The sequence below is a fragment of the Pseudomonas sp. M2(2023) genome, assembly GCF_030263955.1.
GTDB lineage: Bacteria > Pseudomonadota > Gammaproteobacteria > Pseudomonadales > Pseudomonadaceae > Aquipseudomonas > Aquipseudomonas asiatica.
Map to the genome: position 1 here is coordinate 2,210,757 of NZ_CP127114.1, position 115,343 is coordinate 2,326,099.

The 115,343-nt window shown below is 64.0% G+C and carries 87 protein-coding genes and 1 pseudogene (2 of these 88 cut by a window edge); 47 read left to right on the plus strand and 41 right to left on the minus strand.

The window, feature by feature from the left end; all coding sequences use genetic code 11:
• Positions 1-13, plus strand: the end of a protein-coding gene (locus QN085_RS10275; protein ID WP_023661575.1) for a DOPA decarboxylase. Its footprint begins 1,400 nt before the window's first position; 13 of the gene's 1,413 nt are visible here — the last part of the coding sequence; its start codon lies off the left edge, out of view; the stop codon is at positions 11-13.
• 204 nt (positions 14-217) lie between these two features.
• Here the strand turns inward: QN085_RS10275 and QN085_RS10280 are convergent, their stop codons facing one another.
• Entirely contained in the window at positions 218-1,591 is a 1,374-nt protein-coding gene (locus QN085_RS10280; RefSeq protein ID WP_013972058.1) for an MFS transporter, read from the minus strand.
• Between the two features lie 290 nt (positions 1,592-1,881).
• On the opposite strand from QN085_RS10280, the gene quiC reads away from it, so the two are divergent.
• Complete coding sequence (gene quiC / locus QN085_RS10285) at positions 1,882-3,789, plus strand: 3-dehydroshikimate dehydratase QuiC (RefSeq protein ID WP_041506091.1); 1,908 nt, start codon at positions 1,882-1,884, stop codon at positions 3,787-3,789.
• 77 nt (positions 3,790-3,866) lie between these two features.
• On the opposite strand, the gene QN085_RS10290 is transcribed toward quiC, so the two are convergent.
• The 6 genes from QN085_RS10290 to QN085_RS10315 form a co-directional block, all read right to left on the minus strand.
• The gene (locus QN085_RS10290; RefSeq protein ID WP_031325920.1) at positions 3,867-4,535 is read right to left on the minus strand and encodes a class I SAM-dependent methyltransferase; all 669 of its coding nucleotides are present in this window, start codon (positions 4,533-4,535) and stop codon (positions 3,867-3,869) included.
• A 27-nt stretch (positions 4,536-4,562) separates the two neighbouring features.
• Positions 4,563-5,924 (minus strand): chromate efflux transporter, encoded by a 1,362-nt coding sequence (gene chrA / locus QN085_RS10295; protein WP_013972061.1) that lies wholly within the window; start codon positions 5,922-5,924, stop codon positions 4,563-4,565.
• A 17-nt stretch (positions 5,925-5,941) separates the two neighbouring features.
• Positions 5,942-6,805 carry a sensor domain-containing diguanylate cyclase gene (locus QN085_RS10300; protein ID WP_031325771.1) on the minus strand — a complete coding sequence of 288 codons (864 nt, stop codon included), beginning with the start codon at positions 6,803-6,805 and terminating at the stop codon, positions 5,942-5,944.
• A 90-nt stretch (positions 6,806-6,895) separates the two neighbouring features.
• Positions 6,896-8,224, minus strand: coding sequence for a TolC family outer membrane protein (locus QN085_RS10305; RefSeq protein ID WP_023663258.1), 1,329 nt, complete (start codon positions 8,222-8,224; stop codon positions 6,896-6,898).
• Position 8,225: 1 nt separating this feature from the next.
• Positions 8,226-9,566: an HlyD family type I secretion periplasmic adaptor subunit gene (locus tag QN085_RS10310; RefSeq protein ID WP_023663259.1), complete on the minus strand. Its 1,341-nt coding sequence runs from the start codon at positions 9,564-9,566 to the stop codon at positions 8,226-8,228.
• A gap of 6 nt (positions 9,567-9,572) precedes the next feature.
• Positions 9,573-11,309 (minus strand): type I secretion system permease/ATPase, encoded by a 1,737-nt coding sequence (locus QN085_RS10315; RefSeq protein WP_015269957.1) that lies wholly within the window; start codon positions 11,307-11,309, stop codon positions 9,573-9,575.
• 544 nt (positions 11,310-11,853) lie between these two features.
• Between QN085_RS10315 and QN085_RS10320 the strand changes: the two genes are divergently transcribed.
• Positions 11,854-22,626: a peroxidase family protein gene (locus QN085_RS10320; protein ID WP_041506090.1), complete on the plus strand. Its 10,773-nt coding sequence runs from the start codon at positions 11,854-11,856 to the stop codon at positions 22,624-22,626.
• 239 nt (positions 22,627-22,865) lie between these two features.
• Here QN085_RS10320 and ttdB read toward each other — a convergent pair whose 3' ends face one another.
• The 3 genes from ttdB to QN085_RS10335 are packed head-to-tail and all read right to left on the minus strand — an operon-like array spanning position 22,866 to position 25,762.
• Positions 22,866-23,474, minus strand: a complete 609-nt coding sequence (gene ttdB, locus QN085_RS10325) for a L(+)-tartrate dehydratase subunit beta (RefSeq protein WP_003259286.1) — start codon at positions 23,472-23,474, stop codon at positions 22,866-22,868.
• The gene (ttdA, locus tag QN085_RS10330) at positions 23,471-24,370 is read right to left on the minus strand and encodes a L(+)-tartrate dehydratase subunit alpha (RefSeq protein ID WP_013972067.1); all 900 of its coding nucleotides are present in this window, start codon (positions 24,368-24,370) and stop codon (positions 23,471-23,473) included. The genes ttdB and ttdA overlap by 4 nt, the downstream gene beginning before the upstream one ends.
• A gap of 54 nt (positions 24,371-24,424) precedes the next feature.
• Complete coding sequence (locus QN085_RS10335; protein ID WP_023661378.1) at positions 24,425-25,762, minus strand: dicarboxylate/amino acid:cation symporter; 1,338 nt, start codon at positions 25,760-25,762, stop codon at positions 24,425-24,427.
• Positions 25,763-25,957: 195 nt separating this feature from the next.
• Here QN085_RS10335 and QN085_RS10340 point away from each other — a divergent pair, with 195 nt between their 5' ends.
• Positions 25,958-26,869: a LysR family transcriptional regulator gene (locus QN085_RS10340; protein ID WP_285690766.1), complete on the plus strand. Its 912-nt coding sequence runs from the start codon at positions 25,958-25,960 to the stop codon at positions 26,867-26,869.
• 61 nt (positions 26,870-26,930) lie between these two features.
• Positions 26,931-27,416 carry an isochorismatase family protein gene (locus tag QN085_RS10345; RefSeq protein WP_013972070.1) on the plus strand — a complete coding sequence of 162 codons (486 nt, stop codon included), beginning with the start codon at positions 26,931-26,933 and terminating at the stop codon, positions 27,414-27,416.
• Between the two features lie 342 nt (positions 27,417-27,758).
• Here the strand turns inward: QN085_RS10345 and QN085_RS10350 are convergent, their stop codons facing one another.
• Positions 27,759-28,457: a pirin family protein gene (locus QN085_RS10350; RefSeq protein ID WP_013972071.1), complete on the minus strand. Its 699-nt coding sequence runs from the start codon at positions 28,455-28,457 to the stop codon at positions 27,759-27,761.
• A gap of 175 nt (positions 28,458-28,632) precedes the next feature.
• Between QN085_RS10350 and QN085_RS10355 the strand changes: the two genes are divergently transcribed.
• Positions 28,633-31,149, plus strand: a complete 2,517-nt coding sequence (locus QN085_RS10355) for a UvrD-helicase domain-containing protein (RefSeq protein ID WP_041506088.1) — start codon at positions 28,633-28,635, stop codon at positions 31,147-31,149.
• Positions 31,150-31,156: 7 nt separating this feature from the next.
• Here QN085_RS10355 and QN085_RS10360 read toward each other — a convergent pair whose 3' ends face one another.
• Positions 31,157-36,025: an NEL-type E3 ubiquitin ligase domain-containing protein gene (locus QN085_RS10360; protein WP_329603973.1), complete on the minus strand. Its 4,869-nt coding sequence runs from the start codon at positions 36,023-36,025 to the stop codon at positions 31,157-31,159.
• Between the two features lie 254 nt (positions 36,026-36,279).
• Here QN085_RS10360 and QN085_RS10365 point away from each other — a divergent pair, with 254 nt between their 5' ends.
• The 4 genes from QN085_RS10365 (at position 36,280) to QN085_RS10380 (ending at position 40,657) form a co-directional block, all read left to right on the plus strand.
• Positions 36,280-37,206, plus strand: a complete 927-nt coding sequence (locus QN085_RS10365; protein ID WP_023660877.1) for an alpha/beta fold hydrolase — start codon at positions 36,280-36,282, stop codon at positions 37,204-37,206.
• Between the two features lie 356 nt (positions 37,207-37,562).
• Entirely contained in the window at positions 37,563-37,988 is a 426-nt protein-coding gene (locus tag QN085_RS10370; RefSeq protein WP_013972075.1) for a VOC family protein, read from the plus strand.
• A complete protein-coding gene (locus QN085_RS10375) occupies positions 37,985-38,764 on the plus strand; it encodes an alpha/beta fold hydrolase (protein ID WP_013972076.1) in 780 nt (259 codons plus the stop codon). Before QN085_RS10370 ends, QN085_RS10375 begins: the two co-directional genes overlap by 4 nt.
• Positions 38,765-38,980: 216 nt before the next feature.
• Positions 38,981-40,657: an MFS transporter gene (locus QN085_RS10380; RefSeq protein ID WP_013972077.1), complete on the plus strand. Its 1,677-nt coding sequence runs from the start codon at positions 38,981-38,983 to the stop codon at positions 40,655-40,657.
• 112 nt (positions 40,658-40,769) lie between these two features.
• On the opposite strand, the gene QN085_RS10385 is transcribed toward QN085_RS10380, so the two are convergent.
• Positions 40,770-41,339: a hypothetical protein gene (locus tag QN085_RS10385; protein WP_023662794.1), complete on the minus strand. Its 570-nt coding sequence runs from the start codon at positions 41,337-41,339 to the stop codon at positions 40,770-40,772.
• A gap of 111 nt (positions 41,340-41,450) precedes the next feature.
• Here QN085_RS10385 and QN085_RS10390 point away from each other — a divergent pair, with 111 nt between their 5' ends.
• Genes QN085_RS10390 through QN085_RS10420 form a run of 7 tightly spaced genes read left to right on the plus strand, consistent with a single transcriptional unit; the run spans position 41,451 to position 47,734 of the window.
• The gene (locus QN085_RS10390; RefSeq protein ID WP_003259304.1) at positions 41,451-42,128 is read left to right on the plus strand and encodes a thermostable hemolysin; all 678 of its coding nucleotides are present in this window, start codon (positions 41,451-41,453) and stop codon (positions 42,126-42,128) included.
• On the plus strand, positions 42,118-43,578 hold the full coding sequence (locus QN085_RS10395; RefSeq protein ID WP_041506087.1) for an AMP-binding protein: 1,461 nt from the start codon (positions 42,118-42,120) through the stop codon (positions 43,576-43,578). The genes QN085_RS10390 and QN085_RS10395 overlap by 11 nt, the downstream gene beginning before the upstream one ends.
• 15 nt (positions 43,579-43,593) lie before the next feature.
• Entirely contained in the window at positions 43,594-44,274 is a 681-nt protein-coding gene (locus tag QN085_RS10400) for an iron-containing redox enzyme family protein (protein ID WP_023663323.1), read from the plus strand.
• Positions 44,261-45,067: an SDR family oxidoreductase gene (locus QN085_RS10405; protein ID WP_023663322.1), complete on the plus strand. Its 807-nt coding sequence runs from the start codon at positions 44,261-44,263 to the stop codon at positions 45,065-45,067. The genes QN085_RS10400 and QN085_RS10405 overlap by 14 nt, the downstream gene beginning before the upstream one ends.
• Positions 45,064-45,705, plus strand: a complete 642-nt coding sequence (locus QN085_RS10410) for a tetratricopeptide repeat protein (RefSeq protein ID WP_024086786.1) — start codon at positions 45,064-45,066, stop codon at positions 45,703-45,705. Before QN085_RS10405 ends, QN085_RS10410 begins: the two co-directional genes overlap by 4 nt.
• Positions 45,706-45,707: 2 nt before the next feature.
• Positions 45,708-46,370 (plus strand): response regulator, encoded by a 663-nt coding sequence (locus QN085_RS10415; protein ID WP_003259308.1) that lies wholly within the window; start codon positions 45,708-45,710, stop codon positions 46,368-46,370.
• A complete protein-coding gene (locus QN085_RS10420) occupies positions 46,367-47,734 on the plus strand; it encodes a sensor histidine kinase (protein ID WP_013972084.1) in 1,368 nt (455 codons plus the stop codon). Before QN085_RS10415 ends, QN085_RS10420 begins: the two co-directional genes overlap by 4 nt.
• 7 nt (positions 47,735-47,741) lie before the next feature.
• On the opposite strand, the gene QN085_RS10425 is transcribed toward QN085_RS10420, so the two are convergent.
• Positions 47,742-48,128: a VOC family protein gene (locus QN085_RS10425; protein ID WP_023663547.1), complete on the minus strand. Its 387-nt coding sequence runs from the start codon at positions 48,126-48,128 to the stop codon at positions 47,742-47,744.
• A 201-nt stretch (positions 48,129-48,329) separates the two neighbouring features.
• Between QN085_RS10425 and QN085_RS10430 the strand changes: the two genes are divergently transcribed.
• Both QN085_RS10430 and QN085_RS10435 read left to right on the plus strand, forming a co-directional pair.
• Positions 48,330-48,515 (plus strand): hypothetical protein, encoded by a 186-nt coding sequence (locus QN085_RS10430; protein WP_023663548.1) that lies wholly within the window; start codon positions 48,330-48,332, stop codon positions 48,513-48,515.
• A 148-nt stretch (positions 48,516-48,663) separates the two neighbouring features.
• Entirely contained in the window at positions 48,664-49,569 is a 906-nt protein-coding gene (locus QN085_RS10435) for a LysR family transcriptional regulator (RefSeq protein ID WP_013972086.1), read from the plus strand.
• A 48-nt stretch (positions 49,570-49,617) separates the two neighbouring features.
• Here QN085_RS10435 and QN085_RS10440 read toward each other — a convergent pair whose 3' ends face one another.
• The gene (locus QN085_RS10440) at positions 49,618-50,091 is read right to left on the minus strand and encodes a YMGG-like glycine zipper-containing protein (protein WP_003259312.1); all 474 of its coding nucleotides are present in this window, start codon (positions 50,089-50,091) and stop codon (positions 49,618-49,620) included.
• Between the two features lie 150 nt (positions 50,092-50,241).
• Here QN085_RS10440 and QN085_RS10445 point away from each other — a divergent pair, with 150 nt between their 5' ends.
• Genes QN085_RS10445 through QN085_RS10460 form a run of 4 tightly spaced genes read left to right on the plus strand, consistent with a single transcriptional unit; the run spans position 50,242 to position 53,648 of the window.
• The gene (locus QN085_RS10445; RefSeq protein ID WP_013972087.1) at positions 50,242-50,838 is read left to right on the plus strand and encodes a paraquat-inducible protein A; all 597 of its coding nucleotides are present in this window, start codon (positions 50,242-50,244) and stop codon (positions 50,836-50,838) included.
• Positions 50,835-51,479, plus strand: a complete 645-nt coding sequence (locus tag QN085_RS10450) for a paraquat-inducible protein A (RefSeq protein ID WP_023662623.1) — start codon at positions 50,835-50,837, stop codon at positions 51,477-51,479. The genes QN085_RS10445 and QN085_RS10450 overlap by 4 nt, the downstream gene beginning before the upstream one ends.
• On the plus strand, positions 51,463-53,103 hold the full coding sequence (locus QN085_RS10455; RefSeq protein WP_023662624.1) for a PqiB family protein: 1,641 nt from the start codon (positions 51,463-51,465) through the stop codon (positions 53,101-53,103). Before QN085_RS10450 ends, QN085_RS10455 begins: the two co-directional genes overlap by 17 nt.
• 11 nt (positions 53,104-53,114) lie before the next feature.
• Positions 53,115-53,648, plus strand: coding sequence for a PqiC family protein (locus tag QN085_RS10460; RefSeq protein ID WP_013972090.1), 534 nt, complete (start codon positions 53,115-53,117; stop codon positions 53,646-53,648).
• A 24-nt stretch (positions 53,649-53,672) separates the two neighbouring features.
• On the opposite strand, the gene QN085_RS10465 is transcribed toward QN085_RS10460, so the two are convergent.
• The gene (locus tag QN085_RS10465; protein WP_082041846.1) at positions 53,673-55,451 is read right to left on the minus strand and encodes a phosphoethanolamine transferase CptA; all 1,779 of its coding nucleotides are present in this window, start codon (positions 55,449-55,451) and stop codon (positions 53,673-53,675) included.
• A gap of 153 nt (positions 55,452-55,604) precedes the next feature.
• On the opposite strand from QN085_RS10465, the gene QN085_RS10470 reads away from it, so the two are divergent.
• Positions 55,605-55,751, plus strand: a complete 147-nt coding sequence (locus tag QN085_RS10470) for a DUF2986 domain-containing protein (protein WP_023662626.1) — start codon at positions 55,605-55,607, stop codon at positions 55,749-55,751.
• A gap of 161 nt (positions 55,752-55,912) precedes the next feature.
• On the opposite strand, the gene QN085_RS10475 is transcribed toward QN085_RS10470, so the two are convergent.
• Positions 55,913-56,281, minus strand: a complete 369-nt coding sequence (locus tag QN085_RS10475) for a hypothetical protein (protein WP_041506086.1) — start codon at positions 56,279-56,281, stop codon at positions 55,913-55,915.
• A gap of 286 nt (positions 56,282-56,567) precedes the next feature.
• Between QN085_RS10475 and QN085_RS10480 the strand changes: the two genes are divergently transcribed.
• Positions 56,568-57,059 (plus strand): GNAT family N-acetyltransferase, encoded by a 492-nt coding sequence (locus QN085_RS10480; RefSeq protein ID WP_023661927.1) that lies wholly within the window; start codon positions 56,568-56,570, stop codon positions 57,057-57,059.
• Between the two features lie 60 nt (positions 57,060-57,119).
• Here QN085_RS10480 and QN085_RS10485 read toward each other — a convergent pair whose 3' ends face one another.
• From QN085_RS10485 to QN085_RS10495, 3 genes are all read right to left on the minus strand, one after another.
• Positions 57,120-58,493, minus strand: a complete 1,374-nt coding sequence (locus tag QN085_RS10485) for an 8-oxoguanine deaminase (protein WP_013972095.1) — start codon at positions 58,491-58,493, stop codon at positions 57,120-57,122.
• Positions 58,494-58,717: 224 nt separating this feature from the next.
• The gene (locus tag QN085_RS10490) at positions 58,718-60,298 is read right to left on the minus strand and encodes an aldehyde dehydrogenase (NADP(+)) (RefSeq protein ID WP_041506085.1); all 1,581 of its coding nucleotides are present in this window, start codon (positions 60,296-60,298) and stop codon (positions 58,718-58,720) included.
• Positions 60,299-60,560: 262 nt separating this feature from the next.
• Positions 60,561-61,940, minus strand: coding sequence for an APC family permease (locus tag QN085_RS10495; protein WP_023661531.1), 1,380 nt, complete (start codon positions 61,938-61,940; stop codon positions 60,561-60,563).
• A 281-nt stretch (positions 61,941-62,221) separates the two neighbouring features.
• Between QN085_RS10495 and QN085_RS10500 the strand changes: the two genes are divergently transcribed.
• The 4 genes from QN085_RS10500 (at position 62,222) to QN085_RS10515 (ending at position 69,378) form a co-directional block, all read left to right on the plus strand.
• Entirely contained in the window at positions 62,222-63,064 is an 843-nt protein-coding gene (locus QN085_RS10500) for a helix-turn-helix domain-containing protein (protein ID WP_023661532.1), read from the plus strand.
• 42 nt (positions 63,065-63,106) lie between these two features.
• Positions 63,107-64,489 (plus strand): aspartate aminotransferase family protein, encoded by a 1,383-nt coding sequence (locus tag QN085_RS10505; RefSeq protein WP_013972099.1) that lies wholly within the window; start codon positions 63,107-63,109, stop codon positions 64,487-64,489.
• A 191-nt stretch (positions 64,490-64,680) separates the two neighbouring features.
• On the plus strand, positions 64,681-66,174 hold the full coding sequence (locus QN085_RS10510) for an aldehyde dehydrogenase (protein WP_041506084.1): 1,494 nt from the start codon (positions 64,681-64,683) through the stop codon (positions 66,172-66,174).
• Positions 66,175-66,492: 318 nt separating this feature from the next.
• Positions 66,493-69,378 carry an HD domain-containing phosphohydrolase gene (locus tag QN085_RS10515; protein WP_041506083.1) on the plus strand — a complete coding sequence of 962 codons (2,886 nt, stop codon included), beginning with the start codon at positions 66,493-66,495 and terminating at the stop codon, positions 69,376-69,378.
• A gap of 214 nt (positions 69,379-69,592) precedes the next feature.
• On the opposite strand, the gene QN085_RS10520 is transcribed toward QN085_RS10515, so the two are convergent.
• The gene (locus QN085_RS10520; protein WP_041506082.1) at positions 69,593-71,305 is read right to left on the minus strand and encodes an FAD-dependent oxidoreductase; all 1,713 of its coding nucleotides are present in this window, start codon (positions 71,303-71,305) and stop codon (positions 69,593-69,595) included.
• A gap of 194 nt (positions 71,306-71,499) precedes the next feature.
• Here QN085_RS10520 and QN085_RS10525 point away from each other — a divergent pair, with 194 nt between their 5' ends.
• The 3 genes from QN085_RS10525 to QN085_RS10535 all read left to right on the plus strand — a co-directional run bounded on the left by QN085_RS10525 (position 71,500) and on the right by QN085_RS10535 (position 74,302).
• Entirely contained in the window at positions 71,500-72,276 is a 777-nt protein-coding gene (locus QN085_RS10525) for an IclR family transcriptional regulator (RefSeq protein WP_023662480.1), read from the plus strand.
• Positions 72,277-72,416: 140 nt separating this feature from the next.
• Positions 72,417-73,469, plus strand: a complete 1,053-nt coding sequence (locus QN085_RS10530; protein WP_023662479.1) for a Gfo/Idh/MocA family protein — start codon at positions 72,417-72,419, stop codon at positions 73,467-73,469.
• 17 nt (positions 73,470-73,486) lie between these two features.
• Positions 73,487-74,302 (plus strand): sugar phosphate isomerase/epimerase family protein, encoded by an 816-nt coding sequence (locus tag QN085_RS10535; protein WP_023662478.1) that lies wholly within the window; start codon positions 73,487-73,489, stop codon positions 74,300-74,302.
• 287 nt (positions 74,303-74,589) lie between these two features.
• On the opposite strand, the gene QN085_RS10540 is transcribed toward QN085_RS10535, so the two are convergent.
• The 5 genes from QN085_RS10540 to QN085_RS10560 all read right to left on the minus strand — a co-directional run bounded on the left by QN085_RS10540 (position 74,590) and on the right by QN085_RS10560 (position 80,678).
• Complete coding sequence (locus tag QN085_RS10540) at positions 74,590-75,915, minus strand: MFS transporter (RefSeq protein WP_041506081.1); 1,326 nt, start codon at positions 75,913-75,915, stop codon at positions 74,590-74,592.
• A gap of 191 nt (positions 75,916-76,106) precedes the next feature.
• Positions 76,107-77,786, minus strand: a complete 1,680-nt coding sequence (locus tag QN085_RS10545; RefSeq protein ID WP_023662477.1) for an FAD-dependent oxidoreductase — start codon at positions 77,784-77,786, stop codon at positions 76,107-76,109.
• Between the two features lie 39 nt (positions 77,787-77,825).
• The gene (locus QN085_RS10550) at positions 77,826-78,146 is read right to left on the minus strand and encodes an NIPSNAP family protein (protein ID WP_013972108.1); all 321 of its coding nucleotides are present in this window, start codon (positions 78,144-78,146) and stop codon (positions 77,826-77,828) included.
• A complete protein-coding gene (locus QN085_RS10555; RefSeq protein WP_013972109.1) occupies positions 78,131-79,864 on the minus strand; it encodes an FAD-dependent oxidoreductase in 1,734 nt (577 codons plus the stop codon). The genes QN085_RS10550 and QN085_RS10555 overlap by 16 nt, the downstream gene beginning before the upstream one ends.
• A 4-nt stretch (positions 79,865-79,868) precedes the next feature.
• The gene (locus tag QN085_RS10560; RefSeq protein WP_024086799.1) at positions 79,869-80,678 is read right to left on the minus strand and encodes a shikimate dehydrogenase family protein; all 810 of its coding nucleotides are present in this window, start codon (positions 80,676-80,678) and stop codon (positions 79,869-79,871) included.
• Positions 80,679-80,832: 154 nt separating this feature from the next.
• Here QN085_RS10560 and QN085_RS10565 point away from each other — a divergent pair, with 154 nt between their 5' ends.
• Positions 80,833-81,603, plus strand: coding sequence for an IclR family transcriptional regulator domain-containing protein (locus tag QN085_RS10565; RefSeq protein ID WP_013972111.1), 771 nt, complete (start codon positions 80,833-80,835; stop codon positions 81,601-81,603).
• Positions 81,604-81,855: 252 nt separating this feature from the next.
• On the opposite strand, the gene QN085_RS10570 is transcribed toward QN085_RS10565, so the two are convergent.
• Genes QN085_RS10570 through QN085_RS10600 form a run of 7 tightly spaced genes read right to left on the minus strand, consistent with a single transcriptional unit; the run spans position 81,856 to position 88,370 of the window.
• Entirely contained in the window at positions 81,856-82,899 is a 1,044-nt protein-coding gene (locus tag QN085_RS10570; RefSeq protein WP_013972112.1) for an ABC transporter substrate-binding protein, read from the minus strand.
• The gene (locus QN085_RS10575; RefSeq protein ID WP_038409324.1) at positions 82,896-84,029 is read right to left on the minus strand and encodes an NAD(P)/FAD-dependent oxidoreductase; all 1,134 of its coding nucleotides are present in this window, start codon (positions 84,027-84,029) and stop codon (positions 82,896-82,898) included. Before QN085_RS10575 ends, QN085_RS10570 begins: the two co-directional genes overlap by 4 nt.
• A complete protein-coding gene (locus QN085_RS10580) occupies positions 84,026-85,384 on the minus strand; it encodes an FAD/NAD(P)-dependent oxidoreductase (protein WP_024086801.1) in 1,359 nt (452 codons plus the stop codon). Before QN085_RS10580 ends, QN085_RS10575 begins: the two co-directional genes overlap by 4 nt.
• Complete coding sequence (locus QN085_RS10585; protein WP_003260558.1) at positions 85,381-85,671, minus strand: (2Fe-2S)-binding protein; 291 nt, start codon at positions 85,669-85,671, stop codon at positions 85,381-85,383. The genes QN085_RS10580 and QN085_RS10585 overlap by 4 nt, the downstream gene beginning before the upstream one ends.
• 14 nt (positions 85,672-85,685) lie before the next feature.
• A complete protein-coding gene (locus tag QN085_RS10590; RefSeq protein ID WP_025339622.1) occupies positions 85,686-86,480 on the minus strand; it encodes an ABC transporter permease in 795 nt (264 codons plus the stop codon).
• A 4-nt stretch (positions 86,481-86,484) separates the two neighbouring features.
• Positions 86,485-87,354 (minus strand): ABC transporter permease, encoded by an 870-nt coding sequence (locus QN085_RS10595; RefSeq protein ID WP_013972117.1) that lies wholly within the window; start codon positions 87,352-87,354, stop codon positions 86,485-86,487.
• Positions 87,351-88,370 carry an ABC transporter ATP-binding protein gene (locus QN085_RS10600; protein WP_013972118.1) on the minus strand — a complete coding sequence of 340 codons (1,020 nt, stop codon included), beginning with the start codon at positions 88,368-88,370 and terminating at the stop codon, positions 87,351-87,353. Before QN085_RS10600 ends, QN085_RS10595 begins: the two co-directional genes overlap by 4 nt.
• A gap of 249 nt (positions 88,371-88,619) precedes the next feature.
• Between QN085_RS10600 and QN085_RS10605 the strand changes: the two genes are divergently transcribed.
• Entirely contained in the window at positions 88,620-89,447 is an 828-nt protein-coding gene (locus QN085_RS10605; RefSeq protein ID WP_023661551.1) for an IclR family transcriptional regulator, read from the plus strand.
• Between the two features lie 102 nt (positions 89,448-89,549).
• Here QN085_RS10605 and QN085_RS10610 read toward each other — a convergent pair whose 3' ends face one another.
• Together QN085_RS10610 and QN085_RS10615 are read right to left on the minus strand one after the other, a co-directional pair.
• A complete protein-coding gene (locus tag QN085_RS10610; protein ID WP_041506080.1) occupies positions 89,550-91,403 on the minus strand; it encodes an ABC transporter ATP-binding protein in 1,854 nt (617 codons plus the stop codon).
• Positions 91,404-91,647: 244 nt separating this feature from the next.
• Complete coding sequence (locus tag QN085_RS10615) at positions 91,648-92,565, minus strand: LysR family transcriptional regulator (RefSeq protein ID WP_023661550.1); 918 nt, start codon at positions 92,563-92,565, stop codon at positions 91,648-91,650.
• A gap of 120 nt (positions 92,566-92,685) precedes the next feature.
• Between QN085_RS10615 and QN085_RS10620 the strand changes: the two genes are divergently transcribed.
• The 11 genes from QN085_RS10620 (at position 92,686) to dapA (ending at position 105,036) form a co-directional block, all read left to right on the plus strand.
• Positions 92,686-93,444 carry a 5-oxoprolinase subunit PxpA gene (locus QN085_RS10620; protein WP_013972122.1) on the plus strand — a complete coding sequence of 253 codons (759 nt, stop codon included), beginning with the start codon at positions 92,686-92,688 and terminating at the stop codon, positions 93,442-93,444.
• 90 nt (positions 93,445-93,534) lie between these two features.
• Positions 93,535-94,422: a 5-oxoprolinase subunit B family protein gene (locus QN085_RS10625; RefSeq protein ID WP_024086807.1), complete on the plus strand. Its 888-nt coding sequence runs from the start codon at positions 93,535-93,537 to the stop codon at positions 94,420-94,422.
• Positions 94,419-95,390 (plus strand): 5-oxoprolinase subunit C family protein, encoded by a 972-nt coding sequence (locus tag QN085_RS10630; protein ID WP_023661548.1) that lies wholly within the window; start codon positions 94,419-94,421, stop codon positions 95,388-95,390. Before QN085_RS10625 ends, QN085_RS10630 begins: the two co-directional genes overlap by 4 nt.
• Positions 95,391-95,622: 232 nt before the next feature.
• A complete protein-coding gene (gene icmH, locus QN085_RS10635) occupies positions 95,623-96,495 on the plus strand; it encodes a type IVB secretion system protein IcmH/DotU (protein ID WP_041506079.1) in 873 nt (290 codons plus the stop codon).
• Between the two features lie 14 nt (positions 96,496-96,509).
• Positions 96,510-98,588, plus strand: coding sequence for a type VI secretion system Vgr family protein (locus QN085_RS10640; protein ID WP_023661545.1), 2,079 nt, complete (start codon positions 96,510-96,512; stop codon positions 98,586-98,588).
• Positions 98,588-99,511 (plus strand): hypothetical protein, encoded by a 924-nt coding sequence (locus QN085_RS10645; RefSeq protein ID WP_023661544.1) that lies wholly within the window; start codon positions 98,588-98,590, stop codon positions 99,509-99,511. Before QN085_RS10640 ends, QN085_RS10645 begins: the two co-directional genes overlap by 1 nt.
• Positions 99,508-102,726: a T6SS effector BTH_I2691 family protein gene (locus QN085_RS10650; protein WP_023661543.1), complete on the plus strand. Its 3,219-nt coding sequence runs from the start codon at positions 99,508-99,510 to the stop codon at positions 102,724-102,726. The genes QN085_RS10645 and QN085_RS10650 overlap by 4 nt, the downstream gene beginning before the upstream one ends.
• The gene (locus QN085_RS25845; RefSeq protein ID WP_023661542.1) at positions 102,723-103,538 is read left to right on the plus strand and encodes a DUF6708 domain-containing protein; all 816 of its coding nucleotides are present in this window, start codon (positions 102,723-102,725) and stop codon (positions 103,536-103,538) included. Before QN085_RS10650 ends, QN085_RS25845 begins: the two co-directional genes overlap by 4 nt.
• The gene (locus tag QN085_RS10660; protein WP_023661541.1) at positions 103,535-103,792 is read left to right on the plus strand and encodes a PAAR domain-containing protein; all 258 of its coding nucleotides are present in this window, start codon (positions 103,535-103,537) and stop codon (positions 103,790-103,792) included. Before QN085_RS25845 ends, QN085_RS10660 begins: the two co-directional genes overlap by 4 nt.
• A 103-nt stretch (positions 103,793-103,895) precedes the next feature.
• Entirely contained in the window at positions 103,896-104,048 is a 153-nt protein-coding gene (locus QN085_RS10665) for a hypothetical protein (protein WP_023661540.1), read from the plus strand.
• Positions 104,049-104,169: 121 nt separating this feature from the next.
• A complete protein-coding gene (gene dapA / locus QN085_RS10670; RefSeq protein WP_023661539.1) occupies positions 104,170-105,036 on the plus strand; it encodes a 4-hydroxy-tetrahydrodipicolinate synthase in 867 nt (288 codons plus the stop codon).
• A 151-nt stretch (positions 105,037-105,187) separates the two neighbouring features.
• On the opposite strand, the gene QN085_RS10675 is transcribed toward dapA, so the two are convergent.
• Entirely contained in the window at positions 105,188-106,864 is a 1,677-nt protein-coding gene (locus tag QN085_RS10675) for an NAD(P)H dependent flavin oxidoreductase family protein (protein ID WP_023661538.1), read from the minus strand.
• A gap of 78 nt (positions 106,865-106,942) precedes the next feature.
• On the opposite strand from QN085_RS10675, the pseudogene QN085_RS10680 reads away from it, so the two are divergent.
• A pseudogene (locus QN085_RS10680) lies at positions 106,943-107,985 on the plus strand (aminotransferase class I/II-fold pyridoxal phosphate-dependent enzyme).
• 237 nt (positions 107,986-108,222) lie between these two features.
• Here QN085_RS10680 and QN085_RS10685 read toward each other — a convergent pair.
• Entirely contained in the window at positions 108,223-108,621 is a 399-nt protein-coding gene (locus QN085_RS10685; RefSeq protein ID WP_023661141.1) for a tetratricopeptide repeat protein, read from the minus strand.
• A gap of 252 nt (positions 108,622-108,873) precedes the next feature.
• On the opposite strand from QN085_RS10685, the gene QN085_RS10690 reads away from it, so the two are divergent.
• Positions 108,874-110,499 carry a methyl-accepting chemotaxis protein gene (locus QN085_RS10690; protein ID WP_023661142.1) on the plus strand — a complete coding sequence of 542 codons (1,626 nt, stop codon included), beginning with the start codon at positions 108,874-108,876 and terminating at the stop codon, positions 110,497-110,499.
• Positions 110,500-111,197: 698 nt separating this feature from the next.
• Here QN085_RS10690 and QN085_RS10695 read toward each other — a convergent pair.
• The 4 genes from QN085_RS10695 to QN085_RS10710 form a co-directional block, all read right to left on the minus strand.
• The gene (locus tag QN085_RS10695) at positions 111,198-111,533 is read right to left on the minus strand and encodes a hypothetical protein (RefSeq protein WP_023661143.1); all 336 of its coding nucleotides are present in this window, start codon (positions 111,531-111,533) and stop codon (positions 111,198-111,200) included.
• A 119-nt stretch (positions 111,534-111,652) separates the two neighbouring features.
• The gene (locus QN085_RS10700) at positions 111,653-112,096 is read right to left on the minus strand and encodes a hypothetical protein (RefSeq protein ID WP_023661144.1); all 444 of its coding nucleotides are present in this window, start codon (positions 112,094-112,096) and stop codon (positions 111,653-111,655) included.
• Positions 112,097-112,201: 105 nt separating this feature from the next.
• Complete coding sequence (locus QN085_RS10705) at positions 112,202-114,043, minus strand: potassium transporter Kup (protein ID WP_031324476.1); 1,842 nt, start codon at positions 114,041-114,043, stop codon at positions 112,202-112,204.
• A 302-nt stretch (positions 114,044-114,345) separates the two neighbouring features.
• On the minus strand, positions 114,346-115,343 hold the 3' portion of the coding sequence (locus tag QN085_RS10710; protein ID WP_023661146.1) for an MFS transporter. 229 nt of this gene lie beyond the right edge of the window; 998 of the gene's 1,227 nt are visible here — the last part of the coding sequence; the start codon falls outside the window, past its right edge — the gene reads right to left on this strand; its stop codon occupies positions 114,346-114,348.

Genomic DNA, 115,343 nt, shown 5'->3' on the forward strand with positions numbered 1-115,343 from the left:
GGTCAAGGGCTGAAACTGCCGGGGCCGCGTTGCGGCCCATTCGCGGGCAAGCCCGCTCCCACAGGATCGCATCAAGGCTCAAGCTGACACGGTACCTGTAGGAGCGGGCTTGCCCGCGAAAGGGCTCCCACAGGGACCGCCCAAGACTTGAAGCCTGTGCGGTCAAGGTAGGAGCGGGCTTGCCCGCGAAAGGGCTGCAGAGCAGCCCCCTGCAATCTCAGTTGCTCACCGCCTGAAAGCTCCCTTTACGGCTAGCTTCATACGCGGTCTTGTCCATCGGCTTGGCATCGGGGTTACCCAGGTCTTCCATCGCCAGGCGATGGGTTTCCGGGGCGATGTACGCTGCCAGGGCACACACGCAGGTGATGAAGAACGCCAGGCTACCAACCACCAACGGGATGTTGTCCGAACCGGGCGGGGCTACCAGGGCGAACAGCGCCGGCAGCATGGCGGTCAACATGGTGCCGATGTTCTGCGCGATGGCCATGGCCGAAACACGGTAGCGGGTGTGGAACAGCTCTGGGTAGAAGCTTGGGAACACCGCGTTGTAACCCTGGTACACCATGCCCCACATCACGATCGACGAGGCGAACGCCAGCGGTACGTTCTGGATGCTGATCGCATACAGGTAGACGAAGGCAAGCAGGCCAGAGCCCAGGCAACCGGCGATCATGGTCGGGCGACGGCCAATCTTGTCGGACAGGTTGCCGACAAACGGAATCACCAGCACCGCGACGATGTTGCCGACTACCGGAATCCACAGGTACACGCTCTTGTCGAAGCCGATGCCATAGGCCGGTTGCACCGCGTAGGCCGCACCGAAGATGGTAGCGACCACCGGGATCACGTTCATCAAGGCCATGAACATCACCAGCACCATGTGCTTCCAGCTGTGGCGGAAGGCCTCGCTGATCGGCGACTTGGCGACCTTGTCCTGCTTCTCTTCCTTCACGAACGCCGGGGTTTCGTGCACTTCCTTACGGATGATGAAGCCGGCGATCAGCACGAAGGCGCTCAGCAGGAACGGAATGCGCCAGCCCCAGTCGTTGAAGGCTTCGCTAGGCATGAAGTAGGCCAGTGGCAGGAACACTGCCGCCGCCAACACCTGGCCAGCCTGCACGCCTTGCAAGGTGAAACTGGCGTAGTAGCCCCGTCGACCGAACGGTGCGTGCTCCATGATCATGGAACTGGCTCCGGAGATTTCCCCGGCCACGGCAAAGCCCTGGACCAGGCGCAGCACCACCAGCAACGCCGGGGCGAGCAGGCCGATGTCGTGGTAGGTGGGCAGCAGGCCAACGGCCATGGTCGACAGGCCCATCAGGAACATGCACAGCAGCAGTACGTTCTTGCGGCCGCGGGTGTCACCCCAGTGGCCCAGCACGAAGGCGCCGACCGGGCGCGCCAGGTAACCCACGCCGTAGGTGGCCAGCGAGGCGATGATGGCCATTTTCGGGTCGGTGTTGGGGAAGAAGATCTGCGGGAAAATCAGCGCAGCAGCCTGGGCGTAGATGAAGAAGTCGTAGTACTCGAGTGCCGAGCCTATCCATCCACTGGCAGTCGCTTTCTTGGCTTGAGAGCTGGAGTGAGCCATCGTTGTCTCCGTTGTTATTGTTGTTTGCACAGGTTCCGCCGGAGATTCGCCAAGGCAGGAGGCGAGGGTCGGTGTGCCTGCGTCTGTGGTTCATGTTGACCACGGGCCAGTGGGCTGGCAATTCGCTAAAACCGGTTTTGTTCGATAATCGAACGCAAAACTAACCATTCCGTACAAAGAGATTGAAGCGACGACTTTACCTGCGAATAATCGATCGTGCCAGGAACTGTGGCGCTGATTTTCCAGGTCCTGCCCTGGCCTTGATCCTCTAACAACAAGGAACTCCCGCCATGCAGCGTTCGATCGCTACCGTGTCCTTGAGCGGCACCCTGCCGGAAAAGCTCGAAGCCATCGCCGCCGCCGGTTTTGACGGCGTCGAGATCTTCGAAAACGACCTGCTCTATTACGCCGGCAGCCCGCGCCAGGTACGGCAGATGTGCGCCGACCTGGGTATTGCCATCACCCTGTTCCAGCCGTTCCGCGATTTCGAGGGTTGCCGCCGCGACCGCCTGCAGAAGAACCTCGACCGCGCCGAGCGCAAGTTCGACCTGATGCAGGAACTGGGCACCGACCTGGTGCTGGTGTGCAGCAACGTCCAGGCCGATGCCCTGGGTGAAGAGCAATTGCTGGTCGACGACCTGCGCCTGCTGGCCGAGCACGCTGGCAAACGCGGCCTGCGCATTGGCTACGAAGCCCTGGCCTGGGGCCGCCACGTCAATACCTACCAGCAGGTCTGGAACCTGGTGCGCCAGGCCGACCACCCGGCCCTCGGGGTGATCCTCGACAGCTTCCACACCCTGTCGCTCAATGGCGACCCGAGCGCGATCCGCGACATCCCCGGCGACAAGATCTTCTTCGTGCAAATGGCCGACGCGCCGATCCTGGCCATGGATGTGCTGGAGTGGAGCCGCCACTTCCGCTGCTTCCCGGGGCAGGGCGAGATGGACATGGCCGGTTTCCTGGCGCCGATCCTTGCCACCGGCTACCGCGGGCCGCTGTCGCTGGAAATCTTCAACGACGGCTTCCGCGCCGCACCGCCTCGGCAGAATGCCGCCGACGGCCTGCGTTCGCTGCTGTATCTCGAAGAGCACACCCGCCTGCGCCTGGAGCAGGAAGGTACCTCGATCGAGCCCGGTGTGCTGTTCACCCCACCGGCGGCCAGTGCTTATGACGGCGTGGAGTTCCTCGAGTTTGCAGTCGACGAAGCCGTCGGCGCGCGCCTGGGCAGCTGGCTGAAGCGCCTGGGCTTTGCCGATGCCGGCAAGCACCGCAGCAAAGAGGTGCAGCTGCTGCGCCAGGGCGATATCAACATTGTGCTGAACGCCGAACCCTATTCCTTCGGCCACAACTTCTTCGAGGCCCACGGGCCGTCGCTGTGCGCCACCGCGCTGCGGGTCAAGGACCAGCAAGCCGCCCTGAAGCGTGCCACCGCCTTCCGTGGCCAGCCGTTCCGTGGCCTGGTCGGGCCCAACGAGTGCGAAGTGCCGGCGGTACGTGCGCCAGATGGCAGCCTGCTGTACCTGGTGGAGCAGGGTACTGCCGGCCAGACCCTGTACGACACCGACTTCAGCCTGGACAAGAACGCCACCGCCACCGGCGGCCTGCGCCGTATCGACCACATGGCCCTGGCCCTGCCGGCCGAGTCGCTGGACAGCTGGGTGCTGTTCTACAAGAGCCTGTTCGATTTCGAAGCCGATGACGAAGTGGTGCTGCCTGACCCGTACGGCCTGGTCAAGAGCCGCGCGCTGCGTAGCCAATGCGGCACCCTGCGCCTGCCGCTGAACATCTCGGAAAACCGCAACACCGCCATCGCCCATGCGCTGTCCAGTTACCGTGGCTCGGGCGTGCACCACATCGCTTTCGATTGCGACGACATCTTCCGCGAAGTGGCGCGGGCCAAACTGGCCGGGGTACCGTTGCTGGAGATCCCGCTGAACTACTACGACGACCTGGCGGCGCGTTTCGATTTCGACGACGAGTTCCTCAGCGAACTGGCCTACTACAACGTGCTGTACGACCGCGATGCCCAAGGCGGCGAGCTGTTCCACGTGTATACCGAGCCGTTCGAAGAGCGTTTCTTCTTCGAGATCATCCAGCGCAAGGGGGGGTATGCCGGTTACGGTGCGGCCAACGTCGCGGTGCGCCTGGCAGCCATGGCCAAGGCCCGCAGCGGGGCGGCGCGCAAGCCGGTCCTCTGAGCCCGGCGCGGTCCCTTTAGGAGCGGCCTTGCAGCCCGTCGCGACACAAGGCCGCTCCTACACCGACCGCGTATGCTTCAAGGGCGTTCGGCCACCAACAGCAGCGACTGTGGCAGCGCACTCTGGGGGTGCTGTGGCTCCTGCAGGCTGACCAGCCGCAACCCTGCCATGTCCAGCGCGTTCAGCCAGCTGGCCAGGGTGCGGAAGTACCACGGCATCACCTGCCAATCCCCGCCGAACCCGGCAAATGACTCTTCCCGCCAGCCATCCTGGTAATCGCCATCCGCCACGCTCCACGGGTGCAGGGTCTGGATCACCAGCGCACCGCCGGGCGCCAGCAACGCATTCATCGCCGCCAGCAGCGGGATGATGTCCTGCTGCAACAGGGCGAAGTTGGCACAGATCAGGTCATAGTCCTTGCCAACATAGGCCTGCGCAGCGGCCAGCTGGGCATAGCTGGCCAGGTGTACCTCGGCGGAACCCGCAGCACGCGCGGCATCCACCAGCGCCCGGTCACCGTCCACACCTACCGCCTCGACACCCCGGTCGCCCAGCGCGCGCAGCAGCCAACCTTCACCACAGCCCAGGTCGAGCACCCGTTCGGGCTGGCGGCCAAGAATGGCCAGCAGGATGGCCTGGTCGGTAACCTGGCGACGGCTGTCGATACTGCCGCTGCGCACCGCATCGATCCAGGCCTGGGCGTTGTGCTGCCAGCTGTCGAGCAAGGCGTCTTCAGGGTTGCGCATGTTCATCTCCGTTGGGCGGGCGATGCTTCACTGTGCCCCGGTCAACAAATGGGTGGCAAGCCCCGCCAGGGCACAGGCTATCAACACCTGGATCACCCCACGCTTGTAACGGAACAGCGCCACCGCCGCCGCCAGCGCAATCAGCGCCGAAGGCCAGTCGAACCGCCCGTCGAAACCGGCCGGCCACAATACGTGGTAGCCGAAGAACAGCGCGAGGTTGAGGATCACGCCCACTACCGCCGCGGTTATCCCGGTCAGCGGGGCGGTGAATTTGAGTTCGTTGTGGGTCGATTCCACCAGCGGGCCACCGGCCAGGATGAACAGGAACGAGGGCAGGAAGGTGAACCAGGTCACCAGGCTCGCCGCTACCGCGCCGGCCATGAACGCCTGGTCGGTGCCGAACATGGGGTGCAGGTAACCACCGACGAAGCCGACGAAGGCCACCACCATGATCAGCGGCCCGGGGGTGGTTTCCCCCAACGCCAGGCCATCGATCATCTGCGTCGGCGACAGCCAGCCGTAATGGCCGACGGCCCCCTGGTAGACGTAGGGCAGCACCGCGTAGGCGCCGCCGAAGGTCAGCAATGCCGCCTTGGTGAAGAACCAGCCCATTTGCGTTAAGGTGCCTTGCCAGCCAAAGGTAGCCATCAGTACACCCATGGGCAGCAGCCACAGCGCGGCACCCACCAGCAGCAGGCCCAGCAGCCGCCCCCAGCTGAAGCGGGTGTGCTCTGGCGCCGGTGTGTCGTCGTCGATCACGGCCGGGCCCTGGCTGGCCCTGGTTGCGCCGTGGCCACCACCAGGCGCGAACTGCCCCGGTAGCAGCCGACCGCCGACATGGCCTAGCAGCGCGGCTGCCAGCACGATCAGCGGGAAGGGAACGTCGAGCGCGAAAATGGCCACGAACGAGGCCGCGGCAATGGCCCACAACCAGCCGTTTTTCAGGGCGCGCGTGCCAATGCGATGTGCGGCATGCACGACGATCGCGGTCACGGCCGGCTTGATCCCGTAGAAAATGCCAGCCACCACCGGCACTTCGCCCCAGGCCAAATAGACCCACGACAGGCCGATCAGGATGAACAGCGACGGCAGTACGAACAGGGTGCCGGCAATCACCCCGCCCCAAGTGCGGTGCATCAGCCAGCCAATGTAGGTGGCCAGTTGCTGGGCCTCGGGGCCAGGCAGCAGCATGCAGTAGTTGAGGGCATGCAGAAAGCGCCGCTCGCTGATCCAGCGGCGCCGCTCCACCAGTTCCTGATGCATGATCGCTATCTGCCCCGCCGGGCCGCCGAAGCTGATGAAACCCAGCTTCAGCCAGAACAGCAAGGCCTCGATCCGGCTGATGTGGCCACGCGTTTGCTCGGCGGCGCCTTGCAGGTGTTCCGTCATTTTCTTCCCTTTGGTATTCAGCTGGCCGCAGCGCGCTGTCGCTTGATCCGGTACATATCGCCATCAGCATGGCGCAGCAGCATGTCGGCATCATTGCCGTCTTCGGGGAAACGGGCCACGCCAATGCTGCAGGACGGCGCTCCGATGCCTGCAAACTCGGCGCCGAGTGGCTCGGCCATGGCTGCCAAAATGCGTGCCACCTGCTCGGCAATGGCCTCTGGCGAGGCGTAGTCGGTCAACAGCACGGTGAACTCGTCACCGCCCATCCGCGCCACTGTATCGGTCGCCCCAACGCAACCTTCCAGGCGCCGCGCCAGAATGCATAGCACCCGGTCACCCACGCTGTGGCCGTGGTTGTCGTTGATATCCTTGAAGTCATTGATATCGATGAACAGCAACGCCAGCGGGTGGTTGTGGTGCCGGGCCGCGACAAGTGCGGTGCCCAGCCGCTCATTGAACATGGCCCGGTTGGCCAGGCGAGTCAGCGGGTCATGGTGGGCTAGGAAACGCAATTCTTCCTCGGCCTGGTGTTGGGCGGTGATATCCCGCGCTACACCAATGCGGGCATTGGCCTCATCGGACCAGGAGGCTGACCACAGGATATGCACGATACTGCCATCCTTGCGGATGTAGCGGTTACGGAAGTCGTAATGGGGTTGGCCGTTCATCACCCGTACGATCGACGCGCGGGTAATCGCCAGGTCGTCAGGGTGCATGTAGTCGGTGATCGGGGTGCCGATCAGCTCGCAGGCCTGGTAGCCCAGCAGCGCCTCGCAGGCATCGCTGACGAAAATGATCTGGTTGCCCCTGTCGACCACGAACACCGTGTCCAGCATCAGGTGGATCAGCCTGGGGTATAACGCTTGCAGGTCTACGGGCATGGGGCATGGCGTCCGCGGCGGGGTCACCGATCATAGCCTGAAATGGAGAAAAATGCGGTAGGCGCCGCTGTGGGAGCGGGCCGCCGATAGTCAGTTGCTTACTACCAGTTCCGGCCCGAGGTAATCGTTGATCTGCTGGATATCGTCATCTCCCAGGCTGCCCACCGACGATGCCAGGCGCAGCCGCGACATCAGGTAGTTCAGCTTCGCCTCGAACAGGTCATGCCGGGCGTCAAAAAGCAATTCCTCGGCATTGAGCACATCCGAGTTGGTGCTGGTGCCGCCCTCCCTGAAGCCCTTGCGGGCCGAAAGCAGCGAGCGTTCGTTGGATGCCACGGCCTTTTCCAGCGCCTGGATGCGCAAGGCGCCACTCTGTACACCGCGATACTCGCGGGTGGTGTCGGAGATCACTTCCTGGCGCGTGGCATCCAGTTCATCCAGTGCCTTGGAACTGTTGGCGCTGGCCTGGCGGGTGAGGGCGCTGGTGCTGCCGCCGCTGTATAGCGGAATGTTCAGCTCCAGCCCGATCGAGCTGTAGTGGTTGCGCTGGTTCAGTTCGGAGATCGACTGGCTGCTGCCGGCGGTATAGCCCGCCACGAAATCCAGGGTCGGCCAGTGTCCGGCGCGGGCGCGTTTCACTTCTTCTTCGGCCAGCTCGTAGTTGTGCCGGCGCGCATGGATCAACGGGCTGTCGGCCTGGGCCTTGACCAGCCAGTCCTGCAGGTTGCCCGGCATCAGCGGCGGTGTGTTGAAGCCCGGCTGCAAGGTGGTCAGCGACTCCGGCGTTTCACCAATGTATTCCTCCAGCTTGCGGCGGGCGTTGACCAGGTTGTCCTGGGCCTCGATCAGGTCGGCCTCGGCCAGGTCGCGACGGGCTATCGACTCGTCGATGTCGGTGATGGTGCCGGCGCCCAGCTCCATGCGCCGCTTTGCCGACGCCAGCTGCTCTTCGAAGGCATTTAGCTTGGCCTTGGCCAGGGTGATGGTTTCGCTGGCCAGCAGCACGTCGAAGTAGGCGTCGGCCAGGCGCACCGCAGCGTCCTGGGTCTTGGCATCGAACACCGCCACGCTGTAGTCGGCACGTTGCTGGCCCTGATGGTATTCGGCCATCTTCTGCTTGTTGAACAGCGGTTGGCGCAACCGCACGTTGGCACCCTTGGAGTCATAGTCCAGGTCGTTGTCCCGGCCGCTCTGACGTTGGCTGCCATTGACCTTGTTGAAGTAACCCACAGCGTTGATCTGCGGCAGCAGGCCGGCCTGGCCGATGGCGCGGTTCTCGCTGCCGGCTTCTTTCTCGTGCACCGCGGCGCGGTAGATCGGGCCCTGGTATTGCAGCAGGTCCCAGGCTTGCTTCAGGTCCATGGCACTGGCCTGTACGGACAACCCCAACAGGCACAACATCAGGCACGGGCGATTCATGTCATTGCTCCTTGAACGAGGCGTCCACGCGTTCGAGCATCGGCTTGAGCAGGTAGCTGAGCAGGTTGCGCTCGCCGGTCTTGATGGTGACGGTGGCCGGCATCCCGGGGCGGATATGGTTGCTGCCCAGCAGGGCCATGCCGTCCTGCGTCACTTCCACCTGGGCCAGGTAATACGGCTGCTTGCTTTCTTCGTCCATCAGGCGGTCGGCGGAGATGGTCTTGACCCGCCCCGGGATATTCGGCGTCTTCGCATGGTTGAAGGCCGGGAAGGCCAGGTCCACGTCCAGGCCCGGCACCATCTTGTCGATGGCCTGCACCGGGATCATCGCGTCCACCTGCAACGGCTGGTCGAGCGGTACCACCTCCATGATCTTGGCCCCTGGCTGGATGATGCCGCCGACCGTGGCGATGCTCAGGGCCTGGACCATGCCGTCGATCGGCGAGCGGATCACCGTATGGGTCACTTCGTAGTCCAGCGCGCGCAGGCGATCGGCCAGGGTGGTGTTCTCCTTGGCGGTATCGGTCAGCTGTGATTCCACTTCCTTGAGGTAGTCGTGCTGGCGTTGCAGGATGCGCAGCTTGATCTCGGTGGCCTGGCTGCGCGCCCGGGCAATGTTGTTGAGGTTTTCGGCCTGACCGGCGGACAGGTCGGCATTGTTGCGCTCCAGCTCCAGCAGGCGATTGCGTGGTACATAGCCTTCGGCGGCGAGCACGCGTGTGCCTTGCAGTTCCTGGTTGAGGAAGCCGATCTGCGAGGCGCGGGCGCCATACACCTGCTGCAGGCCCTTGAGCTGCACCGCCGTGGCAGCCAGGTTTTCCTCGAGGATGCTCAGTTCGCCAGCCAGGCCCGCGCGGCGGGTGTCCAGCAGGCGCTGTTGCAGGTCCATCGCTGCCAGCAGGCGCGGGTCGCCGCCGTAGTGCTTGAGCAGGGCAGGGTCGAAGGTGACCTGGTCGCGGCCATCGCGCTCGGCTTCCAGGCGGTTCTCCACGGTCTTGCTGACGATGTACTGGGCACTGACCGCACCCTGTTCGGCCACCGCGCGCAGGGCGTCCAGGCGTACCACCTCCTGGCCTTTCTTCACAACATCGCCTTCACGCACCAGGATCGCCTCGACCGTGCCACCGGTCAGGTGCTGCACGGCCTTGCGGTTGCTGCTGACCTTGACGGTACCGGTGGCGACCACACCGGCATCCAGCGGCGCCAGGCCCGACCACAGCAGGAAACCGCCAAAGCCGGCGGCGACCAGCCACACGCCCCAGCGTGCCGGCCGATGAATGTCCAGGTCGATCTCGTTGCGAGCCTCGGCGGGAATCAACTCGGTGTGTTGGGTCATCTGCATGATCGGTCACTCCCGTACTTTTACCGACGCCAGCGGCGCAGCGGTCGCCGTCGGGATCACGCTGGCCTTGCGCAGCGCCGCGAACACTTCGTCGCGGCTGCCGAGCATGTGCACGGCACCGTCACGCAGCATCAGCACCTTGTCGACCGCGCACAGCACATTGGGCCGGTGGGAAATCAGGATTACCGTGGCCCCGCGTGCCTTGAGTTCGGCCAGCGCATCGACCAGGGCCTTTTCGCCAACGTCATCGAGGTTGGCGTTGGGCTCGTCCAGCACCACCAGGTTCGGCTCGCCATACAACGCGCGGGCCAGGGCGATGCGTTGCTTCTGGCCACCGGACAGCGGGCTGCCGTCGGCTGCCAGTCGGGTGTCGTAGCCCTGCGGGAAGCGCAGGATCATGTCGTGCACACCGCTGCTGCGGGCGGCGCGGATCACTGCTTCGCTGTCCACTTCGGCAAAGCGTGCGATGTTTTCGGCGATGGTGCCCTCGAACAACTCCACGTCCTGTGGCAGGTAACCGAGCCACGGGCCAAGTTCGGCCTTGTTCCAGGTGAAGATGTCGGCGCCGTCCAGGCGCACCTTGCCGGCCTGGGTCGGCCACACGCCTACCAGCAGGCGGGCGAGGGTGGATTTGCCCGAAGCCGACGGGCCGATGATGCCCAGGCTTTCACCCGGGACCAGGCTGAAGCTGACCCCGCGCACGATGCTGTTGCTGGTGCCGGGAGCACCGGCGACCACGTTTTCCACGGCCAGCATGCCCATTGGCCGTTGCAGCGACATGCTTGGTGGCCGCTGCGGGTAGTCGTGCAGCAGGTCGTTGAGCCGGCCCCAGGCGGAACGGCTGCCTTGTAGTTGCTTCCACGCGGCGATCACCTGTTCTACCGGGGCCAGGGCGCGGCCGGTGAGGATCGAGCAGGCAATCATCATGCCGGGGGTGATCTTGCCTTCGATCGCCAGCAGTGCGCCGGCACCGAGGATCACCGATTGCAAGGTAATGCGCACGAAGCGCCCGGTGCTACTGATGATCGCCGCGCGGTCGGAGGCCAGGGTCTGCATCTGCAGGATGCGCAAATGGCCCTGAAACCAGCGCTTGCCGATCGCTGGCAGCATGCCCATGGCTTCGATCACTTCGGCGTTGCGCAGGTTGTTGTTGGCGTAGCTGGCCGAGGACAGTGCCGCCTGGTTGGCCTCGGCCAAGGGTTTTTGCGTGGCCTTCTCGGTGAGGTAGGCCAGGCCCACCAGGATCAAGGAACCGATCAGCGTCACCAGCCCCAGCAGTGGGTGGATCAGGTAGCAGACCAGCAGGTAGATCGGCGTCCACGGGGCATCGAAGAAGGCGAACAGGCCGTTGCCGGTGAGAAACTGCCGTACCTGGGCCAGGTCCTGCAAGGCCTGGGCCGGGTTGCCGCCGGCGCGGCTCAGGTTGCGTTCGAAGGCAGCGCTGAAGATGCGTCGGTTCAGATCCATGTCGAGGAAGTTGCCGACCCGGATCAGTACGCGGGTGCGGACCATCTCCAGGGCCGACATCAGCATGAACAAGCCGATCACCAGCAAGGTGAGCATGGTCAGGGTGGTGACGTTGCGGCTGACCAGGGCGCGGTCGTACACCTGCAACATATAAATAGCTGGCGTCAACATCATGACGTTAATGACACCGCTGAAGGCGGCAAGGGCAAAAAAGCTGCGGCGCAGGCGGAACAGCACGTCGGCCAGCTCGGAACGGGTGCGTGGTGGCTTGTGCATCGGGGCCTCCCTTTATCACAAACGGGAAGCCCTTGCGGCGGCCCGTACAGCGGTAGTTGTGGCTTCTGGTCGGCTCGCAGGCGGGTCGCTCTGAGGGCGAATGGTCCAAAACGCTGCGCTGCTCCCACATGCTGGAGCGTAGGTTGCAGTGAAACACTCGGTAATATCTTTTTGCTCTATAAAATCTTTGAACTTTTCATAAGTGCCGTGAAAACAGTAAGTTGTATAGCGCTGTCAGCGTTGCGTGAATTTTTGACGGGATATTGACAAGCTTTTGTTCTGCGACTTTAGTCTGATGTATTCGGACCCTGTGCGAGCTGGGGTCGATGTGTGTGCGGTGCCTACCTGTATCGCACCATTTACAAGGTTCCCGCCATTCCTGTGGGAGCCGGCTTGCCGGCGATGAGGCCAGTGGCGATAACGCAGCACCGTAGTGCCCAACTGCCCCAGAACCCAGAATCAGAACTGCGCACGTCACATTGACTGGGCGCGGGAAGGACCCTGTTGCCCTGAGTCATCTCCCGACAGATCGAGGGCAATTGAAATGGCAGATTTCAGCAAGTCGGACCTGGAGTTCATCCTTCAGCAGATCTTCATCGCCGAAGCGCATGCCGATGGCGCCAGCCTGATCGACCTGCTGCCCAACAGCCAGGTGCCGTTCGGCCTGCGTACCGTGGACGGCAGCTACAACAACCTGGTGACCGGGCAGAGCGAGTTCGGCGCCGCCGACAATTCGTTCCTGCGCCTGCTCAGCCCATCCTTCACCGGCGACTATGCCGGCACCGGCACGGTCATCGACTCGCAACCACGCACCATCAGCAACCTGATCGTCGACCAGACGGCGAACAACCCGGCAGCGGTCGAAGCCAATGGCGGCGCCGCCCCGGTGATCAGCCCCGGCATCGACGGGGTATTCGGCACCGCTGACGACACGGAGGTGTTCTTCATCCCCAACGTGTCGCCCGACGTCGGCCTGACCGCCGGCTTCAACGCCTGGATGACCTTCTTCGGCCAGTTCTTCGACCACGGCCTGGACCTGGTCACCAAGAGCAGCACCGACGTCGTGTTCATCCCGCTGCAGCCGGACGACCCGCTGTACGTCGAAGGTAGCCCGACCAACTTCATGGTGCTGCCGCGCGCCGTGCGTACTGCAGGCGCCGATGGTGTGGTGGGTACTGCCGACGATGGCCAGACCAACACTACCTCGCCGTTCGTCGACCAGAGCCAGACCTACAGCTCGCACCCCTCGCACCAGGTGTTCCTGCGTGAATACACGCTCAATGCCGCAGGCGACCCGGTAGCCACCGGGCGCCTGATCACCAACCGTGACCTGGGCGCCGATGGCCGCTTCGGCACCGCCGACGATGGCAATGGTGAAAGCGGTGGCATGGCCACCTGGGCAGTGGTCAAGGCCCAAGCCCGCGACCTGCTGGGTATCAACCTGACCGACGCCGATGTGCACAGCGTGCCACTGCTGGCCACCGACCCCTACGGCAACTTCCTGCGTGGGCCCAACGGCATGCCGCAGGTGGTGATGCGCGTGAACAATGGTGCCGACGGCATTGCCGGTACCGCCGACGACGTCACCACGCTGGTCGAAGGCAACCGCGACGCGCCTATCAGCCTGGCCAATGCCGTGAGCACCGGGCATGGCTTCCTTGACGACATCGCCCACAACGCCGCGCCGGTGATCGTGAACGGTGTGCTGCAGGCCGACGCCGATATTGCCGTCGGCAACGCGCAGCCAACCGGGCCTGGCGGCAATAACCTGACCTATGACAACGAACTGCTCGACGCCCACTACATCGCCGGCGACGGCCGGGTGAACGAGAACATCGGCCTGACCGCCGTGCACCACGTGTTCCACTCCGAGCACAACCGCCTGGTGCAGCAGACCAAGGACACCCTGCTGGCCGCCGGCGACCTGGCGTTTCTCAACCAGTGGCTGATCGATGATGTCGCTGCCATCCCCACCACGCCCGCCGAAATCGCCGCGCTGGTATGGGACGGCGAGCGGCTGTTCCAGGCTGCCAAATTCGGCACCGAAATGCAGTACCAGCACCTGGTGTTCGAGGAGTTCGCCCGCACCATTCAGCCGCAGATCGACGAGTTTCTCGCCCCCAACGGCTATGACACCTCGATCGACCCGGCCATCCTCGCCGAGTTCGCCCACGTGGTTTACCGCTTCGGCCACTCGATGCTGACCGAAACCGTCGACCGCTACGACCCGACGTTCGCCACGGTGAATGACGACCCGCAGCTGGGCCTGATCGCTGCCTTCCTCAACCCGCTGGCATTCGCCGGCAGTGGCGCCACTGCCGATGAAGCGGCCGGTGCGATCATCCGCGGTGTCACCCGCCAGTTGGGCAACGAAATCGACGAGTTCGTCACCGAAGCGCTGCGCAACAACCTGCTCGGCCTGCCGCTGGACCTGCCTGCGCTGAACATCGCGCGTGGCCGTGACACCGGCATCCCCACCCTGAACGAGGCGCGCCGCGAGTTCTACGCCATGACTGGCGACAGCCAGCTCAAGCCCTACATCAGCTGGGCCGACTTTGCCGACCACCTCAAGCACCCGGCGTCGCTGATCAACTTCATCGCCGCCTACGGTACCCACGCCACCATCACCGGGGCGGACACCGAAGCGGCCAAGCGCGCCGCTGCCGTGGCGCTGGTGCTTGGCGGTGACGGCGCGCCAGCAGACCGCCTGGACTTCCTCAACGGCACCGGCGCCTATGCCAACGTGACACTGGCCGGTGCCGACGGCATCGCCGGCACCGCCGATGACATCACCGGGGTGACCGTGACCGGTGTCGATGCCATCGACTTCTGGGTCGGCGGCCTGGCCGAGAAGAAAATGCCGTTCGGCGGCATGCTCGGCTCCAGCTTCAACTTCGTCTTCGAAACCCAGCTGGAAGCCCTGCAGAACGGCGATCGGTTCTACTACCTGTCGCGTACGGCGGGCATGAACTTCGGCACCGAACTGGAGAACAACTCCTTCGCCAAGCTGATCATGCTCAACTCCGATGTCACCCACCTGTCCAACACCGTGTTCCTCACGCCCACCTTCACCCTGGAAGTGGACCAGACCAAGCAGTTCACCGGCCTGGGCGCAGACGGCCGGGCCGACCCGACGGGCGGCATCATGATCAACGGCGTCGAGGTGGTGTCGCTGGTGATCCGCGACAACCCCGATACCGTCAATACCCCCGATACCGGGCCAGACACCAACTACCTGCACTACACCGGTGAAGATCACGTTGTGCTGGGCGGTACTGCTGGCGCCGACATCATCATCGCCGGCGAAGGCGACGACACGCTGTATGGCGATGGAGGCAATGACCTGCTCGAGGGCGGCGCTGGCAACGATGCCGTACTGGGCGGCGCTGGTGACGACATCATCACCGACTCCTTCGGCGACAACCGCCTGGAAGGCAACGACGGCAACGATGTGATCGTCGCCGGCAGCATGCTGGTGGGCGGCAACCTGATCCTGGGCGGCAACGGCCAGGACTTCATCATCACTACCGAAGACATCAGCACCACCTTCGGCGGCCAGGGCGACGACTTCATTCTCGGCGCCAAGACCAACCTGCCACCGACCGGCAACGAGGGTGACGACTGGATCGAGAAGGGCACCCAGGACGGTGCGCCCGGCGACAACTTTGCGCCGCTGCTGGGTGACGAAGTGGTCGGCAACGACATCTTCGTCGGTGGTGGCGGCTTCGACGAAATGATCGGCGAGGGTGGCGATGACATCTTTGTCGGCAGCGATGCCCAGGACAAGATGGATGGCATGTCCGGTTTCGACTGGATTACCAACAAGAATGACCAGGTCGGCGTCACCGTCGACCTGACCCTGGCCGCCCTGGCTCAGCCTCATGGCAACGCACCGAACCAGAACACCGGTATTTTCAACCCGGTCGGCGCCTCGCCGGCCTCCATCCTCGACCGCTTCGCCGAGGTCGAGGGCGTGTCCGGTTCGAACTTCGCCGATGTGCTCAAGGGCGATAATGTCGATGCCGTGACCATCCTCAACCATGGTGGTGCTACCGGTAGTGCGCTGACCAACGTGGCGCTGATCCGTGGCCTGCAGCAGTTCCTGGCCGATGCTGGGTTGCCGACCACCGGCTTTGCCACCGGTAACATCATGCTCGGCGGCAACGGCAGCGACCTGATCGAAGGCCGTGGCGGTGATGACCTGATCGACGGCGACAAGTGGCTCAACGTGCGCATCGCTGTGTACGCGCCGGGAGACGTCAACCACACCGGCCCTGAAATCGCCAGCTTCGACAGCATGGTCGACATGATTCCGTTCATGCTCGACCGTACCTACAACCCTGGCCAGCTCAAGGCCGTGCGGGAAATCCTGCCCGGCACCTCGACGGGTGGGGCGGCGTTCGACACGGCGGTGTTTTCGGGGGTGCAGAGCGAGTACACGGTGACGCAGAACACCAAAGGTACGCTGGACACTTCCGATGACGTCTGGACGGTGACCGACAACGTGGCCGGCCGCGATGGCGTCGATACCCTGCTGCACATCGAGCGCCTGCAGTTCGCCGATAGCCAGCGGGTGCTGGTGGAAGGGCTGAATGCGCAGCCTGTCGGCAGCCCGACCGTTACTGATAACAACGGCGGCGCGATTACCGTGGGTGACCTCCTTACGGTAAACGTGGCCGGCGTGCGGGATGCCGACAACATCAGCGCCGGCAACCCGCTTGGCACGCTCGCTGACCGTTCGGTGTCGTACTACTGGCAGTTCGAGGCCACCCCGGGCAGCGGTGTGTTCGAAGACATCATCCTGCTGCCGGCAGGCGACCTGGCGTTCCAGAGCGCCGACGGCACCACGTTCAAGGTGTCGCCGGACCTGGCCGGGTTGTCGTTGCGGGTCAAGGCGATCTACCAGGACGCCCATGGCACCACCGAAGTGCTGTTCTCCCAGCCCACCACCGTGGTGCAACCGGGCGCGCCTGTGGTACCGACGCCAGCCACGCCGGTGGTGGATGCCACGGCAGGCGGTGCCGGGCTGCACATGGTGCGCTCCGACCTCAACTTCATCCTCGAGCAAATCAAGATTGCCGAGGCCGACGCCAACGGGGCAGACATCCTCTCGCTGCTGCCCAACATCCGTGCGCCACTCGGCCTGCGGGCGGTGGATGGTTCGAACAACAACCTGATGAACCTCAACGGCATCAACAACACCGAGTTCGGTGCGGCCGACAACGTCTTCCCGCGCGTGACCGACCCGGTGTTCAACCCGGCCGAAGGTGCACCGGCCGGCTTCTTCGGCCCTGGCTCGCCGGCCATTCCGGGCTCGTCGTACGAGCAGACCAGTGGCCCGGTATTCGACTCGCAGCCGCGCACCATCAGTAACCTGATCGTCGACCAGACCTCCAACAACCCGGCGGCCTATGCCACCGCGTATGATCCGGGTGCGGACGGCGTGCTCAACTTCGGCGTCGAGGGCAATGACGACGTGCTCAAGGACGGCGTGCGCATCGTCGCCAGCCCGGGCCTGGACGGCCAGTTCGGCACCGACGACGATCACGACGTATACCTGTTCGAGAACACCGCCGCCGATGCCGGCCTGTCCGCGCCGTTCAACGCCTGGATGACCTTCTTCGGGCAGTTCTTCGACCATGGCCTGGACCTGGTCACCAAGGGGGGCTCGGGCACCATCTACATCCCGCTGCAACCGGATGACCCGCTGTACGTGGAGGGCGGTTTCACCAACTTCATGGTGGTGACCCGTGCCACCAACCAGCCTGGGCCGGACGGCGTGCTTGGCACGGCCGACGACATCCACGAGCACACCAATACCACCTCGCCGTTCGTGGACCAGAACCAGACCTACAGCTCGCACCCCTCACACCAGGTGTTCCTGCGCGGCTATGTGCTGACTGACGACGGGCCTATTGCCACCGGCCGGTTGATCACCAACCGGGACCTGGGCGCTGACGGCCGCTACGGTACCGCCGACGACACCGAAATTGGTGGCATGGCGACCTGGAAGGTGGTCAAGGCCCAGGCTCGTGACGTACTGGGCATAAACCTGACCGATGCAGACGTAGACAACGTGCCGCTGCTGGCGACCGATGCCTACGGCAACTTCATCAAGGGGCCCAACGGCTTCCCGATGGTGATCATGAAAGGCGCCGACGGCATTGCCGGCACGGCCGACGACCAGCAGGTCGAGGGCAACCCGCTGGCGCCGATCGACCTGACCAACGCCGTGCGCACCGGTCACCAGTTCCTTGCCGACATCGCCCACAATGCCGTGCCGGTGTTCAGCAATGGCGTGCTGGTGCCTGATGCTGATACCGATGTCGGCAACGCCGTGCCGGTGAACCCGCAGACTGGCGCCAACCTGGCCTACGACAACGAGCTGCTCGATGCGCACTACATCGCCGGCGACGGCAGGGTCAACGAGAACATCGGCCTGACCGCCGTGCATGCGATCTTCCACTCCGAGCACAACCGGCTGGTGGCGCAGACCATGGACACCGTGCTCGACTCGGGTGACCTGGCCTTCATCAACGAGTGGCTGCTCAACCCGTTGAGCGCGCTGCCGGCCAACCAGGCCGAGATCGATGCACTGGTGTGGAATGGCGAGCGGCTGTTCCAGGCCGCCAAGTTCGGTACCGAGATGCAGTACCAGCACCTGGTGTTCGAGGAGTTCGCCCGTACCGTGCAGCCGCGGGTCGACTTGTTCTTCGCCCCGACCCAGGTGTATGACGTCGACCTCGATGCGTCGATCGTGGCCGAATTCGCCCACACCGTGTACCGCTTCGGCCACTCGATGCTGACCGAAACCGTCGACCGCTTCGACGTCGACTTCACCGTCATCAGCGACCCGGCCAGCGCCAACCCCGACCAGCAACTGGGCCTGATCGCGGCGTTCCTCAACCCGCTGGCGTATGCCGCCAGTGGCGTCACCCCCGAGGATGCCACCAGCGCCATCGTGCGCGGGGTAACCCGCCAGGCCGGTAACGAGATCGACGAGTTCGTCACCGAGGCGCTACGCAACAACCTGCTCGGCCTGCCGCTGGACCTGCCGGCGATCAACATCGCCCGTGGCCGCGACGTCGGTATCCCTTCGCTGAACGCCGTGCGCCGCGACATCTACGCGCAAACCGGCGATACCCAGCTCAAGCCGTACACCAGCTGGGTCGACCTGGTACAGCACCTGAAGCATCCGGAGTCGTTGATCAACTTCATCGCCGCCTACGGCACCCACAGCACCATCACCGGGGCCACCACGTTGCTGGAGAAACGCGCGGCGGCCATGGCCCTGGTGTTCGGCGGCGACGGCGCGCCAGCCGATCGCCTGGACTTCCTCAACAGCACCGGCGCCTACGCCAACGTCACCCTGCCTGGCAAGGATGGCGTGCTCGGCACCGTCGATGACCTGCGGGCAGTGACCGTGACCGGTGTCGATGCCATCGACCTGTGGATCGGTGGCCTGGCGGAGGCGAAAACCCCGTTCGGCGGCATGCTGGGCACCACGTTCAACTTCGTGTTCGAAAACCAGTTGGAGAAACTGCAGGACGGCGACCGCTTCTACTACCTGGAGCGCACCGCCGGCCTGTCGATGAATGCCGAGCTGGAAAGCAACTCGTTCGCCAAACTGATCATGGCCAACACCTCGGCCACCCACCTGCCGGGCCTGGTGTTCTCCGACGTTGGCTTCTACCTGGAAGTGGACCAGAGCAAGCAGTTCAACGAAGGCTTGGGCAATGCCGACCCACTGGGCGAAAACGGCGAGCAGGTGGTGTTCCGCGACAGCCCGCTGACAGTAGGCCCGGACACCAACTACATCCGCTACGCCGGTGACCAGCACATTGTGCTGGGTGGCACCAACGGTGACGACATCCTGGTTTCCAGCGAGGGTGACGACACTGTCTGGGGCGATGGCGGCAACGACCGCATCGAGGGTGGCGACGGCAACGACCAGCTGCGTGGTGGTGCCGGCGACGACATCATCAGCGACATGGGTGGTGACGACAACATCCAGGGCGGCGACGGCAACGATGTGCTGCACGGCGGTAATGGCATCAACCTGATCATCGGCGGTTTCGGCAACGACTTCATCGTTACCGGTGAGGACGCCTCCGAAGCCATTGGCGGCCAGGGCAACGACTTCATCCTGGGCAGCAAGGCCAACGAGCAGGACATGGGCAACGAAGGTGACGACTGGATCGAGAAGGGTACCTCGGACGGTGCGCCTGGCGACAACTTCGACCCGCTCGGCAACGACCCGATCATCGGCAACGACGTGTTCATCGGTGGCAACGAGAACGACAAGTTCAACGGTGAAGGCGGTGACGACATCATGGTCGGCAGCCTGGGCTTCGGTGACCGCTACATCGGTGGTTCCGGCTACGACTGGGCAACCTTCAAGGGCCTGGCCCAGGGCGTGACTGTCGACTTCAGCGACCGCTTCTTCGATGTGCCGCCGGTACCGGGTTCGGGCGCGTCTGCGCTGGTGCGCTTCGACATCATGGAAGGCCTGTCGGGGTCGGCTCATGGCGACTTCCTGCGTGGTGACAGCGAAACCTCTGCCACCTTGCCGACCAATGGCGCCAACGGCAGCGTACTGACCAACATCAGCCTGATCAATGGCCTGTCCAGCCTGCTGGCCGCCGGTGCAACGTTCTACGATGGTGGCAACATCATCCTCGGTGGCAGTGGTAGCGACCTGATCGAAGGCCGTGGCGGCGACGACATCCTCGACGGTGACAAGTGGCTGAACGTGCGCATCAGCGTGCGCGCCAACAGCGACGGCACTGGCCCGGAAATCGCCAGCTACGACAGCATGGAGCCGATGGTGCCGCTGATGCTCAATGGCACCTACAACCCGGGCCAGCTGGTGATCGTTCGCGAAATCCTCAACGGCACCGACAGCTACGACACGGCGGTGTACTCGGGGGTGGCCAGCGACTACAGCGTGGTAGTCGATGGCAACTCGGTGATCGTCACCGACTCGGTGGCCGGGCGTGATGGTGTCGACCGCCTGACCGGCATCGAGCGCCTGCAGTTCTCGGATAGCTCGCAAGCTTCCGGTGTGGGTACCGCCGTCAACGCCGGCCCCACCGGCAGCCTGGTGATCCTTGACGCTGCCACCGGCGTGCGTGACGACACACCGGTAAGCGGCCAGCTGCTGCGGGTTACCCCGCTGGCGGTACATGACGCGGACAATGTCAGCGCAACCAACCTGACCGGTGCGATCACCGGCCCGGTGGCGTACTACTGGCAAGTAGAGACGCTGCCAGGTTCGGGGGTCTATGAAGACATCACCTTCGTTGCTGCCGGCGAGGTTTCGCGAGCTGTCGGTACCACCTACCGGGTCACGGACGATGTGGCGGGGCTGAACATCCGCGTACGCGCGGTGTACCAGGACACCAAGGGCACGCTGGAAATCGTCGATTCGGCGCCGAACAACGCGCCGACTGCCGGGCCTACCGTGACCGGGCTGCTGGTGCAGAACCAGACGCTCACCGCCAACCCGGCAACCATTGTCGATGCCGACGGCCTGAGCAACCCGCGGTTCACCTTCCAGTGGCAGTCCAACCGGGGGACCGGCTGGGTCGACATTGCTGGCGCCATCAACAGCACCTTCCTCCTTACCCAGAACCAGGTGGGGCAGAACATGCGGGTGGTGGTCAGCTACGTGGATGACTTCGGTGTGCAGGAAAGCATCGCCTCCGACATCCTCGACCCGGTGGCCAACGTCAACGATGCGCCCACTGGTGCCGTGCTGATCAGCGACACCACGCCAGACCAGGGCCAGACGCTGACCGCGCTCACCGGCAGTATCGCCGACCTGGATGGGCTGGGCGCGTTCAGCTTCCAGTGGCAGCAGAACATTGGCGGCACCTTCAGCAACATCGCGGGTGCCACTGCTGCAACCTTCACTCCGGGCTTCGAACAGGGTAACCGGCAGTTGCGGGTGGTCGTGAGCTACACCGACGCCTTCGGCACCCTGGAAACGCTGACCTCGGCAGCGACTGCGGCGGTGGTGCCGCCGGCAGGCGTGGTGCTGGTCGGTACTGCCGGGGCCAACACCCTGACCGGTGGTGCGGGCAATGACACGCTCTCGGGGCTGGGCGGCAACGATGTGCTCAACGGCCTTGGCGGCGCCGACCAACTGTTCGGCGGTGATGGTAACGACATCCTCAACGGCGGTAACGACCCCGACAGCCTCGACGGCGGTGCCGGCAACGACACCCTCAACGGCGGGCTTGGTGCGGATGCCATGGTTGGCGGTGCAGGCAACGATACCTTCGTGGTCGACAACCTCGGCGATACCGTGAGCGAGGCGCTGAACGGCGGTGTCGACCTGGTGCAGACCACCCTTGCCAGCTACACCCTGGGTGCCAACGTCGAAAACCTGACCTTTACCGGGGCAGGCAACTTCACGGGTACCGGCAACACGCTGGCCAACACCATCACCGGTGGTGCTGGCAATGACCTGCTCGATGGCGGTGCCGGTATCGACCGCCTGGTCGGTGGCCTGGGCGACGACACCTATGTGGTGGACAACGCCGGGGATGTAGTGGTCGAGGCTACGGCTGCCGGTACGGATACCGTGCGTGCCACGGCGGCCAGCTACACGCTGGGTGCCAACGTCGAGAACCTGACCTATATCGGGGCGGGCAACTTCACCGGTACCGGCAATGGCCTGGCGAACGTCATTACCGGCGCGGCGGGTAACGACACCCTCAACGGCGATGGCGGCAACGACCAGTTGCTCGGTGGCCTGGGCACCGACACCCTGAACGGTGGCGCTGGCGACGACACCCTCGACGGCGGTGCCGGCAACGACTCGCTGTTCGGCGATACCGGCAACGATAACCTGCAGGGTGGTGCCGGCGATGACAACCTTGACGGCGGCAACGGCGTCGATGTGCTGCAGGGTGGCGATGGCAATGACACGCTGTTTGGTGGCGTTGGCAATGACACCTTGCAGGGTGGTGCCGGCAATGACTTCCTCAACGGTGCGGCGGGTAACGATACCGTCGTGGGCGGTGCCGGCGACGACACGATGATGGCCTCCGACGGCAATGATGTCTTCCAGTTCGCTGCCGGCTTCGGCAATGACCTGATTATCAACTTCGATGCAGTCCCGCAGGGTGGCCAGGACCGGCTGGATATCTCTGCTCTCAACATTACCGCTGCCACCTTTGCCGCCAACGTCACCATCGCCGATGTCGGCAATGACACGCTGGTCAGCATCGGTGCTACCGACTCCATCCGCCTGGTGGGGGTGGCGGATGCAACCACGGTGACCGTAGCGGACTTCAACCTGGCAGGTTGAGGGCCTGGGAGGACGCAGCAAGGGCCGCTCTGCGGCCCATTCGCGGGCAAGCCCGCTCCTACAGGGATATCACTGCCCTCAGGCTTGGTGATACCCCTGTAGGAGCGGGCTTGCCCGCGAAGAGGTTGGTTCAGGCAACAGATAACTCACAGATACCCCACAATACTCAGCCCTGTGGTGAACCTGTGGGAGCTGGCTAGCCTGCGATTGGGCCGCATAGCGGCCGATGTCGCACGCGCTTACTTAATGAACCGCACCTGGCTGTTGATCTTCTCGATCACCGCCCCCTTGCGTTCGTTGAACCGGGCCTTGTTCTGCTCGAACAGGTTGTTGCCCTTGGTGTCGATGGAGATGATCAACGGGCCGAACTCGCGCACGCGGTTCACCCACAGCGTCTCCGGCATGCCCAGGTCCTGCCATTCCGCACGCTCGATCTCTTCCACCTGGGTCGCCGCCAGCACCGCGCAACCGCCCGGGAACACTGCATGCACTGCCTTGTTCTCCAGGCAACCGGTCGTGGTCTCCGGGCCCATGCCGCCCTTGCCGACGATCAGCTTGACGCCGGTCTGCTCGATGAACTGCTTCTCGAACTTTTCCATGCGCATGCTGGTGGTCGGGCCAATGGAGACCATCTCGAAGCTGCCATCATCCTTCTTCCTGACGATGGGGCCTGCGTGGAAAATCGCGCCGCCACGCAAGTCGACCGGCAGCTCGCGGCCCAGCTCGATGAGCCGGCGGTGGGCAACGTCACGGCAGGTCACCAGTTGGCCGGTGAGGTAGACCACATCGCCCACGTTGAGGTTGGCCAGGTCTTCGTCGCTGATTGGTGTGCTCAGGATCTTCTTCACAGTACTACCCCTTCGTGCGAGAGGATGTCGTAGGACAGGTCGGCGTTGATGCGGATCTTGCCGCGGCGGTGCGCCCAGCAGCCGGTGGATACCGCCACACCGATGGTGGACGGGTGGCGGGCCGAAGACTCGATGTTCACGCCCATCACGCTGCTGTTGCCGGTCAGCCCCTGCGGGCCGATACCGATTTCGTTGAGGCCTTCCTCCAGCAACTTTTCCATCATCGCCGCGCTTTCGTTGGGGTGGCTGGAGTCCACTTCGCGCAGGATGGCCTTCTTCGACAGGCGTGCCGCCGTCTCCACCGAGGTCGACACCCCTACACCCACCAGCAGTGGCGGGCAGGCGTTGACACCGCGTGAGGTAATGACATCGAAGACGAACTCGGTCACCCCTTCATAGCCTTGCCCTGGCATCAGTACCTTGGCCGAACCCGGCAGGGTGCAGCCACCGCCGGCCATGTACACGTCGACGATGGCGTAGTCGGCATCGGGAATGATTTCCCAGTCCAGCCACGGGATTTTCGAGCCGGTATTGGTGCCGGTGTTCTTCTCGATGAAGGTTTCCACCGCATTGTGGCGCAGCGGCCCCTGGATGGTGGCTTCCCTGGTGGCGTTCTCGAGGATGCCTTCCATCTCGCCCAGCAGCGGGAAGCGCGCGCCTGCCGAGACGAAGTACTGGATGACGCCGGTGTCCTGGCAGCTGGGCCGGTTGAGCTTGTCGGCGTATTCCTGGTTATCGGCCATCGAGTCGTACACGGCGATGGCCAGCGGGTTGGTTTCGGCGGCACGCAACTTGGCGGTTTTTTCCTTGACGTCGCGGGGCAGGCGCTTGCCGATATAGGCGGTGAACTTGGCCATCACGTCGGTAAGCGATGACACGGCTGTTTCTTTGTCCATGATTATTTCCTCACTGCATCACAAGGCGGGTTCTTTTTGCTGGTTTTCGAAAGGTCAGGGTGCGGGGGTGCCGGCCTCCATGCGTGCAAGGGCGGGGTGCGGAGCCGCGGCCTCGGGTTCGGGTTCGGTCGGCAACTGGCCGTCCAGGGCCTTGGCCATACGCTGCTTGTCCAGCGCACCCACCCAGTTGGCGATGGCCACGGTGCCGACCGCGTTGCCGATGGTGTTGGTGATGGCCCGGGCTTCGGACATGAAGCGGTCCACGCCCAGCAGCAGGACCATGCCGGCCACCGGGATGTTGTCCATGGTCGCCAGGGTCGCGGCCAGGGTGATGAAGCCCGAGCCGGTTACGCCGGCAGAGCCTTTGGAGGTGAGCAGCAGCACACCCAGCACGATCAGTTGGTCCATCAGGGTCAACGGTGTGTTGGTGGCCTGGGCGATGAAGATGGCGGCCATGGTGTAGTAGATGCACTGGCCGTCCGGGTTGAAGGTAAGGCCCGAGGGGATCACCAGGCCGACCACAGGCTTGGACACGCCAACCTTTTCCAGCTTGTTCATCAGTTGTGGCACTACCGACTCGGATGAGCTGGTACCCAGCACCGTGAACAGTTCTTCCTTGAGGTACTTGAGGAACTTCCACAGGTTGAAGCCGCACAGCCGGGCAATGGCGCCCAGCACCACCACCACGAACAGGAAGCAGGTCAGGTACATGGTCGCCATCAGTTTGCCCAGCGAAACGATCGAGCCCAGCCCGTACTTGCCCACGGTGAAGGCCATGGCCCCGCAGGCGGCCAGTGGTGCCACGCGCATGATCATGCCGACGATGAAGAACATGCCGTGGGAGAACGCTTCCAGCACATCCACCATCGGCTTGCCGCGCGGGCCCAGGTGGGAGAGGGCGATGCCGAACAGCGTGCTGAACAGCAGGATCGGCAGGATCTCGTTCTTGGCGAAGGCATCGGTCACGCTGCCGGGTATCACATGCAGCAGGAAGTCGATGAAGCCGCCGCTGTTGCCGGCTGCCGCGGCGGTGTAGGTGGAGATACTTTTGGCATCGAGGGTGGCGGGGTCGACGTTCATGCCCTGGCCGGGCTGCACGATATTGACCACCACCAGCCCAAGCACCAGGGCAAAGGTGGACAGCACTTCGAAGTAGATCAGCGCGCGTACGCCGACGCGACCGAGTTCCTTCATGTTTTCCATCTTGGCGATGCCCAGCACCACCGTGGCGAAGATGATCGGGGCGAAGACCATCTTGATCAGTTTGATGAAGGCATCACCGACGGGCTTCAGATCAGCGCCAACCTGCGGCCAGAACACCCCGATCAGCACCCCGAGGGTTACGCCGATCAATACCTGTACGTAGAGCTTGCCGAACAATCGCTTGGCCATTGCCGTCTCCGAATTATTGTTGTGAGTCGGATTTATCTGGCGGCCGGGCTGCTCGTGAGGGTGCAGGTCACACCTGGCCTTGGCGGCCGAAGAGCCCAGCTTTCTTGTGGTTAATCACGCAGGGCAAAAGGTAATGGTTTTTCAAAAATGCTGTAATACAATGAAATTCAACTCATTGTTTCCCTCAGGTTAATTATGAATCCGGTATCGGAGCTGGCGTTCTTCACCCAGCTGATCAGGGTGGGTAGCCTGGCGGGCACCGCTCGCGAGCTGAACTTGACCCCGCCAGCGGTCTCCAAGCGCCTGGCGCAGCTGGAACAGCGCCTGGGCGTGCGCCTGCTAAACCGCACCACACGCAGCATCAGCCTTACCGCCGAGGGCGAGACTTACCTGGTGAATGCCAAGCGCATATTGGGCGAGATCGAGGAAATGGAGCGGCAGGTGTCCAGCAGCCGTGCCGAGCCCAATGGCTTGCTGCGGGTCAATGCGCCGCTGGGCTTTGGCCGTACCCATGTGGGGCCGGCGGTGTCGTCGTTTGCCAAGCGCTATCCCGAAGTGGAGGTGCAACTGCACCTGACCGACCGCCCCATTGCCCTGCCGAACGACGCCATCGACGTGGCCATCCGCTTTGGCGAGCTGCCCGACTCGCGGCTGATCGCCCGCAAGATCGCAGCCAACCGCCGCCGATTGTGTGCGTCGCCCGGTTATCTGGAAGCCCACGGTACCCCCGAAGCGCCGAAGGACCTGGCCAGCCACAACTGCATCGTGTTACGCCAGAATGACGCCGCGTTCGGTATCTGGCGGCTGAGCCGCGGCAAGCAGAGCGAATCGGTGAAGGTGCATGGCAGCCTCAGCACCAATGATGGCGAGGTCGCCCTGAACTGGGCGCTGGACGGGCAGGGCATTCTGTTGCGGGCCGAGTGGAACCTGGCCGATCACCTGCGCAGCGGGCGCCTGGTGGAGGTGCTTGGCGATTACCAGACGCCGCCTGCGGATATCTATGCGGTGTACCTGGAACGCCTGAACCTGTCGGCCAAGGTGTCGTGTTTCGTCGAGCACCTGAGGGCATTCTTCCGCCAGGGGGACAGCCTGGCAGCGTGGCATTGAGGCCTTTACCACAGGCGATCGCGTTATACTCCGCGCCTTTGCCCATGCCCGGAATCCGCCCATGCGCCAGGTTTTGCTCATTGTCGATGTCCAGTCCACCTTCAGCCCGCCCGAGTGGCTGGTCGATGGCCTGCGTCGGTTGTCGGCCAACATCCCCACCATTGCCTCGGTCGAGTTGCACGATGAACAGGTCACGCCGTTCGAGCGCCAGCTCGGCTGGCACCCGGCGGCGGAGGACGAGAGCCTGGTCGAAGCCGACCAGGTGTTCGTCAAGCATGGCTACGGGCAGAGCGCCGAGGCCATCGACTACATCAGGCAATTGGGCGTGGAGCGCGTGCTGGTATGTGGGTTGCAGACCGAAACTTGCGTGCTGGCCGCCGGTTTTGCCCTGTTCGATGCGGGGCTGATGCCCACTCTGGTAACGGACATGACTGTAGGGTCTTCGCTGGACAGGTCGGGCAAGCTGGGCATCGACCTTTGGAAGCATCACTTCCGCCAGGTCACTACCTCGGCCGAGGTGCTGGCCGAAGTGGCCTCACGAGGCTAGTGCATGCAGTCATCATGCGGGCATGCATTTGCGCTGCGCTGTCACGTAGAGAACTGAATTCGCAAGCGGTCCGCGTACCCTGTGGGAGCGGCTTTAGCCGCGAAGAAACCAACGCGGTGCATGGCACCGGCTGCGCCGGTGTTCGCGGCTAAAGCCGCTCCCACAGAGTCCCTGCTAATTCAATGAGTCATGTGCAGTTCTGTGGGAGCGGCCTTGTGTCGCGAAAGGGCTGCAAAGCAGCCCCGGCAATATGTGCAGCGCAGCTGAAATCGAGGGGCTGCTGCGCAGCCCGATCGCGACACAAGGCCGCTCCTACACAGAACGCGTCGCAAGGCGAAAACCTCAGGCCACATCCACCAGCACGATCTCGCTGTCCTCGATGGCGGTCACCCGCAGCACCTCCTCCTGCTCGATCGCCACGCCATCGCGCGCCTTGGCCCGCAGCCCGTTGACCTCCACCAGCCCCTTGGCCGGCACCAGGTAACCCCGGCGAGCGGTATCGAAGCGGTACTCGGCAGTTTCACCGGCCCGCAGGGTGGCAGCCACCAGCCGCGCATCGGTGCGGATCTGCAGGCTGTCCTCATCGCCCGCACGGCCGCTGGCCAGGGTCACGAAGCCTTCGCCACGCTCACCTTTGGGGAACGGCCGGGTACCCCATTGCGGTGCTTCGCCGGTGCGCTCCGGCACGATCCAGATCTGGAAAATACGCGTGTCGACGTCTTCCAGGTTGTACTCGCTATGCACGATGCCAGTGCCGGCGCTCATCACCTGCACGTCACCGGCTTCGGTACGGCCTTTGTTACCCAGGCTGTCCTGGTGACTGATCGCGCCTTCACGCACATAGGTGATGATTTCCATGTCGCGGTGCGGGTGCGGCGGGAAGCCGCTGCCAGCAGCGATCAGGTCGTCGTTCCACACCCGCAGGTTGCCCCAGTGCATGCGCGCCGGGTCGTAGTACTCGGCAAACGAGAAATGATGGTGGGCGTCGAGCCAGCCGTGGTTGGCGTGGCCGAGGCTTTCGAACGGTCGCAGTTGCAGCATGGTCGTGCTCCTTGAATCAGTGGAATGAGGCCATGATGCGTCAAAGAAGCATCGAAAATAAGCGTAAATATCGGCTTAAAACAATCAGTAAAGTTGATTTAATGCAATAGAGTGTTTTATTCGCTTCATCGCCTAATCCACTGATCTGCAAGCATTCGCTGGCGATTTTTTGTCGATGCGGCGAACATGCCCGCTGATTTTGTTTTTCAACGGAGTGACCGTGGCCCACGAGCAACCCCAGGCCCCCGCCGACCTTACCCCTCCTGCACAACTGCCTTGGTTTCGCCGCCTGGCGGCCCGCCTGCTGGGGCGTGGCCTGACCCGCCTGCAGGCCCAGCACCGCGACTCCTGGTTCCTCGGCCACGCCAGCGGCCAGCGCAGTGGCCATGCCGATGGCGTGCGTGAAGGGTTCGAACGCGGGCGGGTGGAAGGTTACGAGGCCGGGCGCCAGGTGCTGGTGATCCGCGACACCCGGCCAGACACCGCCGCCGTACCGGGCCGGGATGACAACCTGTTCGATGACTGGCGCCTGCCGCTGACTGCCGAGCTGAAAAAGCGCTTCAAGGCCGATGTCGCCCAGCGTCTGCCCGCCGAGGCGCAACCCAGTGCCGCGCAATGGAAGCTGATTTTCAGTGACACACCGTCCACCTGCGTGGTGGCAGGGGCCGGGGCGGGCAAGTCCACCTCGCTGGTGCTGCGCATCCTGCTGTTGCGCCACTACCTGGGCTACGAGCTGGATGCGATGACCGTGGTCACCTTCACCCGCGAGTCGCGCAAGGACTTCATCAAGCGCCTGCTGCAGGTTTTCGCCCTGTGGCAGATCAACCTGCAACCGCCGCAGGCCCGCGAGCTGGTGCGCACGTTCCATTCGCGCATCCTGCCGCTGGTGCGCAGCCTGCCGGGTTTTGGCCAGGTGCGCGCGTTCGAAACGCTGGGCAACGAGATGCCGGCCGGGCGTGAGGCCGAGGCCGAGAGCAACCCGTTCGACCTGCGCCTGAACGATGCCCAGCGCCAGCAACTGAACCAGTGCTACAGCACGCTGCTGGGCGAGAGCCCGCGTTTTGCCGAGCTGGTCGGCCTGTTGCGCAGCGAAGCCCTGCAGCTGAAGCCGCTGGACCCGAACAACCCCGATGTGCAGAAGCGCGCCCAGGTAACCCAGCTGGCTGCCCAGCGCGACGAAGAGCTGTGCGACGTGATCGAAGACCTGTGGTTCGCCGCCGGCGCCTGGCCGATCAAGGGCATCGAACCCTGCCGCGAGACCATCGAGATTCGTGGCAGCCGCTTCCATGTGCATGGCCGTCTGGCCGGCCAGGGGCCTCTGCTCGTGCTGGGCTTCGACCCGGCGGAAAGCGCGCAGTACCAGCGCCCCGGTGCCAAGCTGGCAGTGCGTGCCGAGTGGGCGGTCAAGCGCACCCTGTTGCAGGCCTTCTGCGACCAGCCGCTGATCTGGCTCGACAACTACGCCATGGCCCGGCGCCTGGCAGCGTCGCTGGCCGGTGATGCCGTGGCCGGCCCCGGCTTCGAATACAAGGTCAAGGGCGAACTGGCCCCGGCGCCGCTGCTCGATGCCTTTGTCGGCGCGGCGAACTTCATCGAGAACCTCGGCCTGGAGGTGAACACTGCCGTCGCGGCGATGAGCTTCCCGTCCGGCGACAGCGATGCGCTGTTCTTCGAGGCCCTGGCCCTGTACTGGAAGGCCCTGGAGGCGCACCTGCTGGACCAGTCGCCGCCGGTGATGAGCTACAACCGCATGTTCGCCTTGTTCGGCGAGAACAACCCGGAAAACCTGCAACTGCTGCCCGACCCGTTGCTGCGGCCGCTGGCGCACCTGATGATCGACGAGTTCCAGGACGTGTCACCGCAGATCGTCAGCTGGCTTCGCGCCAGCCTCGCCGAGATCCGTCGTCGCGGCCCGGCGATGCACACCGGGCGCCATGCCCAGCATTCGTCGCTGCTGTGCGTGGGCGACGACTGGCAGTCGATCTACGGCTGGCGTGGCAGTTCGCCCAAGTACTTCATGGAATTCACCAAGGCCTTCCCGTCGTCGGCCAACACTCGGGTGATGCTGGTCGACAACTACCGTTGCCAGCAGCAGGTGATCGACGCGGCCGAGCACCTGGTCAAGGGCACCCCGGCGATAGCCGGCAAGAAAGCCCGGGCCAGTGGCCCGGCGGCCGAGTTGCCAGGCTCGCCGGTAAAAGTGTTCGACCGTGACGAGGCAGCCCTGGGTGAAACACTGATCGAGCACTACCAGCGTGGCGAGACGGTGATGATGCTGTACCGCAAGGGCAGCGACAGGGCGCTGATGAACGAGCACCTGCAAGGCGTGCTGCACGCCGAGGCGGCGTTGCCGGCCGAGCAGCGCCGGCTGCGCCAGTTGACCTACCACAGTGCCAAGGGCTTGCAAGCCGATGCAGTGTTCATGCTGGGCGACTGCCAGTACCTGACCAGTTCACCCTACAAGAACCAGGTGTATCGCCAGGCCGGGCTGGGCAAGGCCGGTGATGCCCAGCCGTTCGATACCGCGCAGAAGGAAGAGGTGCAGCGCCTGGCCTACGTGGCGGTAACCCGCGCGGTCAGGCACTGCTATTGGCATGTGGAGGCGGCTAACGCAGAGGCGGCGGCAGCGCCGCGTGCGTCGAGCCAGGTGGATGGGCGGCAGGCCTTCTTCGAAGACCTGCGTGGTCATTGATCAGCTTTCAGGCATCGAGGATGTCTTCTTGCCGGGTAAGGCTCAGCAATAGCCCGGCTTCCACCTCCTCCTGTGCCTTGGTCAAGGCTTCCATAGCCTTGAAATACGCTTTCCCACTGAGCGGAACCCGGCGCAGCGTGCCGTTTTCGTCCAGCGCAAGGCCAGGCATTTCCGGGGCCAATGCCCGTATTATCGATTTGTCCAGGTGCGTGATCGCCTCCTGGCTTTCATCCAGGCAATAAAAGAGGTAATCGAGGCCAGGGCGCCAGAAGTCGGTAATGGCCTCGAACTGGCTGGCATATTTGCGCTTGAGGTAATCAACCCAGACCGGCCGTTCGCTTATCCACAGTTGTCGGGCAGTGGTGTCGGCATCGAGTTCGACCACGGCATCGCGCACGTTGTCGATGATCTGCTGGTTGATCTTGGCGAGGTCCCTATAGAGCATGCCGCTGCTGGGTTCTGGAAAATCGAGGTCTTCGCTCAACGACTGGCGCAATGCCAGGCGGACTTCAATATCGTCGACCAGGCCTGTGGTCAGGTCCGCATCGGGGAACGCCGCCGCGACATCCAGTACGTCACGGTCCGGTAACTGACCAGCATGTTCCTGCAGCGCCCGCTTGCGCAAACCGCGTTGCAGGCTGATGCGATCGGCCAGTTCGTTGACTTTCTCGCGACGGTACAGCTTGCGATAAAGGTCGAGTATCGGCTTTGCCGTGTCCTGTGCTTCCCCAGATACCTGGTGGATCAGCAACTCCACTTCCAGGGCGCTGAACGCATCGGCGCCGGCGTCACCGCAAGTGGGCGGGAAGATTTTCGCCACCTCGTTCAAACGCTCGCGCAACACCGCGTCCCCGTGGGCCTGCTCCAACAGTTCCCACACTCGGGCACGCAGGCTTCGCAGATCCCTTCGCGCTTCCACCGAGTCGGTCAGACGCTCCAACACCGCTTGCAGGTCGCCATTGTCGTTCTGATCGAACAGGTCGGACCACACCTGTACCTGATGATCGGTTGCGGAATCGCGCCAGAGCCGTTGCCACTCCTGCCTTTCGGGCGGGTGCTCGAAGATGTTGACGCCTCTTGCGCGCAGTTGCCTGGCCGGCTCGGCTTCCAGATTGTTGTAGTTGAAAAGCCAACGGCGATCGCGCACGCGCGCTGCGACGTCCCGCACATACGGACTGCGCAGGATGTTTACCAGGTCCGGAACATTGGGAATGTGGTTGGACGAGAGGTTCAGGTAACGTAACTGGTACTGTCGCTGGTTCATCAGGGTGCTCAGGCCAGGGGGAAAGGCATGCAGCTGAGTTCTGTCCAGATCCAGGTGCTGCAGCCGCGCCATGTAGCGCACATCAGGCGCGTGTTGCAGCGAGTTGAAGCTCAGGTCCAGTTGCTGCGGATGGATCATGTCCTGGAAGCGTGTGGCGAGGTTTTCATCAAGCGTGATGCGATTTCGACTCAGCTTCAGGATATTAAGCGGCTGATCGCAGAGGAAAGCCAATGTCGCTTGATCCAATGTAAGGTTGTTGCCGGTCAGGTTCAGTTCGCGCAAGCCTGGCATCGCTGCCAGCACTCGTTGTGCGGTGGGTGAGAGGGTAACAACGGTATTGTTGGTCAGGTCCAGTGTTTGCAGCTTGGGCACCGCTTCGAGCGCTTCGAACAACGCTTGCGGGTTGATTGTCGCGATGTTGGTCACTCTCAGCACTTGCAGGTTGGGGAAGCATGACAGGAACGCCCTGTCCAGTCGTTGCAGTTGCAGATCGTTCAGCTTGAGTTCACGGATGTAGGGCAGGCTCGCTGTGATCGCTGGCAGCTCGGATATTTGTATCTTCTCCAGAACGAGCGTGCCCAGTTTGGCTGAACCCTCCCGCCGCCAGGCCTCTTTGAGGCTTTCGGCGCATTTTTCTCGATCCTGGCGCCTGAAGATGTCAGGGGCGCTCTTGTACCAACTTTCCAGATTGCTATCCAGCGTTTGCCACTCCGTCTCCAGTTGCCGAATTGCCGAGCCCAGGTCACGGGTCCGGCTCAATTCGTCGCTCAGGGCGGTGATTTGTTTGCTATTCAGAGAAGGGAAAAGTCGATTGAGCCGACTTGTCGCGGCGGATGTGCTGATTGCTGCTCCTCGACCACTGAGCGGGTAACCGATTCGCCCATGTGCCAGGCGCATGGGCGAGCGAAAGCCTGGCTTGATTGATTGCTGGCCAAGCAGCACGGCGCAGCCCGATCGGTCGGCGACGGCGCTGGCGAACAGCTCGGCTTCACTCGCCTGCGGCTGTTCGGCTACCAATGCATCGCGCAGCAGCTGGCTGTCGGCATTGGCCAGGTCTGCTCGGTACAGGCCGGTCAAGGCACGATCGAGGCGGGCGCGGGCCTGCAGGTAGCGGGCTTCTTCAGCCACGCGCAAGGGCACGCGCCCGTTCTTCAGGCGTTCGCGTTCGGTGCTGTCGGCATGTGCGACGAGCTCTTCCAGGGCATTGTCAGGCAAGCCGGGGAACTGGCGGCCCAAGGTCTGTGCTTCGTCGCCAAGCGGTGCGCGATGGCTTTCCAGCATGCTCGCGAAGATTTCGTGACGACGTGCTGTCAGGTGGTTGGCCAGCAGCTCGTTCAGGGCGCCCGGGCGCTGCTCTACTGGCGTATCGGGTAGCAGCTGCTGTATGACATCTTCATCCATCCCCGCCAGGACAATCTTGCTCAGTTCGCCATCGTCAAGCTCTTCGCGGCCGATCTCGATTTGTACTGTGTCTGCTTTTGGCTGCGCACCGAAATAGTCTGCCTCCCCCCATTTTTCGGCACCGGTGAAGACCTTCAGCCTGTAGTTCTCGGGCCAGCCAGGCAGCTGTACCAGTTCCGGCAGCGCGAAGTTCATATGTGCAGCCAAAGGCTGGCCATGACGTACCCGGGTGATGATGCCCTCCACGTCGTCAGCCAGTCGCAGGCGCAGCAAGGTATCGGCCAGCAGAGCCGGGGGCCGCGAACCGTTGACCTGGCTGTGACGCAAGGTGTCTGCATCGACCTCGGTTATACGCAAGGCGGCAAGTTGCTCCGATGCATCCAGCCCCTGGCTGAATTGGCCCAGCCCTTCGAGCAACTGCGCATCGTCCCATTCGAGCGGGTTGTCATGCGCCAATTGCCAACGCTGGTCGCCGAGGTAGCGCAAGGCCGGTGCGTAGGCATCGGGGGCGTTCGGGTGACGCACATGCCACTGCCCGCCGGTTTCGAACACCTCATACAGTTTGCCTTGCAGCCAGACGTGGCTTTTGCCATCGAAGATGTAGAGCCCTTCGGAATTTGTCGGCACTCCGACTGGCAAGGAGTCCGAGGTGCTGTAAGGGCCCATGTCTGGGTGCCAAAGCCGTTCGCGGCCACCTTTCAAGACACTTTCCAGCGCATCGACGAACCCCGATGCCTTGAGCGCGCTGCTGCCGGCGGCGAAGCCGGCAACAACGGCGGCATTGATGGCCAGCGACTCGAGTTGTTGCAGCGCTTGCTGGGTATCGCCTTCTTCCCAGTCTTCGAACCCGGTGAACACCGAATCCATGAGGTCGTAGGCGAATACTCCAAGCATCGCGGCATCCAGCCCAGGCACGAAGAAGGCGGCCACGTTCAGTACGTTCATGCCTGCGTCCAGCCAGTGCTGCAGCCGTTCCTTGCGTGCCTTGGCGTCGGCATCGGCGGTCGGTACTGCAATTGCTCTGGCAGTTGCCTTGACGCGGCGCTTGTGGTCTCTGTAAAGCACCTGCCAGATAGGAAAGGCCAGGCGCGTTCGTTTGAAGTGCAGCTCAGGCTTGTTCTTGGGTTTGCGTGTGGAGGCGTCGTGCTCGAACAAGGCATTTTCGAGCTTGCGGCTGAGCTCGACCTGGTTGTCCTGGTCAGCGAAGCTGATCAAGTGCTGGCGAAACGTGGTTTGCACCAGGCGTTGACGCATGAGTGAGCCGGCTTTTTGCAAGGAAGCGAACTCCCTTACCGGGTGTTCGGAATCGTGGGGAATGTAGAGCATGCAGGGGTTGGTCTGGTCGGCTTCATCGGGGCCTATCAGCAGTACGCCATGAAGCGGGATGCCGAACAGGCTGAAGCGCCAGCAGCGAAGCTTGTGTTCGCCGTAACGCGGCGTGCTTTCGTTGTCGCATAGCTGTGCCAGAGCATTGTGGCCTTTGAGCGTCAACAGGCCCTTGAGGTAGGCGATCATTGCCTCGGTTTTCAGTGCCTGCTGGCTTGCATCGATCCACTGCTGTTCGATCGCGGCCTTTCTGGGGCCTTCATAAATGCCCTGCAGGTGGTCTTGATACTGCTGGCCCAGGTTCAGGCTTCGGCAAAGGTTCACGAACGCTTCGGGCTCGAGCCCGGGAAGTGAGGCGACGTTGTCCGTGCCAAGGGTCAGGGTGTCGAACGGGCCCACTTCGTCGGGTCCTTCGAAATTGTGCAGTGCGGCCTCCAGCAGCGAGCGCTTCTGTGGCGGCCCTTCGGGGCGCTTGATGTACGTATCGTCACCGCCGAGTGAAAAATCGAGGCCTGGGACATTTTCCAGCGTGGTGTACACCTTGAACGGCTGGTGCAGGTACTGGGCTTTGTCCACTTCGACATCCGGGCCCAACCGGCCCTCGAGCAAAGGCTTGCAGAATTCGCTGATCTGCCTGAAGTCATCGAGCAAGGCTTGCAGCGCTTTGAACCCGGCATTGCGGGCGCTGATCAGCTGTCGTAAACGCGCCTGGTCTTCATCGCTGGCTGCAGCGTACCAGGCGTAAGGCGAGCCGTTTTCGTCGAGGTAGTCCTTGCGCACGCTCTGCACGACGCGGCGGGTATGGTCGGGGTGCATCGTTCGGCACCAGGTAGGCAGGTTACGGACAATCTGGGCCTGATGGAAAGGCACGGGTGTGCTGGTCATGCTGAATACTCCGTGGTCAATGGAGGCGCCAGTCGACAGGTTTCGCCTTGGCATGCGGTGGTATTTAGTTGAATGCGCAGGTCGGTTCTGTGCACGAGAGCGTCGGTAGGGGAGCAGCGCGGGCAGGGCTGTTGGGAGATGGTGGCGCAAGGCATGGGGTAGGCATGTCGTGTGGATGACGCCGGCGTGTGGGGTATGGGTCGGTGTCATGTGATGCCTGGCCATGGGCCGGCGCTCTATCAGGGAGAACTAAGATGCATTCGCTGTGCAGTCCCAAGGATCACCTGCTGGACCTCGACGGTATTGAAATTGCGGTACGGACCTGGGGGGCGGAGGACGGCATCCCGGTGCTGGCCCTGCATGGCTGGCTGGACAACGCCGCCTCGTTCGAGCGCCTGGCACCGATGCTCGACGGCTGCTTCGTGGTTGCCCCCGACCTGGTGGGCCACGGCCGCTCGGACCATCGCCGCCACGACAGTGGCTACTACCTGTGGGAACATGCCGAGGACATGCTGGCGGTGGCCGACAGCCTGGGCATGGTGCAATTCCATGTGCTGGCCCATGGCATGGGCACCGGGGTGGCGTCGCTGCTGGCGGCCATGACCAGCGGTATTGCCAGCATGACCTTCCTCGACGGCATGGGCGCACCGTTCACGGTGGCCGAGGACGACCGCGTGCAGCACCTGGCCCGGGCCTACCGGCTCAAGCGCATGGTGCAGCGCAGCCAGTTGCAGGGTTTTGCCGAGCCGGACGTCGGCCGTTTCGAGGACCTGGACACGGCCCTGGCACAACGCCGCGAGCGCCTGGACACCGAGTTGTCGGAAGAGGCGGCACGGCTGCTGGCGCTGCGCGACCTGCTGCAGCTGGGCGAGGGCTATTGCTGGCGCCACGACCCACGCCTGGTGCTGCCCGAACCCATGCCGCTGACCGAGCGCGAAGCCTGCGACCTGCTCAGCCAGATCCGTTGCCCGTTGTACCTGCTGTTCGGCCGCCAGGGGGCATTCACCGGTGAGGCCTTTACCCGGCGCCAGGCGGCTTTGCCCAGCCAGGCGAAGATCTCCTGGCATCCGGGCGGGCACCACTTCCACCTGGATGCGCCGGACCGGGCGCTGGTCGATCAACTGCTGCGCATCCTCACCCGCCATGAAGGGGGCGTTCTGCAACGGTTGGTAAACGAGTAACTGCATATGGTCATGCCATGCGCACGTGGGCTATGGTGATGAATCTCATCGGGCTTGCGTGATCCCTTGTGGGAGGTTGTCCAGCTCTTTGGGCTGCGCTGTCGCGCAGATAACTGAATTCGCAAGCGATCCTCGTACCCTGTGGGAGCGGCTTTAGCCGCGAAGAATCCAACGCGGTGCATGGCACCGGCTGCGCCGGTGTTCGCGGCTAAAGCCGCTCCCACAGGGGCCCTGCTAATTCAATGAGTTATGTGCAGTTCCATGAGAGCGGGCGAAGCCCGTGCCATTCACCGCAACGCCTGATTCGCGGGCACGCCCGCTCCCACAGGAATCCAGCGGCCACAAGGAGCCTTGGCATGCGACCATTCGTCATCAAGCACATCGACCACCTCGTTCTGCGGGTCAGCGACCTGGAGCGCAGCGTCGCTTTCTACACCCAACTGCTCGGCTGCACGGTCAGCCGCGTGCGCGAAGACCTGGGAATGGTCCACCTGGCCACAGGCACGGCGATGATCGACCTGGTGACCCTGGACGGTCCCCTGGGTAAGCCTGGTGGAGCGGCGCCGGGGACCGAGGGGCGCAACCTCCACCATTTCTGCCTGCGCATCGAGCCGTTCGACGAGGCTGCACTTACGGCCTACCTGCAAGCTGCGGGGGTTGAAGTCGAACCTGCGGAAAAACGCTATGGCGCCGAAGGCGAGGGGCTGTCGCTGTACTGCTACGACCCCGATGGCAACCAGGTCGAGCTGAAAGGGCCGGTACCGGCAACGGAGGCTCCATGAGCAACCTGCACACCCGCGAGCACTGGATCGACACCGCCCAAGGCAAGCTCTTCGCCCAGGAATGGGCGCCGCTGCAGGCGCAGGGTGCGCCGATCGTCCTGCTGCACGATTCGCTGGGTTGCGTGGCCTTGTGGCGCGAGTTCCCGGCGCAGCTTGCGCAAACCACCGGGCACCGGGTAATCGCCTACGATCGCCTGGGCTTTGGCCGCTCCGACGCCCACCCCGGCAGCTTGCGCCTGGGCTTTGTCGAAGATGAGGCGCAGCAGGGGTTCACGGCGCTGCGCGAGCATTTTGGCATTGGCGATTTCATTGTCTTCGGCCACAGCGTTGGCGGCGGCATGGCCGTGGCCTGTGCGGCGGCCTTCGCCAGCCAGTGTGTGGGGCTGATTACCGAATCGGCGCAGGCGTTTGTCGAGGCCCGTACCCTTGAGGGCATTCGCGTGGCCGACCAGCAGTTTGCCGAACCCGGGCAGTTGCAACGGCTGGAGCGCTACCACGGCGGCAAGGCCGAGTGGGTATTGCGTGCCTGGGTGGACAACTGGTTGTCCGAGCACTTTGCCGATTGGAGCCTGGATGCGCTGCTGCCGCAGGTACGCTGCCCGCTGTTGAGCCTGCATGGCGACAACGACGAGTTCGGCTCGCCGGCACACCCCGAGCGGTTGGTGGCGCTGGCTGGCGGCCCGGGGTTGATGCGCCTGCTGCAAGGTTGTGGCCATGTGCCGCATCGGGAGCAGGCCGAGCGGGTACTGGAGGAAGTCCTGCAGTTCTTGCGCTGACCTTTCCCCAGGCTGACGCGGTCCTGCACGGATCGCGCAAGGCTCAAGTGGATATCCCGGCAAAGCCTATTATGCTTCAGTTACCTTGCTGCGATCCGAGGCGGCCTGCCTCGTCGTGCTTCGCATATCCAAAGCAAGCCCCCCAGGGCCTGGGTGCGATGGTGAAAAAGATTTGAGGTGCTCCCGGCCTGCATGACGACAAGACGGAGGCACCCCATGGCGGTTCTCGACAGCACATCCACGGGCAGCGCGCCCCAACGCGGTATCACCCGGGAGGAGCGCAAGGTCATCTTCGCCTCATCCCTGGGCACGGTATTCGAATGGTACGACTTCTACCTGTACGGCTCCCTGGCGGCGATCATCGCCAAGCACTTCTTTGCCGGGGTCAATGAAACCACCTCGTTCATCTTCGCCTTGCTGGCCTTTGCCGCCGGCTTTGCCGTGCGGCCATTCGGCGCCATCGTGTTCGGTCGCCTGGGCGACATGATCGGGCGCAAGTACACCTTCCTCATCACCATCGTCATCATGGGCTTGTCCACCGCTGTGGTGGGCCTGTTGCCCAGCTATGCCACGATCGGCGTGGCAGCGCCAATCATCCTCATCAGCCTGCGCCTGCTGCAGGGCCTGGCACTGGGTGGCGAGTACGGCGGTGCGGCCACCTACGTGGCCGAACATGCACCCAAGGGCCGGCGCGGCTTTTTCACTGCCTGGATCCAGACCACGGCCACCCTGGGGCTGTTCCTCTCGCTGCTGGTGATCATGGCTTGCCGCACGGCCATGGGTAACGAGGTGTTCGAGGCCTGGGGCTGGCGAGTGCCATTCCTGCTGTCGATACTGCTGCTGGCGATTTCGGTGTACATCCGCATGCAACTCAACGAGTCGCCGGTGTTCATGAAGATGAAGGCCGAGGGCAAGGCGTCCAAGGCGCCACTGACTGAGTCGTTCGCCCGCTGGGACAACCTCAAGGTGGTGGTCATGGCGCTGCTCGGTGGCACCGCCGGCCAGGCCGTGGTGTGGTACACCGGGCAGTTCTATGCGCTGTTCTTCCTGTTGCAGATGCTCAAGATCGAGCCGCAGACCGCCAACCTGCTGATTGCCGGTTCGCTTTTGATCGGCACACCGTTCTTCATCTTCTTCGGCAGCCTGTCCGACCGCATCGGCCGCAAGAAAATCATCATGGCCGGTTGCATCATCGCCGCGCTGACCTACTTCCCGATCTTCAAGGCACTGACCCAGTACGGCAACCCGGACGTGTTCGTCGCCCAGGAGCAGAACCCGGTGGTGGTGATGGCAGACCCTGCCCAGTGCGCGTTCCAGTTCGACCCGGTGGGCAAGGCCAAATTCACCAGTTCGTGCGATATCGCCAAGAGCCTGCTGGCCAAGCGGGCCATCCCCTATACCAACGAAGCGGCAGAACCTGGCAGCGTGGCGCAGATCCGCATTGGTGAACGGGTGCTGCCAAGCTTTGATGGACGCAGCCTGGCGGCAGCGGACTTCAAGGCACAGAGCGATGCCTTTACCGCGACCTTGACCGGGGCGTTGAAGGAAGCCGGCTACCCGGAAAAGGCCGACCCGGCGAAGATCCACTACCCGATGGTGCTGTTGCTGCTGACCATTCTGGTGATCTACGTGACCATGGTCTACGGGCCGATCGCGGCCTGGCTGGTGGAGCTATTCCCGGCACGCATCCGTTACACCTCGATGTCGCTGCCTTACCACATCGGCAACGGCTGGTTCGGCGGCTTCCTGCCGACCGTGGCGTTTGCCATGGTGGCGGCGACCGGGGATATCTATTACGGCTTGTGGTACCCGATCGTGATTGCAGTGATGACGGCGGTGCTGGGGATCTTCTTCCTGCCGGAGACCAAGGACCGCGATATCAACCACACTTGAAGGTTGAGGCTGACTGTACCGGCCTTTTCGCGGGCTTGCCCGCTCCCACAGGGATATCACTGTGCCCTGTGGGAGCGGGCAAGCCCGCGAAGAGGCCGGTACAGTCAGCCCATCAGTCGAAATAGCCACGCAACCCAAAGGCATACCCGGTATCCACCCCAGCAGCCTCGCCGCGGCTCCAGCGCTTCTTCAACACGAACTCGAACGCTGGCTCGTACAGCCCGTCCCGCACCAGTGCACCCGCCAGCACCTCCACGTCATACCAGCCATTGTCCAGCTCGATGATCGGCCGCCCCGGCACCTGGTAACGCGCCATCAGGTCACCCAGTGTCTTGGGCGTGAAGTGCTGCAGGATGCGCCAGGTGTACAGCATCAGCGCACCGTGCTCGACCTGCAGCACATAGCCATTGCGGCGGTGCTTCAGGCGGCTGCCGGGTTCGCGCAGGGCAGGGGTGTGGTTGTCCAGGGTGAACAGGATGCGGTAGGGCAGGTTATCGACCCCGGCCAATGGCAGCACGATCCCTTCGCGCACGGCCTGGTCGCCGCTGTCGCCGTGGGTGAAGGCATGGGCAAGGTCGTCGGGCAATTCATGTTGTTGCTTGAAGCGCTCGAGCAACTGGATATCGCCGAGCAGAAAGTAGTCGACCAGGTCGTTGAGCACTTCGCTGAATTCGTGGCGCATCTGTTTTCCTTGTTGGTGCGCGTGAGGGCAATGGCAAATGTAGCACTTCAGATTGGCTTCAGATTGCCCCCTGATACTGCCCCCAACACCTGACTTGAAAGGGGGACCGCCATGACTCAGGCAGACAGCGCCAGCCTGTTTCCACTGGCTATCGGCAGCCACGGCGAGCGGCTTGCCCGCATGACGCTGAAACGCCCGGGGGAGCCCGGGCGCGACGAGCTGGAACAGTTCATTCACGCCCGCTTTGCCTGCGCGCACCACGCCGACGTGCAGCACTACCTGCCCGAACTGCTCGGCCTGCATGACAGCCACGGGCGCCTGATGGCCGCCGCCGGCATACGCCTGGCCAGCAGTGGGCCGACCTTCCTCGAGCGTTACCTGGATGAGCCGCTGGAAGCGGCCGTGACCCGGCTGTCTGGCAGCTCGGTGAGCCGTGCACAGTTGGTCGAAGTGGGCAACCTGGCCGCGCTCAGCGCCGGCAGCGCGCGGATCATGATCATTGCCGTGACCTGGTTGCTGGCCGCCCGCGGTTTGCAGTGGGTGGCCTTCACCGGTGCCGCGACCCTGGTCAACAGCTTTCATCGCCTGGGCCTGGTGCCGACGGCGCTGGCTGTGGCCGACCCTGGCCGGCTGAACGGCGATGCCGACAGTTGGGGCAGTTACTACGCTCAGCACCCGCAAGTGTTCGTTGGCAACATCGGCTACGGCCATGCAGCCCTGGCCCGCGGCGGCGTTTTCGAGCGGCTGGGCTTGCCCGCGAGCGTGCAGGAGGCCGGCCATGCCGCGTGAATGCCAGCTGTTCAGGGAAGTGTTGCAACTGCATGCCCGCCACCGAGGGGCGCAACCGGCGTTGCTGGGCCTTGGCGGGCCGTTCACCTACCAACAATTGCTGGACGAGGTCGAGCAACGCCAGGCCTGGCTGAGCGCGCAGCCACCGGGCACTTTCGCCCTGGCCCTGGAGAACGGTCCCGAGGCGCTGTTCTGGGACCTGGCGGCGCTGTTCGCGGGGCGCCCCATCGTTATTCTGCCGGCGTTCTTCAGCAGCGCCCAGCGCCGCCACTGCCTGGCACAGAGCGCGGCGGTGCTGGCGCTGGCCGAAGAGGCTTTCGCTGACGACTTGCACGCCAGCGGCTTCACTGCCGGTGAGCGCTTCTGGAGCCGGCAGCCGCCAGCGGCCGCACCCTTGCCGCCGGGCACCGCGAAAGTCACCTACACCTCCGGCAGTACCGGTGCACCCAAGGGCGTATGCCTGAGCGCCGAGGCCATGCTGCGGGTAGCGCGTGAGCTGGAGGCTGCCAGCCGGCCCACGGCGCCCGGCAAGTACCTGGCGGTATTGCCTCTGGCGGTGCTGCTGGAAAACCTGGGCCTGTACGCGGCCCTGCTGGCCGGGGCGAGCATTGCCCTGTATCCGCAGGCGCAACTGGGTTTTCGCGGTGCCAGCCAGGTCGACTTCAAGCAATTGCTGGGCGCCATCGCCTTGAGTGGTGCCGAAAGCCTGATCCTGGTGCCGCAACTGCTGCTTGGGCTGGTCACTGCCATCGAGCGCGGCCTGATGCGGGTCGGCCCGTTGCGCTTCGTGGCGGTGGGCGGCGCGCGGGTGGCGCCGAGCCTGCTGGCCCGGGCCCAGGCCATCGGGCTACCGGTGTTCGAGGGCTATGGCTTGTCCGAATGCGCTTCGGTGGTATGCCTCAACCGCCCCGGGGCGCATCGTGCGGGCAGTGTCGGGCGGCCGCTGCCGCATGTGCAGGTGCGCATTGCCGAAGATGGCGAAGTGCAGGTGGCCGGTTCGGCGTTGCTCGGCTACCTGGGCGAACCACCCTGCAGCGAGCCGTGGTTGTCGACCGGTGACCTGGGCCACTTCGACAGCGACGGCTTCCTGTACCTGGCCGGGCGCAAGAAGCACCAGTACAGCACCAGCTTCGGGCGCAACGTCAACCCCGAATGGGTCGAGGCCGAACTGACCCAGGGCGGGGTGATCGCCCAGGCGTTCGTCCACGGCGAAGGCCTGGCACACAACCTGGCGTTGATCTGGCCGCTGGACCCGCAGGCTGACGACCACACCCTGGAACAGGCCATTCGCCAGGCCAATGCCGGCCTGCCGGATTATGCCCGGGTGCATGCCTGGCGGCGTCTGCCCGAACCTTTGAGCGCCGCCGGGCAAACCCTGACCGCCAACGGCCGGCCACGCCGCGAACAGATCCTGCGGTGTTACCAGTCTCTGTTATCCGACCTTCAATGATCTACGAGGTTTGCCATGCTTTTCTTCGACATGCTGCAGCAGGAAACCGCCGACGAGCGTACGGCATTGTTCAGTGTCCCGGTCATCCGCGACGCGCTGGCCGGCAAGGCCAGCCTCGAGGCCTATGTGGCCTTTCTCACCCAGGCCTACCACCACGTGCGGCACACCGTGCCATTGATGATGGCCTGCGGGGCCCGTTTGCCGGCGCGGCTTGAGTGGCTGCGCGGCGCAGTGTGCGAGTACATCGACGAGGAGTACGGCCATGAGCGCTGGATTCTCGATGACATCGCCGCCTGCGGTGGCGACCCGCACCAAGTGGCCGGCGGCCGGCCGGCACTGCCCATCGAGCTGATGGTGGCATTTCTCTACGACCAGATTGCCCGTGGCAACCCGGTCGGGCTGTTCGGCATGGTCAACGTGCTCGAAGGCACCAGCATTGCCCTGGCCACCCAGGCTGCCGGTACCCTGCAGAGCAGCCTAGGCCTGCCGGACAAGGCTTTCAGCTACCTGAGTTCCCACGGCGCCCTGGACCAGGACCACATGGCCACCTACCGTGGCCTGATGAACCGTCTGGACCAGCCCGAAGACCAGCAGGCGGTAATCCACGCTGCCAAAGTGGTGTATCGCCTGTATACCGCCATGTTCGAAGGGCTGCCGCGTACCGCGCAGCAGGAGGTAAAGCATGCGCTTGCCTGATTGCGTGGCGGTGCTCACCGGTGCCAGCGGTGGCATCGGCCTGGAGTTGGCGGCCCAGCTATGCAGTGCCGGTGCTCGCGTACTGGCGGTCAGCCGGCAGCAGGGCAAGCTGACCGAACTGATGGCGCGCTACCCCGGGCAATTGCGCTGGCAACAGGCCGACCTGCGCTGCGCCGAAGGCCGCCGTGACGTGCTGGAGGCAGCGCGGGCGATGGGTAGTTGCAACCTGTTGATCAACGCCGCCGGGGTCAACCGCTTCGCCTTGCTCGAACAGATGGACGAGGCCGCCCTCGACGAGTTGTTCGACCTCAACATCAAGGCCGCCGTGCAGCTCACCCGCCTGTGCCTTCCGCTGCTGCGCGCCCAGCCCAGTGCGCTGGTGGTGAACGTGGGGTCGATCTACGGCTCCATCGGCTACCCAGGCTACGCCACCTACTGCGCCAGCAAGTTTGCCTTGCGCGGGTTCTCCGAGGCATTGCGCCGCGAGCTTGCCGACACCTCGGTGAACGTGCTGTATGCCGCACCGCGCACTACCCGCACGACGATGAACAGTAGCGCCGCGCAGGCCCTTAATCAGGCGTTGAAGGTAGGCGTCGATGACCCGCACGATGTCGCCCGGGCAGTGCTCGACGCGGTACAGGCCGAGCGCAGCGAACTGTACCTGGGTTGGCCGGAGAAACTCTTCGTGCGCCTTAACGGCATGCTGCCAGGCGTGGTCGACCGCGCCCTGCGCAAGCAATTGCCGCTGATCCGTCGCTACAGCAACTGGCACAGCAAGGAGTCGAGCAAATGAAACGTCTGATACTGGCCAGCCTGCTGGCCATCGCCCCGTTCACCTGGGCCCTCGACCAGAACGGTACCCAGCAACTCAACGCCATCCAGCAGCGCTGGGCGGTGGTTCGCTATAACCTGCCCGAAGCCCAGCGTGCCGGGGCATTCGAGGCCCTAGCGGCACAGTCGGCGGCGTTGGTGCACCAGCATCCGGGCTCGGCCGAGCCGCTGATCTGGGACGGCATCGTCAACAGCAGCTGGGCCGGCGCCACCGGTGGGTTGGGCGCGTTGGGCAAGGTCAAGGCCGCCCGCGCCAGCCTGGAAAAGGCCCTGGCCATGGACCCCAAGGCGCTGCAAGGCTCGGCCTACACCAGCCTGGGCGCGCTGTACGACCAAGTGCCCGGCTGGCCATTGAGCTTCGGCGACCAGGCCAAGGCCGAGGCCATGCTGCGCCAGGCGCTGGCGATCAACCCGGACGGTATCGACAGCAACTATTTCTGGGCCGACCACCTGTACCGGCAAAACCGCTACGACGAAGCCCGCGCCGCCCTGCAAAAGGCGTTGCAGGCACCGCCCCGGCCCGGGAGAGAGTTGGCCGACCAGGGCCGGCGTGGTGAAATAGATGCTTTACTCAAAGCGATCAAGGACAAACAGGATTAAGCATGCGCTTGCTGTTGGTAGAAGACGACGCCGCGTTGGGGGAGGGGATTTGTGACGGCCTGCGCCGCGAGGGCTATACCCTCGACTGGTTGCAGGATGGCGCCAGTGCCTTGCATGCCCTGTGCCACGAAGAGTTCGACCTGGCCATCCTCGACCTGGGCTTGCCGCGCCTGGATGGCATCGAGTTGCTGCGGCGCCTGCGTGCGGCCGGGAAGACCCTGCCGGTGCTGGTGCTGACCGCCCGCGACGCCACCGATGACCGCATTGCCGGGCTGGATGCCGGCGCCGACGACTACCTGGTCAAACCCTTCGACCTCAACGAACTCAAGGCCCGCTTGCGGGCCTTGCTGCGGCGCAGTAGTGGCCGCGCCCGGGTGCTGATAGAGCATGCCGGGGTATGCCTGGATCCGGTCAGCCAGCAGGTGCACTACCTGGGCCAGCCGGTGGTACTCACGCCCAAGGAATACCTGCTGCTGCACGAACTGCTGGCTCAGCCGGGCAAGGTGTTCACCCGCGAACGCCTGACCCAGTTGCTGTATGGCTGGGATGAAGAGCCGGAGAGCAACACCCTGGAAGTGAACATCTACCACCTGCGCAAGAAGCTGTTCAACGGCCTGATCCGCACCGTGCGCGGGATTGGCTACCTGGTGGAACGCAAGTCATGAGCTCGTTGCGCCAACGCACCTTGTGGCGGGTGATGCTGCTGTTGCTGGTCGGCAGCGGGTTGCTGGCGCTGTATAACTATCACGACAGCCGCCACGAAATTAACGAAGTGTACGATGCCCACCTGGCGCAGAACGCCCGGCTGCTGCAGGGCATCATGAGCCTGCCGGTGCAAGAGCAGAGCCGTGACGAGTTGTACCGCGCCTTCGACGAGGCCTTGAGCAAGGCCGGGCACCACAAGGTGGGGCACCGCTACGAAAGCAAGCTGGCCTTCCAGGTATGGGCCGACGACGGCGGGCTGCTGGTACACACGCCCAGCGCCCCGCAGCTGGGGCAGGCGCCGCGGGTGCCGGGTTTTGCCGACGTGGTGGTGGATGGGCGCCGTTGGCGCAGTTTTGTCTTGCCGGTGCCGGAAAAACACTGGGTGATCTGGGTGGGCGAGCGCAACGACGTGCGTGACGACCTGATCGAACGCATCGTGCAGCACACGCTGTTGCCATTCCTGTTCGGCAGCCTGGCCCTGGCCTTGCTGGTGTGGGCGGCCATAGGCTGGGGGCTGCGGCCGCTGCAGAACATGGCCAGGGTGATCCGCGCCCGCCACGCCGAGTCGCTTGAGCCGTTGCAGCTGGTGCCGTTGCCTAAGGAGCTGGAGCCGATGCAGGCGGCGATCAACCGCCTGCTCGGGCAGATCGACGACCTGCTGCGCCGCGAACACCGTTTCATCGCCGACGCTGCCCACGAGATGCGCACGCCCTTGGCCATCCTGCGCCTGCATGCGCAGAACGCCCTGAATGCAGACAGCGCTGCCGAGCGGGACAAGGCCCTGCAGTTCCTGATGGGCGGTGTCGACCGCCTTGCCCGGGTGGTCAACCAGCTGTTGACCCTGGCCCGCCTGGAGCCGCGACCAGGCCGGCGTGACTGGCCGCGGGTGGACCTGGAGGGCGTGGTGGCCGAGACCCTGGCAGAGCTTACCCCCTGGATACTGGAGCGCGGGCTGGAGCCTTCGCTGGACATCGCCGACGGCGACTACCATTTGCACACCGACGCTGGCGCGCTGGGTATTGCCTTGCAGAACCTGGTGGCCAATGCCGTGGACCATTCGCCTGCAGGCGGTCGCATCACCGTGACCCTGCAGCGCGAAGGCCAGGCCCTGCTGGTCAGCGTCGACGACGAAGGGCCGGGCATAGCGGTGGTTGACCAGCAGCGGGTGTTCGAGCGTTTCTACAGCAAGGGCTCGACCAACGGCGCCGGGCTGGGGTTGTCGATCGTCAGCACCATCATGACCCGCCTGGGTGGCAGCGTGCAGTTGCGCAACCAGACGCCACACGGATTGCGCGCGACCTTGCGCCTGCCCGTGGAGCCCTGAACGCTTGCTAGTGTTTCTGGGCGATCTGGATCAGGTTGCCGCAAGTGTCATCGAACACCGCTACGGTGACCGGCCCCATGGCAGTAGGCGGTTGGGTGAACTGCACGCCCGCTGCGCACAGCCGGGTATATTCGGCCTGGATGTCCCGCACGCCGAACGAGGTGGCGGGGATGCCGTCCTGCTTGAGCGCGGTCTTGTAGACCTTGGCGGCCGGGTGCGCGTCGGGCTCGAGCAGCAGCTCGACGCCGTTGGGGTCGTTGGGGGAGGTGAGGGTCAGCCAGCGGTGTCGGCCCATGGGGATGTCGTGCTTGGGCTCGAAACCGAGTACGTAGTGGTAGAAAGCCAGGGCCTTGGCCTGGTCGTCGACGAGGATGCTGGTGACTATGATCTTCATGAACGCACACCGTATGCCTGGAGTCGTTGAGTACCAGTAAAGACAATCAGCGGCATTTGGCCAGGGCACCGGGTTCACTGCTAACCCTGCAACGCGATCCGACAGCATTTCTCTTCACGGTCAAAGTTCCAGATGGGTTGGTGGCAATGGGGGGTTGTAGCGTTGATCGGGCGATACCACCCAAACCAAGGAGTAAACCCCATGCAAGAAGAACCCGTTAACAAGCCAGACGACACGCTCGACCACGAACAGCTGGAAAATGCAGAACCGCAGGCAACGTTGTCCCGGCGCAAGCGCGGTATAGGGCCAGTAGTCGGCATGCCCTGCAGGCCAGGGTACAAGCTGATTGGTGATGACTGTGTAATCGCCAATATCGATTTCGAGTGAAGCAAAGGGGGGGCGCATCGCGCCCCTCGTAAAAACCTGCTCAAGCCATAGGTAAATCCTTCATCACCCGGCCCCCACCCGGCCGCTGCCGAGGGTAAAGTGACAGGCATGATCCCAGCGCGCCCAGACCGGCGTCAGAGAGGTGCCCGTGGCGGCCTACACATTGCGACAACTCAAGTACTTCGTCACCACCGTCGAGGCCGGCAGCGTGGCCGAGGCTTCACGCCAGCTGTACATCGCCCAGCCGTCCATCTCCACGGCCATCAAGAGCCTGGAAGAAAGCTTCGGCGTGCAGCTGTTCATCCGCCACCACGCCCAGGGTGTGTCTCTGACGCCCAGCGGCAAGCGCTTCTATGCCAAGACCAAGTCGCTGCTGCAGATGGCCCACGAATTCGAGCAGAACGCCCTGGCCGACAACGACACCGTGGCCGGGCAAATCGACATCGGCTGCTTCGAAACCGTGGCACCGCTGTACCTGCCGCGCCTGATCGCCGGCTTTCGCCAGCGTTACCCGGGGGTGGATATCCGCCTGCGCGACGGCGAGCAGCAGGACCTGATCCAGGGTCTGACTGCCGGTACCTTCGACCTGGCGTTCCTCTACGACCATGACCTGGACGGCACCATCGAGGCCGAGCCGCTGATGCCGCCGCAGAAGCCCTATGTGCTGCTCCCCGAGAACCACCGCTTCGCCGGGCAGGCCCAGGTGTCGCTGCGCGATCTGTGCCCGGAGCCGATGATCCTGCTGGACGTTGCCCCCAGCCGTACCTACTTCGTCAGCCTGTTCAACGAAATGGGCCTGACGCCCAATATCGTCTTCAGTTCGCCGTCGATCGAAATGGTACGCGGCATGGTCGGGCAGGGCTTTGGCTTTTCGCTGCTGGTGACGCGGCCGCATTCGGAGTACACCTACGACGGGCAACGCCTGGCCATGCTGGATATCGCCGAGCCAGTGGCGCTGTCAGGGCTGGCGGCGGCGTGGTTGAAGCGGGTGCAACTGACCAAGCCGGCGCAGTTGTTCGTCGAGTTTTGCCGGGAAGAACTGGCCAAGTTCTGAAACGGGCACGCCATGCATCCTCCTGCCGAGGCATGGCGTGCCTGCTGATCAGGGGTTGACCTGATAGCCGCGACCTTGCAGGCAGCCGGCGTAGGCACTGGCATGAGCCTGGGCTTTTGCTTCGTCCTGGCCGCGTCGGTCCTGGCGGCGGTCCTGACGCTGGCGCATGCCACCAACCGCAGCACCGGCGGCGGCCACTTCGCCGGCGCGGTTCTGTCGGTATTGCTCCTTGGCATCGTCACCGACCCGGTCATACAGCTCGTCGTGCTGGTTGCCGCGCACCTGCGCGCCTGCCGCACCGGCAACCGCGCCGGCGGCGGCACCGCGTACCCGGCCACCGACATGGGGGTCGCTGGAGGTCGCGGCACTGTTCGCGGCATTGGTCGCGACAGTATTGCAATCATTGATATCCAGTTGCATCTGCTGGCTGCTCTGGCCCTTGAGCGGCACCACCGACTGCGCCTGGGCTGCCGATGCCGCGCACAGCAGCACCAGCAGGCAACTCCACGTGAACGTACGCATGGCAAACCTCCAGCGGGTGGGGATCCCGTTTCACAGGATAGTTCTCTTTGCTGCCGATGATGGCAGTTTTGCCGGGATGGTCTAAACCGGATATCAAACGTGGTTCGCCTGCGTATCACGGCGTGAATCCGGGCTACCTGTGGAAACCCCATGAGCCAGAGCCAGCAACTGATCATCTGTGAGTACTGTGACACGGTGTACCACCGTGCGCCGCTGCTCAAGCACCAGCGCGCCGTTTGCCAGCGCTGTGGCGGCGTACTGTACCGGCATACCTCGCTGACGGTGCAGCAACGCCTGGCCCTGAGTGTGACGGGTGGCATCCTGCTGGTGTTCGCCAACGCCTACCCGGTGATGACCATCGGCATGCAAGGGCTCACCCATTCCGCGACATTATGGGACTCGGTACAGATCCTCAGCCACGGCAGCATCACCTTCATCGCCCTGGTCATGGCCCTGTCGATCATCTTTGCGCCGGTGCTGCAGATTACCCTCTTGTGCTGGGTGTTGGGTTTCGCCCTGGCCGGCCAGCGCGCACCCGGTTTTGCCCTGTGCATGCGCAGCCTGGAGGGCCTGCGGCCTTGGAGCATGCTGGAGGTATGCCTGCTGGGGGCGATGGTGGCGGTGATCAAGCTGGCGGGGTTTCTCGACGTGATACCTGGCATCGGCCTGCTGGCGCTGGCAGCGCTGAGCATGCTGATCATCCATATCGCCGGCAAGGACATCCGCGGCCTTTGGGAGCAGGTATGAATACCCCGGCCAACGCCGACGACCTGGGCCTGTGCCTGTGCCATGGCTGCGGTCAGGCCTGCGAACTGGGCAGCGACAAGCACACCTGCGAGCGCTGTGGTGCCGTCATCCACCGGCGCAAGGCCAATGCCATCAGCCGTGGCTGGGCGTTTCTGCTGGCGGCGCTGGTTTTCTACATTCCCGCCAACCTGTTGCCAGTGATGCACACCGAAATGCTCGGCAGTGGCAGCGAAAGCACCATCGGCGGCGGCGTGCTGGAGTTCTGGGAGGCAGGGGCCTGGGACATCGCGCTGATCATCTTCATTGCCAGCGTGGGTGTGCCGGCCATCAAGTTCTTCTCGCTCGGCCTGTTGCTGTTCACCGCCCAGCGCGGTTCTACCTGGGCCTGCCGGCAGCGCTCGCAGCTGTACCGTTTCGTCGAGCTTATCGGCTACTGGTCGATGCTCGATGTGATGGTGGTGGCGCTGGTGGCGGCGCTGGTGCAACTGCGCGGGCTGGGCACCATCGAGCCGCGGGTGGGCATCCTGTTTTTCGGCATGGTGGTGGTACTGACCATGTTTTCTGCGATGAGCTTCGATCCACGCCTGATCTGGGATAGCCGTACCAACGAGGGAGGCCGCATTGATGGTGCAACAGACTGACAAGCGCGATGGCGCGGGGCAGGTTGAAGTGCGCACCCGGCGCTGGAGCGTGTCGCTGGTATGGATCGTGCCGATACTGGCGATCCTGATCGGCGCTTCGCTGGTGGTGCGCAACTGGATGCAGCAAGGCCCGGTCATCGCCATTTCCTTCCACACCGGGGAAGGGCTGGTGGCGCACAAGACCCAGGTCAAGTACCGCAGCGTGGTGATCGGCGAAGTCACCACGGTGGACCTGGCCGACGACAAGAAGAGCGTGGTCGCCAAGGTCCAGCTGTCCAACGACGCCCGTGCCTTCGCCACCCAGGGGGCGCGCTTCTGGGTGGTGCGGCCACGCATTGGCGTGGGCGGCGTGTCCGGCGTGGACACGCTGCTGTCGGGCAGTTTCATCGGGGCGGATTCCGGCGAATCGAAAGTGCCGGAAAAGTCCTTTGTCGGCCTGGAGCTGCCACCGCCGATCACCTACGACGAAAAGGGCAAGCGCTTTGTCCTGACCGCCAGTGACCTGGGCTCGCTGGATATTGGCTCGTCGATCTACTACCGCAAGATCCCGGTGGGCGAGGTGGTGTCCTTTGCCCTGCAGGGCGATGGCAAGGGCGTGGAGATCGGCGTGTTCGTGCAGGCCCCTTACGACAGCTTCGTCACCGCCGACACCCGCTTCTGGAACGCCAGTGGCGTCGACATGCAGATCGGTGCCAACGGCCTGAAGATCGATACCGAATCACTGTCATCGATCCTGGTGGGCGGGTTGGCCTTTGGCTCGCCCGACTTCGCCCCGCAGGCCGAGGCTGCTGCCGACCAGGCGCACTTCCAGCTGTTTGCCGACCGCGATACCGCCCTGGCACCGCCCAGTGGCCAGGCCCAGTACCTGCAGTTGCGCTTCGACCAGGCCATGCGCGGCTTGTCGGTAGGCGCCCCAGTGGAGTTCAAGGGGGTCGAGTTTGGCCGAGTCACATCGGTGCAGCTCGACTATGATGCCACCCGCCAGACCTTCCCGGTGGTGGTCGAAGCGGTGATCTACCCGCAGCGGCTGGGGCCGGTACACCGCAAGATGCTGTCTGTTTTCAAGCATTCCGAAGGTGACATGGACGGCGCGCGACGGTTGATCGGCACCTTCGTCGAGCACGGCCTGCGGGCCCAGGCGCGCAGCGGCAACCTGATCACCGGGCAGATGTTCATCTCCCTGGACTTCTACCCGGATGCCCCCAAGGTGGCCTTCGACAAGACCGCAGACCCTATCATCATCCCCACATTGCCCGGCAGCCTGGAGCAGCTCCAGGAACAGCTGCAGCGGGTGGTGGAGCGCATCAGCAAACTGCCGCTGGAGAGCATCGCCAGCAACCTGGACGGCAGCCTGCGAGAGCTGCGTGCCAGCCTCAAGCAGTTCAATGGCCAGACGCTGCCGGAGGTGAAGGTGGCACTGGACGAAGTGCACAAGACTCTGCGCACGGCCAATTCGGCCATTTCCGAGGACTCGCCGCAGCGCGAGCGGATGGGGGAAACCCTGGACGAACTGGAGCGCATGTCGCGTTCGCTGCGAGACCTTGCCGATTACCTGGGGCGGCACCCCGAATCACTGATACGCGGCCGGCCGAAAGCGGCCACTGCCGCCGAGCTGGAACCCTGAGGAGACAGCCGATGCTTCGACTGCGCAATGTATGTGGCGCCGGCCTGCTGGCAGTGCTGTTGGGCTGCAGCAGTACACCGAACAACTATCACACGCTGGTACCGAGCGAGCCTGTACGCGACGGTGGCCAGCGCATCCAGGTGGCGAGGGTGGTCGTGCCGCCGCAGGTGGACCGCCCGCAGTTGGTGGTGCGACAAGGGCAGAGCGGCCTGGCCATCCTCGAGACGGAGTGGTGGGGTGCCAACCTGGTGGATGAGTTTCGCAGCGCCTTGCAGGACCAGTTGGGCGGGCCGGTGGGTGGCGGCAAGGTGTTGTTGCGCGTGGACGTGCAGCGCTTCGATACCGTGCCGGGGCGCTACGCCTCGCTGGAGGCGGTATGGCGCCTGACGCGCTCGGGGGAGGCCGAACTGACCTGCCGTACCTCGCTACAGACGCCCGCAGACAACAGCATCGCCAGCCTGGTCAATGCCCACCAGGCCAACCTGCGCAAACTGGCCGAGGCGGTGCGGGTGAGTGCCCGTCAGGGCAGCTGTTCTGCATCCTGAGCGTCTCGCGCTCCTGCAGGGTGATCAGTTCAGGCGTCCAGCATTCTGTTTCTTGCCACTGCTGACCGTTTCCTGTCCCCGCTCGGTTTTGTCCATTGGCAACTGGTCGAAGTCGCGCAGGCCATCCTTGCGGTACGGGTCGCCGATCCAGCGCGGCGCCACCACAAACTGCGGGCTCACCAGGCTCTTGGCCGGCTCGTAACGGTCGTAGCTCAGCCCAGCCAGGTCGGACAGGGTATGGATCAGGTGCGAGCTGCTGTAGGGGCGATCGGCCATCGCCTGCAAGTCGCGCGGGTGCTCGGCCTGCCAGCTTGGCGAAGTCCACAGCAAGAACGGGATGGTGTACATCGGCCGGGTCGGCGCGCCTTCGTTGCGCCCCAGGCGGTCGTGGTTGCCAGAGCTGTACACATCTTCGCCATGGTCGGACAGGTACAGCAGGAAACCATTGCGGGAACTGGCCGAGTAACGCTTGATCAGGCTAGACACCACGTAGTCGTTGTAGCGCACCGCGTTGTCGTAGAAGTTGTAGGTTTGCACCTGGTCGTCGGTCAGCTTGCCGGGCACCCCCTGGCGGTCGTTGAAGTGCGCGTAGTCGTTCGGGTAGCGGTAGCGATAGTCCATGTGCGTACCCAGCAGGTGCACGATGATGAACTTGTTTGGCGCCGGGTCCTGCAGTGCCTTCTCGAACGGCGACAGCACCACGTCGTCGTATTGGCTGGCATTCTGGTTGCGCTGGTTGTTCAGGTAGACCGGCGCGTCCGTCTGCTGCGAGAAGGTGGTCAGCATGGTGTTGCGCTTGGTCATGGTCTGCTGGTTGGTGATCCAGAAGGTCTTGTAGCCGGCCTGTTTCATCAGGTTGATCAGCGACGGGTCGGTGAGGAAACGGTCCGGGTTCTGCTCGTCGCCGAAAGTGAGGATCTGCTGCATCACTTCGATGGTATACGGGCGTGGCGACACCACGTTGCGGAACACCGTCAGGCCCTTGTCGCTGGCGGCCAGCGCATCGAGGTTGGGCGTGGTGTCGCGGTTGTAGCCATACAGGTGCATGTGTTCGCGAGTGGTGGATTCGCCCAGCACCAGCACCAGCGTGCGTGGCGCTGCACCGCTGCTGTCTCGCAGGTTCTGCAGGGGCGGTAGCGCGGCGTTCTTGGCCAGCAGCTCTTGCATGTTGTCCAGTTGCTGGCGGTACTGGCGGTAGCCGACCAGCAGTTGCCAGGGCACGGCGGGCTCCATGCGTTGCTGCACTTTCTCCGCCGCGTCGACGAAGCTGCGCTCCTGGGTGACCATCTGCTTGTAGAACGGGTACACCAGGTTGGCCAGCAGCAACAGGGCGACCACCGGCAGGCGGCTGCGCAGTGGCAGGCTGACCGGGCGCACGCGCTTCCACAGCAGCACCGCCCCCAGCGTGTACAACAGCAATGCCAGGCCCAGCCAGGCGCTGAAGTACTGGCTGAAGTACTCACCGGCCTCGGCGGTGTTGGACTCGAACATCACGAAAATGACGCTTTGCGAGAACTCCTGGCGATAGATGCCGAAGTAGCTCAGGCCCACCAGCGAAGCAGCCCACAACACCAGGCCGATGACCGCCGCCGTGGCGCGAGTGAAGCGCGGCAGCAGCAGTACCGGGGCCAGCCACAGGCTGCTGAGGAAGAATGCATCGCGAAAACCGGCGAACCCGGTGGTACCGCTGAACAGCAGCAACGCCTGGGTCACCCCCGAGAAGTACCAGAAGAACAGCAAAAGCCAGCCCAGGCCGGCCCAATCCACGCGCTTGGGCGAGGAGGGGGATGGAGTGTGTGACACGTATGCCTCGTCGTACTTGGCGGCCAGCGGATGTGCTCGTGGCCGGAAAGGGCGTGACGCTAATCTGCCGAGCGTGAAAATAACGTCAACGAGACGCTGGCCCAGGCAAGGTATGATGTATTCAGCCAAACCGGACTGACAGGTCGAGTGAGAATGAACCGTCGCAAGAAGATCAAGCAGCTACTGCAGGCGCACGCCAAGAAGGCCAGTGCCAAGCTGGCGCCGCGCAAGCCCAAGTACATTTGCAAGGCCGACCGTTTGAAGATGGAGGCCGAGGCTGCGGGGGATACCCCCACCTGACTGGCTGACGCGGACCTTGTAGGAGCGGCCTTGTGTCGCGATCGGGCCGCAGAGCGGCCCCCTGGTTCCAGCATTACGGCAACCAATGCTGGGGCTGCTGCGAAGCCCTTTCGCGACACAAGGCCGCTCCCACATCAAGCGTGCCAACTGCGGATCAACGATCAACGGCGATAGTAGCGGTAGTCATCGTTGTAGCGGTGGTGCATGGCCCGCTCATGGCGGTGCTCCCAGTCGCGGCGCCGTTCCCAGTCGCGTCGGCGTTCCCAGTCTCGCCGGCGCTCCCAATCACGGCGGGCCTGCTCGCGGCGCCACTGTTCGCGGCGCCAGTCGCTGCGGTGGTCATGCCAGCGGTCGTCATCGTGGGCCAGCAACGTGGCTGGCTGTTGATCGGCCACACTGGCCACCCTGGACCAGGGGTTGCCGGCAGGCTGCAACGATGATTGAACCGCCGGGGCAGCCACTGCGGGCGCCTTCATCTGTGTTGCCGATGCCGTGCCCATCGCCGCGAACGAGAACAGGCCGAGCAGCATCAACCTTGCGACATGTATTTTCATGAGCGAAGCCAACCTCTGATAACAATTGAGCCATCAGGCCAGCAGGTGTCGGGCGAACCTAGTCTCGCGTTCCGTTTCCTTTCTGTGCCTCCCACATAGACCGGTAAACGGGAAAAAGTTCGCAGCGGCAACAACTTGTAGAACTTCAGCGCTTCAAAAAAGGGCACTTTGCGCCTATGGCGACACAAAACAAGCTGTACCTGTGGCAGCGGCGCTCATTTACCATGGCGGTTGTTTTTGCCCATTACCAAGGAAACCCGCCATGAGCGCCCCCCAGTTTCGCACCCCCACAGCCGCCGATGCCGAACGCTGCTATGCCATCGAAATCGGTGCCTACGAAGGCGACGAGGCGGCCACGCTGGAGAAGATCCGCACCCGCATCACGCAGTATCCGCAGGGCTTCCTGGTGCTGGAAAATGCGGGCGAGATCGTCGGTTTCATCAACAGCGGCTGTGCCCACGAAGTGGTGATGTCCGATGAGGCATTCAAGGAGTTGGTCGGGCACGACCCGGCGGCGCCAAACGTGGTGATCATGTCGGTGGTGGTTGACCCGGCGTACCAGGGCAAAGGCTACGCCAAGCAGTTGATGGATGAATTCATCGCACGCATGAAGGCGGCGGGCAAGCTGACCATTCACCTGATGTGCAAGGAGCAGCATGTGGCCCTGTACCAGAAGCTGGGGTATCAGTACGTGAAACCGTCGCCGTCGGACCACGGCGGCATGGCCTGGCATGAGATGCTCATGGTCCTCTGATTTCGCAAGACACGGCAGCGTTGCCGGCGATGGGCCGCCAAGGCGGCCCTGAATGGTTGCTTATTCGCCGCTGACCAGCTGGCGTGCCAACTGGTTGTGGCGCTCCAGCACCCGTGGCAGGTCGACCGTGGCCAGCTGGCCGTCCTTCACCACCACACGGCCATTGATGACACTGGTGTGCACCTGGGTCGGGGTGCAGAACACCAGCGCCGCCAACGGGTCGTGGTGGCCACCGGCATAGGCCACGTGGCCGAGGTCGAAGGCGACGAAATCGGCCACCATGCCTGGCGCCAGTGCGCCGATGTCATTGCGGTTGAGCACCTTGGCGCCGCCGAGCGTTGCAATTTCCAGCGCCTCGCGCGCAGTCATCGCGTCGGGGCCAAAGCCCACCCGTTGCAGCAGCAAGGCCTGGCGCACTTCACCGATCATGCTGGCGCCGTCGTTGGATGCCGAACCGTCGACCCCAAGGCCCACCGGCACCCCGTGGTCGCGCATCTTGCGCACCGGGGCGATGCCCGAGGCCAGGCGCATGTTCGAGCATGGGCAGTGGGCGACACCCGTGCCGGTGCGGGCGAACAGCTCGATGCCATGCTGGTCGAGTTGCACGCAGTGGGCGTGCCACACGTCGTGGCCGACCCAGCCGAGGTCTTCGGCATATTCGGCGGGGGTCATGCCGAACTTCTCGCGGCTGTAGGCGATGTCGTTGACGTTCTCGGCCAGGTGGGTGTGCAACGACACCCCGTACTGGCGCGCCAGCACGGCTGCTTCGCGCATCAGGTCGCGGCTGACCGAGAACGGCGAGCAGGGCGCCACCACGATGCGGCGCATCGAGCCGTGGCTGGCGTCGTGATAGTCCTCGATCAGGCGCTGGGATTCCTTGAGGATGTCGGCTTCCTTCTCCACCACCGAATCAGGCGGCAGTCCGCCCTGGCTGCGGCCCACGCTCATGCTGCCGCGCGCGGCGTGGAAGCGCATGCCGATCTCGTCGGCGGCATGGATGCTGTCGTCGAGCTTGCAGCCGTTGGGGTAGATGTACAGGTGGTCGCTGGAGGTGGTGCAGCCGGACAGGATCAGTTCGGCCATGGCGGTCTGGGTCGACACCGCGATCATCTCGGGGGTCAGGCGTGCCCAGATCGGGTACAGGTTGGTCAGCCAGTTGAACAGTTCGCCGTCCTGGGCCGCCGGCACCACGCGGGTGAGGCTCTGGTACATGTGGTGGTGAGTGTTGACCAGGCCCGGGATGACCACCTTGCCGGACATGTCCAGCACCACGTCGGCCTGCTGTGGCAGGGTATCGCTGGGGCCGACCTGACGGATCAGGTTGCCTTCGATGAACATTCCGCCGTTCTTGATCTCGCGGCGTTCGCCGTCCATGGTGACCAGAAGTTCGGCGTTTTTGACCAGTAGCGTTCTTGGAGCATTTGTAGATGACATGGCTTAAGCCTGTCGCAATACGCATCGGCGATTACCGATGTCATAGGCGCATGGCATTGTAAGCAAGGTTTTTGCGGATTGTATACAGGGCTGATGGTCCTGTGCCGGCCTCTTCGCGGGTAAACCCGCTCCCACAGGTACTACACAGAATTCAAGCACTGTGCAGTACCTGTGGGAGCGGGTTTACCCGCGAAGAGGCCAGTACAGGCTACCTCAATGTCAGATCAAGCCGCGCCACGGCTGGCAACACCATCCACCAATCGCGCAATCCCCAGCGGGTTTGCACGTTTCAGCGCCTCCGGCAGCAGCGCATCCGGGTAGTTCTGGAAGCACACCGGGCGCAGGAAGCGGTCGATGGCCAAGGTACCGACCGAAGTGCCTCGGGCATCGGAGGTGGCCGGGTATGGCCCGCCATGCACCATCGCGTCCGATACCTCTACGCCGGTCGGGTAGCCGTTCAGCAGCAGGCGCCCGGCCTTGCGCTCCAGCAGCGGCACCAGCGCAGCAAAGGCACGCAGGTCGTCCGGTTCGGCAATCAGGGTGGCCGTCAGCTGGCCTTGCAGGTGGCGCAGCGCTTCGGCCAGTTGCTGGGCATCGGCCGCTTCCACCACCACGGTGGTCGGGCCGAACACTTCTTCCTGCAGCAGCGGGTCGCTGTCCAGCAGCAGGCTCACGTCCGCCTTGAACAGCTGCGGCTGGGCCTGCTTGCCGGCTTGTGGCTGCCCGGCCAGGTGCTGGATGCCAGGGTGCGCCAGCAGGTGCTGCACACCGCTCTGGTAGCTGCGCAGGGTGCCGGCGTTGAGCATGGTCTGCGGCGCCTGGTCGGCCATGCGCGCCACCAGCGTGTGCACGAAGCGTTCGAACTGCGGCGACTTGATGCCCACCACCAGGCCCGGGTTGGTGCAGAACTGCCCGCAACCCAGCACTACCGAGGCGGCCAGTTCGCCGGCTACCTGCTCGCCACGGGCCTGCAGGGCCTGGGGCAGGACAATTACCGGGTTGATGCTGCTCATTTCGGCGAACACCGGGATCGGCTGCGGGCGCGCAGCCGCCATGTCGCACAGGGCGCGACCACCACGCAGCGACCCGGTGAAGCCGACCGCCTGGATGGCCGGGTGCTTGACCAGTGCTTCACCCACGCCGGCGCCATAGATCATGTTGAACACACCTGCTGGCATGCCGCTGCCGGCCACCGCGCGGTCAATGGCCGCGGCCACGTGGGCAGCGGTCAGCATGTGCCCGCTGTGGGCCTTGAACACCACCGGGCAGCCGGCCGCCAGCGCCGAGGCGGTATCACCGCCGGCGGTGGAGAAGGCCAGCGGGAAGTTGCTGGCACCGAATACGGCCACCGGGCCGACGCCGATGCGGTACTGGCGCAGGTCCGGGCGTGGCAGCGGGGTGCGCTCGGGCTGCGCACGGTCGATGCGCGCACCGAGGAAATCGCCACGGCGCACCACATCGGCGAACAGGCGCAGCTGGTTGCTGGTGCGGGCACGCTCACCGCGGATGCGTGCCTCGGGTAGAGCGGTTTCGCGCATCACATGCTGGACGAAGTCATCGCCCAGTGCGTCCAGTTCGTTGGCGATGGCGTCGAGGAAGGCGGCGCGCTGTGCCGGGCTGGTGCTACGGTAGGCCGGGTAGGCAGCCTCGGCGGCCTGCACGGCGGCATCGACTTCGTCGCTGGTCGCCTGGTGGAAGGCGTATGGCAGAGGCTCGCCGGTGTGGGCGTCGACGCTGTTCAGCAGCACTTCACCGTTGCCGCTGAGCTGGCCGGCGATGTGGTTCAGGCGATGTTCGATGGACATTTCGTTTCCCGTTGGCAATGACAGTCGATGGGCTGGGACTGTAGGGGGCGAAACGCATGCTGAATAATGATTAATGCGGATCAGGTGATAACAGATCGTTATCGCAACGGCCTTCTTCAAAAGTTTCTATCGTATGCACGGCCCCCTGTAGGAGCGGGTTCACCCGCGAAGCAGGCGACTCGGTGTATGGCACCGGCTTCGCCGGTATTCGCGGGTAAACCCGCTCCCACAGGGACCGCGCAAATGCTCGACAGCGCGTAAGTCACTCTGCCATCTGCAACTCCGGCAGCTTCACCCGGAACGCGCGGGTAAGCCCCAGCAGCACCACAAGGCCCATGCCCATCCAGCACAAACCGATGGTGAACGACAGGCTGGTAAGGCTGCTCCACAGCCACAGCGTGCTGAGAAAGCCCAGGCCGGGAATGGCGCCATACAGCAGGTAGTTGCGACCACCACGCAGCTTCTGGTCGATGAGGTAGTGCTTGACCACGGCCAGGTTCACCGCCGAGAAGGCGAACAGCGCGCCAAAGCTGATCATGTTGGCCACCGTGTCGAGGCTGATCACCAAGGCAATCAGCGACAGCAGGCTGACCAGCAGGATGGCCGTGGCCGGTACGCGCTTTTTCGTCACCAGCTGGCCGAACGCGCGGGGCAACGCACCGTCGCGGCCCATGGCGAACAGCACTCGCGACACGCTGGCCTGGGACACCATGGCCGAGGCGAAGCAGCCGGCCACGTAGGTGGCGGTGAAGGCGGTCACCAGCAGTTCGCCGCCGACCCGGCGCATCACGTCCACCGACGCCGAGTCCGGGTCGGCGAAGCTGCCCCAGTCAGGGAACACCATCTGTGCGCAGTACGACACCACCAGGAACAACATGCCGCCGATCAGCGACACGGCGAGGATCGCCACGGGAATGCGGTAGGTGGGGTTGCTGGTTTCCTCGGCCATGGTCGAGACCGCATCGAAGCCCAGGAACGACAGGCACAGCACGGCGGCGCCGGTCATGATCAACGGCACGCTGAAGCCTTCGTGGTGGAACGGCGCCAGCAGCGACACCGGCTGCGCCTGCCCGCTGAGGTTGTGGATGGACAGGGCGACGAACACGACGATGAACACCAGTTGCACCACCACCAGTATCCAGTTCACCCGGGTGATCGACTCGATGCCGATCAGGTTGAGGAAGGTGACCAGGGCAATGGAGCCCGCCACCCACACCCAGGCGTGGATGGCCGGGAAGTACTCCGACATGTAGATGCCGATCAGCAGGTAGCTGAGCAGCGGCAGGAAGATGTAGTCGAGCAGCAGGGTCCAGCCGGCGATGAAGCCGATGTGGCTGCCGAAGGCCTTGCGGGTGTAGGTGTAGACCGAGCCGGAGTAGGGGTGGGCCTGGACCATGCGGCCGTAGCTGTAGGCGGTCAGCAGCATGGCGGCGAGGGTCAGCAGGTAGGCGATGGGCAGGTGCCCCTTGGTCATCTGGGTGACCAGCCCATAGGTGGTGAATACTGCAAGTGGGACCATGTAGGCCAGGCCGAACAGCACCAGGGCGGGCAGCCCCATGGACTTGCGGAAACGGCCGTTACTGGCGGTGGGTTGCGACGGGCTATGTGCAGGGCTTTGGGCTGTACTTGTTGTTGTATGCATTGCTAACTCCTGGAAAGGGATGCAGGACGCCGCGGTATGCGAGCGGGCTCGATACCGGTGGGTGTTGTGCAAGGAGGTCGAGCGGGTGGCTCGCAGCGCTGGGGCGGGTTGATGCTCCCACACCCCACCGGTACCCGGAATCACCCTTTGGGGTGAGCCGGCAGGGGGCTTTGCCTGCTCACCCCAAAGGGTGATTTCGGTGTTTGCAGTGCCATGGGAGTATCTGGCCAACGACGCACCGCACTGGCGGCGGTGCCTTTACTTGAGACGGCAGACCCACAGTGACTGATCAATTGCTTTCGCAACAGTGGTTCGAGCACCAGGCCAAGGTCACCGAGGCAATCGGCCGACCGGGCTTTGCCGCCACCCTGTTTGCTGCGCTTGGCGTGATCCGGCCGATCCAGGCGACCACGGTGTACCTGTACCCGCACGACGGCATGCCCAGCGCGCTGTTCGAGCAGGACGACAAGGCGCCCTGGCAGCCCGAGGGCAATGTCAGCCGCTACCTGTCCGGCTTCTATCTGCTCGACCCGTTCTACGGCGCCTGTGTGGAGCAGGTCGAGTCCGGTTGCTACGGCCTGTTCGAAGTGGCGCCCGACCACTTCGAGGTCAGCGAGTACTACCAGTCGTTCTACCGGCACTCGCACCTGGAGGATGAGCTCAACTACATCCTGCAGGTCGCGCCCGGGCAGAGCCTGGCAGTATCGCTGGCGTTCACCGACAAGCTCGATGGGCAAACCCGTGCGTTGTTCGCGCGTATCACGCCCTGGGTGCTGGCGGTGCTCGGCAAGCATTTCGCCGGGCTGGACAGCCGCGCCGGGCGCTTCGAGAACATCCTCGAGCAGCGCATCCACGCGGCGCTGAACAACTTCGGCAGCTCGCTGCTGACCGAGCGTGAATGCCGTATCGCCCAGTTGATCCTGCGTGGCCACTCGACCAAGTCGCTGGCCGAGCGCCTGGGGGTGTCGGAGGACACCATCAAGTCACACCGCAAGAACGTCTACGCCAAGCTCGACATCGGCACCCAGTCCGAGCTGTTCTCCCTGTTCATCGACGCGCTGGCCAATGCCCAGGGCGTGCTGGGCAAGGACCCGCTGGAAAGCTACATGGGCAAGCTGCGCTGAGCGCAAGCCACCCTGCAACCCCACCGCAAAGGAAAACCAACAATGAATGCGCCTTTCGCCCCGCAACGCCAGACCCGTGACTATCAGGCAGCCGATGCCGCGCACCACATCCATGCCTTCCTCGACCAGAAGGCGCTGAACGCCGAAGGGCCACGAGTGATCGTCGGTGGCGAACGCCTGCACCTGTGGGACAGCGAGGGCAAGCGCTACCTGGACGGCATGTCCGGCCTGTGGTGCACCCAGCTCGGCTACGGCCGCCGCGACCTGACAGCCGCAGCTGCCACGCAGATGGACCAGTTGGCCTACTACAACATGTTCTTCCACACCACCCACCCGGCGGTGATCGAACTGTCCGAGCTGCTGTTCAGCCTGTTGCCGGGGCACTACAGCCACGCGATCTACACCAACTCCGGCTCCGAGGCCAACGAGGTGCTGATCCGTACCGTGCGCCGCTACTGGCAGGTGGTCGGCCAGCCGGACAAGAAGATCATGATCGGCCGCTGGAACGGTTACCACGGCTCGACCCTGGCGGCCACGGCGCTGGGTGGCATGAAGTTCATGCACGAAATGGGCGGGTTGATCCCGGATGTGGCGCACATCGATGAGCCGTACTGGTACGCCGAGGGCGGCGAGCTGACCCCGGCCGAGTTCGGCCGCCGCTGCGCGCTGCAGCTGGAGGAGAAGATCCTCGAACTGGGGGCCGAGAACGTCGCCGGCTTTATCGCCGAGCCGTTCCAGGGCGCGGGCGGCATGATCTTCCCGCCGGAAAGCTACTGGCCCGAGATCCAGCGCATCTGCCGCCAGTACGACGTGCTGCTGTGCGCCGATGAAGTGATCGGCGGCTTTGGCCGCACTGGTGAATGGTTCGCCCACGAGTACTTCGGCTTCGAGCCCGACACCCTGTCCATCGCCAAGGGCCTGACCAGCGGCTATGTGCCCATGGGTGGCCTGGTGCTGAGCAAGCGCATTGCCGAGGCGCTGGTGGAGCGGGGCGGGGTGTTCGCCCACGGCCTGACCTATTCCGGCCACCCGGTGGCGGCGGCGGTGGCCATCGCCAACCTGAAGGCGCTGCGTGACGAAGGCATCGTGCGCCAGGTGAAGGAAGACACCGGGCCGTACCTGCAACGCATCCTGCGCGAGGTGTTCGCCGACCACCCGTTGATCGGCCAGGTGCAGGGTGCCGGGTTGGTGGCGGCGCTGCAGTTCGCCGAGCACAAGCCGACGCGCAAGCGCTTTGCCAACGAGAACGACCTGGCCTGGCAGTGCCGCACCTTCGGTTTCGAGGAAGGGGTGATCATTCGCTCCACCCTGGGCCGGATGATCATGGCGCCGGCACTGATCGCCAACCACAGCGAGCTGGATGAGCTGGTAGAGAAGACCCGCATTGCCGTGGACCGCACGGCGCGCCTGGTCGGCAAGCTCTAAAAACCTGTGAGCGCTCCGCAGCCCCTGTGGGAGCGGGTTCACCCGCGAAGAATGCGACGCTGTGCATCGCACCGGCTTCGCCGGTGTTCGCGGCGGTTCGACGCCTCGATGAACCCGCTCCCCCAGCGCTGTATCGACACTGCACCTTACGAGCAACAGAGAGACCGCCACGACGGTCGCCTGGAGTACAAATGTACACCCTCGAATTCTGGCAACAACGTGCCTCGGACCTCTACCTCCCGGCCAATGCACTGATCGACGGCAAGCCCGTCAACGCACAGGACGGCGCCACCTTCGCCGCCATCAACCCCGCCACCAACAAGGTATTGGCCCAGGTCACCGCCTGCGGTCAGGCCGAGGTCGACCTGGCCGTCGCCAGCGCCCGCAGGGCTTTCGAGCAAGGCCCATGGCCGCGCATGGCCCCGGGTGAGCGCAAGAAAGTGCTGCTGCGCCTGGCCGAGCTGATCATGGCCCATCGTGAAGAACTGGCCCTGCTCGACTCGCTGAACATGGGCAAGCCGGTCATGGACGCCTACAACATCGACGTGCCGGGCTCGGCGCAGGTGTTCGCCTGGTATGGCGAGGCGCTGGACAAGCTGTACGACCAGGTGGCACCCACCGCGCCCAACGCGTTGGCCACCATCACCCGCGAAGCCCTCGGCGTGGTCGCCGCCGTGGTGCCGTGGAACTTCCCGCTCGACATGGCCGCCTGGAAGCTCGCCCCGGCGCTGGCTGCCGGCAACAGCGTGGTGCTCAAACCCGCCGAGCAATCACCGTTCTCGGCCCTGCGCCTGGCCCAGCTGGCGCTGCAGGCCGGTGTGCCGGAAGGCGTGCTGAACGTGGTGCCGGGCCTGGGCGAGCAGGCCGGGCGGGCGCTGGGCCTGCACCCGGACGTGGATTGCCTGGTGTTCACCGGCTCCACCCAGGTGGGCAAGTACTTCATGCAGTACTCGGCACAGTCCAACCTCAAGCAGGTATGGCTGGAGTGCGGCGGCAAGAGCCCCAACCTGGTGTTCGAAAACTGCCAGGACCTGGACCTGGCTGCGGAAAAGGCGGCATTCGGTATCTTCTTCAACCAGGGTGAGGTGTGCTCGGCCAACTCGCGGCTGTACGTGCAGTGCTCCATCCATGACGAGTTCATCGAGCGCCTGCAGGCCAAGGCCCGTCAGTGGCTGCCAGGCAACCCGCTGGACCCGGCGAGCCGTGCCGGTGCCATTGTGGATGCCGGGCAGACCGGCCGGATCGAAGCCGCCATCGCCCGCGCCGGGCAGGATGGCGCGCGGTTGGTGTGTGGTGGCCGGCGCCTGACCATCGACGGCTCGGACAATTACATCGAGCCGACCATTTTTGCCGGTGTCGATGGCCGTATGAGCCTGGCGCGGGAAGAGGTATTCGGGCCGGTGCTGGCGGTCAGTGCCTTCGACAGTGAAGAGCAGGCCGTGCGCCTGGCCAACGACAGCATCTATGGGCTGGCGGCGTCGGTGTGGAGCGATGACTTCAACCAGGTGCACCGCGTGGCACGGGCGTTGAAGGCCGGCACCGTGTCGGTGAACACGGTCGATGCGCTGGATGTGACGGTGCCGTTCGGCGGTGGCAGGCAGTCCGGGTTTGGCCGCGACCTGTCGCTGCACTCGTTCGACAAGTATTCACAGCTCAAGACCACCTGGTACCAGTTGCGCGCCTGATACATCCGATCTTGCACCGCGTCGCCTGTTTCGCGGGCTCGCCCGCTCCCACAGGTACTGCACTGGCTGCGGTGCTGCGCGGTCCCTGTGGGAGCGGGCAAGCCCGCGAAGCAGGCGACGCGGTACCCGGATCATTCATGGCGTTCCGTTAATTTTCCTTGCCAACCCGGCAGAAAGCTCGGGTCCGCTCTACACTGCTGCCAAGATAGGGCAGGGCTATGTGCCGCCACGCCCCCCCGTCTCGCTGCCTGCGAATGGCTTCTGCCTGCATGATCGTCCTGGCTGCCCCGTCAAACCGCCATACATGGAGTACCTGAGATGGGCTGCGTGTCGAATGGTCGTGCTGCTGGCAACGCCGGACGTGGCATTTCACTGCAGTGGCTGGTGGCACTCGCCATCGTGCTGGGCATGTTGCTGCTCGGCGCCGCCCTGGCCTGGCAGGGCTATCACGGCATTCGTCAGACCTTGGTGGCCGCAGCGGGTGATTCTGCCCAGCAAATAGGCAAGACCATCGACGAGCGCGCCCGGCGCCTGATCGACCCCGTGCACAGCAGTATCCGCCTGCTGGCCCACAACCCGGCCGCGCAAACCCCGGCTCAGCGCCTGGAACGCTTGCCGCAACTGGTCGAGACGCTGGACGCCAACCGCATGCTAAGTGCTGCCTACATGGGTTACCCCAGTGGTGAGTTCCTGCTGGTGCGCCGCTTGCGTGACCCGCAGTTGCTGCAGCGTTTCGCTGCGCCGCCGGGCACGGTATTTCTGGTGCAGAGCGTCAGCCGTGAGGGCGGGGCGGTGCAGGGTGAATGGCGCTTCTACGACCGCTCGCTGAACCTGCTGCAAGCCCAGGCCAAGCCTGAATACCGCTACGATCCGCGCACGCGCCCATGGTTTGTCGAAGCCAGTGCCCAGCCCACCACCGTGCTGACCCACCCCTATGTGTTCTTCACCACCCGCGAGATCGGCCTGACCATGGCCCAGCGCAGCCTCGACGGCGGGGCGGTGATCGGCATGGACGTTTCGGTCGACGACCTGGCCAGTGAGACTCAGGGCCTGCGCATGACCCCCGGCACCGAGATCGTCGTGATCGACGACCAGGGTAGCGTGGTGGCCTACCCGGACCTGCAGCGGGTAATCGTGCACGAAGGGCAGGCCGTGCGCTTGTCGCGCATCGCCGAACTGGGCATCCCCAGCCTGGAGCACCTTTACGCCGACCTGCCGCAAGGCCCCCGGCCGCAGCCTTATCAGGTGGACGGGCAGACCTGGTATGGCATGCGTGTGCAACTGACCAACCTGGCCGGGCAGGACCTGCAGGTGCTGATTGCCGTGCCAGGCCATGAGTTGCTGGCCGGTGCACGCAAGGTACTGCTCGAACAGTTGCTCTGGACCGCTGCCCTGATAAGCGTGCTGCTGGTGCTCGGTGGTGTGCTCGGCCGGCGTATCGGCCGCCCGTTGCGGTTGCTGGCTGAACAGGTACAAGGCCTGGCCGGCTTTGATTTCAGCCGCGAAGTCGGGGTGCGCTCGCGGGTATCCGAAGTGCGCGAGCTGAGCCGCGTGCTTAGCCGCATGTCCGGCACCATCCGCAGCTTTCAGGCGATTACCCTCACACTCAGCAGCGAGCGCGACCTGGAACGCATGCTCGACGGTGTGTTGACCCATCTGGTGGAAGCCGCCGGGGGCAGTGCCGGCGTGGTTTACCTGTTCGATGCCGAACACGCCTTGCTGCGCCTGGCCGCTGCCTGCCATGGCGAGCAGTACCCTGGCGAGCTGGCCGTGGATGAAACTGCCCAGCAGCACCTGGCCACGGCAGTGAGCCAGGCCCTCGGCCTGCATGAGGGCACCCTGGCCTTGGTGCTGAATGACCGCAGCCAGGCGCTGCTGGGCATATTGATCCTGCAACTGGGCGATGGACATGTACACGAGCAGGCAGGCCAGCCGTTGCGCAGCTTTGTCGCGGAACTGTCCGGGGTGGCGGCGGTGGCGATCGAGACGCGCCAGCTGGCCGAAGCCCAGCAACGCCTGCTGGATGCCATGATCAAGTTGCTGGCCGATGCCATCGATGCCAAGAGCCCCTATACCGGTGGCCATTGCGAGCGGGTGCCACAACTGGCGCAGATGCTGCTGGACCAGGCGGTGGCGGCTGAAACCGGCCCGTACGCCAGTTTCAACATGACCGCGGCTGAACGCTACGAATTCCACGTCGCGGCCTGGCTGCACGACTGTGGCAAGGTCACCAGCCCCGAGTATGTGGTGGACAAGGCGACCAAGCTGGAAACCTTGTACAACCGTATCCACGAGGTACGCATGCGTTTCGAGGTACTCTGGCGGGATGCCGAGCTGGCCTATTGGCAAGGCCTGGCCAGCGGTGGCGACCGGCAGGCGCTGCAAGCCACCCTGGTGCGCAGCCAGGCGCAGCTGCAGGACGACTTCGCCTTCGTCGCCCAGGCCAACATCGGCGGCGAGTTCATGCAGGACGCCGACATCGAGCGCCTGCAGCAGATTGGCCAGCGCCTTTGGCAGCGCCATTTCGACAACCGCCTGGGCATCTCCCGTGATGAGCTGGAGCGCTTTGCCGACGTGCCTCCACCTGCGCTACCGGTTGACGAGCCACTGCTGGCCGACCGCCCCGAGCATTGCGTACCCTGGGGCCCCCGCAAGCCGCCGGTGGCCAAGGACGACCCGCGCAACCGCTGGGGCTTCGACATGCGCCTGCCGGCCTGTGCCAGCAATTACGGCGAGCTGTACAACCTGGCGATCCGCCGCGGCACGCTGAATGACGAGGAACGCTTCAAGATCAACGAACACATCGTGCAGACCATCATCATGCTCAGTTCCTTGCCGTTCCCTCGCCAGCTCAAGCGGGTTCCGGACATCGCTGGCAACCACCACGAGAAAATGGACGGCAGCGGCTACCCGCGCAGGCTGGGCAAGCAGGACCTGGGCATTGCCGAGCGGGTGATGGCCATTGCCGACATCTTCGAGGCGCTTACCGCGGCCGACCGGCCCTACAAGGCGCCGAAGACCTTGTCCGAGTCGGTGAAGATCCTGGTGGGCATGGCCCGCGGCGGGCACATCGACGGCCAGTTGCTGGAGCTGTTCCTCAGCAGTGGGGTGTACCGCCAGTATGCCGAGCGGTTCCTGCGTGCCGAGCAGATCGACGAGGTGGACGTGGCGTACTGGCTGGGGCAGATGCGTTGCCCGGCTTGAGCGAAAAATCAGATTCAGCCCCTTCCTTGTAGGCCAATGGGCCCAGCACTTTGCAGTAAGGCTTTATTGAAGTGTCGCCAGGGCTGGCCTCTTCGCGGGTGAACCCGCTCCTACAGGATCCTGTAGGAGCGGGTTTACCCGCGAAAGGGCCGGCTCAGGCACTCGAGATGTTTCAGCAGTCCCACAGGGCACAGCCATCAGTGACCCGCTCACCTCATTCATACCCCTGCGCCCCGGCAATATGCCGCCCGGCCACATAGCCAAAGGTCAGCGCCGGGCCCAGGTTGATACCACCCGACGGATACCAGCCGCCAAACACGCTGGCCATGTCGGTACCCGCCGCATACAGGCCAGCAATCGGCTGCCCAGCTTCATCCAGCACCCGGGCATTCCCGTCGGTGCGCAGCCCGGCAAAGGTGCCAAAGCAGCCGGGCTGCACCTTCACTGCATAGAACGGACCATGTTCGATAGGCGCCACGCAAGGGTTTGGCCCCTTGTGCTGCGGGTCACCCTGCTTGCGGTTGAACGGTGTGGAACCTCGGCCGAACGCCGGGTCCTGACCGTTGCGGGCATGGTTGTTGAAGTCGCTGACCGTGGCGCGCAACCCTACCGGGTCGATGCCGCAGGCCTGGGCCAACTGCTCGAGGGTGGCAGCCCGCTTGAGATAGCCGCTACGCACGTGCGGCCACACCGGCAGTGGCGCCGGGCGGGCGTGGCCCAGGCCGTAGCGGCGCAGGAAACGGTGGTCGCAGACCAGCCACGAACACACCTCTTCGCCCTGCGGCACCGCCGCGATCATCGCTGACACGTAGTCGTAGTAGCCATGCGCTTCGTTGACGAAACGCTTGCCGTTGGCCAGCACGCCGATGATGCCCGGTTTGCCACGTTCGATGATGTGCGGGAAATGGCCGACGCTGCCGTCGCGGTGCGGCACTCGCGAAACCGGCGCCCAGGCCACCGGCGACTTCAGGTCGGTAGCGACCACACCGCCGGCCGACTCGCCCAGGCGCAGGCCGTCACCCGAACAACCCTTGGGGGGCAGGGCCAGGTTGTCATGGCCACTGGCATCGCGCGGGAACAGTTGCTGGCGGCGGGCGTTGTCGTTGGGGAAGCCACCCGCCGCAAGCACCACGGCCTTGGCACGGATCAGTTGCTCGCCCAGCGGTGTAGCCACCAGCGCGCCCCGCACCTGGCCATCCTCGACCAGCAGGCGTTTGGCCGGCGCCGATTCCTGCAGGCGCACGCCCAGGTCTTGTGCCGACCTGGCCAGGCGGGCCACCAGCGCCACGCCGTTGACCAGGTGCATCGCCCGGCCATACCGGGCCAGGTGGTACAGGTGGCGGCCAAAGCGTTTGCACACGTGCAGCAAGGCCTTGGGCGAGCGGGTCATGTTGAGGAACGCGGCAAGGTCGGCACCCGCCATTATCGGCATGCCCATGAACGAGGTTTCGCGCATGGTCTTGCGCAGGCGTGGCAGCAGCGCACCCACCTCGCGGGCGTCATAGGGCGCGGCAATCACCTGGTGCCCGCCCTGGGCCGCGCCCGGTGTGTCGCCATGCATGTCGGGGATGCCGTTGCCGTCGGCAAACTGCAGCGCCGTGTGCTTTTCGAAAAACGCCACCATGTGCGGGCAGGCTTCGAGGAAGGCGTCGACGCGTTCGGCGTTGTAATACGCCCCCAGTTCATTGCGCAGGTAGGTACGCGGCTGCTCGATGTCTTCCTCGATGCCGGCCCGGCGTGCCAGCGGGTTGCGCGGCACCCAGGCCCAACCACCGGACCAGGCGGTGGCGCCGCCGAACACTGGCTCCTTCTCAACCACGATCACCTTCTGCCCATGCCAGGCCGCCGTCACGGCCGCAGCCAGCCCGGCGGCACCAGAACCTATGACCAGCACATCGCATTCGGTTTCGTAGGGAGCGGAAGGCATTGCGGGATTCCTGTATTGTTATTGGAACAAGGTTCCACATTCTTATTGGCAGCGAATCGGCCCGCAAGGGTATGGCGGCCCTTCCGGGCAAGTAATGGGCGATAACCGGACAGTTCGTGCAGCCCTTGCTGCGGCGGCTATCGGCGGTGTGGAATCATCTTCTAGAATTCGCAGAAATTTCAGGGACCTGTGTCATGGCTGGTAGTCAGATCGAACGCGCCTTCAGTCTTGTAGAAAGCCTTACCGGTGAGCCGCAAGGGCTGCCGTTGCAAACCCTGGCCGAGCGCCTGGATATCCCCAAGAGCGCCACCCATCGCATGCTCACCGAACTGGTGCGGCTGGGCTATGTGCGGCAGAACCGGGATAACAGCCGCTACCAGCTGTCGGCCAAGCTGGTGGCGCTGGGCTTCCGCTACCTGGCCAGCAGCGGTGCCGACATCATTCAGCCGATTCTCGACCGCCTGGCCCAGGACAGCGGCGAACTGGTGCGTCTGGGCGTGATCGACGGCGCCCGCCAGACCTGGATCGCCAAGTCCCAGGGTGCCCGCTCCGGGCTGCGCTATGACCCGGACATGGGCCGCGACGCGCCGCTGTTTTACACCGCGTCCGGGCATGCCTGGCTGGCCAGCCTGGACGATGAGCAGGCGCTGCAGATGGTGTTGCGCCAGGGTATTGCCGACCCGGCGCAGTTCGGCCCGAATGCGCCGCGCTCCACCGACGAGTTGCTCAGCTACCTGCGCCGCGCCCGCGAGCGCGGTTATGCCTGGGTCGAGGAAACCTCGGCCATTGGCACCTCGGCCCTGGCTGCGGTGGTGCGCCGCCCGCAAAGTGACGAGGTGATCGGTGTGCTGAGCATCGCCGGGCCCAGTGCGCGCCTGGCGCAAAGCCGCCTGGCAGAACTGGCGCCGCTGTTGCTGGCGGCGGCAGAGGAACTATCGGCGGCCAGCCGGGCCAGTGAGTTGTTCGCCTGAAGGTGCATTTCCGGTCGATTACCGCACACTCTGTCCTGCGGCTTCTTCTTAAAAGATGAACCTGGTTCTAAATTGTCGAATGTGGATTGTGGAATCAGATTCCGGAATCCGCATGACAACAATGACAAGAGGACAGGCTGTTGAACGCACCCCTTCGTATTGCCTTGATCGGCGCCGGCAGCATGGGCCGCCAGCATTACCAGCATTTGCTGAATGTGCCGCAGGCCCAGCTGTGCGCTGTGGCCGACCCGGGCCCGCAGGCCGAGGCCTTTGCCGCCGAATGCGGCGTGCCCTGTTTTGCCGACCACCGCCAGATGCTGGAGCACGCGCGCCCCGAGGCAGTGATCGTCGCCAACCCGAACAACCTGCATGTCGCCACCGCCCTGGACTGCGTCGAGGCCGGTGTACCGGTGCTGGTCGAAAAACCGGTGGGCGTGCACCTGGATGAAGTCCGCGCGCTGGTGGAAGCCTCGCGCCGCCACGATGTGCCGGTGCTGGTCGGCCATCATCGCCGGCACAACCCGCTGATCGCCAAGGCTCACCAGGTGATTGCCGACGGCAAGCTGGGCCGATTGATCAACGTCACCGCGCTGTGGCAGTTGCAAAAGCCCGACAGCTATTTCGACACCCCCTGGCGCCGCGAGCCGGGCGCTGGCTTCCTGCTGACCAACCTGATCCATGACCTCGACCTGCTGCGCCACCTGTGCGGCGAGGTGGTACAGGTGCAGGCATTCACCCGCAACGATGTGCGCGGTTTTGCCAACGAGGACAGCGCCGCGGTGCTACTGCAGTTCGCCAATGGAGCATTGGGCAGCCTGACTGGCTCCGACGCGGTGGCCGCGCCGTGGAGCTGGGAGCTGGACTCCGGCGAAAGCCCGGTCTACCCGCGCCAGGATGGCCAGCCGTGCTACCTCCTGGCCGGCACCCAGGGGGCGCTGAGCATTCCGCAACTCAAGCGCTGGCACTACGCCGAGGCCGGGTCGGGCTGGCACACGCCGTTGTTGCAGAGCGAGGAAAGCATCCCCGCCGGCGAGGCATTGACCTTGCAGTTGCAACACTTCGTACGGGTTGCCCGGGGTGAACAGGCGCCGCTGATCGATGCCGCCGATGGTGGCCGTACCCTGGCGCTGATCGAGGCGATCCGCCAGGCAGCGGAAACTGGCCGGGCCTGTGTGCCCGAGCACATTGCTTGAATTGTCGGGTGACGATAATGACTGATCGAATTTTCTCTCTGGCAGCGCTGACGGTACTCGAGCTGTCCCCGCCGGACATGGTCGAGGCAGCAGCCCGCGCCGGTTACAGCCACGTTGGCCTGCGCCTGGTGCCCGCCACCGAGCAGGAGCAGCATTTCCCGCTGGTGGCCGATGCCGGCCTGCGCCGGCAGACCCAGGCGCGCCTGCGCGACACGGGCATCAAGGTGCTCGACCTGGAGATCCTGAGGCTGAAGCCGGAAACCTGTGTCGCCGATTTCGAGCCGATCCTGGCGGTGGGCGCCGAGCTGGGCGGCACGGAGCTGCTGGTGGCTGGCAACGACCCGGATGAAGCGCGGCTGACCGAGCGCTTTGCTGCGTTGTGTGACCTGGCGGTGGGGTATGGCATCCATCCGCATCTGGAGTTCATGCCCTGGACTGATGTGCGTGATCTGCGCCAGGCCATGCGGGTGGTGGCCAACGCTGACCGTGCCAATGGCTGTGTGCTGGTGGATGCCTTCCACTTCAACCGCTCCGGTTCTTCGCTGGACGATCTGGCGCAACTGGCACCGCAGCGCATGCGCTATGCCCAGCTGTGCGACGTTGCCGGCCCGGTGCCGGCCGAGATGGAAGAGATCCTGCGTCAGGCACGCAACGAGCGGCGCTTCCCGGGCGAGGGCGATGCCGATCTGGTCGGCCTGCTGCGCGGCTTGCCGCCAAATGTGCCGTTGAGCCTGGAGATCCCCACACGGCAGTTGCTGGAACAGGGCATGAGCGGCGAACAGCGTGCGCGCATGGCGCTGGAGAAGGCCATGGCAGTGTTGGCCAGAGTCTGATTGATAGAGCGCGGCGCATGGCACGGGCTACCGCCCGTGTTCGCGGGCACGCCCGCTCCCACGGGTACAGCGCATGGCTTGAGCCCTGTGAAGCCCTTGTGGGAGCGGCTTTAGCCGCGAACACCGGCGCAGCCGGTGCCAGGCACCGCGTTGGATTCTTCGCGGCTGAAGCCGCTCCCACAGGTACAGCGCATGTCTTGACTCAGGCGCGACCCCACACAGTGCGTTCATCGGACTGATCAAAAAAAGGGCCCGCAAGGGCCCCTAGAGGAAAATGGTCAGCGCGTTCAGGCGCTCTCGATCTTGCGCGGCGCCATGAAGTACATCCACACCAGCGCCAGGAAGTACATCGCCGGGATCATGGTGAACAACACGGCATAGTTGTTATTGGTAGCGGTCAGCACGCTACCGACGATCTGCGTCATGAACATCCCGCCAATCGCAGCGCACATGCTGCCGAAACCGAACACGGTACTCACCAGGTGCTTGGGCGTGTAGTCCATCACCAAGCTCCAGATATTCGCCGTCCATGCCTGATGCGCACCCACCGCCAGCGAGATGGCCGCCACCGCGACCCACAGGCCACTGGCGTTGGCGGCAAAGGTGACGCTGACCATGGTGCAGGCGAAGATCAGCATCGACACCAGCCGCGCGGTGGTCGCGCGCACGCCACGGCCGATCAGCCAGGAAGACAGGATGCCGCCGCCGATGCTGCCGAAGTCCGCCGTCAGCCAGATGATGATCAGCGGGATGCCCATCTGGGTCACGTTGATGCCCAGGCTGTATTGCTGGTTGAGGAACGGTGGCAGCCAGTACAGGTAGAACCAGAACACCGGTGCGGTAATCGCGTAGGCCACCGCGAAGGCCCAGGTGCCACGCAGGCGCAGGATACGGCTGAACGGCACGCGGGTTGGTTCGGGCTCTTCATCCTGCTGGATGTACTCCACCTCGCTCTGGCGCACGCGCGGGTGATCTTCAGGGTTGTAGTACTTCAACACCCACAGCACCACCCACACCAGGCCCAGGCTGCCCATGGCGATGAACGCGGCCTGCCAGCCCCACACGGCCAGAATCATCGGCAGCAGGGCCGGTGTGACCATGGCGCCGACGTTGGTGCCGGCATTGAACAGGCCGGTGGCGATGGCCCGCTCGCCAGCCGGGAACCACAAGCGCACGGTCTTCACGCAGGCCGGGTAGTTGGCGGCCTCGGTCAGGCCGAGGATGAAGCGGCACACCATGAAGCCAGCGGCCGAGGTGGCCAGGCCGTGAGCGCCGGTGGCCAGGCTCCACAGCAGCACGGCGAAGAAGAACGCGCGCTTCACCCCGACCTTGTCGATCAGCCGGCCCTGCAGCAGGAAGCCGACCGCGTAGCCGACCTGAAACCAGAAGTTGATGTTGGCGTAGTCCATCGCCGTCCAGCTCATTTCCTTGGCCAGTACGGGCTGCATGATGCCGAGCGCGGCACGGTCGATGTAGTTCAGGGTGGTGGCGAAGAACACTAGGGCGAGCATGCCCCAACGGGTCTTGCCGACGCCGAAGGCGCCGCGAAGCTTGTCGCCGATCGAACCCTGGGGCATCCGGGGGGCGGCGGGGGTGATCTTGGAGTGGTTCATAAACTGCTCGATTCTTGAAATTGTATTCAGCTGCGGTGCTACGAGTACGTGACCAGTTCCCAGGCAGGGGGCACGCAAGGCCGGTGCATGGTGAGCAGTGAAGGCGGCAGCGTCAATTAAGGGGAGGGGCTAGTGTTCGGTTACCGAACGGTTGCGTTGGGCCTGCGGGCGAGGCAAGGGGCAACGTGAATTCAGGTGGTCAAGGTACTCAACGCTCTACCAGCCAGATAACCGAATGTCATCCCCGGCCCCAGTGTGATACCGCCACTCGGGTAGTGCCCGCCCATCACGCTGTGCATGTCGTTGCCCACCGCATACAGCCCGGGGATCGGCCGCGCATTGCGGTCCAGTACCCGGGCCGAGGCATCCGTGCCCAGGCCGGCGAAGGTACCCAGGCTGCCTGGCAACAGTTTCACTGCGTGGAACGGCCCGTGCAGCAGTGGCCGCAGCGACGGATTGGGGGCTTGCGACGGCTCGCCCTGCGCCCGGTTGTAGGCCGATACACCGCGCCGGAAAAGCGGATCTTCACCCTGGGCTGCATGGCGGTTGAAGCCGTCCACCGTGCGCTGCAACTGCTCGACGTCGATCCCGCAGCGCTGCGCCAGTTCCTCCAGCGTGCGACCGCTGTGCAGGTAACCGCAGCGTTGATAGTGACGGGTGGGGAAAGGGAAGGGCTTGGCCCAGCCGATACCATAGCGACGTTGCGCGGCATGGTCGCAGATCAGCCAGGCTTCCGGCGCTTCACCCTTTGGCGTGGCGGCGAACAGTGCGTTCATGAAGTCGTGGTAGCAATCGGCCTCGTTGACGAAGCGCCGGCCATCGCGGCGCACGGCGATGAAGCCGGGTTTGGCGCGATCGACCAAGTGCGGGAAATGGCCGAAACTGCCATCGCTGCGCGGCACCCGCGACACAGGTACCCAGGCACCCGCATGGGCCGTGGTCGCCTGGACCAGGCCACCGGCCTGTTCGCCCAGGTGCAGGCCGTCGCCGCTGTTTTCCCTGGGGGCTGCGGAGTAATGCCGGGTACCGTCCGGCGCATGCGGCATCAGTTGCGCGATGCGCTGGCGATCATGCGCAAAGCCACCGCAGGCCAGCACCACACCGCGGCGGGCGTGGATCATCTGGCCGTCGGCAAACTGTGCGCCGCTGACCCGGCCTTCGCCCAGCAGGCGGCTGGCCGGCTTGTCGGTCAGTAGCGTCACGCCAAGGTCCAAGGCGCTGCGCAGCAGCCGTGCCACCAGGGCGTTGCCATTGACCAGTTGCAGGCCGCGGCGGTGCAGCAGCAGATCGCGGCAATGGCGCAGCAGGCGTTTGCCCACATGCAGCGCGGCCGTGGGCGAGCGTGTGGCGTTGAAGAAGGCGGCCATGTCGGCGCCGCCGGCAATGCCCATGCCGGCCAGGCTGACGATGTCCAGCGGTGGGCGCAGCTTGTGCAGCCAGGGCCCGAGCAGGCGCCCGTCGTATGGCAGGGCGCACAGCGAACGACCACCGCGCGTGCTGCCATCGCCCTCGCGCATGTCGGGCATGCGGCTGCCGCACTGGAACTGCACGGCGGTGTGTTGCTGGAAGAACGCCACCATCTCCGGGCCATAATGCAGGAAGGCGCGCTGGCGCGGGTCCAGTTCGCTGACGTGGGTTTGCCCGCGCAGGTAGCGCTCCGGGGCATCGTCGGTCTCGACGATGCCTTCTGCAATGGCCAGCGGGTTGCGCGGTATCCACAGCCAGCCCCCCGACCAGGCACTGGTGCCGCCCAGTTGGCTGGCTTTTTCCGCGACGATCACCTGCTGGCCGTGATGGGCGGCAGTAACGGCGGCAGCCAGGCCAGAGGCACCGGAGCCGATGACGAGTACGTCACATTCGAGGGGTTGCATCGTGGGGTTCCGCTCAGGCATTGGAGGAAGGTTTTAGTTTTACTGCAGCGGCGAAAAGCCGGTGGGCCGCAGCATTCGCGACTGCAAGCGCAGCACCGCGCCCAGCTCGCGATTGCGCCTTGAGAACTCTGCCCAACGGGGGTCCGCTGCCATGGCTGCGCGGCGTGCCATGCGTTCGTCGAGGCTGGCATAGCCCCAGATATGCACCACCTGGTTGACCTCGCCGAACTCGCTGGTGAAAAAGCCGACCAGGTTACCGAGATGCTCGCTTTGCACCTCCAGCGCGTGGCTTTGGTACAGGCTCAGCCAGTCGGCCATTTTCAGTGGGTCCAGGGTGTAGGTTCTCAGTTCGTAGTACATGCTGGGGTCTCCATTTGGGTGGTTGGCGCCTGCAGGCGCGCGGCGATGTGGTTGGCAGCGAGCCAGCCGAAGGTGAGGGCGGGGCCCAAGGTGATGCCGGGGCCGGGGTAGGTGCCTTTCATCAGTGAGTTCATGTCGTTGCCCACTGCATAAAGCCCGGCAATCGGCTGGCCATCGCGGTTCAGCACGTTGGCCTGGGCGTTGGTCACCAGGCCGCGGGCTGAGCCAAGGTCGCCGGTGTGGATGCGGATGGCGTAGAACGGGCCGCTGGTCAGCGGCGCCAGGCATGGGTTGGGCGTGTGTTGCGGGTCGCCCATGTAGCGGTTGTAGCTGTTGCCGCCTTTGCCGAACGCGCGGTCGATGCCGTTGCGGGCGTCGGCGTTGAACTGCTCCAGGGTCTGCATGAATACCTGTGGGTCGACACCAATGGTCTTGGCCAGTGCCTGCGCTGTTGCGGCGCGGTGCAGGTAGCCGGCATGGATCAACGCCTGGTTGTCCACCGGCTTTGGCCGCGCGAGGCCCAGGCCGTAGCGGTTCATCGCTTCGGCATCGCAGACCAGCCAGCAGCTGGCGATGCCTTTGGCGAACATGGTCTGCACGAAGTGGTGGTAGGAATCGGACTCGTTGACGAAGCGTCGCCCGTCCGGGCCCACCGCGATCACCCCCGGCTTGGCGCGGTCGGTGACCAGGTGCGGGAAGCGCTCACGCTCGCCACTGACATGGCGCAGTTCCGAAACCGGTGCCCAGAAGAAGTTGGCCACCAGACCCTCACCCTGGGCAGCGGCCACGGCTTGGCCAAGGCGCAGGGCAGCGCCGTCATTGCTGGGCGGTGACATGGTCAGGTGCGGCGCCTGCCGGGCCGGCCGGTAGCTGTCGGCCAGCGCGCCTGCAGCGAACCCGCCCATGGCGCACACCACACCGCCCCGGGCCAGCACCCGTTCACGGCGCCCTTCGCGTTGCACCACCACGCCGGTGACCACGCCGCGTTCGACGATCAGCTCCAGGGCTTCGCTGCGCAACCACAGCTGGGTGCCATGGGCGAAGGCGCTGCTGGCCAGGCGGGCGATCAAGGCGTTGCCGGTGGTAAGGCGGGTGCCACGCGGATGATGCAGGCGGTCCCGCGCGTAACGCGCCATCAGCTTGAGGCAATGCCAAAGCGACCGGGGCGAGCGGCGAATACTGAGAAAGTGCTGGATATCCACGCGGTTGACCATCATGCCGCCGAACAGCAACATGCCGGGCGGCGGCATCTGCAGGTCCTTGAAGTGCGGGCCGAGCTGCCTGCCGTCGTACTCGACCATCTCCAGCGCCCGGCCAAACTGGGTGGCACCGGGGGCGTCCGGGTAGTAGTCCGGCGAATGCGGGCGCAGGGCGTAGCGCAGTTCGGTGTTCTGCTCCAGCCAGCGCAGCGCCTGGTGGCCATGCTCGATGAAGGCGTCGACCAGCGCGGGGTCATAGCCGTCGCCGATGACCTGCCTGAGGTAGGTGCGAATGGCCTCGGGGGAATCCACCGCACCAGCGGCGCGGGCTTGATCAGTACCATAGAGCCACACCGCCCCACCGGAAATTGCCGAGGTACCGCCAAAGTGCTCGGCCTTTTCCACCACCAGCACTTTCAGCCCCCGGCGGGCGGCGGTGGCGGCAGCGGTAAGGCCACCGGCGCCGCTGCCCAGCACGACCAGGTCAAAGTTGTGTTGCGCATGTTCATGTGTCGGCATGGCTTCAGATCTCCAGCGGCGTGACGCCCATGAAGGCGCCCAGGTGGCCGAGTTGGGCGAAGGCCATTTCCGGGCCGGTCTGGACCGCGCAGCCAACCTGGCGTGCCCGGTTCAGCAGCGGGGTGATCTCGGGCGAGGTGACCACATCGGCGACCAGGGTTTCGGGTTGCAAGGTGGCGAGCAGGGCGGCAGGCAGTGGCAGCTCCGCGCTACCGCCCATGCCGACAGGGGAGGCGTTGACCAGCAGGTCGAAGCCTTCCAGCCCGTCGACCCGGGTGGCGATTTCGACCGTGGGGAAGGCATTGCCGAGCAGCTCGCACACAGCGCCCATGCGCGCTGTGCTGGGGTCGCTGAGGGTGACGCTGGCGATGCCGGCCTCGCCCAGTGCATAGGCAATGGCACTGCCGACCCCGCCGCAACCGATTACCAACGCACGCTTGCCGGCCGGCTCGAAGCCATGTTTGCGCGCAGCACCGAGGAAGCCGGCGCCGTCCACGTTGTCGCCCAGCAGTCGCCCGTCACGCTCTCGGCGAATCACATTGACCGAGCCCAGCGCGGCTGCGCGCTCGCTCAGGCTATCAAGGCGGCTGGCCAGGGCCTGCTTGTACGGCACGGTGACCACGCAACCGCGCAGGTTCTGCCAGCCACGCAGAGTGCCGGCAAAGGTATTCAGCGCGGTCTCCTGCAGGTCGATGGGCAGCATGGCGAGGTTGCAGTTGTTGTTGGCGAACCAGGTGTTGAAGTTTTCGGGGGACTTCACCTGGGCAATGGGCGAACCGACGATGGCGACCAGTTCAGTCGAACCACGAATCATGCTGACCTCCTTATTGGCGTTGTTATGCAGGCCAAGGGTGAGGCAAGGGGGCGTGGGCAACAATGCGCTGATCGGGCGTTTAATGCGATAATCGCACCATTGATCCGGTTATCGCGGTAATCGGCTGTTTTTGCCCTGCTTGCGAGTCGAATAGATGAACACCCCCGCTATCCACCCCCGTGACCTGATCGCCGGCTTGCAGAAGGGCCTGGCGCTGATGCAGCTGTTCAGCGCCGAGCAGCCGCGCCTTAGCGTGCCGCAGGCGGCCAGGTTGTCCGGCCTTACCCCCAGTGCCGCGCGGCGGTTTCTGTTGACCTTGGTGCACGAAGGGTTTGCCGAAACCGACAGCCGTGAGTACTGGCTTACGCCCAAGGCGCTGCGCCTTGGCCAGGCGTATGTGGACTCGGCGCAACTGCCGCGCATGCTGCGGCCGATCGTCGAGCAGGTGGCGCGGCAGACCCAGGAGCATGTGTCGGTAGGTACCCGTGATGGTGACGAGATCATCCACCTGGTACGCAGCCGCTACAGCCATGTGTCTTCGTTGTCGATCCGGCCGGGTTCGCGGGTGCCGATGTATTGCACTGCCGGTGGGCGTGTCTGGCTGGCCTGGCTGGATGAGGTGGAGCGGGATGCCTACTTTGCGCGTAACCCGCTGCGAGGGTTGACGCCTTATACGCAGACGGACCGGTTGCAGCTGGAGGCGGAGTTGCTGCGGGTGAAGGAGCAGGGGTTCTGTATCGTGGACCAGGAGTATGAAATCGGCATGCGCGTGCTGGGTGTGCCACTGTTGGACCGGGCTGGCCGGCTGAAAGCGACGTTGACCATCACCACCCATGCTTCGCGGTTGAGTGTGGATGAAATACGCTTGCGGTATCTGCCGACCCTGTACGAGGCCCAGGCGTTGTTGCGGCCGGTGCTGGATTGAGGTGTTAGGGTTTGGAGGCGTGTTGCCTTCTCGCGGGAAACTCGATCTCATAGAACTGAACATGATTCATTGAGCTAGCCGGGACCCTGTGGGAGCGGCTTCAGCCGCGAACACCGGCGCAGCCGGTGCCATGCACCGCGCTGGATTCTTCGCGGCTAAAGCCGCTCCCACAGGGTACGCGGACCGCTTGTGAATTCCGTTCTATACGTGACAGCGCAGCCCAAAGGGGTGGGAGCGGCCCAGGCCCTCGGCTTATCGCTCGATCTGGCGGTTCCAGCGCGCGTTCCATTCGGGGCGCTGGGTGTTGACCTGGTCCCAGTCGATGGTCACGGCAGTCTGCAGGTAGGTCTGCATGGCTTCGACCTGGCCACGGGTCTTGTCGCTGGTGGGGGTGTTGGGGTTGGACGGGATCTGGTCACCCAGCTCCAGTGCCGGCGACTGCGCCTCGGGGCTGAGCAGGAACTCGGCGAGCTTCTGCGCAAGTTCCGGCTGGTCGTTGTTGGCCGTGACGCATTCGGCCTGGTTGAGCACCACGGCACCTTCCTTGGGCGCGGCGTACTCCACCGGGATGCCTTTGAGCTTCAGCGCCGTCACCTGGGTGGGGGTGAGCGGGAACAGCGCGGCTTCGTCGGTTTGCACCATTTCCGAGAGCTTGGCCGAGTTGGGGATGTATTCCAGCACGTTCGGGCCCACGTTCTTCTGCCAGGCCGTGAAGCCCGGGTTGACATCGGTATCGCTACCGCCGTGCAGGCGGTTGTACATCAGGAAACCATGCAGGCCGAAGGTGGACGATGCCATCGACTGGAACACCACCTTGTCCTTGAAGCGCGGGTCAGCCAGGTCGTTCCACGAGGTGGGCGCCGCCCAGCCATTGGCTTTGAACAGGCGGCTGTTGTAGGCAAGCCCGGTCACGCCCAGGCTGACTGCGGCGGCCTTGTCCTTGATCAGGGCCTTTTCCGGCAACTGGGCCAAGGTCGGGTTGGGTTTGAGCGTGCTGCACAGGCCCATGCCGATGGCGCGGTACATGATGCCGTCATCCAGCACCATCACATGGATCGACGGCTTGTTCGGCGTGGCCTGGACCTTGGCCAGGATGTCGGCCGAGGTGCCGGGGACAATCACCACCTTCACGCCGTTGGCCTGCTCGAACTTTGGCAGGATATTGTCGCTGAACAGCCGTTCCATGGTGCCGCCGTTCATGCCCAGGTACAGCGTGGGTTGGGCCATGGCGGGCAGGCAGGCGAACAGGCCGGGCACGGTGCAGAACAGGGCGAGCAAACGTTGCTTGTGCGTCATGACAGGTTTTCCTTGTGGTGGTTGGGCTGAAAGCGGTTGATGGAAAAAGCCGCCAGGCTGAGCGTCGGCGCGCCGTGCAGGATGCATTGCGCCAACGCTTCACCGGCAGCCGGGCCTATCTGGAAGCCGGCACCGGCAAAGCCGAAACCATGCAGCAGGCCGGGCTGGTGCAGGCTGGGGCCGAGCACCGGTTCGTCATCGGGCAGGTAGCCTTCGGTGCCGCTCCAGGTGCGAATGGCCTGGGCGCCGGCCAGTGCCGGGTACAGCTCGGTGGCGTTGTGCAGGATGTCGAGCACTGCGGCCTGGCCCGGGCGTGCGGTGGTCGGGGTCAGGGCAAAACCGCGCCCGCCGCCCAGCACGCAGTTGCCACGCGCCACCTGGCGGGCATAGATGCCGCCGCCTTCGACCCCGGTGCTGGCGGTCATGAACAGCGGCAGCGGCTCGGTGACCAGCATGGCTGGGTGGGCCGCGGTCAGCGGCACCGGCTCGCCGAACCGCTCGGCCAATTGCGCCGACCAGGCGCCGGCGCAATTCAACAGCCAGGGCGCCTTGAAGCCTTGGCCGCTGCTGGTGTGTACGCTGAAGTGGTGGCCGTCGTGTCCCACCTCCAGCACCTTGCACTGTTCATGCACCTGGGCGCCGCTGCGCCTGGCCGCCTGGGCGAAGGCCGGTGACACCAGCCGTGGGTTGGCATGGCCGTCCTCGGGGCAGTACGAGGCGCCGACGGCGATATCGCCTACCCAGGGGAAGCGCTGGCGCAGTTCGCGTCGTTCAAACAGTTGCAGGCGAAGGTCAAAAGCCTGGGTACGCCGGGCATAGGCCTTCAAGGCATCGAAGTCGGTTTCGCTGCGGGCCAGCTTCAGGTGGCCGCTGCGGGCGTATTCGCCATCGATGCCGATCCATTCGCGCAGATTCCCCCAGATGGCATGGGCGCGCATCGACAACGGCAGCTGGGCCAACGAGCGGCCCTGGCGGCGCACACCGCCGTAGTTCACTCCGCTGGAATGCGAGCCGCAGAAGTCGCGTTCCAGCAATGCCACTTGCCGACCAGCGCGGGCCAAGGTCAAGGCCGCGCTGCTGCCGATGATGCCGCCGCCGACGATGATGGCGTCCACTTCGATCAGCTTCATGGTTTTATCTCCAGGCCAAAGGGCAGGGGCTTGACCGGTGCCTGGCCACGCAGGCGCCCTACCTGGTCAATGGCCCGACCGCTTTCGCAGGCGATCAACTCGGCGGCAGCTGCACCGCACACGCGGCCCTGGCAGCGGCCCATGCCGACTCGGCACATGGCCTTGACCCGGTTGATTTCCCAGTGCCCGGCACGCACGGTGGCGCGGATTTCCCCGGCGCTGATCTGCTCGCAGCGGCACACGGTGAGCTCGTCCGGGGCTTGCCGGGCCCACTGCTCGGGGAATGGAAAGGCCTGCTCCAGCCCCTGGCGGAAGCGCTGCAAGGTGGCCAGGCGCCTTTCCAGTTGCTGCTGGCGCTGCGGGTTGCCGGGCTTGCCAAGGTCGGCCAGCAGTGTCAGGGCGGCCAGTTCACCGCTCATCTCGGCACCGTCGGCACCGAGGATGCCGGTACCATCGCCCGCCAGGTACACGCCAGGGCTGGTGGCCCGGCCCTGGGCGTCACGTACCGGTAGCCAGGCGCGGTTGAGCACGCTCCAGGCGAATTGGCAACCCAGCAGGTCGGCCAGTTGGGTTTCACTGCGCAGGGCGTGGGCGAATGCCACGGCGTCGCACGGCAAGTCGTGTTGTTGGCCATTGTGCGACCAGCGCACACCGCTGGCACGTTGCTCGCCGTCGATACCCAGCAGGGTCACGCCTTGGTGCACCGGCACACCCTTGCGGGCCAGCCAGGCTCGGTAGTACAGGCCCTTGGCAAAGGTGCCCGGTTGTAGAAGCAGGCGTGGCAGGGCACGCACCTGGGCGCTGAACGGTGAGGTGTCGAGTACCGCGCTGACCGTGGCACCGGCCTTGGCGTACTGGTAGGCCACCAGGTACAGCAGCGGCCCGCTGCCGGCCAGCACCACCCGTTCACCGATCGCGCAGCCCTGGAACTTCAGGGCGATTTGCGCAGCGCCCAAGGTATAGACCCCAGGCAGGGTCCAGCCGGGTATCGGCAATACTCGGTCGGTGGCACCGGTGGCGACGATCACCCGGTCGAACGCCAGGCGGTCGGCCAGTTGGCCCTGTTGCAAGGTGTCCAGCACTTGCTGCTCGGCGTTCCATACCAGGGTGTCCGGGCGGTAGTCGACCTGCCCGCGCAGTTGCTCAAGGGTGGTGTGCACGGCTTGCGCTTTTCCTGCCTCGAAGCCGTACAAGGCTTTGGCCGAGCGGCGAAAGTTGGTCGGCTGTTGGCGGTAGATCTGCCCGCCGCCGCGGCTGGCTTCGTCCAGCAACACCGGGCGCAGGCCGTGGGTTACCAGGGTTTGCGCGGCGCGGATGCCGGCCGGGCCGGCGCCGATGATCACGATCGCACTCATGGCTGGCGCCCCGGGTCGCGGGTCACGCACTGGCCCGGTTCCAGAAAGGTCGAGCAGGCGCGTACCCGACGGCCATCCTGCAGGCGTACCCAGCAGTCCTGGCAGGCGCCCATCAGGCAGAAGCCGGCGCGTGGTTCGGCGCTGAAGTCGCTGCCGCGCAGGTGCCCGGCATTGGTCAGGATGGCAGTCAGCAGGGTATCGCCACTCATGCCTTTGGCCGGTTGGCCGTCGAGCAGGAAGGGCACAGGCTCGCGGTCGTGTTCGGCCACGCGCTTGAACAGAGGCATGGGGGCATTCCTTGTCATTGCTTGCCCACCAGCACGCGGTCCAGGCCATATACGCGGTCCAGGGCGACCATGGTCAGGGCGGTGACGGCGATAACCAGCGCCGAGACGGCGGCCATCATCGGGTCGATGGATTCGGTGGCGTATACGTACATGCGCACTGGCAGGGTCTGGGTGGCAGGCGAGGTGACGAAGATCGACAGGGTCACTTCGTCGAAGCTGTTGATGAACGCCAGCAGCCAGCCGCCGGCCACACCGGGCAGGATCATCGGCAGGGTGACCTTGCAGAACAGCGTGACCCGGCCAGCACCCAGGCTTTGCGCGGCCTGCTCGGCGCTGCGGTCGATACCGATGGCTGCAGCCAGTACCAGGCGCAGCACGTAAGGGGTGATCACCACGACGTGGGCGAACACCAGCCAGGCGAAGCTGCCATTGACCCCCAGCAAGGCGAACAGCCGCAGCAAGGCCACACCCAGAACCAGGTGCGGGATGATGATCGGCGACAGCAGCAGGCCGTTGAGAAAGCCTTGGCCGGGGAAGCTGTAGCGGGTGATCGCCAGGCCCGCCGGCACGGCGATCAAAGTGGCCAGCGAGGCAGCCAGGGCCGCGAGTTTCAGGCTGTTGTAAAACGCATCGAGGAAATCGGCACGCTCGAACACGGCGCTGAACCAGCGCAGCGAGAAGCCGGCGGTGGGCAGGCTGAGGGTGTTTTCCGGGGTGAATGCCACCAGGCACACCACCACCAGCGGGGCGAGCATGAACAGCATCACCAGGGCGTGAAAGGACAGGGCCAGCGGGCCGTTACGGGTCATCGGTTCAGACTCCAAGTGCGCGTTTGTAGCGGCGTTCGACCAGCCGGTTCCAGCTGAGCATCACCAGCAGGTTGATCAGCAGCAGGGCCACGGCGATGGTGGCACCCATCGGCCAGTTCAGTTCGGCCAGGTACTGGTCGTAGATCATGGTGGCGACCATCTTCAGCCGGCGCCCGCCCAGCAGGCCGGGGATGGCGAACGAACTGGCGGCCAGGCCGAACACGATCAGCGTGCCTGACAGCACGCCGGGCATGATCTGTGGCAGCACGATGCGGCGGAACACCGTCCACTGGCTGGCACCCAGTGACAGCGCGGCTTGCTCGGCAGCCGGGTCGAGCTTCTGCAGCGAGGTCCACACCGGGATGATCATGAACGGCAGCATCACGTGGACCAGGCCGATGATCACTGCAAAGGGCGTATACAGCAGCTTCACCGGCTGGCCGCCGAGGGCAGTGATGCCCTGGTTGACCAGGCCGTCGGCGCCCAGCAGCAGGCTCCAGCCGAAGGCCCGCACTACCACCGAAATCAGCAGCGGGGTCAGCACCAGGATCAGGAAGATCGAGCGCCACGGCGCGCCCATGCGGCTGAGCACCAAGGCCTCGGGGATGCCGATCAGCACGCAAAGCAGGGTGACCAGGGCGCTGATCCAGAAGGTGCGGAAGAAGATCTCGTAGTAGTAGGTGTCGGTCACCAGGCTCAGGTAATGGCCGAGGGTGTACTGGCCGGCCTGGATGCCGCTGCTGTAGTCGAACGCGTTGAACGACAGCAGCACGGTCAGCCCCAGTGGCACCACCAGCAAGGCCAGGAACAACAGCAGCGCCGGGCTGCTGAGGCCGTAGCCCCAGGCGCTGCTGCGCAGCTTTGCCGCGCTCATGCCGCCACCTCGCCAGCGTTCAGTACCCGCAGCAGGGCATCGTTCCAGTCCAGGCCGACCTGTGTGCCTTCATCCAGCGGTGTGTTGCCGTCGTTGGCACGCACCACGGCCAGGTTGCCCAGAGCAGTGTCGACCCGATACAGCCACTGGCTGCCGAGGAAGTAGCGGCAGCTGATGCGGCCTGCGAGCCTGCCGCTACCGGCCGGGCCGAGGCTGATTTTTTCCGGGCGCAGGCTGAGGGTCAGCGGGCCCTGGGCATTCGCCTGCGGTTGCCCGCCGGGGCCGGTTACGCCGCGCAGGCGGTTGGCCTTGCCGACAAAATCGGAAATGAAGGGCGTACCCGGGTGTTCGTAGAGGCGGTAGGGGTCATCTACCTGGGTAATGCGCCCGGCCTCCATCACCACCACCCGGTCGCTGATCGACAAGGCCTCGGCCTGGTCGTGGGTGACCATCAAGGTGGTAATGCCGACCTCGTTCTGGATGCGACAGATCTCGAACTGCATTTCTTCACGCAGGTGGGCGTCCAGGTTGGACAGCGGTTCGTCCAGTAGCAGCACCGGCGGTTCGATCACCAGTGCGCGGGCCAGGGCCACCCGCTGACGCTGGCCGCCGGAGAGTTCGCGCGGGTAGCGCTCGGCATGCTTGTCCAGGCGCACCAGCGCCAGGGACTGGTCGACCCGGCGGGCGATGTCGGCGTTGGCCACCTTGCGCATGCGCAGGCCGAAGGCGACGTTGTCGCGCACGGTCATGTGCGGGAACAGCGCGTAGCTCTGGAACACCACGCCCAGGCCTCGGCTGGCCGGCTTGGCGTGGGTGATGTCGCGGCCGTCGAGGACAATGCGGCCGCTGGTGACCTCGACGAAGCCGGCAATCATTTGCAGGGTGGTGGTCTTGCCGCAGCCCGAAGGGCCAAGCAGGGAGACGAACTCGCCTTTCTCGATGGCCAGTGACGAGCTGGCCACTGCCTCCGTGGCGCCATAGCGCTTGCAAAGCTTGTCGATCAACAGAAAGGTCATGGCTGTGCTCCATCGCAAACGGAACCGGGGTCAACCGGCAGTTTCAGGGTGGGCAGAGCGCCAGCGGCGAAAAGCAATGCTTTTACGGACGTTGGCGCTCGCTTCTGTGGCGGCGGCCGATGTTGTGATATCGCCCTATGGACCGGAGAGTAGGGCAATGATTAGGATGGCGACAAAGGGTAATTTCACTGGGTGATAGCTATTTTGAAATTATTCCACTGAATGGAATTTTTAAGGGTTTGACGAAAAATGGATTCCGATAAACGAAATGTGCAGGCCAAGGAAGTAGGTGTCGGTGCGGTGTCGCGTTTGTTCGCCGTGTTGCGTGCGCTGGGAGAATGCGGCGGCGAGGGCGAGAAGGTCAGCCAGCTGGCGCAGCGGGTTGGCCTGGCGCAACCCACAACCCACCGCCTGCTGCGCAGCCTGATTGAAGAAGGCATGGTCGACCAGTGCGAGACCAGCAAGCGCTACCGGCTGAGCCTGGATTTTTTTGCCCTGGCGGCCAAGGCCGGGCAAGCCGGCAACCTGCGTGATGTGGTGCGCCCCAGCCTGCTGCGGCTGTCGGCCTCGTTGGGCGATTCGCTGTTCCTGCTGGCGCGCTCGGGGTTCGATGCGGTGTGCCTGGACCGCAGCGAAGGGCCATACCCGATTCGTACCTTCACCGGTGATATCGGCGGCCGTGTGGCCTTGGGGGTGGGGCAGGGCAGCCTGGCAATCCTGGCCTTCCTGCCGGAGGAGGAGCGCGACGAGGTGATCCGCTACAACCTGCCGCGGCTGAAGGATTTCCACCATTACGACGAAGTCATGCTGCGCGCCGAAATCGACAATGTGCGCAGCCTCGGCTATGCCGGGCGCAATACCGGAGTGCTCGATGGCATGGCCGGCCTGGCGGTGCCGATCCTCGATCGTAACGGCTATGCGGTGGCGGCCCTGAGCGTGGCGACCATCAGCGACCGCCTGGGGCCCAACCGCATGCCGACCGTGGTGGCGCTGCTCAAGCGCGAGGCGACGGCGATTGGCGAACGGGTCAACCCGTTTGACCCGGTGCTGCGCCGGCCTTCGCACGTGTTTGGTTGAGGGCCAGGATTGAGCTCAGTCCATCGTCGCGATGGAAACTGATGGAGGTCGACGCATGGCACCGGCTTTGCCGGTGTTCGCCGGGCCCGCTCCCATACAGGCCTACTCCATCGCCTCGGCCACACCCTGGTCCTCACCCAGGAACCCGCCGCTCTGGTGCTGCCACAACCGCGCATAAGTACCGTTCTTCGCCAGCAGTTCCGCATGGGTGCCTTGCTCGATGATGCGCCCTTCATCCATCACGATCAGCCGGTCCATGGCGGCAATCGTCGACAACCGGTGGGCGATGGCGATGACGGTCTTGCCTTGCATCATTTCATCCAGGCTCTCCTGAATGGCCACTTCCACTTCCGAGTCCAGCGCACTCGTGGCTTCGTCCAGCAGCAGGATCGGCGCGTTCTTCAACATCACTCGGGCAATGGCGATGCGTTGGCGCTGGCCACCAGACAGCTTGATGCCGCGCTCTCCCACCAGGGTGTCGTAACCCGTGTTGCCCTGGCGGTCGCTGAGCTGGCTGATGAAACCATCGGCCTGGGCATTGGCCGCAGCGGCGCGGATCTGCGCTTCGGTGGCATCGGGGCGGCCATAGGCGATGTTGTCGCGAATCGAGCGGTGCAGCAGCGAGGTGTCCTGGGTGACCATGCCGATCGCCGCGCGCAGGCTGTCCTGAGTGACCTTGGCCACGTTCTGCCCGTCGATGCGGATTTCACCACGGTCCACGTCGTAGAAGCGCAGCAGCAGGTTGATCAAGGTGGACTTGCCGGCGCCGGAGCGGCCGACCAGGCCGACTTTTTCGCCCGGGCGAATGTGCAGGCTCAGGTCGTTGAGCACCTGACGCTCGCCGTTGTAGTTGAAGCTGACCTTGTCAAAACTCACCGCGCCCCCTGTGGTTACCAGCTCCACAGCATCCGGCGCATCCTTTACCTTGGGGCCGCGGGTGAGGGTGGCCATACCGTCCTGCACGGTGCCGATGTTTTCGAACAGCGAGGTTATCTCCCACATGATCCAGTGCGACATGCCGTTGATACGCAAGGCCATGGCGGTGATCGCCGCCACCGCCCCGGTACCGACCTGGCCCTGGTGCCACAGCCACAGCGCATAGCCACCGGCAGCGATGATCAAGCCCACCACCAGCGCCTGGTTGACGATTTCGAACTGGCTGACCAGACGCATCTGGCGAAAGCCGGTCTGCTTGAAGTCCTCCATGGCCGCGCGCGCGAAGTGCGCTTCGCGGTTGGCGTGCGAGAACAGCTTCACCGTGGTGATGTTGGTGTAGGCGTCGGACACCCGCCCGGTCATCGACGATCGCGCATTGGCCTGCTCCTGGCCGACCTTGCCCAGGCGTGGCACGAAATACAGCATGGCCAGGCCGAACAGTACGACCCAGGCAATGAATGGCAGCATGAGTTTCAGGGCAAAGCCACCGGCCAAGGCAATGATCGCGATGAAGTACACCCCGATCCCGGGCAGGATCTCGATGACGGTGAACAACACATCGCGTACCGCCAGTGCCGTCTGCATCACCTTGGTGGTGACCCGACCGGAAAACTCGTCAGAAAAGAACGACAGGCTCTGGCGTAGCATCAGCCGGTGAAAGTCCCAGCGCAGCCGCAGCGGCAAGTTGATCGCCAGCACCTGGTGCTGAACCATGGTGCGCAGCGCCACCAACCCGATGCTGACCAGCAGGACGATGCCGATACCCCACAGCACCCGGGTTTCTTCGGGGCCGACGGTACCGCCGGCCTGCCAGGCCGAGAGCAGGTCCACGACCTGGCCGAGAAAGGCGAACAGCCAGGCTTCGTAGATCGATACCCCGGCACTGAGCAGCGCAAGCGCCAGGATGTAGCCGCGTGCGCCCCGGGTGCAGGCCCACATGAAGCGCAACAGGCCAACCGGTGGCGGTGGTACCTCATCAGGTGGGAAGGGATCGAGCCAGCGCTCAAAGATGCGAAGCATGCTTGTCTCCGGAAAATCAATTCTTGCCTGGCCGGTGACCATGACACGCAGCGATATGTCCGCTGTCGCCATGGCAGGCTTGGGCTGCAATGCAGCCCCAGTCAAGCCGGCAACCTTAACTGACAGACACTGACCCAACGGTCGTTGTTAACAAAACTTTGCAAATTATTACATTTCTGTCTGATTTCATTTTGCCTTGGTGCTGTAGGGGTACCCGCAACGAGATCGGGCCTGCAGAGAACGGTCAGCGCCGTGCCGACAACTGCTGCGGTGCCAAAAAAGCATCATGGAAGTAATTGCGTACAGCCTGCATCGCCGGGCTGAACGCCCGTTCCCGGTGCCAGGCCAGCCCAACGCTCATCGGTGTCACCGGGTCGCTGATGGTCACCGTCTCGATACGCTTGCCCTCCAGCGACCAGGGCCGGTGCACCAGGTCCGACAGGATCGCTACACCGCTGCCATTGGCAACCATGCTGCGCACGGCCTCCACCGAACTGGTCCGCACCCGCACTTTCGGCCGCTGCCCGGCCTGTTCCCAATAGCGCATGGCGCTTTGCTCGGCCTCATCCACGGTCAGCAGGATGAACGGCTCGCAGGCCACATCGGCCAGGCTTACCGCCGAGCGCTCGCACAGCGGATGGTTGCCAGGCAGCCACAGGCGGCGTTCGGAGTTGAACAGGGTTTCCGAGACGATGTCCGGGTGGGTGAGGTTGGCGGTGAGTACTACTGCCATGTCGAAACGACCCTCCAGCAACCCTTGCTCGATGGCGCTGCGCTCCTGCTCGTACAGCTCCAAGGTCACATCCGGATGCCAGTGCTCCAGCCGCTGCAGGTGATGGGGCAGGAAGTAGCCGATCACCGTGTAGCTTGCCGCCAGGCGCAGCAGGCCACTGGCGCGCACGTCCGGCAGCGGGCTGTTCAACGCATCGTCCACGCTACGCAGGATCACGTAGGCGCGGTTGAGGAAGTGCCGGCCAGCCTCGGTCAGGCTCATGCCCTGCGCCGAGCGCTGGAACAGCAGCACGCCGAGCATCGCCTCCAGCTCCTTGATCGCCGTGGTCACTGCAGACTGGGAAATGTTCAGGTGGATTGCCGCCTGGGAAATCTGGCCGATCTCGGCGGTGGCGACGAAATAGCGGACCTGGCGCAGGGTCAGTGACACGATAGCTCCCGGGGGTATCTGATTTTCAGAAGACACCCTATCTGTTTATAGATCTTCCCAAGGGGGTGCGGAGAATCTAACGTGGCTTGCATGCAGTCACAAGCGCCAGGAGAGACAGTCATGCAGGTGGTGGATTTCAACTCGGACATGGGTGAGGGCTTTGGCCCGTGGACGATTGGCGACGGCGTCGACAACGAGCTGATGGGCTACATCAGCACGGCCAACATCGCCACCGGCTTCCATGCTGGTGACCCCGGCACCATGCGCCGTACCGTCGAGCGGGCCAAGGCCCTGGGCGTCGCAGTGGGGGCGCACCCTGGGTTCCGCGACCTGGTCGGCTTCGGTCGCCGGCACATCAATGCCCCGGCCCAGGAACTGGTCGACGACATGCTCTACCAGCTCGGCGCCCTGCGTGAAATTGCCCGCGCCCAGGGCGTGCGCCTGCAGCACATCAAGCCGCACGGTGCCCTGTACATGCATCTGGCACGTGACGAAGAAGCTGCACGGCTGCTGGTGGAGAACCTGCGAGTGATCGAGCCGGAGCTGCTGCTGTACTGCATGCCGGGTTCGGTGATCTGCCGCATCGCCCAGGAGCTTGGCCAGCCGGTCATTCGCGAGTTCTACGCCGACCGCGAGTACGACCTGAGCGGTTCGATCGTGTTCACCCGCAATGTGCGGGGCTACGAACCTGGAGCGGTCGCTGAACGGGTGTTGCGGGCTTGCCAGCAAGGCGTGGTGCGCACGGTCGAGGGCCAGGACCTGGCCATCGAATTCGATTCCATCTGCCTGCACAGCGACACCCCGGGGGCGCTCGACCTGGTCGAGGCCACGCGCAAGGCGCTGGACGCTGCCGGTATCGTGGTGCGTGCGCCACGCTGAATCCGTGGGGCATCCGGCAGGTATACGCCGGAGCCCGTGCAATTTGCTTTCGCCTGCCTTTCTGTAAAGACTCCAAGAAAAGGAACAGTCATGGCCGAACCGCTCGCTACAACCCCTATCCGCTACAGCTTCGGCGCCGACGAGCACCTGTTTGCCGAAGTCAGCGAGAGCATGTCGCTGGAGGCCTTTTTCAAGGGCATGGCAGTCACCCGCGCGGTGGAGCGGCTGGCCCTGGATGGCGTGCTGGATGTGTGCCTGGCCAACGCCTCGTTCCAGATTCGCTTCGACCCGGACCGTATCGCGCCGCAGGCACTGCTGGAGGCGGTGCGCGGTGCCGAAGCGCAGGCAGTGGCCGAGCGCTCGTTGCAGACACGGATCATCGAGATTCCAGTGCTGTACAACGACCCCTGGACCCATGAAACACTGATGCGTTTTCGTGACCGCCACCAGGCCCCGGGCAGCACCGACCTGGAGTACGCCGCGCGGATCAACGGCCTGGCCGATGTCGAGGGGTTCATTGCCGCGCACAGCGGCGCGCCGTGGTTCGTGTCGATGGTCGGGTTCGTTGCCGGCCTGCCGTTCATGTTCCAGATGGTCGAGCGAGAGCGGCAACTGCAGGTGCCCAAGTACCTGCGCCCGCGTACTGACACCCCCAAGCTCACCCTTGGCCATGGCGGCTGTTTCGGCTGCATCTATTCAGTGCGCGGGGCAGGTGGCTACCAGATGTTCGGCGTCACTCCGGCGCCTATCTACGACCCGCAGCAGACGCTGAACTACCTGAAGGAGCACATGGTGTTCTTCCGCCCGGGAGACATCGTGCAGTTCAAACCCATTGACCGCCGCACCTACGACCAGGCGGTGGCGGATGTCGAAGAAGGCCGTTTCGACCTGCGCATTCGCCCGGTGGAATTCTCCCTGGACGCGTTCCTTGCCGACCCGGTCGGTTATCCACGGACTCTGCAGGAGGTGCTGGCATGATCAAGGTACTCAAACCCGGCTTGGCTACCTCGGTGCAGGACCTGGGCCGCGAAGGCTACTACCACCTGGGCATCCCGCCGTCCGGCGCCCTCGACCAGTACGCCCTGAGGGCGGCCAACCACCTGGTGGGCAACCCGGCCGGCGCCGCGGGCCTTGAGTGTGCGCTGGTGGGGCCGGAGCTGGAGTTCCAGCAGGATGCCCTGGTGGCGGTTTGCGGGGCGCAGATGCCGGCCTTGCTCGATGGCCGCGAGCAACGCCCGGACACCGCGTTTGCCGTACGTGCCGGGCAGGTGTTGCGTTTCGGCTTCCCTACCGCAGGTGCCCGGGCCTACCTGGCGGTGGCCGGCGGTATCGATGTACCCGAGGTGCTCGGCAGCCGCTCCACCTATGCGTTGGGTGCATTGGGTGGCTTGCATGGGCGCAAGCTGATGGCGGGTGACCTGTTGCCGGTCGGCATGCCCAGTGGCAAGACCCGCGCCGGCGCGAGCCTGCCGATGGCCTTGCGCCAGGCCTTGGGCGGCGAGGTGGTGCTGCGGGTGGTGCCGGGGCTGTATTTTCACCGCCTGACCAAGGCTGCGGTGCAAAGCTTTTTCACCGAAGCCTGGACGGTCGGCTCCGAGGCTGACCGTATCGGCTATCGCTACAAGGGCGGCAGCGCCTTGAGCTTCCAGCCACGGGAGCAGCCGTTCGGGGCCGGCTCGGACCCGTCGAACATCGTTGACAGCTGCTACCCGATCGGCTCGATCCAGGTGCCCGCGGGGCTGGAGCCGATCATCCTGCACCGTGACGCGGTATCGGGTGGCGGCTACGCCATGATCGGCACGGTGATCAGCGCCGACCTGGATCTGATCGGGCAGATGCAGCCCAACCAGCAGGCGCGGTTCCTCGAGGTAAGCCTGGAGGAAGCCCTGGAAGCTCGGCGCTCGTACAAGAAGAAGCTGGGTTTCCTGGCCAGGTTGTTTGGCTGATTGATGTTTGCGGCGGTGCGCCACCCACACAAGGGCTGGCGCAGTCGTTGCAGGAGCGGCCTTGTGTCGCGAAAGGGCCGCCGAGCGGCCCCGGAATTCCGGCATCACAGCGTCCAGACAAGCCAAAAGGAGAAAATTCCTACAGCGCTTTGGGACGCACCACGCTCCTCGAAGAATTGATTCCCCGATAGTGTTCATGTCTTCAGCCTAACTGGAAGACAAGGACCTCTTCATGCCCGGCCCATCTGCTGTTCGTATTGGAAAACCCCAGGCCGCCAACGCTGCCCATGACGTAACCGAAAGCAGCCTGCATGCCATGCTCGATGTCCCGGAGGGCAGCGATTCACCTTATCCACCCGGCCACGGCGGGCGCGCGGATCATGAGGGTTATCCGGCCGACCCGGACTTCCAGCTACGCGGCGGCTTCGCCAACCTGATGCTCGACGCGGCCAACCCGCTGTTCGGCCTGGTCATACGCCTGCGTACGCTGGATGACCTGCCCAACATCGAACAGGTGCACAAGACCCTGCAGATTCAGATCAGCACAATCCGCGAGGAAATACAGCAGCACGGTTATTCGTCGGTGCACCTCGAAGCCTATTCCTATGCCTTGTGCCTTTACCTGGACGAGGCCGTGATGAGTCGCCCCTGGGGGAACAATTCGTGCTGGAGCCACGAACCGCTGCTCAGCATCTTCCATGGCGAAACCCAGGGTGGCGAGAAGATCTTCGTGTTGCTGGAGCGGTTGATGCAGTCTCCGGAGGAGTTCCAGGATGTGCTGGAGTTCCTGTACTTCTGCTTTTGCCTGGGCCTGAAGGGCAAGTACGCCCTGGACCCGAAGTGCGATGAAATCATCAACGCCCTGATTTCGCGGATGCACAAGGTCATTCGTGAACTGCGCGGCCCCACGCCGGAATTCCCGGGCGATCCCTATACCAACGTGGTCCATCGCCCCCACCGTATGCGGCGTCGGGAATGGCCCTGGTGGAGCCCGTTGGTGATCTCCGCCATCGCCATGGTCTGCGCCTACTGCTACTACAGCTACCGTCTGAGCTTGATCACCGCCGAGGTGCTGGAGTCGCTCAACGGCATTTTGCAGCAGTAGTAAAGGGGATCCGCATGCCTAGCCAATCCGACTTGCGCTTCACCTTCCAGCCGCTGGCTGGCCAGATTGACTTCGAGGTGGTTTCGTTCGAACTCGACGAAATGATCAGCTCACCGTTCCAGCTGAAACTGGAACTGATCAGTTTTGAAGACGAGGTCGACTTCGGCCAGTTGCTCGACCAGCCAGTGCTGTTCACGATCTGGCGCGGTGAGCGCCCCCTGCGCTATGTGCACGGCCTGGTCAGCAGTTTCAGCCAGGGTGAAACGGGGTTCTATCGCACTCGTTACCGCGCATTGGTCGAGCCCGTGCTGGCCCGTGCCGGCTTACGTTCGAACTGGCGCATCTTCCAGCAGAAGACCGTGCCGCAGATTCTCGAATTGATGCTCAAGCGCCAGGGCATTGCCCGTTTCGAAATCAACAGCATGGGCGAGCATCAGGTGCGCGAGTTCTGCGTACAGGCCGGTGAAACGGACCTCGACTTCATCGCCCGCCTGGCGGGGGAAGAGGGTTTCGTCTATCGCTTCGAGCACACGCCGAAACATCACCAGCTGGTCATCACCGACCGACTGCTGGCGCTGGGGCAGATCAGCCGAAGCGCGCTCAAGGCCGACGACGAGGATGAAGGCTTCTTCGACGAAGACGACATTGGCCCCGACCAGGTGCTGTACCGCGCCAACAGCGGTGGCGACCAGGCCAGGCCTTGTCTGCGCCGCCTGCGTTACAGCGAACAGGTGCGCACTGCACGTCAGGTGCAGCGGGACTACACCTTCACCAACCCGCAGTACCGGCAGGAACACCGCGCAGGTGACAGTGGCATCACCCATCAGTCCCGGGACTACGAGCGCTTCGACTACCCCGGCCGCTACAAGCGCGATGCGGTCGGTGTACCCTTTACCGCTACCCGCCTGACGGCCCTGCGCCATGACGCCCGTATTGCCGAAGTCGAGGGTGACGATGTGCGGCTGCAACCGGGGCTGAGCTTTACCCTCATCGAACACCCGCGCAAAGACCTCAACGCCCATTGGCGTGTGATGCGTGTACATCACGAGGGCAGCCAGTTCACCAGCCTGCAAGAAGAAGCTGCCGGGGCCGAACAAGGAACGCGCTACTCGCAGGAAGCCGTGCTGGTACCCGGCCGGATCGAATGGCGTCCGGCGCCACTGCCCAAGCCACGCATCGACGGCCCGCACATGGCCACGGTCGTCGGGCCGCCCGGGGAAGAGATCTACTGCGACGAGTGGGGCCGGGTCAAGGTGAGCTTCCCCTGGGACCGGGAGAGCGAGAACAACGAGTTCAGCTCCTGCTGGGTGCGCGTGTCGCAAGGCTGGGCCGGCGGTAGCTGGGGTTCGATGGCTATCCCGCGCATCGGCCAGGACGTGATCATCCAGTACGTCAACGCCGACCCCGACCAGCCGATGATCACCGGGCGTACCTATTGCGGCGACCAACTGCCGCCGTATGACCTGCCCGAACACAAGACCCGCATGACCATCAAGAGCCAGACCCACAAAGGCGATGGTTTCAACGAGCTGCGCTTCGAGGACGAACTCGGCAAGGAAGAAGTGTTCATCCATGCCCAGCGGGACCAGAACAATGTAGTCGGCAATGATGAGACCACGCGTGTGGGGCGTAATCGTGTCGAGCAGGTCGGCAATGATGAGCACTTGAATATCGGCAATGACTTCCGCCAGGAAACCGGGGGTGACCATACCCAGCTCATTGGGCAAACCTGCCACGTAGACATCAAGCAGGACCTGATCGAGAAGATAGGCAACGACCGTAGCGAATCAACAGGGGCCAATCACCGGGCCCTTGTCGGGAAAGACGCCGAGCTGGTCGTCAAAGGTACGCAAAAGGTCACCGTCGGGCAGGGCATCGAGCAACATACGACGATCTTTCAGCTGCGCGCCAGTGAGCGCATCGAGTTCAGAACCGCGGGCGGCAGCATTGTGCTGGACGGGCAGGGCATCACCATCAACGGGCTGAAGCTCGAGCTGTTGGGGCAAACCAGCGCGGCTGCGTCAGGGGCTGGAAACAGCCAGCCACTTACGCTTGCGCCTGACGCCAGCAACAAGTGCGAGGCCAAGGCCTGATGCGCACTGACAACCTGGCGAGGCTCATCGAAAGCCATCATGGGGCGCACTTGTACTGCCATGTGCTGATAGATCCGCTTGCGACTGCTCACGATGGCGACCACACCGTGCTTGCCCCGCTGCGCAATGCCCTGGGTGAGCAGGCATTGACCCGTGTGCACCGGGCCGACCTGGCCCATGCCCCCCAACTGCATCCCGTACTGGTCTGCCTGGCTTCGCCCGGCATGGTCCCCAGTCGCCGTCTGCTGGAACTGACCGCCCGAGCGGCGCAGAGGGCGTTGTTTCAGCAACGGCGTTACCTGTGTGGCTGGCTGTTCAGTGAGGCGCCTTCGGCCGCTGTCGCGTCCCATCTCACGGCCTTGTGTCGGCTACCCGATTCCAATCGGGAATTTGGCTGCTACCCGGTCTACGAGCCCATCCGTCTGGAGTTGCTTGCGGCGACGTTCGAGCGGCTTGAACAAGGCCCATGGTGGCCGATCAGTGACTGGTTGTTCCTGAGTAGCGGTGGGAGGTTGGCAAGCCTGAAAGGGCAGAGCGGGCAGCGACACCCTTTGCCGACCCCTGCGCGGCGAATTCAGGATGACGTGGGGCTGATCGAACGTGTGCTGGCTATCTGGAGAGTGTTGCGGGCGGGTTCGCAGCACATCAATCAGTGTCAGATTCCACCGTTTGCTGCGGTGCGTGCTTCGAACCATATCGATGATGCACGCAGGTTGGGCCTGAGCGCGATGGAGGACATCGTGGCCTTCGCTCTCCATCACCTGAGCATTCATCCGAGGCTGCATACCGTACCTGTGGTGGGCGAAATGATCGATGCAGCGGCCAGAGGCCAGGCGCCTCTTGCCGCGTTGCTCGCCCGTTACTCCGAGGCGCAATGGCGCCAACTGATCGAATGCCTGCCGAAATCCGAGAGTCGCTCATGACCATCAGCCAACGTATTGCCCTCGCGATCGCCGAAGCCGGGCTGCCGCACGACCAGTGCATGTTCTGCGAGCGCCAGGGCCTGCCGATCCTGCCGCTGCGTCGCGCCCTGGTGCCCGATACCCGCCCCGAGTGTGTCTCCACCGTGGCGGGTAACCGGCATATCTCAACAAAGATCGGCTTGCGCACCTTGCGCAGGGGCTTCCTGTATGTGCTGCTCGACCAGCAGGTCTGGCATGCCTATGCCGTCAGCGAGCAAGGTCATCTGCGCCGCTTCAACCCCTACGAGCCGCCAGATGGCCCGCCTTCGCCGCTGCCCGAAAAATGCGTGAACGCAGATCACGACATTCCTTCGGCCTTTCTCAACCTCGATACCGGCAGGTACACCAGCGCCTGGCTGGCCTTTTCCAGTGATGCCTGGCCGGTGAGCGTGCTGAACGCCTACAAGAGCGGCGCGTCGCCTGCGCATCGCTTCCAGGGCCTGGACCTGATTCAGGCGCGCAACAATCCCGAACTGCTGGGCATCGCCATGACGCCCGATAAGCTTGGGGTCGACCAGCAGGTGTTCGAGTACGCCCAGCATGGCTGTGCTCCCTTCGACAGTGCGCATGGCTTCCACAGCCGCTGGTTGCGCCGGTTCGCCCTGCGCGGCTATCTGGTCAATGCGATCAACCGGCACAAGCTGGAAAACGGCGTGCTGGCAGTGGTGCTCGACGACACTGTCGGGCTGATTCAGGAGTACAACCATCAGCGGCTGAACTGGGTACTGAAGCGTCAGGCCTGGCGTGAAGACCCGATGCGCGCCTATCAGCTGCAGACCTCGCAGATCCTGCAGATCATTCGTGCCACGCACAGGGAATGGGCGGCGCAGAAGGTGCCGTCGCTGGAACCGATGACGGGTGATGGGCCGCCGGTGTTCACCGACCCGGCAGTCGAGCGGCAGCTGTTGGTCGAGCGTGCACAGCAGGAGAGTGACGAGCGGCTTGAAGAGCGCTACCACGAACCGCAGCGGGCCGCGTTCCAGGCTGACTATGAGCAGCAGGAACGTGAGTTTCAGCGTTACATCGACAAGGACGCGCAGGCGTACGTTGCCTTGTTCGATACGCCCATGTTCAAGGTGGCCGAGGCATACGACTACGACGGTAACGATCGTGAGTCCGGGGTGGCCTACGCCAAGACCATGGCACTGTGCCTGGGCGGTGGGGTTACGGAAGCTGTCGTCCCCCGCCTTGAACCGCATGTTCCCGCTTCCGGCACCAGCGAACTGCTCTGGCTGAAATGGCTGCAGGACCCTGACAGCCCGCCCTACCGCGCCTTGCTGATGCGCGACCAGGCACTGCTGGCCGGGCTGCTGCCCAGTTTCTCCGCCACAGAAGCGATCAACTGGAACGACAGCGACAAGCTTTACGGCATGCTGAGCAAGATCATCGCCAGCGATGACGCCGGCTTGCGCACGCGCAATACCCTAAAGCAGGCCATTGCTGAAACACAGGGCGCACTCAATGCGGCCAGTCAGCGGCTGGCGCCATGTGTGTCGCCCGGCATTCAGAAGGCCGTGCGGCATCTGAACAGCGCCACGCAGTTTCTCTACAACGGCGTGCACCTGATCGAGCTGGAAGTGAAGATGAAGCTGGGCGAGTACTACGCCTTGCAGAGCGCCCACCTTCGGGAGTTGCAGCACAAGGCCAGTGCGTCGATCGCCGAGGCGCGGGACCGGATGCGCCGCAATATCGATGACTTCGAGTTTGGCTCGATGAAGGCCATGCGCAAGGTGCGGCCGATCATCCAGCACGGGTTGATGAGCCTGGCCGTGCTCGACCCGCGGTTCACCAATTCGATGATCAGCGTGACGGTGTGGGTAGAGGGCAAGGCCGAGGAAGTGCATGGGCGGCTGTTCAAGGAGGCCAGCATGGGGGTAACCCAGGCGAGCAGCGCGGCACAGCTTGCCTTGGTGAATATCTCGGTGGCGGCGGGGACGTTGGAAACCGATGCGCGCAGGTTGTTGCACGGGATGAAGATCACGACGCAGCAGGCGGCTCGATTGGTAAAAACCGGTTTTTCTGGGTTGCGCGGGATTGCTGGCAGCTGGGAGGTCCTGCTGGCGATAGGCGGGTTGTATTTACAGCAGGACAGCCTGGGCAGGAATCAGGAAAAGGCGGAAACGGAGATCGGGCCGAAGGCGCATGAGGCCAGGTTGGCGTTGCAAGGATCGCAGTTGGGCCTGTTGGGAGGGCAAATCGAACTGGTTGGGCTCATTTTGAGATCAAGTGCTGGTCCACTGAATTTGGGGTGGGCAAAGGGTGTTGCAGCCAGTGGGGGGGCCTTGATAAGGCTTGGTGCTTTGGTGAGTGCGGTTGCAGGGGTCTTTGATACGGCTCAAGCAATCAAGGCCATGAAGCGCACCGCCGCTGCGGGTGATGATGCAGCGAGGAGCCAACACTTCTTTTCCTTCCTCTTATATGGCTCGGGCACTATGGTGTTTAGTGTTGCAGTACTCAAGCCCTTGTTTTTCGGCCCGTTGGGACTAGCGATAGCCCTCACGCTTGCTGCTTATCAACTAAGCAAACTCGCTCAGGAAAATGAATCAACGGATCTGGAGCGGTGGGTAAGGCGATGCTGCTTTGGAACAGCAAACGAAAAGCCGAGCATTCATTGGAATGCTCCAGAGCATGCGGATATCGCGTTCGCCGAACTCAATGCTGCTACGCTAAGCGTTCAGGCGAAGTTGAGTTTTGAGTCGCGCTTGGCCACTGATCCAAAACTTCCGAAAATCGGTGGCTTGATTAGTGTCGAAATAATTAGAAAGCTAAAATTCTTGATCGCATTGCCTATGTACGATGAGCGGTCCTCGGGATATCGCTGGAAATTGATTGTGCATCGTCAAGGTGACGGCAATCACCCTGATTACGTTGGCGGGGAAACTATTGCTTCGGGCAATTTCTTTGCAAACGCTGAAGAACCTCTCTCACCGTCCTCTTCATTTTCCAGCTTTGCATCGCCACGGATCCCCGATCACGACCGCAGTATTTCAATTAGCGAGAAGCAGAAACCTTCTTCTACTGGACTCTGTCAGTTAGAGATTTCTGGCTCGATATCGCTCATGGCGACTATAGGAAAACACACGATTCTGGCAGCTACGCTGTTGGTGATGTACTGGCCGGATCGGAGCTTGCCAAGTGGGTACATTGAGATTTGTGTCAGGGAGATTAACGAGTGAAGCGTGATGGTAAAGTTCTGTGGGAGCGTGCTTTAGGGTGGAGCCATGACCTTCCCAAGGTGGATGAAGTGCCAAAGTGGCGGAAAGTGTGGGCGAACGTCAAACCGTCGCCCAACTATTTCGATGATGTTTATCTCGAGTTGCCACGGAGCAGCACCATCCTTCGAGGCGTTATATTCCTGATCGGTGTTCCGGGTCTGCTTTTTCTTTTTGGGATGGCGCTTTACTTGTACTGGGATTTGTTATACGCCGACTGGCGGCGCGACTGGCTGATGAACCTATCAATGGTGATTATCGGTCCAGCACTACTATGGGTTTTAATTCCTGACATCAAGCTTGATCTCGTTGCCCCTAGAGATGAACCAATTCGCTTCAATCGACTTCGCCAAAAGATATATATTTATGAGTTTCGATATGACCGCATATTCATCTTCAGTCGCAAACGATGGGGCGTCAAACCGGTCGCCTACAACTGGGACGACGTAACCGCCGAAGTCTACCGAGTTTACGCCCCCGGCCACGGTGGCCTGATCGAGAACGTCATGCTGTCGATCCGCAACCCGGAAACCAACGAAGTCATCGACCGCGTGTTCTTCACCTATGACCTCTACCAAGGCGAAGCCTACTGGGCCATCGCCCGGCTATTCATGCAGCAAGGCCCCGAAGCCCTGCCGAAGTTCGTGCACCCACCCCGTGACTGGAACGATGACGATGGCCTGAGCCACATGCATTGCCTGGCACCCAAGGTTAATTGGCCAGAGGAGATAGACCGTGAATCTCGCACCGGGCCATCAGAAGGAGAGGCCCAATGAATCCTGTCGTACTTGTAGGCCATCGACATGTCTGTCCGCTGCATGGCATCAACGAGGTAGAAAGCGGCAGTGCAACGTACATCTTCAACGGCAGGGCGGTTGCCAGGGTGGGGGATCGGACCACGTGCGGCGCCGTGATCGAGAGTGGAGCCGAGCATTTCCTGATTGAAGGCGCGGCCGTGGCGCGTAAAGGTGACCGGACGGATCACGGTGGTGTGCTGGAGGAGGGCGATGATGGGTGGATGCTGGACTGATCAAATGTCTCTTGTACAAGATCGGGCCCAAAGATCTCTGTGCGGCTTTGGCCGCGAACACCGACGCAGCTGGATGGGGTTGCTATCTCGGTATTGACACCGAGTGCGCCGCGCCACCATTATCCAGCCATATCCACGCAACGGGCTTGCCGGCATGTCCATTTCCAACCACGCCATTTTCGCTTCGGGCTTCATCGCCCAGGCAGGCGCGTGCGTTGCCGTTGCCAAGAAATCCAAGAAACAGCCGCTCATCTGACCGAGGCGCGCTGTCTCGTCAGGTGGGCTGACGAGACAGAAGGCGCCAGGTATCCCTGCCAGACCACTTCGACTCTCCGCCCTGCTGACGCTGACTTTCGGTCAACATCAGGAGTTTTTGCATGTCGAATTTCCGTGGTATCTGGATTGCCCTCGTCACGCCATTGCGCGCTAATGAAGTCGACTTCGCCGCCCTGGAAAAACTGGTGAAGAAGCTGCTCGAAGAGGGTGTGGCCGGTTTTGTGGTATGCGGTACCACGGGCGAGGCGGCGGCGCTGTCCAAGGCCGAACAACTGGCCGTGCTGGATGCCGTGCTGGCCTGGGTGGAGCCGGGCAGGGTGGTGATGGGCCTGTCGGGCTACAACTTGCGCGAGCTGTTGGCCTTCCAGGCTGAAATCCAGCGGCGTGAGATTGGCGGGCTGCTGGTCCCTGCGCCGTGCTACATCCGGCCTTCGCAGGCCGGCATCGAAGCGTTCTTCAGCACCGTGGCAGATGCCGCCAGCGTACCGGTGATCGTCTACGACATACCCTACCGCACCGGGGTACGTATCGAGCGTGAAACCCTGCGCCGCATCGTGCGCCACCCGCGCATCGCAGCGGTGAAGGACTGCGGCGGCGACAGCGAGACCACCATGGCCCTGATCCAGGACGGCCACGCCCAGGTGCTGGCCGGTGAGGACGTGCAGATCTTCAACAACCTGTGCCTGGGTGGCGCAGGGGCCATTTCGGCTTCGGCGCATGTGCGGGCCGACCTGTACGTGCGCATGCTGCAGCAGGTCGACCATGGCGACTGGGTAGCCGCGCGCGGCACGTTCTACCAATTGCTGCCTTGGATAAAGATGGCCTTTGCCGAGCCCAACCCGGCTGTGGTCAAGGCGGCCTTGCAGCTACAGGGGCTGATGAGCGACGAACTGCGAGAGCCCATGCAGCCGTGCACCGAGATGACCCGGGGCAAGCTGCAAGGCGTGCTGGATTCGCTCGGTGCTTGAGATAGAACGGCACATAACTCATTGAATCAGCAGGGCCCCTGTGGGAGCGGCTTTAGCCGCGAACACCGGCGCAGCCGGTGCCATGCAGCGCGTTGGATTCTTCGCGGCTAAAGCCGCTCCCACAGGGTACGCGGATCGCTTGCTTCTGAATCTATGAAAGCGGCCTGGCCTCGCCAATCAGGATGTCTTCGAAAAACGCCCCGACCGGCTCGCTAGGGTGGCACAACTGGATCTCCAGCACCCACACCACTTCGCTCGGGACGATTTCCACCTCGGCCAGTTTGTCCTGCCCATACAGCACATGCGGGAAGTCGGCGATGCGATGCCCGGCCAGGTTGCGCTCCAGCTGCCAGCCTTTTACCTGGGCACTGCGCTCGGCGAAGTCGTACAGTTCGCGCCCGGTCAGGCCACGGCCCCAGGCCTGGCGGGTTTCGTCGAACACTTCATGCAGTGCCTTGACGCAGGCGTGGTGCAGCTCGTGCTGGCCGAACACGAAGGTGTCGCCATAGTCGCCCTCATAGCCATCCCATACCGGGCCGACGTCGACCACGACGATATCCGTAGTACGTAATACACGTTGCAGATCAATGCCTTGGCGCGGCGTGCGCACGGTGTCGTCGCCAAAGCGGATGTAGGTCGGGTGCCAGGTGTGCGATGCACCCATCGCCTGCAAGGTTTGCGCGGCCATCTCCAGCGCCTGGGCAGTGGTCATGCCGACTTTCAGCTGGTTCGCTATCGCAGCAACGGCCCGCACCGACTGCTCGCGGGCAGCGAGCATGCCGTCCAGCGAGTAGCGTGGGCCGACTTTTTCCAGCTCCGGGTGCAACGGGCTGGCTGTTGAAGCCTCTGGCGCCAGTGTGCCGCTGGCAACGAAAGCCTCCGCGACAAAACGATGGGGCTGCAGGCCTGCTGCGAGGCACTGCTCGCGAACCTGGCTGATCATCGTGGCATTGCCGCAGGCATAGACCTGGGTGTCGGCCCAGCGATGGGCCTGGGCCAGCGCCACCTGCTGCACGCGCGCCTGGTCCGACAGCACCGGGTGCCAGCGAAAGTGAGCGTGTGCACGGCTGGCCTGGTCGAGAAACTCACGGTCATAGAAGTCGGCGTCCGATCTGCCGCCCCAGTACAACGTGACCTCGGCATCACCTGCCAGGGCGGTCAGCAGCAATGGCTTGATGCCGGCGTAACCTGTACCGGTGGCGAACAGTACCAGGGGGCGCTGGGCCTCGTGCTGCCAGGTGCAGGCACCCACCGGTCCTTCCAGTTTCAAGGTGTCACCTGCTTGCAGGGTTGGCAGCAGGAGTTCGGTAAACAGGCCGCCACTGACCTTGCGGATGTGAAACACCAGTTTCCCCTGGTCCCGGTCGGGCAGGTTGGCGATGGAAAAACAGCGGCTGTCGCCGTTGGCGAGCCGAAAGCGCACGTACTGGCCAGCCCGTACCGCCAACGGCTGCGCAGGCTGAAGCACCAGTTCGACGATATCGGCGCTCAGTTCGCGTTTGCCATGAACCTGCGCGTGGATTTCCAGCGCCTGGGTTTCCAGGGACCAGCCGGGGATTTCCAGGCGCATGTCGCTGCAGGCGTGGCTCTGGCACAGCAACATTTCGTCGGCGGCGAGGGGGTAGCAGGGCGCGGGCATGTCTGCCGTCCGCTGCTTGTCCCGATACTGCCCCGACACCACCTTGACCTTGCACGAGCCGCAGGCGCCGCGGCGGCATGAGAAGGGCACCGGCAGACCGCTGGCGAGCATGGCATCGAGCAGCAGCTCCTGGCTGGCGTCGAAGGTTTTGCCCGAGGGCGACAATTCAATCACGTGGCGGTTCTGCATAGGCACCTCGGGGCAAGTGGAGGTTCGATTGTTGCTATAGTCCAGGACCAGTAGAACCTCCAGTTTCGGTTAATTCACATGGTCCAGCTTCGCAAATGGCAGCCGCTGCTCAAGCTCGACGGGGCGCAGCCGCAGGCTTCGTACAGGCAGATCGTCGAGGGCCTGGTAGCCGCTATCACCGAGGGCCGCCTGCGCCCCGGCACGCCGTTGCCTGGCACGCGGGAAATGGCGCAACTGCTGAACGTCAATCGCAAGACGGTGATCCTCGCCTACGAGGAAGCCGAGACCAAGGGCTGGCTGGAAAGCGTGCAGCGCCGTGGCACCTTCGTCAGTCGGCAGCTGGCGGCTGGCACCCTGACCGAGCCCGACGCAGCGCAGCCCTTTGCCCTGGTGCTCCAGGAGGAGCCTGCCGTTGCCTACTTCGCGGCCAACGAACAGGCTGCCGCGCAGCAGGATCGGCCGGGTGCGCTGTTCTTCGACAACGGTGCCTGTGACCACCGCCTGCTGCCGCAGACCGTTCTGCACCGCTATTACCGTAATGCCTTGCGCAACAGCTTTGCCGCCAACACCGTGCGCCATGGCAGCGCGTGCAGCAGCCACTCCCTGCGCAGCGCCCCACCGGCGGAGGTGGCCGCGGCGCTCGAACGCAGGGCGACGCTGCCCCTGGGGCAGGGTGATGCGGTGATGCGGTGATGCAGCAGATGCTGGCGGACTTCATCAATGATGGCGAGCTGAAGAAGCATTTGCGTAGGGTTGCCCGGGAGTATCGCCGGCGTCGAGAGACCCTGTTGGCTTGCTTGCGCGATGCCTTTGGCGAGCAGGTAACCGTGCGCGAGCCGGAAGGTGGGCTGGCGCTGTGGGTGAGGTTTGCTGACGGGGTCGATGTGGATCAGTTGGTTGGCAAGGCGTTGGAGTTGGACCTGGTGGTACGCAGTGGCCGGCAGTTTTCGCCGTTTGGTCATGCGGAAAATGCCTTGCGTCTCGGTTTCGCCTCGCTGGACATGGATGAAATCCGGCTGGCTACACAACGTTTGGCGCAAGCGGCGAAGGCGATTGCAACAGCGGTCCAGCGCAATCCCTGTGGGCGATCACCCAGCCCTTTGGGCTGCGCTGTCGAGTAGAGAACTGAATTCGCAAGCGGTCCGCGTACCCTGTGGGAGCGGCTTTAGCCGCGAAGAATCCAACGCGGTGCATGGCACCGGCTGCGCCGGTGTTCGCGGCTAAAGCCGCTCCCACAGGGTCCCTGCTGATGCAATGAGTTATGGGTAGTTCCATGAGAGCTGACTTGCGGGTGATCACCGGCGCAGCCGGTGGCAAAGCAGGTCGATGGTGGCCTGATGCGCAGCGTCTTATCGCCGTCAGTGCGCAGCCGTCGGCAGCATGCCCGGGCCCTGGGCCTTGTGCGCGGCTTCTATCAGCTGCAGGTTGCGGCTGCGCAGGGCGTGATTGTTGCCAACACGCAGGTTGGAGCGAAGCGCCAGGGTTTCGGCCTGTTCATACTGCCCTTGCTGAAGGCGCAAAACACCAAGGTAGTGCAATGTTGCCGGGTTGTTCGGCTGAATGTGCAGCGCACGCTCCAGGGTGGCCGCCGCCTGGTCCAGCTGGCCGTCGGCATACTGTTGCGAGGCGGTTTCGATCAGCACCGTCGAAGCATTGTTGCTGCGTGTGGGCGCGTAGCGTTCGCCGGCCAGTGCGCCCTGTGCCGTGATTGCGCTGAACAACAGGAGCAGGGCTGACAGAACAGGTGTGCTGGGCATCGGCGGAAGACTCGGCAGGGCTTGGGCGGGCCAGGTTGGAGGGCGAGGGGATGCTATCGACCGAATTGGAGCGTTGAAGTTCCCGCCTGGTCGGCTTGTTGCCCGTTGCCGGTATGTGCCTCGACAACATCTGTTCGGTTACCGCCCATAACCGCACTCCGGCGCCTCAAGCCTGGGGTAGTACCTCCGATAGCAGCACACCCACCGTCGAATCATCGACCAGAAGTGGTGCCAACAAGGAGTACTGCCCCCATGCTTGCCAACCTGAAGATCCGCACCGGAATGTTCTGGGTGCTGTCGCTGTTCAGCGTGACCCTGCTGTTTTCCACCGTCAGTGCCTGGCGGGCGGCGGTGGGCAGCGACCAGCAGATCACCGAACTGGACCAGACCGCGCACCAGTCGGACCGGTTGAACAATGCGTTGCTGATGGCGATTCGCGCCAGTGCCAATGTGTCCTCGGGCTTCATCGAGCAGCTGGGTGGTCATGAGGAAAGCGCCAACAAGCGCATGGCGCTGTCGGTCGAGCTGAACGACAAGAGCCAGAAGCTGGTGGACGAGTTTGTCGAAAACGCCCGCGAGCCTGCGCTGCACGCACTGGCAACGGCACTGCAGGCCACCTACGGCGAGTATGCCAAGGCGGTCGCCGGGCAGCGTGAGGCAACCCGTCAACGTTCACTCGAGCAGTATTTCAAGGTCAACACCGACGCCGGCAACGCCATGGGCCGGCTGCAGGCGCTGCGCCAGCAGCTGGTTGGCGCATTGAGTGAGCGCGGTCAGCAGATCATGCTGGGATCCGACCGGCGCCTGGCGCGCGCCCAACTGCTGAGTCTGGGGCTGCTGGGCGTGACGTTGGTGTTGGCGGTGCTGTGCTGGGCCTTTATTGCCCAGCGCGTGCTGCACCCGCTGCGCGAAGCTGGCCGGCACTTCCAGCGCATTGCCGGCGGCGACCTGAGCGTGCCGGTGCAGGGGCAGGGCAGTAACGAGATCGGCCAGCTGTTCCATGAACTTGAGCGCATGCAGCAGAGCCAGCGCGACACCCTGGGGCAGATCAGCAACTGTGCCAGGCAGCTGGACGCAGCCGCCACGGCGCTGAATATGGTCACCGAGGAAAGCGCCAACAACCTGCGCCAGCAGGGCCAGGAGCTGGAGCAGGCCGCTACCGCCGTTACCGAAATGACCACGGCCGTTGAGGAGGTTGCGCGCAATGCCATCACCACCTCGCAGACCACCAGCGAATCCAACCAGCTGGCGGCGCAAAGCCGCCGGCAAGTCAACGACAACATCGACGGCACCGAGGCCATGACTCGGGAGATCCAGGCCAGCAGCGCGCATCTGGAGCAACTGGTCGGGCAGGTGCGGGACATCGGCAAGGTGCTGGAAGTGATTCGCTCTGTGTCCGAGCAAACCAACCTGCTGGCACTCAATGCCGCCATCGAGGCCGCCCGTGCGGGCGAGGCCGGGCGCGGCTTTGCGGTGGTGGCTGATGAAGTGCGTACACTGGCTTACCGCACGCAGCAGTCGACCCAGGAAATCGAGCAGATGATCGGGCGCGTGCAGGCGGGTACCGAAGCGGCCATGACCTCGATGCAGACCAGTACCAGCCGCGCCCAGTCGACGCTGGACGTGACCCTGGCCTCGGGGCAGGTGCTTGAGGGTATCTACAGTGCGATCGGCGAGATCAACGAGCGTAACCTGGTGATTGCCAGCGCAGCCGAAGAGCAGGCCCAGGTGGCGCGAGAGGTAGACCGCAACCTGCTGAACATTCGCGAGTTGTCGACATCCTCGGCTGCGGGGGCGCAGCAGACCAGTGAGGCGAGCAAGGCGTTGTCGGGGTTGGTGGGGGAGATGGCGGCGTTGGTGGCGCGGTTCAGGGTTTGAGGTCTGGCGGGCACCAGACTGTGGCAGTGGGCGCGCCCGCGAACACAGGCGCAGCCGGTGCCTTCCACCGCGTCGCCTGCTTCGCGGGTAAACCCGCTCCCACAGGGACCCCACCAGCTGAAGGAATGCGCCATACCTGTGGGAGCGGGCGCGCCCGCGAACACCGGCGCAGCCGGTGCCTTCCACCGCGTCGCCTGCTTCGCGGGCATGCCCGCTCCCAGAGGGGCCCCACCAGCTGAAGGAATGCGCCATACCTGTGGGAGCGGGTGCGCCCGCGAAAACCGGCGCAGCCGGTGCCATCCACGGCGTCGCCTGCTTCGCGGGTAAACCCGCTCCCACAGGGGCCCCACCAGCTGAAGGAATGCGCCATACCTGTGGGAGCGGGCGCGCCCGCGAACACCGGCGCAGCCGGTGCCATCCACGGCGTCGCCTGCTTCGCGGGCATGCCCGCTCCCACAGGGACCCCACCAGCTGAAGGAATGCGCCATACCTGTGGGAGCGGGTGCGCCCGCGAACACCGGCGCAGCCGGTGCCATCCACGGCGTCGCCTGCTTCGCGGGCATGCCCGCTCCCACAGGGAGCCCATCAGCTGAAGAAATGCGCCGTACCTGTGGGAGCGGGTTTACCCGCGAACACAGACGCAGCCGGTGCCATCAACCGCATCGCCCGGTTCGAGGGCACGCCATCTGCGCTTTCAGTTATCGATCGTGCTTCGAAGAGGAGCGCCCGGCCTTGTTGTGTTCCTTGGAATGGGCAATGCCGGACCGGGTAGTGCCACGGCCGTTGTCATCATTGCGCAGGCTTCCATAGTGATTGCCGCTCTCGCCATGGTTGCGGGTGGCCTTGCCTGCATGATCACTCTCGTAGCCGGCGCCATTACCGTTGAACCCACCTTTGCCACCGCCATTGCCATTACCTTTGGCATATGCGGAACCAATCGGCGAGACATCGGCAGGCAACAATGCAGTTGCGCCGAGCGCCAGGGCACAGGTAAAGACGGCTACCAGGGTTTTTTCATGTTTGTTCGCTTCCAAAAGGCGCAGGGGGGAAATTTGAGTGCGGATACGACATAAGGTTGCCTTTTAAGTTCCGCAGTGCGCAGCCTTTCGACGAAGCGGCTGCCAGGCCCTTTCAGTACCTGGCAGCCTTAAGCTCATCGATCATTCTTGGAGGAGTTTTGTACCGCGCCGCTCAGCCCCTTGGCATTGTGATCACCGGGCGTAGTCCCCGAGATAGCGGTAGATTTCGTCAAGCCGCGAGTATCCTTGGACTGGGCAATGCCTGAGGTGGTGGTCCCATGGCCGTTGTCCTGGTTACGTGAGCTTCCATAATGATTGCCGCTCACACCATGATCGCGCGTAGCCTTGCCGGCATGATCACCCGCGAGACCCGCACCATTGCCAGTACCATTGTGCCCACCCATGCCGGCGCCACGTCCACCGCCATTGCCGCCGCCGTGGCCACCACCACCACCGTGGCCGCCACCGCCACCGCCTTTGGCATACGCGGAACCCATCGGCGAGATATCGGCAGGTAACATTGCCGTTGCGCCGAATGCCAGAGCACACGCAAAGACGGCCACCAGGGTTTTTCTCATGTTGTTTCGCCTCCAACGGCGCAGGTAGAGCTCAGGTGCTGGTAAGACATGCAGCGGCTTTGCAAGTTCTGTCGTCCTGACAAAAGGATCGTGGTCCATGACTGCTCAGATCTCGACCTGGGTGCCAAGCTCGATCACCCGGTTCAGCGGCAGCTTGAAGTACTTCAGGTTGCTGTTGGCATTCTTCAGCAGGAAGACAAACAGGTGCTCACGCCAGCGGGCCATGCCCATTTGCCTGCCTGCAATGACCGTCTCCCGGCTGAGGAAATAAGTGGTGCGCATGGGGCCGAACTCAAGGTCCGCACGCTGACAGCGGCTTAACGCCAACGGCACGTCGGGCTCCTCCATGAAGCCGAAATGCAGGCTCATGCGGAAGAAACCATCACCAAATTCCTCGACCTCAAAGCGCTTGCCAGCGTTGACCCGTGGCTCGTCCTCGAACACGACGGTCAACAGCACCACCTGTTCATGCAGTACCTGGTTATGCAGCAGGTTGTGCAGCAAGGCGTGAGGCACCGCCTCGGGCCTGGCGGACAGGAATACGGCAGTACCGCCCACGCGGTGAGGCGGCTGGGCCTTGAGGCTGGTAATGAACAGGTCCAGCGGCAGCGAACTTTCGTCCAGCCGCTCGACGATCATCCGTCGCCCGAGCTTCCAGGTAGTCATCAGGGTGAACAGTGCAAGGCCGGCAATCACCGGAAATGCACCGCCCTGGAGGATCTTCGGCGCATTGGCGGCGAAATACAGGCTGTCGACCAGCAGGAATGCCAGCAGCATCGGCACCGCCAGCCAGCGTGGTGCCTTCCACAGCAACAGCACCACTGCCGAAGCCAGCAGTGTGGTGATCAGCATGGTCCCGGTCACGGCTACGCCATAGGCGGCCGCAAGTGCCCCGGACGACTCGAAGCCGACCACCAGCAGCACCACGCCAACCATCAGTGCCCAGTTCACCATGCCGATGTAGATCTGCCCCTGTTCCTCGCTGGAGGTGTGCTGGATGAACATGCGCGGTACGTAGCCCAACTGGATGGCCTGGCGCGTCAGCGAGAACGCACCGGAAATCACGGCCTGGGACGCGATGATGGTGGCCAGCGTGGCCAGCCCGACCATGGGCAGCAGGGCCCATTCGGGCGCCAGCAGGTAAAACGGGTTGCGCACTGCCTGCGGGTCGCCGAGGATCAGCGCGCCCTGGCCGAAGTAGTTCAGTACCAGGCCGGGCAGCACCAGCAGGAACCAGGCCCGGGCGATGGGTTTGCGGCCGAAGTGCCCCATATCGGCGTAGAGCGCTTCGGCGCCGGTCAGCGCCAGCACCACCGCGCCCAGAATCGCCACGCCCATGCCCGGGTGCAGCACGAAGAACTTCACCGCCCAGAGCGGGTTGAGTGCCTGCAGCACCTCCGGGCGCTGGACGATGCCGTGCAGGCCCAGTGCACCCAGCACGACGAACCACAGCACCATGATCGGCCCGAAGAGGATGCCGATGCGCGCGGTGCCATGCTTCTGGATCAGGAACAGGGCCACCAGCACCACCACCGACAGTGGCACGACCCAATGCTCGATACCGTCGAAGGCCAGTTGCAGGCCCTCGACGGCCGATAGCACGGAAATCGCCGGCGTGATCATGCTGTCGCCGTAGAACAGCGCGGCGCCGAACAAGCCGAGCAGCACCAGTATCCTGCCCAGGCGCTGGTAGGGCGCCGCCGCCCGATGCGCCAGGGCGGTCAGGGCCATGATGCCACCTTCGCCCTGGTTGTCGGCACGCAGGATGAACAGTACGTACTTTAGCGATACCACCCAGAGCAACGACCAGAACACCAGCGACAGCACTCCGAGTACGCCAGCGGTGTTGGCCTGTACGCCATAGTGCCCGGCGAACACCTCCTTGAGGGTGTACAGCGGGCTGGTGCCGATGTCGCCATACACCACGCCGACAGCGGCGACGAGCATGCCGACAGGGTTGGACTTGGCGGGAAGGGATTGATTTGCGATGACGGTGGGCTGGCTCACGAAAGGTTTCTCTGGACTGGCGGGTATAAATGCATGCCATCCCTGAGCATCGCGCGCCCAGTATTCCTTCTGTCTGCCGGCTCAGTCGTAAAAAGAGCGTAAAAAATCAGCCAGCGCCCCAATATTTTGTCAGTTAAGCAATTCGGGGCCGCTTTGCGGCCCGGCCAGCTCCCACAGGTACAGCGCAGACTTCAAGAGTTTACGTGGTCCCTGTGGGAGCTGGCCTGCCGGCGATGGTTTGGTCAGCCAGGTTGCGCCGCCAGGCTGTTGCTGACGTTACGCCCCAGCACCAGCACCGTAGCGAAACCGCAACCCACCAGGGCCGTGGCCAGGCTCAGCAACACCGAGCTGCCCAGCTGGTCGACGATCCGACCGCCGAAGAACGAGCCCAGTGCAATGATCACCTGAAACATGGCAACGAACAGCGGCATGCCACGTTCGACATCCTTGGGCGCGACGACGAACATCCAGATACTGGCGCAGGCCGGGAACGCGCCGAAGGCGAAGCCCCACAACCCGATCAGCATCGCGGCACCGGTCATGCCGGTGGCGAAGTGAGGGAACAGGGCAGTGCTGGTGCCGATCATCAGCGCTACCAGCAGCAGGGTGTGACGTACGCTGCGGTTGGCGGCGAAACCGGCGAAGATATTGCCGAGTACCCCGGCCACGCCATAAAGCAGCAGCAACGAGCCAATGGTAGGTCCATCGAAGCCGGAGCTTTGTTTGAAGAAGGGCGCGACATAGGTGTACGCGGCAAAGTGCGCCAGGCCGATCAGCAACACGGCAATCAGGCCAACCCGCGCCTGTGGGTTGATGAACAGGGCCGGCAGGTCGCTGATGCGAATGGCTTTGTCCGGGTTGAGCCGCGGGAGCAACAGGATCTGCGCCAGCAGCACCGGTATGCCCAGTAGCGCGGTTATCAGGAAGGTCATGCGCCAGCCCATCAGGCCACTCAACCAGGTGCCTACCGGCACGCCCAGCACGGTGGCAAGGGTTACGCCGACCATGATGATCGAGGTGGCCTGGGCTACGCCCACGCCCTTTGGCGCCAGGCGGCCGCTGAGGGCAATGGCCGTTGCCCAGAAGCCGCCGATACTCACGCCCAGCAGCACGCGGCCGAACAGCAGCAGGTTGAAGTCGCTGGCGTAGGCTACTACCGCGTTGGCGATGATCATGATCAGCGTCAGCCCGATCAGCAGGTAGCGACGGTCCAGAGCGCCAATGCCCACCGACAGTAGCG

Coding starts and splice junctions, on each gene's coding strand:
- icmH (WP_041506079.1), top strand. CDS start 95,623: ATGCCCGGCCCATCTGCTGTTCGTATTGGAAAACCCCAGGCCGCCAAC.
- QN085_RS10425 (WP_023663547.1), bottom strand. CDS start 48,128: ATGAAGATCATAGTCACCAGCATCCTCGTCGACGACCAGGCCAAGGCC.
- QN085_RS10445 (WP_013972087.1), top strand. CDS start 50,242: ATGAGCCAGAGCCAGCAACTGATCATCTGTGAGTACTGTGACACGGTG.
- QN085_RS10415 (WP_003259308.1), top strand. CDS start 45,708: ATGCGCTTGCTGTTGGTAGAAGACGACGCCGCGTTGGGGGAGGGGATT.
- QN085_RS10350 (WP_013972071.1), bottom strand. CDS start 28,457: ATGCTGCAACTGCGACCGTTCGAAAGCCTCGGCCACGCCAACCACGGC.
- QN085_RS10605 (WP_023661551.1), top strand. CDS start 88,620: ATGGATTCCGATAAACGAAATGTGCAGGCCAAGGAAGTAGGTGTCGGT.
- QN085_RS10525 (WP_023662480.1), top strand. CDS start 71,500: ATGGCTGGTAGTCAGATCGAACGCGCCTTCAGTCTTGTAGAAAGCCTT.
- QN085_RS10690 (WP_023661142.1), top strand. CDS start 108,874: ATGCTTGCCAACCTGAAGATCCGCACCGGAATGTTCTGGGTGCTGTCG.
- ttdA (WP_013972067.1), bottom strand. CDS start 24,370: ATGGACAAAGAAACAGCCGTGTCATCGCTTACCGACGTGATGGCCAAG.
- QN085_RS10705 (WP_031324476.1), bottom strand. CDS start 114,043: ATGCTCGTCGCCGCTGTCGGCGTGGTGTATGGCGACATCGGCACCAGC.
- QN085_RS10510 (WP_041506084.1), top strand. CDS start 64,681: ATGTACACCCTCGAATTCTGGCAACAACGTGCCTCGGACCTCTACCTC.
- QN085_RS10580 (WP_024086801.1), bottom strand. CDS start 85,384: ATGAGTGCGATCGTGATCATCGGCGCCGGCCCGGCCGGCATCCGCGCC.
- QN085_RS10480 (WP_023661927.1), top strand. CDS start 56,568: ATGAGCGCCCCCCAGTTTCGCACCCCCACAGCCGCCGATGCCGAACGC.
- QN085_RS10515 (WP_041506083.1), top strand. CDS start 66,493: ATGGGCTGCGTGTCGAATGGTCGTGCTGCTGGCAACGCCGGACGTGGC.
- QN085_RS10430 (WP_023663548.1), top strand. CDS start 48,330: ATGCAAGAAGAACCCGTTAACAAGCCAGACGACACGCTCGACCACGAA.
- QN085_RS10650 (WP_023661543.1), top strand. CDS start 99,508: ATGACCATCAGCCAACGTATTGCCCTCGCGATCGCCGAAGCCGGGCTG.
- QN085_RS10320 (WP_041506090.1), top strand. CDS start 11,854: ATGGCAGATTTCAGCAAGTCGGACCTGGAGTTCATCCTTCAGCAGATC.
- QN085_RS10595 (WP_013972117.1), bottom strand. CDS start 87,354: ATGAGCGCGGCAAAGCTGCGCAGCAGCGCCTGGGGCTACGGCCTCAGC.
- QN085_RS10565 (WP_013972111.1), top strand. CDS start 80,833: ATGAACACCCCCGCTATCCACCCCCGTGACCTGATCGCCGGCTTGCAG.
- QN085_RS10555 (WP_013972109.1), bottom strand. CDS start 79,864: ATGCCGACACATGAACATGCGCAACACAACTTTGACCTGGTCGTGCTG.
- QN085_RS10700 (WP_023661144.1), bottom strand. CDS start 112,096: ATGAGAAAAACCCTGGTGGCCGTCTTTGCGTGTGCTCTGGCATTCGGC.
- QN085_RS10620 (WP_013972122.1), top strand. CDS start 92,686: ATGCAGGTGGTGGATTTCAACTCGGACATGGGTGAGGGCTTTGGCCCG.
- QN085_RS10660 (WP_023661541.1), top strand. CDS start 103,535: ATGAATCCTGTCGTACTTGTAGGCCATCGACATGTCTGTCCGCTGCAT.
- QN085_RS10550 (WP_013972108.1), bottom strand. CDS start 78,146: ATGTACTACGAACTGAGAACCTACACCCTGGACCCACTGAAAATGGCC.
- QN085_RS10600 (WP_013972118.1), bottom strand. CDS start 88,370: ATGACCTTTCTGTTGATCGACAAGCTTTGCAAGCGCTATGGCGCCACG.
- QN085_RS10490 (WP_041506085.1), bottom strand. CDS start 60,298: ATGTCCATCGAACATCGCCTGAACCACATCGCCGGCCAGCTCAGCGGC.
- QN085_RS10305 (WP_023663258.1), bottom strand. CDS start 8,224: ATGAATCGCCCGTGCCTGATGTTGTGCCTGTTGGGGTTGTCCGTACAG.
- QN085_RS10420 (WP_013972084.1), top strand. CDS start 46,367: ATGAGCTCGTTGCGCCAACGCACCTTGTGGCGGGTGATGCTGCTGTTG.
- QN085_RS10310 (WP_023663259.1), bottom strand. CDS start 9,566: ATGCAGATGACCCAACACACCGAGTTGATTCCCGCCGAGGCTCGCAAC.
- QN085_RS10675 (WP_023661538.1), bottom strand. CDS start 106,864: ATGCAGAACCGCCACGTGATTGAATTGTCGCCCTCGGGCAAAACCTTC.
- QN085_RS10455 (WP_023662624.1), top strand. CDS start 51,463: ATGGTGCAACAGACTGACAAGCGCGATGGCGCGGGGCAGGTTGAAGTG.
- QN085_RS10370 (WP_013972075.1), top strand. CDS start 37,563: ATGCGACCATTCGTCATCAAGCACATCGACCACCTCGTTCTGCGGGTC.
- QN085_RS10540 (WP_041506081.1), bottom strand. CDS start 75,915: ATGAACCACTCCAAGATCACCCCCGCCGCCCCCCGGATGCCCCAGGGT.
- QN085_RS10395 (WP_041506087.1), top strand. CDS start 42,118: ATGCCGCGTGAATGCCAGCTGTTCAGGGAAGTGTTGCAACTGCATGCC.
- QN085_RS10475 (WP_041506086.1), bottom strand. CDS start 56,281: ATGCTGCTCGGCCTGTTCTCGTTCGCGGCGATGGGCACGGCATCGGCA.
- QN085_RS10375 (WP_013972076.1), top strand. CDS start 37,985: ATGAGCAACCTGCACACCCGCGAGCACTGGATCGACACCGCCCAAGGC.
- QN085_RS10505 (WP_013972099.1), top strand. CDS start 63,107: ATGAATGCGCCTTTCGCCCCGCAACGCCAGACCCGTGACTATCAGGCA.
- QN085_RS10485 (WP_013972095.1), bottom strand. CDS start 58,493: ATGTCATCTACAAATGCTCCAAGAACGCTACTGGTCAAAAACGCCGAA.
- QN085_RS10335 (WP_023661378.1), bottom strand. CDS start 25,762: ATGGCCAAGCGATTGTTCGGCAAGCTCTACGTACAGGTATTGATCGGC.
- QN085_RS10630 (WP_023661548.1), top strand. CDS start 94,419: ATGATCAAGGTACTCAAACCCGGCTTGGCTACCTCGGTGCAGGACCTG.
- QN085_RS10590 (WP_025339622.1), bottom strand. CDS start 86,480: ATGACCCGTAACGGCCCGCTGGCCCTGTCCTTTCACGCCCTGGTGATG.
- QN085_RS10495 (WP_023661531.1), bottom strand. CDS start 61,940: ATGCATACAACAACAAGTACAGCCCAAAGCCCTGCACATAGCCCGTCG.
- chrA (WP_013972061.1), bottom strand. CDS start 5,924: ATGACGGAACACCTGCAAGGCGCCGCCGAGCAAACGCGTGGCCACATC.
- QN085_RS10390 (WP_003259304.1), top strand. CDS start 41,451: ATGACTCAGGCAGACAGCGCCAGCCTGTTTCCACTGGCTATCGGCAGC.
- QN085_RS10575 (WP_038409324.1), bottom strand. CDS start 84,029: ATGAAGCTGATCGAAGTGGACGCCATCATCGTCGGCGGCGGCATCATC.
- QN085_RS10345 (WP_013972070.1), top strand. CDS start 26,931: ATGCGCCAGGTTTTGCTCATTGTCGATGTCCAGTCCACCTTCAGCCCG.
- QN085_RS10400 (WP_023663323.1), top strand. CDS start 43,594: ATGCTTTTCTTCGACATGCTGCAGCAGGAAACCGCCGACGAGCGTACG.
- dapA (WP_023661539.1), top strand. CDS start 104,170: ATGTCGAATTTCCGTGGTATCTGGATTGCCCTCGTCACGCCATTGCGC.
- QN085_RS10290 (WP_031325920.1), bottom strand. CDS start 4,535: ATGCGCAACCCTGAAGACGCCTTGCTCGACAGCTGGCAGCACAACGCC.
- QN085_RS10380 (WP_013972077.1), top strand. CDS start 38,981: ATGGCGGTTCTCGACAGCACATCCACGGGCAGCGCGCCCCAACGCGGT.
- QN085_RS10410 (WP_024086786.1), top strand. CDS start 45,064: ATGAAACGTCTGATACTGGCCAGCCTGCTGGCCATCGCCCCGTTCACC.
- QN085_RS10560 (WP_024086799.1), bottom strand. CDS start 80,678: ATGATTCGTGGTTCGACTGAACTGGTCGCCATCGTCGGTTCGCCCATT.
- QN085_RS10340 (WP_285690766.1), top strand. CDS start 25,958: ATGAATCCGGTATCGGAGCTGGCGTTCTTCACCCAGCTGATCAGGGTG.
- QN085_RS10470 (WP_023662626.1), top strand. CDS start 55,605: ATGAACCGTCGCAAGAAGATCAAGCAGCTACTGCAGGCGCACGCCAAG.
- QN085_RS10460 (WP_013972090.1), top strand. CDS start 53,115: ATGCTTCGACTGCGCAATGTATGTGGCGCCGGCCTGCTGGCAGTGCTG.
- QN085_RS10280 (WP_013972058.1), bottom strand. CDS start 1,591: ATGGCTCACTCCAGCTCTCAAGCCAAGAAAGCGACTGCCAGTGGATGG.
- QN085_RS10625 (WP_024086807.1), top strand. CDS start 93,535: ATGGCCGAACCGCTCGCTACAACCCCTATCCGCTACAGCTTCGGCGCC.
- QN085_RS10365 (WP_023660877.1), top strand. CDS start 36,280: ATGCATTCGCTGTGCAGTCCCAAGGATCACCTGCTGGACCTCGACGGT.
- QN085_RS10355 (WP_041506088.1), top strand. CDS start 28,633: ATGCGGCGAACATGCCCGCTGATTTTGTTTTTCAACGGAGTGACCGTG.
- QN085_RS10640 (WP_023661545.1), top strand. CDS start 96,510: ATGCCTAGCCAATCCGACTTGCGCTTCACCTTCCAGCCGCTGGCTGGC.
- QN085_RS10645 (WP_023661544.1), top strand. CDS start 98,588: ATGCGCACTGACAACCTGGCGAGGCTCATCGAAAGCCATCATGGGGCG.
- QN085_RS10685 (WP_023661141.1), bottom strand. CDS start 108,621: ATGCCCAGCACACCTGTTCTGTCAGCCCTGCTCCTGTTGTTCAGCGCA.
- QN085_RS10385 (WP_023662794.1), bottom strand. CDS start 41,339: ATGCGCCACGAATTCAGCGAAGTGCTCAACGACCTGGTCGACTACTTT.
- QN085_RS10300 (WP_031325771.1), bottom strand. CDS start 6,805: ATGCCCGTAGACCTGCAAGCGTTATACCCCAGGCTGATCCACCTGATG.
- quiC (WP_041506091.1), top strand. CDS start 1,882: ATGCAGCGTTCGATCGCTACCGTGTCCTTGAGCGGCACCCTGCCGGAA.
- QN085_RS10360 (WP_329603973.1), bottom strand. CDS start 36,025: ATGACCAGCACACCCGTGCCTTTCCATCAGGCCCAGATTGTCCGTAAC.
- QN085_RS10520 (WP_041506082.1), bottom strand. CDS start 71,305: ATGCCTTCCGCTCCCTACGAAACCGAATGCGATGTGCTGGTCATAGGT.
- QN085_RS10570 (WP_013972112.1), bottom strand. CDS start 82,899: ATGACGCACAAGCAACGTTTGCTCGCCCTGTTCTGCACCGTGCCCGGC.
- QN085_RS10405 (WP_023663322.1), top strand. CDS start 44,261: ATGCGCTTGCCTGATTGCGTGGCGGTGCTCACCGGTGCCAGCGGTGGC.
- QN085_RS10440 (WP_003259312.1), bottom strand. CDS start 50,091: ATGCGTACGTTCACGTGGAGTTGCCTGCTGGTGCTGCTGTGCGCGGCA.
- QN085_RS10535 (WP_023662478.1), top strand. CDS start 73,487: ATGACTGATCGAATTTTCTCTCTGGCAGCGCTGACGGTACTCGAGCTG.
- QN085_RS10545 (WP_023662477.1), bottom strand. CDS start 77,786: ATGCAACCCCTCGAATGTGACGTACTCGTCATCGGCTCCGGTGCCTCT.
- QN085_RS10315 (WP_015269957.1), bottom strand. CDS start 11,309: ATGCACAAGCCACCACGCACCCGTTCCGAGCTGGCCGACGTGCTGTTC.
- QN085_RS10585 (WP_003260558.1), bottom strand. CDS start 85,671: ATGCCTCTGTTCAAGCGCGTGGCCGAACACGACCGCGAGCCTGTGCCC.
- QN085_RS10610 (WP_041506080.1), bottom strand. CDS start 91,403: ATGCTTCGCATCTTTGAGCGCTGGCTCGATCCCTTCCCACCTGATGAG.
- QN085_RS10450 (WP_023662623.1), top strand. CDS start 50,835: ATGAATACCCCGGCCAACGCCGACGACCTGGGCCTGTGCCTGTGCCAT.